Genomic DNA, 115,343 nt, shown 5'->3' with positions numbered 1-115,343 from the left:
GATCGCTATGCTATCCAGCGGCGGATGATGTTGCAAGCGGCAGTATATGAAGGTCATCGGACAAATTTAGACCCAGTGACTGAACATTACCTGGCTTTGAACGAGTTTTGCGTCAAACCCGCTTCTGCTGACAGAATGATCACTTCTATTCTGGAAATGGAAATTGATGGTGAGGTGGTCGATCAATATGTGGGAGATGGGTTAATTATTTCTACCCCCACAGGTTCTACTGGTTACACCGTTTCTGCCAGCGGACCGATTATGCATGATGGCATGGAGGCGATTACTATCACACCCATTTGTCCCATGAGTCTTTCTAGTCGTCCACTGATTTTACCTCCTGGTTCTGTGGTCAGTGTTTGGCCTTTGGGGGATCATGATTTAAGTACTAAATTGTGGATGGATGGGGTGTTATCTACTTCAATTTGGCCCGGCCATCGTGTTGATGTGCGGATGGCTGATTGTCTGGCTAAATTTATTGTTTTACGGGATAACAATTCATATTATCAGACGCTGCGGGAAAAGTTACTTTGGGCAGGTACTAGAGTTCGCTACAACAATAATCACCGCAATTGATTGCAATGTTTTTCCCTAAGAATTTTACCGCCGTTCACTGATAAATTATTCTAGCCCTTGGATGCATTCAGGGGCTTTTTGAGATTATCGTGACTTTCTGAACATAATTACTATTGACAGAAAATTTAAATTGTGAATTAGATAAATATGTATCTTATTGCCAGATTTTATTTATAAAAATGTCCATAATAAAAGAAATCTAACTCTAATCATCTCAGACTTACTCACAGAAAACGGAAAATCAACCAAGTGTCACTAAAGTGTTCACATAGTGTGCCGTAGGCATAAGTTCTGCTAAGGCATAGCATCCCGCAGTAAAAGATATGAAGACAAGAGGGTTTTAGTGATTTTTTAATATCTCAAAATGTTCGCCATATTTTGTTAGTAGTAAAGTCTTCAAACCTTCATCAAATCTGGATTTCAAAATTAAGAAATTATTTTTGTAATTCCCAGTTTGATGGTAGAGGGTTATTTATTATTCTCTAAATTCTAGGGGAATATTCCGCAAATACAAGTAGGAAAACAGATGTAAATGTATTACCATCACATCAATTCTCTATTGCATCCTCCTGAGTTTCCCATTTTGCAAAATGAAAAGTATATCCTACGACTTGCTTCAACTGAGGAAGAATTAGAATCTATTTTCCGCTTACGTTTTGAGGTTTTTAATCTAGAACTAGGTTTAGGATTTTCTGGTTCTAACACTACCCAAATGGATCAAGATAAGTTTGATCAGGTTTGTCATCATTTGATACTTATTGCTAAACATACTGGTAAAACAATTGGTACATATCGAATGCAAACCTATACAATGGCTGGCAAAGGGTTAGGTTTCGATTCTGCTGACATATTTAATCTCAATAAAATTCCTGATTTTATGCTTCAGGAATCTGTAGAAGTTGGACGTGCTTGTATAGCTAAAGAATACCGCAATAGTCATACACTGTTATTACTTTGGGAAGGACTAGCCAATTATCTGCTTGGGAGTGGAAAGCAATATTTTTTTGGCTGTGCATCATTGCTAACACAATGTCCTAGACAAGCGACTTGTGCTTATAAGTATTTTCAGCATAATGATTGGATGCATCAAAGTATCCTGGTTCAACCTAATTCAGAATATTGTATAGAAATGACTCCACACTGTCCAGATATATATAATGTAGAAATTCCTAAAATTTTACAAGCATATTTGAGTATTGGCGCTAAAATATGCAGCCTACCTGCTATTGATAAGCAGTTTAAAACTATTGATTTTTTAATAATATCTAATATTGCAGATTTTGCCAGATGCTGTTACTCAAGCGAAGTCAAACTAGAGTCTAAACATTAATAAATATTAAACTAATTCTCATGTTAAATTAATTTTTTTGATGGTAAGAGGCTTTAAATTATCCTTAAAGACAGATTTTAAGGAGGTTCAAGTATGAAGTTAAAATATTTAGCTATTTTTAGTATTGTGGCAATTGTAACTGTAGGCTGTACCAAGGAAGTAAGCTCGACTCCCATAAATAATCAGCCTGAGTCTGTGGCTAATGTCACTGCTTCAGTGGTAAAGTCTGAAAGCTTTAAGACTTTGGAACATAGAACTCAGGGAAAAGTGAGTATTGTTACTGAGAATGGCAACCGCTACTTAGAATTAGATAATAATTTCAAAACGGATAATGGCCCCGACTTACTTGTAATTTTGTATCGTGGTGATAAACCACCAAAATATAATCTTAAAAAGCAAGATTATATAAGTATTGCTTCTTTACAAAAAACTAGAGGTTCTCAACGTTACGCTCTACCTAAAAATGTGAAATTATCAGACTTTGGTTCTGTTGGTATTTGGTGTCGTAAATTTAATGTTAGCTTTGGTTATGCTGGTGTGCCTAAGTAGGAGTGGTGATGGAAATTATGCTGTTTTCACTCCTGATAATTCTTATTTAGTCAGAGTTTTAAATTTAGCAATTAAAATTTAAAAATATAATTTTTCTGATATCAACTTCAACAGTATTAAAGTGAAACAAATCAGCAAGGTTTGGCAAAAAATTGATATCTTTTCCTTACGGTTACGTCTGATTGTTGGTATTGCTCTAGTTTCAGCTTTGGGATTAGGAGGACTTGCTAGTTGGACAACTTGGAAGATGCAGCAAATTTTAATTAATAGTCATAAATATAATATTGTCCAAATTGCTGATCGTTTGCCGCAGGATGTGCAACTTTATAGTGAAATGTATCCTGTGGAAATTAGTTTGCAAAAAGCAATAAATAATTTAACGACCACTGATACATTTTTATGGATTAAAGGTGCTGATAATAAAATTATAGGTAAATCTAGTAATTGGAATCTGCTTCCAGAGATAACATCTGCTGAGTTGATGTCTTTAACTGAGATGTCGGTTAAACCCGAATTAAGAAAAGTTAGTCAACGCTATTTTATTTTATGTGGTGGTGCGTTACCACTCAAGGGTAAGGCTTTGGGTAATTTATTTTTAGTACAAGATGTAACTCGTGAACAAACAATGTTTATGGGAATGGTGAGAAGTTTAGCTATTGTGAGTATTGTTGTAATTATAGTTATTTCGATGGCGATCGCATTTTACATTCAGCGCTCTCTACAACCATTGCGTCAGTTAAATCAAATGACTGCTGTTATATCTTTAGCAGATTTAGGACAAGCTCAGTTATATCTTGAACACGCACCTAGTGAAGTTAAAGAATTAACACAAACTTTCAATATGATGTTAGCTCGTCTTGCCCAATCTTGGGAACAAGAGAGACAATTTGTTAGTAATGTTTCCCATGAATTACGCACGCCATTAACAATTGTTAATGGCTATTTACAAAGTGTTTTACGACGACAACATAATTTAACACCAGCACAACAGGAAGCTTTAGAAACTGCTGCAACAGAAACTGAACACACTATCCGTCTTTTGCAAGATTTACTCGATTTAGCCAGGGCTGATAGTGGTTATTTGCATTTGCGGCGGGAATTGTGTTTACTCAATGATTTGATAGCAGAAGTTGTGAGTATGGCAGAAAAGTATAGCGATCGCATAATTAAAATTGAGTCTATCAATCAGCTAATTGAGGCGAAAATAGACTATAATCGTCTAAAACAAGTATTACTAAATTTAATTGACAATGCGGTGAAGTATTCGCCAGCAGAAACACCTATAATTATTAAATTAAATCGGCAAGATGAAGAGGCAGTTATTCAAGTTTGTGACCAAGGTTATGGGATTCCTTTACAACACCAATCACGAATTTTTGAACGTTTTTACCGTGTAGATGAAGCTCGTACTTCTTCGACTGGGGGCTGTGGTTTAGGGTTGTCGATTGTGAAAACTCTTGTAGAGAGTATGGGTGGGAATGTGAGTGTACGATCGCGCCTGGGTGAAGGAAGTATATTTACAATCTCTGTTCCAGTCTCATCATCGCGGTAAAAATATGATCTGAGAGGATATTTTTGATGATTTGCTTTAAACTTCTTAATGATTAAGTGAGTGATTATTACTATATTTCTTTAATTTGATTTACAGTTTGATATAAAAATGGTGAAGATGTTGAAGTTGATTGCTAATAGCTGATTAAACATGAAACTGATACAAGAACTGTAAGTAATTACGGATTTACTATTGTTACTTATTCAACTTTATACTAAGCTAAATTATATCTATGAGATGTCTAGCTATTGAGTATTTAACATATTTTCAATAGTTATCATTCTGTGTATAATTACAATCCCTGCTGAAATCCTGAATATGATTATGACGCACATCTTACTGGTTGAAGATGAAGTCAAATTAGCTCGATTTATAGAGTTAGAATTGAGTTATGAAGGCTATCAAGTTAGTGTAGCCTATGATGGACTAACCGCACTAACAGCAGCAAGAGAGTTAAATCTAGATTTAATAATCTTAGACTGGATGCTACCTGGTGTATCGGGGTTAGAAATTTGTCGTCGTTTACGGAGTACGGGTGATAAAGTACCGATAATTTTATTAACCGCTAAAGATGAAGTGAGCGATCGCGTTGCTGGTTTAGATGCTGGTGCTGATGATTACGTAGTCAAACCATTCAGTGTCGAAGAATTACTAGCCAGAGTCCGCGCCCACCTGAGACGAAACCGGGAAACGGATACCGCAGATATCTTAGCATTTGATGACCTGAGTTTAAATCGTCGCACGCGGGAAGTTTATCGAGGAAAGCGATTAGTCGAGTTAACTGCGAAGGAATTTGACTTGCTGGACTATCTTCTCGCCCATCCGCGCCAGGTAATTACGCGCGATCGCATTTTAGAAGAAGTCTGGGGTTATGACTTCATGGGTGATTCCAACATCATTGAAGTTTATATTCGCTACTTGCGCTTGAAACTGGAAGCCAACAATGAAAAGCGTCTCGTTCAAACTGTACGTGGTGTCGGCTATGTATTACGCGAATAAATTAATGAATTCTCAGCAAAAACTCATTAAATTCAAGCTCTAATATATTAATATCCACAATTGATATATAAACAGTTAATTCCATACAGCAACAATGACTTATTTAGAAACCGCAGCACAATTTTACAGCGAAGTTGCTCAAACACCAGAAGTAGGACTGTGTTGCGTCCAAAGCACACCCTTGCAATTACCAGGATTGAAAATTCCTTTACCAATGCAGGAAATGAATTATGGTTGTGGGACAACAGTTCACCCCACCGAACTCGTAAATCAACCCACAGTCCTTTATGTTGGTGTTGGTGGTGGTTTAGAAGCATTACAATTTGCTTACTTTTCTCGTCGTCCTGGTGCTGTCATTGCTGTTGAACCAGTAGCAGCCATGCGCGAAGCCGCCATACGTAACTTAGAAATAGCTGCTCAACAAAATCCTTGGTTTGACACCAGTTTTATCGAAATTCGCCCCGGAGATGCCTTTAATTTACCCGTTGATGATGCTGCTGTGAACGTATTAGCACAGAATTGTCTTTTCAACATTTTTGAACCAGCAGATTTAACCCGTGCTTTAAAAGAAGCTTATCGGGTATTAAAACCCAGTGGAAGATTGCAAATGAGTGACCCCATTGCTACCCGTCCCATTCCCACCCATTTACAACAAGATGAACGATTACGAGCCATTTGTTTATCAGGCGCACTCACATATCAAGAGTATACACAACTAATTATAAATGCTGGTTTTGGGCAAATAGAAATTCGCGCCCGTCGCCCTTATAGATTATTAGATAAACAAACTTATCAACTAGAAGAAAATCTCTTGTTAGAAAGTCTTGATTCCGTCTCCTTTAAAGTTGATATTCCTGAAGATGGTGCTTGTATATTCACCGGCAAAACCGCAATTTATGCAGGAAAAGAAGCGTTTTTTGATGATCAATCAGGTCATCTGTTACAACGTGGAATTCCTGCCGCAGTCTGTGACAAAACTGCCGCTAAACTCGGAGCTTTAAAGCCAGCCGAAATCATGGTAACAGATTCCACATGGCACTATGATGGCGGTGGTTGCTGTTAGATTTTAGGTAAGAATTCAGGAGTCAGGAGAAAGAAGGAAGAAGAATATTTTTCTCTTTTGTTCCCTACTATATCAAACATTCCGTATCCTGAATCCTTACATATTTTCTACCAAATCCTACTGTATTGGGTATTAACTTTGCCTACTGCGGCGATGATTAGTGGTATCACTTATAAATTAAATTAGTGCAATAATAAGCAAGAAAAATTTTGTCATATTTCGGAATTAATAAGCAATGCAAAATACATCAAACACACAATTCAAATATAAGTTAACTTCACCTTTAACAAAAAAAGAAATAAATGTTTTACAGATTAATTTAGGTAAACGCTGTAACCTTAGCTGTAATCATTGTCATGTTGAAGCAAGTCCAAAAAGAACAGAAGAACTAAACCTAGAAATCACTCTAGAGTTAATTGAATTCATTTTTAAATTTCCTGAAATTAAAATTGTAGATTTAACTGGTGGCGCTCCAGAAATAAATTATGGTTTTAAGCCACTAGTAGAAGCCGCAATTTTAGCAGAAAAACAAGTAATTGTTCGGTCAAATTTGACAATTTATTTCGTTGATGGATTTAGAGATTTACCAGAATTCTTCGCTAAATACCAAGTGAGAATTGTTGCTTCCCTACCTTGTTACCTTGCAGATAATGTAGATAAAATGCGGGGTAATGGTGTGTTTGATGACTCTATTCGCGCCTTGCAATGGTTAAATAAACTTGGGTATGGCAAAATCCCAAATTTAATTTTAGATTTAGTCTATAATCCCCCCTTACCAACCAGTGAAAAATTTCCAGTCCCTCCTGAACAAACAAACCTAGAAATAGCTTATAAAAATTTCTTGCAAGAACATTTTGGTATTGTGTTTAACAACCTCTTTACCATCACTAATTTACCTGTAGGTAGAACAAAATTATACTTAGAAAGAAAACAACTTTATTCAGGCTATTTGCAGTTTTTAGAATCGAATTTTAATCCCGATACAGTTGAAAATTTAATGTGTCGTGATCAAATTTCAGTTGATTATTTAGGTAATGTATATGATTGCGACTTCAACCAAATGATGAACTTACCTGCAAAAACTTTCAATGGTAAAACCCTAACAATTAGCAAATTGTTAGAATCTGGTAGTTTAGATATGATTAGGGAAATACAAACTGCTGATTATTGCTATGGTTGTACTGCTGGTTGTGGTTCTAGTTGTGGTGGTGCTTTAGTCTAAAAATACCAGCTAGGAGATTGGGAATTTACTTATTAAGTAATGTATATATGTCATGAAACAAAAATTTTGTAACGAAAGTTGTGGGACTTGAATTATCAATAGTAAGATGGCTTACAATAATATTGAGTTAAGTCTCCTCACACCACAAAAAAGACCGTGGCTTGATTGAAATCACCACGGTTTTTATTTTTTAATCGCAGATCAAAATTGGATATAGGACTCCTATTTGATTTTGGTTGACGTAGCTGCATTCTATAGCAGTTTCCAATTATATAAGGTACATCATAGCCCCCTCATTGCTTGCTACGGTGTACACACATCCTGACTCAGAGAGAGTTTTCAGCCCTAAAAACCGAATTTAACTGTAAATCCAGTCCCCCTCCTCGCTTGCGGGGAGGGGCTAGGGGTGGGGTGTTTATGACACAAAAGAGAATCTCCCGACTTGTGTGTACACCGTAGCTCATTGCTTGCGGGGTTGGGGGTGGGGTTCTTGTACTTCATAACACCGGGAAGTGCTGTATCTGCGTAGCGTCTCCTGATTCCTGAATTCTTACAGTTATTCAAGTCACAGTCAGTGCTGAAGCAGACAGAGAAATTAACAATCTTCATTCTAAAAAATTTCTGTTACCAAAACTGTTACCAGATCCTCATTACTAGACGAGTAATCTATGATGATATTAGTTAAACTCCTCACACCATATCGAAAACCGTAAACCAGATGGTTTCACGGTTTTTTTCTAAAGATGACTTATTTACCTAAAAATTGCTATGGTTAAAATCATTTTTTACTAGCTCAACGCCTTAAATTTACGTATTTATACGTGAATATTCCCTTAAATTAAACTTTGTTTTATCCATTCTCCTCATCTGGCTAAATTTCAATTCTTTTAACCTTTGCATCAACTTACTGTCAGCTTATTGTAGTGATATTCAGACATCAAGCTTCTACTTGAATATTTTTCAAGCAGAATTAGCATTGCTATCGTCTTCATGATCATGCCTGTATCGCATCTATTAGGTATAATTTATTTTCAATAAATATGAGATTACCCTGAAAATAGTCTTAGAATCTCGTGTTATATTCTATGAACTATTACACGAATTTATTATCTACGTATACTTAGATTTAAGAAAAATAATGACTACTATTTCAAAATACAAAGTTACCGAGAAAATTGCAGATAGCTTAGAGACTGTTGTTTATAGAGCAATCCGTCTTCATGATCAAAAGTCAATTATTCTTAAAGTTCTTAAATCAGAATACTCTACCCTTGAAAATATTACAGAGTTTAAACATGAATATGAAATTACTAAATCCCTAGATTTACCGGGAGTTATTAAAGTTTATCAATTAGAAGATTATCAAAATTGCCTAGCTTTAGTTTTGGAAGACATTGGCGGGCAAGGACTTAAACAATTTTTGAATCATAACAAAATAAATGTAATTGATTTTTTAAAGCTAGGCATTCAAATAGTTGAAATTATTACAGTTTTACATGAAAACCATATTATTCACAAGGATATTAAACCACATAATATAATTATTAATCCTAAGACAATGCAGCTAAAAATTACAGATTTTAGTATTGCATCACGGTTATCAAAAGAACCCGCAACTAATAGCAATCCCAATATGTTCAAGGGAACATTCGCCTATGTATCTCCAGAGCAAACGGGTCGAATGAACAGATTAATTGACTATCGTACAGACTTTTACTCTTTAGGCGTAACTTTTTATGAAATGCTAACTGGTCAGTTGCCATTTAATGCTACTGATCCTCTAGAAATTATTCACTCTCATATTGCTAAACAGCCAATAGCTCCTACTCAGATTAATCCACAAATTCCAGATGCAGTATCTAGCATCGTCATGAAATTATTATCTAAAACTGCTGAAGAAAGATATCAAAGTGGCTTAGGACTAAAGTCAGATTTAGAAATTTGTTTAGATCAGCTATCAAATAACAAAAAAATCAAAAACTTCACTCCTGGAAAATTGGATGAATTTTCTCAATTTATCATCCCTCAAAAACTCTATGGACGCGAGATAGAAATAGCATCTCTGATGTCAGCTTTTGAGCGAATAAAATCTGGGAAAAGTGAAATAATATTAGTTTCTGGTTATGCAGGAATTGGCAAATCTTGTTTAGTAAATGAAATTAATAAACCTATTGTCCAGCAACGGGGATATTTTATTTCTGGAAAATTTGATCAATTTAAGCGCAATATTCCTTATGCATCTTTAATTGAATCATTTCAAGAATTGATCCAACAACTATTAACAGAAAGTTATGAAAAACTAGCCATCTGGAAACAGAAATTTTTAGATGTATTTGGAGATACTGGTCAAATTCTTATTGATGTGATACCTGACATTGAAAAAATTGTTGGACAACAACCCAGTGTGGCAACAATGGGAACAACCGAATCCCAAAATCGGTTTAATCGAGTATTCCAAAACTTCATTCGCTTATTTACTCAAGAAGAACACCCCCTTGTTCTTTTTTTCGATGATTTACAGTGGGCTGATTCAGCATCACTAAAATTAATTCAGATGCTGATGGTTGAGCCTAATAGTCAATTTTTATTGATTATTGGAGCATATAGAGATAATGAGGTTAGCCTTACTCATCCATTGATTCAGACCTTGAATGAAATTGAAAGATCAGGAATAAACATAAATAATATTACACTCAAGCATCTGAATATTCACAATGTTAGTGAATTAATAGTTGACACCATCCATACCACACCAGAAGAATCAAATTCTCTAGTTGAGTTGGTTTTTAATAAAACTCAAGGTAATCCTTTTTTCCTGACTCAGTTACTACAAACAATGTACCAGGAAAAATTATTAAATTTTAACTTTAATAGAGGAATATGGCAGTGGGAAATCAGCCAAATTCAGGCTATTGGTATTACAGATTACAATGCTGTAGAGTTAATCGCTAGAAATATTAAAAAGCTACCATCACAGACACAGCATATATTAAAAATAGCTGCTTGTATTGGGAATCGCTTTAACCTAGATATTCTGGCAATTGTTAACGAAAAATCTCAATCGGAAACAGCATTGCAATTATGGGCAGCACTTCAAGCTGGTTTAATTTTGCCACTGAGTGACAACTACAAAATCCCGTTATTTTTTGATGAAAATACTTCTGTTTTATCAACAGATAACAAATTAAAAATTTCCTATAATTTTTTACATGATCGAGTGCAGCAAGCAGCTTATTTACTAATTCCAGAATCACATAAAAAGCAAACTCATTTCAAATTTGGACAGCTATTATTAACACATTCATCAACAGAAGAAATTAAAGAAAATATTTTCGATATTGTCAACCAATTAAATTTTGGTACGGATCTGATCTCAGATCAGAATCAAAAATATAAGTTGGCTGAATTGAATTTGATGGCTGCTCAAAAAGCAAAAGCAGCATCAGCATATCAAGATGCTCTCAGATATTCAAATATAGGACTAGGATTGCTCACAATATTAAGTTGGGAAAGTAACTACAATCTCACCCTGTCACTTCATCTAGAAGCTTTAGAAACAGAATACTTAAACACTAACTTTCAACAAGCAGCTATCCTAGCGGAAACTATTCTGCAACAAGCTACTAATTTACTAGATCAAGTCAAGGCTTATCAACTACAAATTCAGTTTTATATGGCTCAAAATCAGATGTTTAAAGCCATCAATACTGGATTAGAAGTGATTGAAAAATTGGGAGTTGCCTTGTTAGATGCACCTAACAAACAAACTACAGTACTTAATTTACCTCAGATTGAGGATTTAGAAAAATTTCCTATCCTGACAGATCTATATAAACTTGCTGCTTTACAAACTCTTGTAACTATTGCTGGTCCTGCTTTTATTAGCAACCCAAAACTTTTTTCTCAGATAATCTTTACTGTTGTCAATCTCTGTATTGAATATGGTCATTCAGATATGGCTGCTCACGGATATGCTTATTACGGGATGCTGCTGTGTGGAGAGTTAGAAAATATTGATGCTGGATATCACTCTGGTCAAATAGGTTGGTATTTATTAGAGCAATTCCGAGCTAGTGAAATAAAAAGTAAAGTATACGCGCCATTTTATGGTTTTATCCTCCATTGGAAAAAACATATCAGAGAAACTCTTGAACCATTAAAAGAAGGTATTCAAAGTGCATTAGAAATTGGAGATTTAGAATATGTTGGCTACTGCTCGGTTCATTATTGTGGACATATATTTTTTGGTGGAGAGAGACTCGAATCAGTAGCTGAACAGCAACTATCGTATATTGATTTGTTGCAAAAATTTAAACTTGATTTTCCGATCAACTACATTAAAATCTGGCATCAGTTGACATTAAATCTACAAGGGTTAGCGCAGGAAAAATGTTGCTTGATTGGTGATAGCTTTGATGAAGTAACAATGCTGCCATATTTGCAAGCTACTAAAAATGTGACTTCTTTGGTTCCGGCTTATGTTGCCAAAATGATTCTCCTTTACTTATTTAAAGATTATGCTCAAGCAGTAGAAAATGCTCAATTAGCTTCAGAATATATTAATGGTGTGATGGGGATGATGACTGTTGGTATCCATAATTTTTATCATTCTCTATCCCTAATTGGCTTATATCCTCATGCTGAAGCTAGTTTGCAAACAGAATATATGAATGTTATTAATTACAATCAGCAAAAAATGCAGTTATGGGCTGCTTATGCTCCTGTTAATTATCAGCATAAATATGATCTCGTAGAGGCAGAAAAGGCGCGGTTACTGGGGCAAACTTTTGTGGCTATGGATTTTTACGAACGAGCTATTCAAGGAGCAAATGAACAAGGATATATTCAAGAAGAAGCACTAGCTAATGAATTAGCAGCAGACTTTTACTTTTCTCGTGGTAGAGATAAACAGGCTATTGTTTATCTGAAAGAATCCTATCAGACATACCTGCGTTGGGGGGCTAGAGCAAAAATTAGTGATTTAGAAGCAAAATATCCTAATTATTTCTTATTCAGATTAAATCAAGATGTAACAAATTTAAGTACTAATCTGCCAACTACCTCGAATAAACTAGATACTTTAGCATCACTTGATTTGACTACAATTTTCAAAGCATCGCAAGCTATTTCCAGTGAAATTATGCTTGATAGTCTGCTCGAAAAACTCATGAAAATAGTGATGGAAAATGCTGGTGCAGAAACTAGTTGTCTCATTTTAGAAAAAAATGGACAAATGGTGGTAGAAGTTGCTGTTAGAATGTATAAAAATGAGATAATTTTAGAGACACCAACGCTTTTAGAACATAGTTTATATCTACCAGTATCTGTACTCAACTATGTCGTCAGAACCAAGAAAAATGTAGTTCTGAATGATGCTACAAATGAAGGAATATTCACTAGAGATCCTTATATTATCAAAAATAGAACCAAGTCTCTTTTGTGTATTCCGATAATTTACCAAAGTAAAATTATTGGTGTTTTGTATCTGCAAAATAATTTAATAACTAATGCTTTTACTACCGAACGTTTAGAAGTTTTGAAAATTCTTTCCTCTCAAGCAGCTATTTCTATCGAAAATGCCAAGTTGTATGCTAATTTATCTAAATTAACAGATAATTTGCAAAAAGCTAACAATGAATTAGAGAATTATAGCAAAACTTTGAAGTTAAAAGTCGAAGAAAGAACACAGGAATTAAATAAAAATAATGTGTGTCTGCAAGAGCAAGCGCAGGAATTAGAACTTACTTTAAATGAATTACAAGCTACACAGTTACAGATGGTTCAGAAAGAAAAAATGTCTAGTCTGGGTCAGCTAGTTGCTGGTATAGCTCATGAAATTAATAACCCAATTAATTTTATACATGGTAATATTATTCATGTTACTGAATATATTAATAACCTGCTACATTTAATTAATATTTACGAACAGAAATCACCTGAGATGACACCTCAGATACTTGCAAAGCAAGAAAATATAGACTTAGAATTTTTACTGGAAGATCTACCTAAATTGTTATTATCAATGGAGGTTGGATCTGAGCGTATCCGTCAGATAGTTCTGGGCTTACGGAATTTTTCTCGTTTAGATGAAGCAGAAATGAAACCAGTTGATATTCACGAAGGTATTGATAGCACCTTAATGATATTGCAACATCGACTCAAAGCTAAATCAGAATATCCTAAAATTCAAATTATCAAAAATTATGGCAATTTACCACTACTAGATTGTTACCCTGGTCAACTTAATCAAGTATTTATGCATTTACTGACTAATGCTATTGATTCTATAGAAGAGAATAAATATCACAGTTCATTAAAAAAAGATAAGTCCAATTCAGGTCAGATCATAATTACGACGGAGATATGCGAGAAAAATCTAATTATCCACATTGCTGATAACGGTTTCGGTATGAGTGAAGAGCTATTATCTGAAATCTTCAATCCTTTCTTTACTACTAAACCTGTTGGTAAAGGTACTGGTTTAGGATTATCTATTAGCTATAAAATTATTGTGGAGAAACATGGAGGTGAAATAAAATGCCTTTCAACACCAGGACAAGGATCTGAATTTGTTATTAAGCTTCCAATATCTAAAAGAAACTCTAAATAAGTTAGGAATAAAGCTGTATCAGAGATAGCGGTTATCGGTTGAGTGAGGTACAAGAACCCCACCCCAACCCCTGACAGGTATAGGTTTTTTACGAAAGCCTTTGAAATGGGGTTTTTTCGTTGATTGAAAACTCATCTTTCCTCTCTGATTTCCCACTCAAGAACGAAATTTGGTGTTTTCACACAGTTTAAAATTGTGTTTGAGAGTGTCAACTCACACCTAAATTAAAAACCTACACCTGTCAGACCCCAACCCGCAAGCGAGGAGGGGCTATGACATACCTCATGTGATTAGGAAACGCTATATACAAATTGGTTAGTATCAACATATTTTTGGCATTTGAAGTTACCTACTCATATGCTAATCTAAGTAGAAAGGCGCAAAAAGACAGAAGTATTTAATAAGAAAGTTGCTCAAAAGCCTCTTCCTTTCTGTCTCCTGCCTTTTCATAACGACAATTTTTAACGCTGACTTACTTAGCTGCTTAATTCCTGTAAGTAAAGTAAACAATTTTAAATGGAGTCATAGTCATGGTTAATAATTTTCTAGATGCAGATGTTTCTGATATCTCAGTTTCGGAAGTGTTTATGGCTATAATCTCAGGAACAGCACTAGATGAGCCTTATGAATCTGCAAAAATTGGAAAAATTTCACGCTTAACTACCACACAAAGAGATTTATATCTGGATCATATACTTCATCCAGATAGCACGGTTTTTAGTTTAGGGTTATCGGTAAATTTACCACAAAATTTAGATAGATTTATCTGGGAAAAAGCAGTTAAAATAGTATGCCAGAAAGATGATAATATTAAAACTAGATTTGTTTGTTATAAGGGTGAACCTTTTCAGTTTGTAGATAAAAATACTCAGATTGATTTTGAATTCATAGAGTTAAATGAAAATGATTTGATTACTTTAGAGGAACTTGTCCAAAAAAAGATTAAAATAAAAATAGAATTACAGGCAGGAAATTTATTTAAAAATCTTTTAATCAAAAATTATCAAGGTGAATATACTGCTATTTTAGGTGCGCCTCACATTCTTTTTGATGCTTATTCTGGTAAAATTTTCTTTGAAAGAGTGGGAAAACTTTATCTAGAGTTAAAAGCTGGTAAGACTACTCTAGAGTTTGATGCTAATTGTTTTCATGATTTTGTTGAAGGTAATCGTAGTCAATTTGATACTCCAGAAATTCAAGATTATTGGACGAAAGCTTTAAATAAAGTTATTCCTGTTACACCTCATGTAGTAGTCAAAAAACAAAATCAAGCTAAATCAAACAAAATCCACATTGCTGGGGATGAACTAGCGGAGATCAAAAAATATTGTCAGTTAAATAAATTCAGTGTCCCGGCATTTTTTAGGGCTGTTTATGGTATTTATTTAAGCAAATATTTACAAGCTCCAGCAGATTTCGTGTTTTATGATATTATTGGCAAAAGAGATGAGCAATTACTTGATGTTTTAGGTTGTATTTACCAAGTAGTTCCTGTTGTTGTACCTCAAGACATTATTGATAAAGAGTCAAATATATTTAATTATTTATCATATATAAGTAGTTATCGCCGAAATCTAGAAAATAAACAGAATATTTCGGTGCTTTTACAACGAAAATCTTTAAAAAATGAACAGTTGAAATTTTTCTATAACTTCTATAATTTCAGTCTTCTTAATATTAATCTGGCTGATAAAAATACAAAACTAACTGTTCATAATTCTTTTGCTGAAAATGAAATTCATCTTGTTGTTAACGATTTTGATGATACTTTAGATATTGAGATTTTTTATAACGAAAAGTATTTTGAATATATAAATTTTTTAGAAAGATTACTATTTATAGCTAATCAAATTATTAAAGGATGTGAGTATTTTTCGCAGCTAAATATATTAATAGAGTCTGAGCAAAAAGAAATAAAACTTTGGAATGATACCAATAAAAAATATGATGAAAATAAGTGTATTCATCAACTATTTGCAGAACAGTTAGAATTAGTTCCAGATGCAGTAGCAGTAGTTTTTAAAGAAGCAAAGAAACAGGAACAATCTTCACTTACTTACCGAGAGTTAAATCAGCGAGCTAATCAGTTAGCACATTATCTGCAAGAGTTAGGTGTGAAACCAGACGTGCTGGTGGGGATTTGTGTAGAGAGAACATTGGATATGACGATCGCAGTTTTGGCAATTCTCAAAGCTGGTGGGGCTTATGTACCAATGGACCCAGCCTATCCCCAGGAACGTTTAGCCTACATGATCGAGGATACTCATGTCTCCATCTTACTCACTCAACAACATCTCCTCCAGCGACTTCCTGAACATACATCGCAGACAATTTGCCTAGACACTGACTGGGACAAAATAGACGCATACAGTCAGGAAAATCCCGCCAGCGCAGTCACAGCCGAAAATTTGGCTTATGTCATCTACACTTCTGGTTCTACAGGTAAACCCAAAGGCATTTGTTTAGCTCACCGTCCCTTAGTTAATCTCCTGCAATGGCATCTTAACTCACTGTTAACGGGGGTAAACACCTTACAATTTGCCTCCTTAAGCTTTGATGTCAGTTTTCACGAGATGTTTGCAACTTGGTTTTCCGGGGGAACTTTATTCTTAGTTTCTGAAAATTTGCGTTTGGATACTACAGCCTTAGCTGACTTTATTCACACACAAAAGATTGCCAAAGCTACCCTCCCTGTTGTGGTGCTACAGCAAATTGCAGAAATAGCGATATCGCAATGGCAATTATTTACCAGCTTACAAGAAGTTACTACAACTGGTGAGCAACTGCAAATTACTCCAGCGATCGCAAAATTATTCAAATCTCTGCCACAATGTTCATTTCACAATCACTATGGCCCATCGGAAACCCATGTAGTCACGGCGTTGACATTAGGGCAAGACCCTGATTTTTGGCCGACTTATCCATCCATTGGTCGTCCTATTGCTAATACTCAAATTTATCTACTCGATTCTGAATTACAGCCTGTTCCTATCGGTGTGCCAGGAGAACTATATATTGGTGGGGATAGTTTAGCTAGAGGTTATCTGAATCGTCCTGATCTAACTGCGGAAAGGTTTATTACTAAGAAGGCAGAAGGCAGGAGGCAGGAGGCAGGAGGTAAAGAACTGGAAGTTAGTGTAGGAATAGATAATCTTCGTATTTATAAAACTGGTGACTTGGCTTGTTATTTACCAGATGGAAATATTGAATATCTGGGTAGGATAGACCAACAGGTAAAAATTCGTGGTTTCCGGGTGGAATTGGGAGAAATTGAATCCACACTGTTACAGCATTGTGATGTACGCGAAACCGCAGTTATCGCGCGGGAAGATGTCCCTGGAAATAGATATTTAGTTGCTTATGTTGTTTCTAATTTGGGTGTAGAATCACAAAGCCAAATCAGTGCAAATTTGCGGAATTATCTGAAACAGAAACTCCCAGATTATATGATTCCCTCCTATTTCGTGGGATTAGATGCACTGCCACTAACACCAAATGGGAAAATAGATCGTCGGGGATTACCAGCACCTGATTTGAGTAAGAGGAATCTGGAAGCGGATTTTATCTTACCTCGTACAGCAGTTGAGGAAGCGATCGCAAAAATTTGGACAGAAGTTCTGAAATTAGAGCAGATTAGTGTCCATGATAACTTCTTTGAAATTGGCGGACATTCACTATTAGCGACTCAGGTAATTTCTCGTGTTCGGGATAGCTACAAGTTAGATTTACCATTACGAAGGTTATTCGATGCCCCTACTGTGGCAAGTTTAGCTGAAAGTCTTGAGACAGAACTGGGGACAAATCGAGAATCTTTAGATCAAGCCATCACACCAAGATTAAATAATCAAGACTTATCTCTTTCCTTTGCCCAGCAGCGGTTATGGTTTCTCGAACAGATGCTGCCAGATCATCCTTTTTATAACTTTCCCCAAACTTTTCGGTTGTTTGGACAATTAAATTTGACAGCTTTAGAACAAAGCATCAACGAAATTATTCGCCGACATGAAGTTTTACGCACTACTTTTACTTCTGTCAATGGACAGCCTAGACAAATTATTGCTGATTCTCTGACGATTCCTCTACATCTAGTCAATTTGGAATCTCTATCTTCAGCAGAGAAAGAGAAAGAAATCCAACGGTTAAGAATTGCAGAATTCCAACAGCCTTTTAATCTCAACTACGGACCCTTATTACGAACCACCTTGTTACAGTTGGATGAAAAAGAGTCTGAACTGCTATTGAGCATCCATCATATTGTGTTTGATGGTTGGTCTGTCGGTGTGTTGTTCCAAGAACTGACAGATATCTATCAAGCTTTTAGCAACAGTCAACCTTCTCCCCTATCCGAACTCACTATACAGTATGCAGACTTTGCAATTTGGCAACGACAATGGTTGCAAGGAACAGTTTTATCAAAGCAAGTAGAATACTGGAAAAAACAGTTAGCAGATTTGCCCATTTTACAGTTACCAACTGACAGAACTCGACCCGCAATGCAAACTTATCGGGGTTCTCGTCAACCTTTTGCATTGCCAAAATCGCTGAGTCAGGAACTATCTCAATTCAGTCAGCAGTCAGGAGTCACATTATTTATGACTCTGTTGGCAGCCTTCCAAACCCTGCTTTCCCGCTATACAAACAGTGAAGATATTGTAGTTGGTTCACTGATTGCTAACCGTCACCGTCAAGAAATTGAGAGCTTAATTGGCTTTTTTGTCAACACCTTAGTATTACGTGCCAATCTTGCTGATGCTCCTAGTTTCCGTCAGTTGTTACAGCAAGTAAGAGAAGTAACCTTGGAAGCTTATGCCCATCAAGACTTACCCTTCGAGAAGTTGGTGGAAGAACTAGAACCAGAGCGCGATTTGAGCCGTCATCCTTTATTTCAAATCTGCTTTGCTCTGCAAAATGTACCCATGCAAGCTCTGGAATTGGAAGGACTGACTATTAACCACAGTTTGGTACACAATGGCACTTCTAAATTCGATCTCTTTTTAGAACTATTTGAAACGCCAGAGGGTATTAACGGCTGGTTTGAGTACAGTACCGACCTATTTGATGCGACTACTATTGCTCGTATAGGAGAAAATTATCAGACCTTACTTACAGGTATTGTTGCTAATCCCGACGCAAAAATTTCAGATTTGCCGCTATTAACAGATGGTGAACGTCAAAAGTTATTAGTGGAATGGAATCAAACCCAAACCGATTATCCTAAACACACTTGCATTCATCAACTATTTGCCGCACAAGCAGAGAAAACACCTGATGCTGTAGCGGTGATATTTGGAGAACAGCAACTAACGTATGGTGAGTTGAATGCTCAAGCTAATCAATTAGCCCATTATTTACAAAGTTTAGGTGTAGGTGCAGAAGTACTAGTAGGGATTTGTGTAGAGCGATCGCTAGAAATGATTATAGCTCTACTAGCAGTTCTCAAAGCAGGTGGGGCTTATGTACCTCTAGATCCAGCCTATCCCCAACAACGTTTATCCTTAGTTCTATCAGATTCTCAATTATCTGTACTACTAACTCAATCAAAATTATTAGCACAATTGCCAGAAAACCAAGCGCAGATTGTCTGTTTAGATCGAGATTGGGATCATATCGCCACACAAAGCACAGATAACCTAGAAGTTAGTGTTAATCCTGATAATTTAGCCTATGTCATCTACACCTCTGGTTCTACAGGAAAACCAAAAGGTGTACAAATTATGCACCGATCTGTAGTTAATTTCCTCCACTTCATGGGAAATCATCTACAACTGACAGAGGAAGATAGACTCCTTTCTGTAACTACTTTATCTTTTGATATTGCAGTTTTAGAAATTTTCTTACCCCTGACTCTCGGTGCGCGTTTAGTATTAGTTAGTCGAGAAGAAACCTTTGACGGGAAGGAATTAATAGCCAAATTAACTAATCACAATATCACCATCATGCAAGCCACTCCAGCTACTTGGCAATTACTTTTAGATGCAGGTTGGCAAGGTAGTAATAACCTGAAAATATTGTGTGGTGGGGAAGCTTTACCAAAACAATTAGCTAGTCAATTGCAACAGCGATGTTCTACTTTATGGAATGTCTATGGACCCACTGAGACTACTATCTGGTCAGCAACATACAAGGTAGAATCTGACAAAGCTATACTGATTGGTCGGCCAATGGCCAATACTCAATTCTATGTTCTTGATTCTCAATTGCAACCTGTTCCTGTAGGTGTACCAGGAGAACTCTATATTGGTGGTGCTGGTTTAGCACGAGGCTATATTAATCGTCCTGATTTAACGGAAGAGAGATTTATTCCTAGTCCATATTTAACATCTCAACGAATATATAAAACTGGGGACTTAGTTCGCTATCTACCAGATGGAAATATTGAATATCTCAGTCGCATTGACTATCAAGTAAAAATTCGCGGTTTTAGAATTGAATTAGGAGAAATTGAAACCGTACTTACACAACATCCAGCAGTAAAAACAGGGTTAGTTATAGATAGGGAAGATACACCAGGACAAAAACGTTTAGTAGCTTATGTTGTCCAGAATTCCCAAGATAATCACACTCCAGAATTATCCGCAGAATGGCAAACTGAACACCTTTCTCAATGGCAAACTCTCTACGACCAAACTTACAAACAAACCAAAGAAGAACAAGATCGAGTCTTTAATATTATTGGTTGGAATAGTAGCTATACTGGTTTACCAATTCCCACTGAAGAAATGCAAGAGTGGGTAGATTGTACCGTTACTAGTATTCTCTCTTTACAACCTACTCAAGTATTAGAAATTGGTTGTGGCACAGGGTTGTTGTTAAGCAGAATTATCGACCGCTGTAGTAAATATTGGGGTACAGATTTTGCACCGGAAGCACTGCGACAAATTCAACAGTTGCGAATGTCAGGACAAGATTGGCCACAACTGAATTTATTACAAAGAACGGCTGATAATTTTGAGGGTATTGAAGCTGATAGTTTTGATACGGTAATTATCAATTCGGTAATTCAATATTTCCCTAGTATTGACTATCTATTAGCTGTTTTAACAGGATGTGTTAATGCTATCAAACCCGGTGGATCAATTTTTATCGGTGATGTACGAAGTTTATCCTTACTGGAAGCTTATCATGCTTCCATAGCATTGTATCAAGCATCAAATTCTCTCTCTACAGTTCAGCTACAAGAACGAATTCGTCAACGTCTTAACCAAGAAGAAGAATTAGTAATTGATCCAGAATTTTTCCAAGCATTACAACAGCATTTCCCCAAAATTAGCAATGTGCAGATTCAAGTTAAACATGGTCAGTATCAGAATGAACTCACCAAGTTTCGCTATGATGTGATTTTAAATATTGGCACAAGTACAGATAATTTTGTAGATATTCATTGGTTGGACTGGCAAAAACAAGAGTTAACTCTGTCCTCGGTGCGTGATTTGCTGTCAGCAACTCATCCAGAAATTCTAGGAATTAAAAATGTACCCAATGCGAGGGTAATTGAGGAAGTTACGACTTTAGAATTGTTGAATCAGTCAGATAATTTTCCCACCGTCGCGGAGATTCGCTGGCATTTAGAGCAACTCCCCCAAACAGGTATTGATCCTGAAGAAATATGGAATTTAAGCCGTGATTTACCTTATGAGGTGGATATGATCTGGTCTGATCTGCCTGACTGTTATCAAGTTGTGTTTAAACATCGCAACATGAGAGCGATACCTTTCCTGCGGAACGCTACGCGAACGGTTAGCTTCGCGATCGCATACTCTCAGGCTCCCGTTACTATTAAACCTTGGCATTCCTACGCTAATCAACCTCTGCAAAGCAAGTTTAACCGTCAATTAGTATCCGAACTCCGGCATTTTCTCGAACAAAAGCTGCCAGAGTACATGATCCCTACTGCTTTTGTTTGCCTAGAAAAGTTACCACTCACACCTAATGGTAAGTTAGATAGACGGTTATTACCTACTCCTGATCAAGTTAGAAGCAATCAAGCGGCATCATTAATCACACCACGTAATTCTACTGAGGAACAAATGGTTGGTATCTGGGTTCAGGTACTGGGTATTGATAATGTCGGTATTCAAGATAATTTCTTTGAACTTGGTGGTAATTCTCTGTTAGCAGCACAGTTAATGATGTATGTCCGGGAAACTTTCCAAGTAGAACTTCCTGTGAGATGCATTTTTGAACAACAAACTGTAGAAGAATTAAGCCAAGTAATTGACCAATTACAACAAACAGACAGTCCGATTCTCCACACTACTGTTAATTTCCAAGCTGAGGCTCAACTTGATTCTAGTATCTATCCCCAAGGAGAACTTACTAAAGATATCAGCCAACCAAACAATGTTTTTTTAACTGGTGCAACAGGCTTTTTAGGGGCGTTTTTAATCCATGAATTGCTCCAACAAACCCAAGCTACAATATATTGCCATGTGCGAGCTAAGGATGAAAGTGAAGGTTCCCAAAGACTAAAAGAAACCTTAGAAAAATATCAAATTTGGGATGAAAATCAAAGCTCTAGAATTATCCCCGTTGTCGGAGAATTATCTCAACCCCGTTTAGGTATTTCTGTAGAGAAATTTGATGAATTAGCAAAGCGGATTGATGTAATTTATCATAGTGGAGCGCAAGTCAATTTTTCTAAACCTTACTCCTTTATTAAAGCCGCAAATGTTTTGGGTACTCAAGAAATTCTCAAATTAGCCTGTTTGCATCAACTCAAGCCTGTACACTACATTTCCACAGCAGCAGTTTTTAGTACAATTGCCTGTTTGACAGGAACAAAAACCCTGTATGAAGACGACGATATTGATAAGAGTGAACCTTATCTTTATCATGATATTGGCTATACACAAAGTAAATGGGTAGCTGAGAAACTGATCTGGATTGCTAAATCTAGAGGTATCCCGATAACAGTCATTAGATTGGGATTTTTAATGGGTCAAGAACAGACTGGAGTAACTAATACAAATGACTACATTTCCCGACTGATTAAAGGTTGCATTCAAGTTGGCAGTTTTCCAGAATTAGTCAATCAAAAACAAGAGTTGATTACTATTGATTACGCCAGCAAAGCTATTGTTCATTTATCCAGAAAACATAAATCTTTAGGTAAAGCATTTCATATAGTATCTTTACCATCACAGAATGTTGATTTAATTCAATTATTTGAGTTGGTATCTGCCTATGGATATAAACTCGAAAAATTACCATTTTCTGAATGGACACAAAGATTAATTAATCAAGCACGACACTCACAAGAAAATGCTTTGTTTCCGCTTTTACCTCTATTAACTGAAAAGGTATATGAAGGGTTAACTGCATGGGAAATATATCAAAACACACCTGATTTTGATTGTCGAAATACCATTGATGCCATTTCTGATAGTTCTATCACTTCTGTACCAATAGATGCTGAGTTAATCAACACATACCTTACATATTTTATACAAAATGGATTTCTTCACCCTTCTTTTATATCTTCAAGTAAGTAAGTTTACGAAGAATTTACTGAATGTAAATTTAAGTATTTATCACAATGACTTTAAAACTTTAGAAGAGTTAACCTTTAATGGCGCATTTATACAAAACTTGATTATGCATCTCACAACAGAGCAGTTTGCAAATTATCAGGATCAAGGCTTCGTTTTATTGCCAGAATGTTTTCCTCGTCAAGAAGTGGAAATTATGAAAGCAGAATTACCTGGTTTAGCTGTAAAAAGTTCACCCACCACAGTTTTTGAAGGAAATGGTAAAACTGTGCGATCACTGCATGGAACGCATACCACAAATAAAGTTTTTAATCACTTATCACGGCATCCATTTATTGTTGAACCTGCTATGCAAATAGTTGGCAGTAAAGTATATATATATCAATTCAAAATTAATATTAAAGCTCCTTTTGAGGGTGATATTTGGAAATGGCATCAAGATTACATTTTTTGGCATAAAGAAGATGGAATGCAAAAGCCACAAGTCACTAATGCCATGATGTTATTAGATGATATGAATGAATTTAACGGACCACTATTTGTAATTCCTGGTTCTCATAAAGAAGGGTTAATTGATATTACAGTTAAAAATCTGAAAGCAACACAAGAGAATGCTAATAATTCTAGTGATACTCCTGCATGGTTATCAAGTTTTAGTGCTAATCTGAAATATACTCTGAGCCAAGAATTAATTTCTGATTTAGTCGCGAAATATGAAATTTATTCTATAAAAGCTCCAGCAGGTTCTATACTATTTTTTAATAGTAACCTTGTTCATGCTTCAGCAAATAATATTTCACCTTTTGGGAGAAATACTGTAATTATTACTTATAACAGTATAGAAAACATTCCTTTACCAGTTATTAATTCTCGACCAGATTTTCTTGTTAGTAAAGATTATCAGCCAGTTGAGCCATTGACAGAAAAAAGCATGGCCAATGTATCTAAATTCGGACAACAGGGTATAGAATCTAATCAACCTATTTTTAGCAAATAATATCTGCTCATCTGATTTTTTAAATTAATTTAATCCTAACTACCTAATTAAGCTAAAGTTGCAAAAGAGGTGCATTTTTATTTAGGAGAAAAGCCGTGAAAGCAGTCTTAATGACAGCAGCAGGAAACCCCGAAGTTCTACAACTGCAAGATATACCCAAACCTGCACCGGGAAATAGAGAACTTTTAGTCCGCTTAATAGCAGCAGGTGTTAATCCCTTAGATACGAAACTGCGAAAACGAGGCACATTTTACCCTGACAAAATGCCTGCTATCCTGGGGTGTGATGGTGCAGGTATTGTCGAAGCTGTCGGTACTGAAGTCCAGAAATTTGTCCCTGGAGATGAAATATATTTTTGCTATGGTGGCTTAGGTGCAAATCAGGGTAATTATGCAGAATATACCACCGTTGATGAACGATTTGTAGCTCATAAGCCCAAATCTATTTCCTTCGCAGCAGCAGCAGCAGCACCTCTAGTATTAATCACCGCTTGGGAAGCTTTATATGAACGGGGAAGACTACAACCAGGAGACAAAGTTTTAATTCATGGGGGTGCTGGTGGTGTCGGTCATGTAGCAATTCAACTAGCTAAACTCAAAGGTGCAGATGTCGTCACTACGGTTAGTTCTCAAGAAAAGGCGAATTTAGTTACCCAATTTGGTGCTGATAAAGTAATTTTTTACAAACAAACAGACTTTGTGCAAGCTACCTTAGATTGGACAAATGGTGAAGGTGTAGACTTAGCTTTTGACACTATTGGGGGTGAAATTTTTGATCAAACTTTTCCCGCAGTGCGAATTTATGGTGATATCGTCACCATTCTCGAACCTAACTCCAACACAGTTTGGAAAGTGGCCAGAAACAGAAATCTTCGCATTAGCTTAGAATTAATGTTAACACCAATGATGTTAGAAAATGTCGAAGGTCTGCAACATCATGGTGAAATTCTTCAACAATGTGCTAATTGGATAGATGAAAATAAGTTAAAAATTGAAGTTACCCATCAATTCCCTTTACAACAAGCAGCAAAAGCTCATCAATTGCTAGAAAATGGCGCTATAACAGGTAAAATTGTTTTACTAATTAGCGATAACTAGAAAACTTGCATAATCTGTTTTTTAACCGCAGCACCTCACAAATATTAAACGCAGGAATTCATAAATTTTCTCTGTGTTACTCTGCGCTTACCTTGGCGTTACTCTGCGTTTTACTCATTTTTCCTCTCCCAGCTTTTGCAGCGCAATCAGAACGCACTCCTTTAACTCTGGAACTATTACAAGAACGACTAAAGACACCGACACTCCGAGAAGGTAATTTAACAGTAGATTTACGGGAAATGGTAATTGATTTACGACCAGAAAATTCCAGTTTCCGGGATAGTTTTTATAAGTTAGTGCGAAAAGAACTACAAAAGACTGGGACAAAACCGTTAGGTTTAGATTTAAGTTATTCTTTAGTACAAGGGGATTTTATCGGTAGCGACTTGGGTTTAAGAACACCTCTCTACGCACAAGCTATAGCACCAATTTTTACAGCGATAGAACAAGAACAATTAGAACGTCTCCGTTTGGTATGTTTGCAATCATTATCCATAGCTTTCCCTAATTCTAAAGACTGTAAATCACTTTTAGGAACTCTATCAACTACTGCCAGCGAAATTGCTGTTTTTCGTGGTGCTTTGACTTTGGTGGAAACTCGCTTTAATGGTGAAGTACAATTTCCGCATACATTTTTTCTTCAGTCTATAGATGCTGAAAATGCAACTTTTTTCAAGGCTACTAACTGGAATGAAACTAGATTTGGTCGTCCTGTAAGTTTTGATGCTGCTTCTTTTATCCAAGCCAGCAATTTTCAAGGTAGTATTTTTTTTGATAAAGCTAATTTCCGGAAAGCTAAATTTCAAGAATCTGTTGATTTTCAAGGTGATTTCTTTGTTAAAAATGCTAATTTTAATCAAGCAAAGTTTAAACAGTTAGTTAAATTTAATAATAGTTTATGGCAAGAAGATGCTGATTTTTCTGGTGTTAGCTTCGTAAGTTCAGCACAATTTAATAAAGCCAATTTTAATCAGTTTGTTTTTTTTAAAGAGGCAAGTTTTGAAAAAGATATCATTTTTAGAGAAACCCAATTTAACCAAGCTGTAAATTTTCATGGTGCAAGCATTCTTAATCAAGCTGATTTTAGCGATGTGAGATTTGGTAATGGAGCATTTTTAAATATACCTGGATTGAATTTCAATTCTAATCAAGCAAAAATTTTAGGAAATCCTGGTGAAATTGGTAATAAATTTTCTGTGCCGACATTACAAGGTAATCAAAACATTTTACGAAATTTGGGACAAAATTTCCGTCAACAGCAACAAGTTGCTGATGCTAATCAGTTAGAATATCTAAAACAACGACTAAAATTAATAGAATTAAGTCATAATTTAGTAGCTATAAATATTAATAATGCTTCTATCTCTAGTTTAATTAATTTGGGTCTTTCTCCCACTCAAGCGCAAGCAATTAGAGAACGACGTGAGATCAAAGTGTTTCGCAATGGTAGTGAGTTATTAACTTTAGCAGATATTGATTTAGATACCTATGATAAGTTAAGCGATCGCTTGGTTGCAAGTGAACCCTTGTCCCTGAGTATGTGGCTAATTCAAGCTTTTAACTGGTTGTTATTGAGTGTACTGCTGTTGCTGAGTGGCTATGGGACAAACTTCTGGCTAGTATTTGGTGTGGGGGGAGTTGCGATCGCATATTTTGGGTTACTATTTTGGCTAATAGACCGTTACCGTCGGCTGCGTCCTATACCCATTATTCCTTCATATTACGAAACTATTTCCATCCTGACTAGTTTTAGCTGTTTAACGTTCTTAAGCTTATTAGCTATTTTTCGTAATACCCAACAACCTTTACTCACATTAGGATGTCTTTTTATTCTGATTGTTCCAATCTCCTTGACTTTATCATGCCAAATTTATCGACAAGGACGTTATCACGACTTGATGGATGTTTCTTACTTCACAGAAGATGGTACTTTACGACAATTAAGATTGTTAATCGGACGTTTACCAGTAATACCCAGAAATCCGACATTTCGAGAAAGATATATGCCTTTATTATGGAATCGGCGTTGGAATTGGCTTAACTACTATGACTTTAGTCTGAATAATCTAGTGCGGTTAGGATTTAATGACATTCGCTTGAGAGACGAACACCTGCCTGGAATTATTGCCTCACTAGCTTGGTATCAATGGAGTTTAGGTTTACTTTACATCACCTTAGTTTTGTGGACTCTTTCCCGCACAATTCCGGGATTAAATTTGCTAATTTATTTAAAATAATTTCTCGAATAATTTTTGCAACAAGACGCAAAGACATAAAAAACCTTTACGCCTTTGCGTGAGGCTGATTGTAGCATTGACAGCTAAACCTTTGCTTCCAAAGACTTCAGCAATTCAGTATTGACACCGGATTCACGAGGTAGAGAAATTTTACCAGTACGGGCTATTTCTCTGAGACCAAATTTTTGCAACACCTGGACGATCGCTACCATCTTACCAGGATCTCCCACAACTTCCAAAGTCAGAGAATCTTCCGCTACATCCACAACCCTAGATCGGAAAATCTGAGATATTTCAATTACTTCTGCGCGACTGCTGCTAGTGGCATTCACTTTCAAAAGCATCAATTCTCTCTCTACACAAGGAGTTTCAGTAATATCCTGTACTTTGAGGACATTAACTAACTTGTATAATTGTTTGGTGAGTTGCTCAATTACGCGATCGTCTCCAGGTACAACCATTGTAATTCGGGACACACCTCCCTGTTCAGCAGGGCCAACAGCAAGGCTTTCAATATTAAAGCCACGACGAGCAAATAAACTGGAAATACGGGAGAGAACCCCCGCTTCATCTTCTACAAGAACGGAAAGAGTATGTTTCATTTCGCCAACAATTAGGCTAGGGGAGCATGAGATTAACGCAGACCTGAACTCATGGCTGCGCTAGACTTACTACCACACTGAATTTTCGGTCTAATCTCTCATTGTAACGTATTTTTTGCATCCTGAGATAAAAGTTAGGCAAAAATCATACTCTTAACTCAAAATTGTCTTGAGTACATATCCTATCAACGGTAGATGCTATTTTGATATTAAACTTCTATACTCGTCTAATGTAAAACCCTAAACAAAATAGGAGAGAAGTATTTATGAGTTGGCTAAAAAGACTTTTTAGCATGGAAAAGCCGGAAAATGCACAAGTAAATCCCACTCCGCAACCAGTACCACAAGCTGCGGCTACAGCAACTCAAACCATCCCTCCAGAACGACTAGGATTGAACGGAGAATATGACCAAAGTGGTTTAGCTAAACGGGTAGCATTAGCTTTTGATGAAGATCCTCAGCTTGATGATGTTAACACCCTTTGGGTTGCTCAGACGGGAAGTAATGTGGTGCTAAAAGGTAAAGTTCCCAGTCAGGATATTCTGAATAAGATGATGGCTGTGGCTAATTCTGTCAATGGCAGCACATCTGTAGATACTACTCAAGTAGAGATTGGCTAGTTTAAGAATATTTTATCTAGCGCTCAACACTCAACCCAGTTTCGCTCAATCCAATCCAAAATTAATTGGTTCACTTGTTCTGGAGATTCATCTTGGGGACAGTGACCCACATTTTCTAAATGTAGCAGTTCTAATTTCTCGTTATAGCGAGCAAATTCACTAGCCAAGATAGGGGGAACAAAAAGATCTTTTTTTCCCCAAATCAATAACATCGGAATTGTTAAGTTTGGTAAGATTTTCTTGACACTGGGGCTAAAATTTATGCCGATTGAAGCTTTGAAGAGGGCAATAAAAGCACGGGTGGAACCCCTGTCTTGAGGAGGCCCTGCTAAAATGTCTATGAGTTCATCCGTGATAGCTCCTGGATTAGCATAAGCAAGACCAGCCCAGCGCCGTAGCACACTTGGCCGCCGGATCAGGTTAAAAAGAGGTTTGAGGAGTAGAGGAGAAGCAATAATATTTTTAATTCCTCTCACAACTGGGTGTAAAAAAACGGGAAGGAGTTCTAATTCCAAAGTCGGATCTGGCAAACTCATCATCACTATACCCTTGACCATATCAGGATGGGCAGCAGCAGCAACTAAGGCAATTAGCGAACCAATCGAATTGCCTACTAATATTACTGGTTGGCGGATAAATGATTTCCAAAAATCATAAACTTGTTCTACCCAAAGTTTGACGCTGTAATTAACTGGGGCTTTTTCTGAAGCGCCAAAACCCAGCATATCTAAAGCATAAACGGTATGATATTCTCCCAAAAACTCTAAATTGTGTCGCCAATGACCAATGGAAGCTCCAAAGCCGTGCAACAGCATCAAAGGTATGCTTTGATGGTTTTGACTAAGGATAAGATTTGTTTCAGATAAGTCTTTTTTCTCTTTGCCTGCCTGGACTAAGCTGGATTTAGCGCGTATATAAGTATAGCGGATTTGCCAACCTCGCCAAACCCAATCCCTTTGATTACCAACTCGTTGCTGCCAAGATACTGTAGTGGTCACATATGCCTCCAAGTTATTTTTATGTGTTAAATTAGTTATAATTACTTGTATATTTAACTTGCCTGTGACCAATATGTGTTAATCGCATCGAATGTCAAGATGTTGACGAATGATTGTAATAATAGTTAATTTTAGCCAAAATTGTGTAATTTAGATTAACTATTGTAGGGAATTTATATCAAAGTGAGTAGAATAACAAATACAACAGAATATGCAACTATTGTATGGATTAGCTACCATAAATATAGAGACTCATTTTTTCAGTTTTGAGTCATTCCCGAACTTTGCCTACTTGGGCATACTAAATAAAACTAAGTAAATCAAGACCAATCCAAATCCTTAACTAAAGAGCTCCCAAAAATCATAATGCCTGTGATTGAGAAAAAAAGAACTCGCGATCTGCCCCAAATTAACGAACGGATTCGCTTCCCGAAAATTCGGGTCATTGACACTGATGGTGCCCAACTGGGTATTATGCCACCGCAGGAAGCGCTGCAACTAGCAGAAGACAAAGAGCTAGATTTGGTGCTACTCAGTGACAAAGCTGATCCGCCTGTATGTCGAATCATGGACTATGGGAAATATAAATTTGAGCAGGAAAAAAAGGCGCGGGAAGCCCGGAAGAAGCAGCACACGGCTGACGTGAAGGAAGTGAAGATGCGCTACAAGATAGAAGAACACGACTATCTGGTGCGCGTTAAGCAAGCAGAACGCTTTCTCAAAGATGGTGATAAAGTCAAAGCCACTGTGATGTTCCGGGGTCGAGAAATTCAACACAGTGACTTAGCGGAGACTTTACTTAAGCGTATGGCAACCGACCTGGATGCCTTAGGTGAAGTACAGCAAGCGCCAAAAAAAGAAGGGCGAAATATGATGATGCTGATCTCACCCAAGAAGTAAGCTCAAGAATGGATAGAGGGGGTGGGAGTTCTAATAGATACCAAGATGGTGAAAAATTAGGATAAGTTCAACCAGTCCCCAGTTCCCGCCCTGTAAATTTATCTAAAAACGATAGTCCTGACAGCTGAGTGGGAAAGATAATACTCAGATGTTCAGGACTTTTGCTATTCAGTAACTGTTATCCTGATTACTTGGCTGTTGCGCTGTGATTACCCCAGAAATTAAAACTGCATGGAAGTTAAAAATCATTGGTTGACTACCAATAGAGGCGCTCTGGCAAGATTGTTGAAGTGGGTAAATCTCCGACCTGAGGAAGTTGAACGCACTTGGATGATGTTTGCCTTCTACACCATTGTATCTGTAGGATTGCGGTGGGCTGAAGATAGTACGGTGGCCATGTTTTTAGATGAATATGGTGCGGGAAAACTCCCCTGGATTTATATCGCTAGTGCAGTCACAGGGGCTGGGTTGGTGGTTTTATATTCTTGGTTACAAAAGGTTTTCCCGTTGCGGTCGGTGATTGTGGCGATCGCACCGGGCATGGTTATGCCTTTATTATTATTAGTAGCCTTGCGTTGGGGCATACATATGCCCTATTTGGCAGTAATTATCATCTTTCTGCTCAGGTTATGGGTAGATGCCTGTTACGTGGTCAATGACCTTAACACCTCTATCGTCGCTAATCAACTATTCAACATTCGGGAAATTAAGCGGACTTACCCATTAGTTAGTAGTGGCATATTAGTGGCCGATGTAATTAGTGGCTTTAGTTTACCTTGGTTACTCAAATTCGCCGACCTCAATACTGTCATTCTCATCGCTTGTATTGTCATTCTCTTAGGCTCAGGAATTTTATTTTATTTAACTTATAAATATCCCACCTCTTTCCCCCACACCCCACAACGGCATATTACCGAAGAACAAGCTTCTCGACACCGCCGCCTAGAAACTCCACTGAAACGCTATGTTTGGCAGTTATTTGCCTTTTTTGCCCTGCTGCAAGTCATTGGCTTGTTAATAGATTTTCAGTATCTGCGCGAACTCAATTCCAATTTAAGTCAGCAAGAACTTGCCGGCTTCTTGGGTGTGTTTGGTGGCATTGTGGGACTATGTGAATTAGTTACCCAGTGGTTTATTTCTAGCCGATTGATTGAAAAAGTGGGTGTGTTTTTCACGGCTGCACTCTTACCAATTACCGTCGGCTTTTTATTACCAGGGATCATCTCCCTGCTGAACTTATTTCCAGCCATTGAACAGCCTGGATTTTTCTGGGGTTTAATTAGTCTCAAATTCTGTGATGAACTGCTGCGTTATACCTTTGTGATTAGTAGCGGTCCGGCACTTTACCAACCGATTCCTGAGCGGATTCGGAGCCGGATGCAGGCCTTATCAAGTGGCACAGCCGAAGCGATCGCATCTGGTGTCACAGGATTAGTGATTTTTGGAACCATATTTATCTCACAAAAATATATCCCTCAACCACTACAAAAGTGGGTATTAATCGGCGAAACAGTGATTGTCGCTGCCACCTGTTTAAAAGTAGTCTGGGAATTGCGATCGCGCTATGTTGACGTATTAGTCTTAAGTGCAGAACGAGGTGGACTAAGTGCTGCCACCGTGGGCTTGCGAGCCTTCAAACAGGGAATAGTCAAAGCTTTAGTCGAAAAAGGTAGTACAGCCGATAAAAGCTCTTGTTTGGAACTTTTAACCCAAATTGATCTGCCAGGATCAGGAGAAGTTTTAGCACCATTACTAGTTAAGTTACCCCCAGATTTACAAGCCCAAAGTCTAGAAATCATGCTTCTGGCAGGTGCAAATCCTCTCTATGTTCCTGATGTTCGTTTCTTGTTAGATCAACCCCAAGCAACAGTTGATCCTGAAGTGTTCGCTCTAGCGATGCGTTACGTTTGGCTGGCTGGAGTCAATCCTGATTTAAGCCTATTAGAAGACTACCTGCAACCAAAACACCATGCACTTATCCGCGCCACAGCCGCAGCTTTGCTTTTGCGTCAAGGAACCCCTATGCAAAAGCTGGCAGCTACTAAAACTATGCGCCTGATGCTAACTCATAAACAAGAAAGAGAACGGGTAAATGGAGTCCGAGCGCTCAGAGAAGCAATCTATTTACAGGCACTGCGGATTCATATCCCCAACTTATTGCAAGATGACTCATTACGGGTACGCTGTGCAGTATTAGAAATGATTACTGCTACTCGTTTAGAAGAGTACTATCCCACACTCTTAGCAGCACTCTATTACAAATCAACTCGGAATACAGCCATGCAGTGCCTAGTGAGCATGGAAAATGAAGCAATCCCGATGTTGTTAAAACTAGCTACCAATATTTACAAACCGGAAGTAGTGCGAATGTACGCTTGGCGTACTATTGCTCAAATTGGTACCCTCGAAGCCATAGAAACTTTATGGCTACATTTAGAAACATCCTGGGGTACTAATAGAGACTATATCCTCCGCAGCTTACTAAAAATTCACCAACAACCAGGAAAAATCAGTGCTATAGATCAGTTCTATGAAAGTCGCGTCGAATCTTTAGTTGAGCAAGAAATACGATTTCTTGGGGATATTTATGCCGCTTATTTAGACTTCCAAACACTAGACTCTCTGGAAAATTATCAAGGAAATGAACGACTATTGACCATCGGTAAGTTGCTGCAACGCGCACTCTTAGAATTAGAATTAGATGTCAAAGATAGGTTATTACTGTTATTGAAGCTGCTTTACCCTGCGGAAAAGATGCAAGCCGCAGCTTTCAACCTCCAATCTCAGTCATTAGTCAATTTAGCACGGGGTTTAGAAATCCTCGATCACACGGTCAATTTGCCTTGTAAATCCCTATTGTTGAACATTTTAGATCGACGACCAGAAGCAGAAAAGCTTAAGTATCTTGTTGATGCGGGATTTTGGCAATATGAAAATATTTCAGTCTCTGAGCGCCTTTATAAGCTGCTAATCAATGGTCATTTGCTTTCTGACTGGTGTTTAGCCTGCTGTTTTCATTTTTCCCAAGCTGCTTATATCCGACTCACAACTACGGTAATTTTGGCTAATTTGCGCCATCCTACAGGCTTTGTCAGAGAAGCGGTAATTTCATACTTGAGCGTAGTTTCCCGACGTGTTCTCCAAGAAATTCTCCCCCACTTGCAAACAGATCCACACCCACTGGTGGTGACTCAAGTGAAAGAGTTGATAGCAAAATATCAAGATGGAGTTCAGGAATACAAAATAGAATCTGATGACTGAGTTAGGAGTCAGGAGTCTTTTGTGGCATAACTACCCCGACAAAATTACATAGATTGTTTTCCTGTTCCCACTTAAACTGAGTACAAAAATTACTCTATTTTTATTACGATGATTGAATCAGAAATAGGTGAGCAGATTATTGCAGCCAATCTCAAGCAATTTCTTTTGGTACTTTCAGTCTCATTAAGTGTGGCGACTTTACCGCAGATATTTAGTTGGTTTCGCCAAATACCTTATACATTACTATTGGTAATTGTCGGATTGGGTTTAGCGATCGCTGATGTCCGTCTTGTCACCCTTTCTCCCGGCTTGATTTTGTTCATTTTCTTACCACCACTTTTATTTGAAGCCGCTTGGAATTTGCACTGGAAGGAACTAAAGGAAGATTTTTTCCCAATTTGTTTATATGCAGTCTTCGGAGTAGTCATTTCTATTTTTGGTGTAGCTATCGGCCTCAATCAACTCGCTGGACTTTCCCTCACCACAGCTTTGCTCATCGGTGCAAGTTTATCGGCTACTGATCCAGTGTCTGTAACTGCATTATTTCGAGAACTAGGAGTAGGTAAGCGTCTTGTCACCCTGATGGAAGGGGAAAGCCTATTCAACGATGGTATGGCTGTAGTCGCTTTTGGTTTTTTGGTAGCCCTACCCCTAGGAAAAGTCCAATTAGGATTTCAACCAATTTTAATCGAGTTAATTACAGTCGTCGGTATCGGTGTAGCAGTTGGTAGTTTAATCGGCTTTGGTATCTCCTACCTTACCCAACGCTTCGATTTACCAATGGTGGAACAGTCATTAACATTAGTTTCCGCTTATGGAACTTACTTAATTATTGAAGATTTAGGTGGTTCTGGAGTAATTGGAGTTGTCACCACAGGTTTAATTTTAGGTAACTTTGGTTCTCGTATCGGCATGAATCCCCGGACTCGGATTATTGTTTCTGAATTTTGGGAATTTTTGGCTTTCTTTGTCAACTCAATTGTCTTTTTATTGATTGGTGATCAAATTCGCTTTGCTAGTTTAGGCGAAAACATGGAAATCATTTTTGTCACAGTCCTAGCTATGATTATCATGCGGGCATTAGCAATTTATATTCTGAGCTTTGTTAGCGCTAATATTACTAAATCAGAAATTTCCTTACCTGAGCAAACAATCCTTTGGTGGGGAGGTTTACGTGGTTCTGTTTCCATTGCCCTGGCTTTAAGTGTACCGACAATTCTGCCAGAACGAGATAAAATCATCGCTACTGTATTTGGCGTAGTTTTGTTTACTTTATTAGCTCAGGGATTAACCATCAAACCTTTATTACAAAAATTGAATTTATTGGGTGATGCTGGCCTACGTGAGCAATATTTAGAGTTATCTGCTCGGAATGTAGCTTTAGAGCGAGTTCTGCAACATCTCCAAGCAGACCAACGTCCGGGAATTGAACCCGAATTTTACCGTTATCAAGAAGCACTAATCAAAGGTGAAATTGATGATTTACAAGGTGAAATTGATCAATTACAAAATGAGTATCCTAATCTCAGGGAATTTTCTACTGAACAATTTCGGGAAGAATTACTGGCAATTGAGGCAAATACTTATGCCGAATTTGTACGGTCTGGAAGGTTAAATAAAGAACTTGCACCAATGCTACAAAATGTTTTACAGGGAGGAAAAGATTAGGCAGTTTAAACCGACAAACAACTCTTGATAAAATAACAATAGTATAGGACTAGTGGTCTGTCCAATTTCTATTTGTGGATGAACTTTATAGTTAATAGGCTCTCTATTTTCCTTCAAACTCACAATTTTTAGCTTGACAGACCACTAGCTCCTTCAAGGTGTGTTAATTTGGGATAAATCTGTGAAGGTAAAGTTTTAAAAAACAGACCACTCTTGAGGAAGAATGGCAATCATCTTGCCTCTGTAAGTAGGGCTTGCTGAATAAACCCAATAATAGCTAGAAACTTTGGTTTGTCTCTTTTCACTACCATGAACGCTTCTAAGTGCTATCTGAACCGTAGGCAGTATAAATCAGGTAATGAAGTATTTATACGTAGGGCTTGCTGTTCGCGGAGCGTACCGTTAGGCATATAAATCTAAAACTTAGATATATCAAGAGTTTGAAGGTTAGAAAGGTGAATCAGGTGCAAAGAATAAGCGTTGAAAATACCAAAAACCTATCACTTGACCAGATTCAAGACTATTCTTACTTCCTTCTTCCTTCTTCCTTCTTCCTTCTTCCTCCTGACTCCTGACTCCTAGCCCTAACGAAAAGACTTTTATGGCTTACGCCACGCTACGCTATCAGCAAACCCTACTTAAGCAAGATTATGCCAAGTCAAGAAAGTTAAATTCAGTTTAGTTAACTATTCTCTTTATATCCTCTCTCAGTCTGGGGTATAGTAGATTCCACCAATCTCGAAGTAACGATATATTTGAGAGTCTATCCCATACAAATCCACTGTTTGTTTTTGAATCTATGAAGTCTTATTTAGCCGCCGCTATTCAAATGACCAGTGTGCCTGATCTACAGAAAAACTTGACACAGGCAGAGGAATTAATTGATTTGGCCGTGCGTCAGGGTGCAGAATTGGTAGGGTTGCCAGAAAATTTCTCTTTTATGGGAGAAGAAAAAGACAAACTTGCCCAAGCAAATGCTCTTGCTCAAGCAACGGAAACATTTCTAATCAAAATGGCGCAGCGCTTTCAAGTTACTATTCTCGGCGGCGGCTTTCCTGTACCTGTAGAAGATGGCACAGGCAAAGTCCATAACACAGCTTTACTCATTAACCCCAATGGTCAAGAACTGGCCCGTTACCACAAGGCACATTTATTTGATGTCAATGTTCCTGATGGTAACACCTATCAAGAATCTAGTACTGTTATGGCTGGTAAAGCTTTACCCCCAGTCCATTTTTCCGAAAACTTGGGTAATCTAGGACTTTCTATTTGCTATGATGTCCGCTTCCCGGAATTGTATCGACATCTAGCAGACAAGGGAGCGGATGTTGTTTTTGTTCCTGCGGCTTTTACGGCTTTTACAGGTAAAGACCATTGGCAAGTATTACTGCAAGCCAGAGCGATTGAAAACACCTGTTACGTCATTGCTCCCGCCCAAACTGGCACTAACTACGCCCGCCGTCAAACCCACGGTCATGCGATGATTATCGACCCTTGGGGAGTAATTTTAGCAGATGCAGGAGATAAACCAGGAGTTGCGATCGCAGAAATCAAACCTACCAGATTAGAACAAGTGCGTCGGCAAATGCCATCTTTACAACATCGCGTGTTTTAGACACTGGATCTAACAAAGGCTTTGTGGTGCGGGCGGAAAAGCCCGCTAATAAGTAATTGGCAAGATTGGTGATATTGGTTTTAGTTCTGTTTATGGTCTAGCTTTTGATGACAATGGAACTTTATATGGCTACACTTCTGATAGGAAGCAGATAGTTATTAATGCAACAACAGGATTAGGTACATTTAATCAAAATGTGACGGGTACTTCCGGTCAAATATTTGGTTCTGCATCACTACCATCAACAGGGCCACAAACTTCAGTTCCAGAACCTACTTCTGTATTAGGTTTGTTTGCATTGGCTACAATTGGTGTAGGATCAATGATTAAGAAAAACAACAAAACTAAACTTTTCTAACTTCCACGGAAGCCAAAACAAAAAACCGGGAAACTTTAAAGCCACCCGGTTTATTGATATAGGGGTATAGCATCGCCATACCCTATTTATTGCTGATAAAAATTACACTTTAGCAGCCGCTCTCATTACCAATTCGCCCTTAGCATATTTAGCAGCAAAATCTTCTAAAGAAACTTGCTTAATCTTACTGGCGTTACCAGCAGTACCAAATTCTTGATAGCGATCTGAACAAACCTTCTGCATATATTTGATGGAAGGCTTGAGGAAGTGACGAGGATCAAATTCCTTAGGATTAGCTGCCAAAGCTTCACGGACAGCAGCAGTGATAGCTAGACGATTGTCGGTGTCGATATTTACCTTACGTACACCACTCTTGATACCTTTTTGAATTTCTTCTACGGGTACACCGTAGGTTTCAGGAATTGCACCACCATATTGGTTAATAAGTGCAAGTAAATCTTCAGGTACAGAAGAAGAACCATGCATTACCAAGTGGGTGTTAGGCAGACGACGGTGAATTTCTTCGATGCGGCTGATAGCCAAAATTTCCCCAGTTGGTTTACGGGTAAATTTGTAAGCACCGTGGCTGGTTCCGATAGCCACAGCTAAAGCATCTACTTGGGTTGCTTCTACAAAGCTAACAGCTTCATCGGGGTCGGTTAACAGTTGAGAATGGTCTAGTGTACCTTCAAAACCATGACCATCTTCCGCTTCACCTGCACCGGTTTCTAGAGAACCTAAACAACCGAGTTCACCTTCAACACTGACACCCAATGAGTGAGCTACGTTGACAACTTCGCTGGTAACTTTAACGTTGTACTCAAAGCTTGCAGGTGTCTTAGCATCAGCTTCCAACGAACCATCCATCATCACGCTGGTGAAGTTGTTCTTGATTGCTGAGTAGCAGGTAGAAGGAGCATTACCATGATCTTGGTGCATGACAATGGGAATCTCAGGATAGGTTTCTACTGCTGCCAAAATCAGGTGGCGTAGAAAGTTTTCTCCGGCATAATTACGAGCGCCGCGAGAAGCTTGTAGAATTACGGGACTATCTGTCTCAGCCGCCGCTTTCATGATTGCCTGAATCTGCTCTAAGTTGTTAACGTTAAAAGCTGGTATGCCGTAACCGTTTTCAGCAGCGTGATCCAAAAGCAACCGCATTGGTACAAGCGCCATATATAATCCTCCTAATTTGAGTATCAGCCAGTCAGTTTAATAGAAGCGTAATATTTATCTTAATGTAATTTTTACGCTAATCTTAAGAATTTTTTCACATTATAGGAAATTATAACTAATAGCGGGTGTTTATGTTGAAAAAGTTTACCCCTGTACTATATAGACCTTAATCTATGCTTTGCAGGTACTGTTGTACTGTTAACTACTGTCTAGGGAGTTGGTTTGGTAGCTAGGAATACCCACAGAGGCAAGAGACAGGAGGTAGTTATGCTGGAGCGGATTCTATGAGAAATGAGAAAGTTAAGATTGGAATTATCATTATCACGTACTTGCTTAGTATAAAATTAACTTAGTTGTTCAGTTCAAGTGCGATCGCACAACGCCCTGACGATATTATTGCCAATTATGGTAAATTGTTACAAAGGTCATTCCTCAATTTTACCTAATCCCTGATAGCTTTTATAGAAATATGCAAAACAGAAATAGTAGTATTCTCGTTGGTAATACTAGAGGCGATAATGTTCTTCGCTTTGATGCTTATACAGGGAACTATTTAGGTGAGTTTATCACCCCTGGTCTGGGTGGACTCAATAACCCTGATACCTTACTATTCGGACCAGATGGAAATGGTGATGGTAAAAGCGACCTTTATATAGCCAGCGGAACGCAATCAGCAAACTCTTCTATATTGAGATTTGACGGACAGACTGGTAATTTCATTGATGTCTTTGTGGGTGATAATCCAAATACAGACTTAGATGAAAGCGGGGGTTTAATTCGTCCTTACGGTATTGCTTATGGACCTGATGGTAATTTTTACGTTTCCAGTTTCCTTAGTGATCAAATATTGCGCTACAACAGTTCAACTGGTGAATTCATTGATGTTTTTGCTCAAGGGAATGGTGCGTCAGGAGGTTTAAACGGTCCGAACGGACTACTTTTTATCAATGATAGTCTGTATGTTACCACCCAAGGTACTGTAGCCGAAGTTAATCCTGATACTGGAGAAGCTTTTCCTGATTTTAGTGCAGGTTTACCTAGTCAGGTTTTACGTTACGACTCACTAGTAGCCGGGACAACACCAACAGTTTTTGCTACTCCTTCACCTTCACCAGACAGCTTTGGTTTTGTCAGCTTGCTTGGTTTAGTCCTTGGTGAAGATGGTGATTTGTATGTGAGTGATTTTGCTAACGACATCCGCCGCTATGACTTGGAAAATGGGGAGTTAGTCGATACTCTTTCTACAAACTATACAACTAATACACCACCAAGCAATAATTTTATTGGTGGACTTGCTTTTGCTCCTAATGGCGATTTACTTACAGTTGGTTTTGATAGCAACACGATGGAGGGCGCTGTTCTCAGCTATCAAAGTCAGGGTAATTCACCTGTTAACCCAGTTCAGGTTTTAGTTCCTACGAATCCAGTTCTTGAGCGTCCTGTTGGTATAACTTTTTTCCCCACAGAAAGCCAGTTGGTGTTTGGAACTCCGGGAAATGATGATTTAAAAGCAGGTGTGGATTTAGAAGCTGTTGTAGATATTGTATTTACAGGCGCTGGTGATGATGCGGTTGACTTAGCTATTAAAAGTCATGCAAGTAATAACCGCGTCTTCTTAGGTAGTGGTAATGACATCATAGATGTTAGCAAGAGCGATCGCGCCTTTGGTGGTTCAGGAGATGACATTTTTGATGCTACTGATGGTAAAGGTGGTAGTCGGATGTCAGGTGGTTCAGGCCATGATACCTTCTACCTGGGTAGTGGTGATAGGGCTTTGGGCGGTGATGGCAATGATAAATTCATTGTGCAGACAGGTGGTGGTAATCTCATAAGTGGTGGTGCTGGTGCCGATAATTTCCAGATTGTTAACGCTGAACTACCAGCAACTGCTAATACAATTCTCGACTTTGAAATTGGTATTGATGTGATTAGTATTAATGGTGCTGCTGCCCTTGGTATTTCCTCAGCTACTTTGCTTTTGCAGGAAATGAGCGGCAATACTGAGATTAGATTTGGTGACAAAACTCTGGCTATCCTTAATGGGGTTACAAATTTGGATATTAACCTCATCAAATTTGATGTGTTTATATAACCTTATGTAAAATTTTTGCCTCTTTTTTGTCAAGAGTTAATTGTTATGCCATCATAGTAGTTGAGAAGTAATTCGGCGACGGCGTTTGTTCTTAACATTGATGGGCTTTTTCCTTTTGATATTTCCAGACTTTTCTCCGAAATCTAAATCTCTGCACTCTTATGATTTTGGAGACATTCTATGTCAATTTACGTAGGCAACCTCTCTTATGAAGTTACCCAAGACAACCTAACTGCGGTCTTCGCAGAATATGGTTCAGTGAAACGTGTTCAACTACCTACCGACCGTGAAACAGGTAAACTGCGCGGTTTTGGTTTTGTAGAAATGGGTACAGATGAAGAAGAAACCACAGCCATTGATGCTCTTGATGGTGCTGAGTGGATGGGACGTGACCTTAAAGTAAATAAGGCTAAACCCAGAGAAGACAGAGGTGGCTCCTTTGGTGGTGGTAATCGCAGTGGTGGTGGCGGCGCTCGTAACCGTTACTAAGCTATAGACTCTATCTAGTCTTTTAGCTAATTCAACAGGCTTAATAACTTAATTGAATTTAGAATTGGCTCAAGTATTAATACTTGAGCCTTTTTAATGGATAGTTTTCTGAATTATGGTTCGTCAGAAATTTGTATCCCACATTCCGCAGGTATTTTTTGATTTTTTGTAATTATCTACAATCCAATGATAACAAGGCTTTCAGCATTTACTCATGCTGAATGTGGGTTGTATAATCAATTTGTCCCACTAGGGTACCAGTATTTCACCATCTTTTGGGACAGGAATTGCTTCTTCCCGATACTCAAAATCACTTTCTTTGATTTCACCCACAGGACGCGTAGCTAAACGCCATTGACGATTTATTGATTTGTGCATAGATTTTAATTTGCGATTTTTCAAAAGGAAGCGCATCTATCCTTATGAGTATTTTGGCAGATTGGCAAGAATTTATGAGAAAAGTAATCATAATAGTGGGGCAGCAAAGAGCAAATTTAGTCACAAAATGTTAATTTATAAAACTATGACTAAGTTACACTCCCCCTACATCTACCAATGCCTTATCTTACTGCTGCCAGCGAAATTCATTGCCTGATTACTAAATATAGTCAAGCAAAAACCTTGTGGATAGATACAGAAGTTGCTGACTATAAAAGTCGTAATCCTAAATTATCGCTGATTCAGATATTGGATAATCCTCAAGATATGAGTGGTAATAGCATTTACATTTTGGATGTTCTAGAACAGTCGGAAGTGATTGCTGATTTTATTGAGCAAATAATGATGAATGCGGATATTGAAAAGGTATTTCATAATGCTAGTTATGATGTCAAATTTTTAGGAAATAAAAAAGCTAAAAATATTACTTGTACTTTAGAAATTGCCAAACAAATACCCTACTATATTTTGCCTTTACCTAATTATCAACTGAAAACATTAGCTACAGTCCTTTGTAATTTTCATGGTATTGATAAACAAGAACAAAGTAGTGATTGGGGAAAAAGACCTTTAACTGACGAGCAAATAGAATATGCTTACTTCGATTGCATTTATTTAGCTCAAATACATTTACAGTTATTGGCATTGCAAGCCACAATTAACCCAGAACCGGAAACAGAAGACTTAACTCTACTTTCGGAAACATATACAGAAGTTGAACAAAAACGGAAGCTCATTAATTCAGAATTTGAGCATTTGCAAGAGCGATTAAAAAAAGCTATGCAGGTGCAGAGTGTATCAGAAACGGCATATTGCCAAATCAGTAATTATGAACGCAAAACTGTAAAAGTTAAGTTTAAAGAACTAGTGCGATTGATGGAAAATTATGATATTGATTTAGATTTTTCAATTACGCTGACCGAAAAAATACAAAAAGATTTAGGTAAAAACTTGGAACAGTTAGATGTGGATATTGAAAAAAATCCTGTGTGGAGACTAACTGCGAAAGCACCGGAAAGTGAGGTGAATAATTAGTTATAAATATTTGGTATCAGGCAGATTTTCAGAGGTTTAGACAATAGTTAATTGTGCTTTGTGTGGTTAATTTGAGTGATTAGAGAACAAATTAAACACAAAAAAAGAAATTATTTACACATTAAATTTAAAAACTTATGTTTAAACTTTGAAGAGGATTTTATTAAAAAATAAAGAATATGAGGAAAACTGGTTAATTGAGTTAAAATTTCCAGCAATAGTTAAAATTATTATGGAGTGAAAAAATAGATTTTGGTACTAATTTCCTCCAGGAGTGAAAGCGGTTTATAAGAACTTATGGAATGGCAGTTATTGACACCTAAAAAGCAAGTACTAGGCAGAATATTCACTATAGCTTTTTTTACTGCTTTAAGTGGAATTTTATGCGTTGCTTGCAGTAGAAATCAGGATGTTTTGGTGACAGAAGTAGGAGTTAGTCCTCCCAATCGTCTGACAGCGAAAACATCCAAAGCGGGAGAATTCTATATTCAAGGGCAGAATCAACACGCTAAGGGCAATTCCGAAGCTGCTATTGCTGCCTATAGTAAGTCGATTAGCCTTAATTCTCAATATGCTCCCGCTTTTAAAAGTCGGGGTTTGGCGTATTTCGATGCAGGTAATAAAGAGGGTGCGATCGCAGATTATAATCAAGCATTACGCCTCAACCCCAATGATGGCGAAACTTACAACAACCGGGGCAATGCCCGTGCATCTTTGGGAGATCAGCAAGCTGCGATCGCAGATTACAATGAAGCTATTCGCTTGGCTCCCAATTATGCTGAAGCCTTCAATAACCGAGGAAATGCTCGTTCTGCCCAAGGAGATAAAAACGGGGCTGTGAGTGATTATACTGAGGCTATTCGCATAGATCAGAACTATTCTGTTGCCTATAATAACAGAGGAAATACTTACTTTGCTCAAGGAGATCAACAGAAAGCGATCGCAGATTATAATCAAGCCATTCGCCTCAATCCTAATTTTGGTCCCGCTTTCAATAACCGAGGTAACGCCCTTGCAGCCATCGGAGACAAACGTGGAGCATTACAAGATTTGCAAAGGGCAGCAGCTATTTTTGATAAAGAAGGTAACAAAGACTTGTATCAACAAGTGATGAAGAATATTCAAGAATTAGGGCAATAATTACGTAAGAATTCAGGAGTCAGGAGGTAAAAGGATGAAGGATGAAGGAATTTTTTCTTCTGTTCCTTGCTATATCAAACATTATGTATCCTGAATCCTTACATAATTACTAATATTTCCTATGGCTAAAGCCACGCTACGCGAACGTAATTAATTCTCCCTATCTTTTTTATTCTTCAATGATCGGGGTGCGTAAATCTTCTACCAAAGCCTGAATTTTTGCGGGAGGTGGTGGTGTTAGTCGAGAAACTATCAGGGTGACAATAAAGTTAATAATCATCCCTAAAGTCCCGATTCCTTCAGCAGAAACACCAAAAAACCAGGGTGTCATCCCGGCAAATTTTACGCCGACAATGTAGATAATTGTAAATATCAAACCTGTTAACATTCCGGCGATCGCACCTTCAGAATTAGTGCGTTTGTCGAAAATCCCCAGAAATATCACCGGGAAGAAGCTTGCAGCCGCTAAACCAAAGGCAAAAGCTACCACTTCACTGACAAATCCCGGTGGGTTTACCCCAAAATATCCAGCGAGAACAAGGGCTAAACCAACGACAACTCGCCCCACAAATACCCGTTTTTCTTCTGAAGCTGTGGAATCAAAAATGCGGTAATACACATCATGGGCGACGGAACTAGAAATTACTAATAATAAGCCCGATGCTGTGGATAAAGCAGCGGCTAAACCACCAGCAGCAACTAAAGCAATTACCCAAGCTGGAAGTTTAGCTACTTCTGGGGTAGAAAGAACAATAATATCTTTGTCAATTATAATTTCGTTGGTTTCTTTATTAGGAGTTAACTGCAAACGTCCATCTTTATTTTTATCTTCAAAAGTTAGAAGTTTTGTTTTTTCCCACTTATTTACCCAATCTAATTGCTGTACTTCGACAATTTTTTGATTATGCAAAGAAGTAATTAGATTATAACGAGAAAACATCCCGACTGCGGGGGCTGTGGTGTAGAGAATGGCAATAAATAATAACGCCCAACCAGCAGAAAAACGGGCAGCACGAACACTTTTTACTGTGTAAAATCGGACGATGATATGGGGTAAACCAGCAGTTCCTACCATCAAGGCAATGGTGATGAATAGGACATCCAGCATTGATTTGTTAGCAAAGGGCTGGGTGTATTCTTTAAAACCTAAGTCAAGTTGAATGAGGTTGAGTTTATCGGCGATATCACTGGTGGTAAAAGCCAGTTGGGGAATAGGATTACCTGTGAGTTTGTATGCGATCGCAATTGCGGGAATCAAATATGCGAAAATCAATACGCAATACTGGGCTACTTGCGTCCAGGTAATGCCTTTCATGCCTCCCAAAACCGCAAAAAAGCCGACAATGATCATGCCGATAATCACGCCAGTATTCACGTCTACTTGTAAGAAGCGACTGAAGACAATTCCCACCCCCCGCATTTGTCCAGCGACGTATGTGAGAGACACGAAAATGGCTGCAACTACCGCCACCAAACGAGCTATGTTAGAGTAATAGCGATCGCCTACAAAATCCGGTACTGTATATTTACCAAACTTCCGCAGATAAGGCGCTAATAATAATGCTAGTAAAACATAGCCACCAGTCCAACCCATCAAATAAATAGAACCATCATATCCCAAAAACGAAATTAACCCCGCCATTGAGATAAATGAAGCCGCAGACATCCAATCAGCCGCCGTAGCCGCACCATTTGCAATTGCAGGTATTCCCTGACCGGCAATAAAAAAGTCTTTAGTATTTTCTACTCTAGATTGCCAACCAATGTAAATGTAAACAACAAAAGAAAGTCCAACTAAGATAATCGTCCAAAGTTCAACTGACACAGATTCTCCTCACTTTTTGGTATTATATTTGCGGTCTAATTTATCCATTTGGAAAGCGTAAGTAAAAATCAATACCACAAAAACCAAAATTGATCCTTGTTGTGCCATCCAAAAGCCAAAAGGAACACCAAAAAAGCGAATTGCATTTAATGGTTGAACCAACAAAATACTAAAAACTAGGGACACTAAAGCCCAAACAATTAAAAGATTTCTAATTAAGGTGGTGTTAGCACGCCAATAAGCGCGACGCTGATCTTCGTCCATTTTTCTTCTATCATCATTGCATCACAGATAATATCAGCAAGTCGAGATAATGCTGTTTTATTTTGGCGTTTTTTTGTTAAGTTTTCTATATTAAGTAGTTAGTTCTATTTTTTATGGCGATTTTTGGGTAAGTTAAATATATTTTTTTATCTCACGCAAAGACGCGGAGGCGCAAAGGAAGAAATAGAGAAACAAGGTTGAATTTCATTTTCTTTAACCCAACTTTGTATCTTAGGCAAGATCAACATATTGTCTTCATTGTGATGGTCGGGACGCAATTTGAAACCTAGATTTTTCATGAACCGTATGTAAGTCTTACAACATTAATATCACCATGTATCAATCCATTCAGTGCTATAATGACGAATGTAGGAAAGTGCGTTTTTGTGACCTGCTTCATCACCTATTTGCTTATAGATATCTGCGGCTGTTTGAAAGTCATCAATTCCACCCTGCTTATCTCCTAATTTATCACGGGCAACTCCTCGGTTGAAGTAAGCACTGGCAAAGTTAGGATTAATCTGTATAGCGTGAGTGTAATCATCAAGCGCACCTGGCTGATCTCCTAAATCATCACGGGCAACTCCTCGGTTGTGATAAGCATTAGCATAGTTAGGATCAATCTTGATAGCCTGAGTGTAATTATCAATTGCACCCTGCTTATCTCCTAATTTAGAACGGGCAACACCTCGATTGAAGTAAGCACTGGCAAAGTTAGGATCAATCTTGATAGCCTGAGTCAAATCTTCAATTGCACCCTGCTTATCTCCTAAATAATAACGGGCTTTTCCTCTGTAAAAATAAGCATCTTCATTATTTGGTCTCAGTTGCAATACTTGAGTATAATAACCAAAAGCATCTTGATAATCTTCTTTCTCAAGACACTCATTACCCAGGCGAATATATTCGTCAGCTTCAGAAGATGTCAAACTCTCTAAATAGCTGCGTAAACCCCCAAAATAAAGCAATTGATCTATTACCACCAAAGCTTTACTAGCAGCCGAGGTAATCATATTAGTTGGTAAAAATCCCGCCAAAATTAGATTATATTCAGCCTGAGCCTCGCTTACTTCCTCTTGAATTAAAATACAAACTAAAACAGCATTTTTTTCAATTTCTTCCTGGCTAATTGACCATTGAATTTTATCAACGTTGCCATTACGGGCTTTAACCTGAATACCAACTGATGAATCAGAAGTTAAGGTAAAATCAACTTTTCCATCACCACCAACGCGCTTTTCATAGTCAACTTCCGTGACAAAATCAGCTAAACGGGATTTGACAACTTCCTCACCCAGCTTCCCCTTCATGTTGTTGATAAAGTAATTTTTGGGGTCGGTTGGTTTATACTTTCTCACCATTTCCCAGCAAAAATCCCGTAATTGGTCTAACCTTTTACCAGAAATGACAGTTAATTCACTATGCTGGCCTTTTTCGTCACAACGGAGTAAGTTAGCAGATTTAAGTCTTTGAATAAAATCAGTCTGTTGTGCTTTGAGTGGTGTTGTCCAGTCCATATTGATAGAAGTTTGCTCTGATGTGACAAGGTATCTAATTTTAGTATTCCCTATCAAGAGGCAAAAATCTCAAATATCTACTGAATTTCACTATGTTCTTGGCTTGTAGTTGGGATTTAGGCTTATTTTTACGGTGGTTAGTTTATCAATTCTTCCTAGTATTAAGACATCGCTAAATTTGTATTTATCCTGATTGAAATAATCTTGTAACTTTCAATCTTCCTCTTTTTGTCGGGGATCTTCATATGGTGGATGCCAACCACCTTTTACCCAAAAACGACGTGCTTTTATAATAGAACCTTCATTATGCCGTTCATCATTGAGGTCTAAGCGATTGCAAGTAGCCCTTCCTGTAGGAGTAATACCGATAATTTTTAAACTGTCTAATGACCAAATAAAATGGTCTGACCATTTTTGTTTTCGAGGATTAAATATTGGGATTATTTCTTTAGTTTCCGGGTCAATACCAGTTGTAAAATTATAGCGGTATCCGTTACAACGTTGACAAGCTAAAGCTAAATTATCAGGGTCATCAGATGAACCAGAGATAGATTGGGGAATAATATGGTCAATAGCAAATAAAGCTGCACTTGCTTCTTCTAAAGAATGACAGTATTCACAAAGGAATTTAGCTCTTTCCCTGACTAATTTTCTCGTTGCATCATTAACTGTCATGACTCAGCAATTATCTTAGCATTCAGTAAAGTAAAAATCCTATCTAGTTCTAGTATTCCTGCTAATTCAGCTTCTTCTTTTGAAGTTAGCATTCCAGCTTTGTTATTCTCAGAAAGTTCTTCTAATCGAGATTGTAATTCTGAGCTAAATTTGAACAAATTTAAATTTCTAACTTTGCTGATTTCAATTCCAGACTCTACCCAGGATGAGGGTTGAATCATCACTTGAGTAATCATGGGCTTATTATTTGTTACTTTTGGGATGCTCCTATCATAACATATATTTAAATTATACCCTGAATAAATTTATTCCTACTCTGCGAGATTGCTAAAAGCCATTGCGTATTTATCGCGAAAATTTCATATTAAATATCCTCGATTTATACTGTAAATCAGGGATATTATTTTTATGAAAATTGATACTAAAAATATCGAAGTTACTTTAGTCAAAATTAGGATTTTCTATCTCCTTTTGTAAGGATTGTACTTATTCTCAAGATAATTTAGTAACTTCATAAATTTGCTCTAAACTCATACCAATTCGCATAATTTCACTTCTGAAAATCTTCCTAATTACATTTTTTGTAACACAAGACCTGCTAAAACTGCACTAATGACAAATATTGAGATTTTAATATATCAACCGTCAAGAATATTCAGGGTTTAGCAATGCTAAACCCCTACAAAATTAATTAACTAACAGCTAATGACTTTTTACTGTAATACTCAGTTTGAGTATAAATACTAATTACAGTATCACCAACTTCAAAAAATGTCCCTTCTTCTTCATGTTTAGAAAATTGCAAATGGGGATATTTGGCAGCTAGTTGATCCGCAGTCATTGCTGTAGCTGATATTTTATTAGGTAAAAGCCCCGTTGCACCAATATAAAACACTAAAGGTGAAATTTTCTCTTGGTAAATTTTATCAGCATAAGCTTCTAACTTGTTGTAAGCCGTCGTCATAGCCGCAATAAAATCTTCTCTGTCAACAGATTTACCTGCGTGTTTAGCATATAAAAATACAGCCAAACTATTATCACCCACTTGATTAAGAATTTCTGCTACTTTACCATTTACATCTATTCCCAGAAAATCATCGAAAATCGGTTTCATTAAATCATCAACTTTGGTAATTTTCATCCGTGCAGAAATGGCTTTAGGACGAAAAGAAATATTTTCATTTAACCCCATATCAAAACTAGGTTTAGGGAAAATCTCTCCAGTTACCTTGTCTACAGCTTCATATCTCCGCGCTAAAAATTGATTAGCAGAATATAACTTACTTAAATTGAGAATCTCGTGATTACCAAATTCAATTTTATAACTTAGATGAGAATCAATCGTGTTTGGATATTCCTGAGTAGTGGGGAAATTCAGATACAGGTTTTTGGATAAATAATGTTTTCTTAATTCCTCTAATTGATTGACAATAAATACATCTGACTCATGACGTAAATGAGCCGCAAGAATACTAGTCAAAACCTTTATTTCTGCAAGTTGAATAAATAAACCATCAATACTGCTGAAACTCACATTCACAGGAACTAAAGATAGATTATTTAAATCCAGAGTATATTCAGAATTGAAATCAAACTTATCCGCAAAAACTACATCTTTAGCTTTCAATAAATCAAATACTTTCTTATTGCTGATTTTGATATTTAATGCAGTTACGTTGAGTTTACCATCTTTAACAATGGTATAATTATTAAAGTTGTCCAAATCATTAGCCAACAAACCCGCAACCTCAATCATCGGCGTATTATCTTCAGCTTTTATCAGCTTAACTTTACGCTTCACCAACATATTAATAGTAGCCGTATTGCGATTCATGGCAAATACACCCATCTGCACAAAATCACCAGGATAGATATCTTCTGTTTGTAACCAAGGAGTGATTAAATCACCATTGATATCTCTCATACCTTTAACTCGCTTAATACTCGTTCTGTGGTAATCTTCCTTTAGCTTATTAATATTAACGAGGATATATTGACGATAATCAGACAAAATTTGAACAAGTTCCAACAGCGAAATTTTATGATTTAACTCCGACATAAAACCCCCTAAATTTTATCTGGTAAAAACTCTATTTTCCTCTCCGCGCCTCAGCATTTCTGCGTGAGAAAAATCTATCTTTCTACTATTATAGTATTTTTGTACTAAGATGTCAAATCTTTCCTAATGACGACTAAGATAAAAAACATCTCTACATTTCGCCGATGATTGTGCCAAAATGAACATAACTACTCTTTGGGCATCTGTAAGCATATAAATATATTTTTCATATTTGTACTCTTTAAAGAAGAGGCAGAGCCTCTAAGTTAGCATTCCCAGTCAGAGACTGGGAACGAGGGATGATGAATAACAAGCGGTTGCCAAAAATTCATCCAGGTGAAATCCTACAACTAGAATTCTTAGAACCGTTGAATATCACACCTTATAGATTAAGCAAAGATATAGGTGTATCTCAGACACGAATTAGCGAAATTTTATCTGGAAAGCGGAGTATTACAGCAGATATAGTTTTGCGTCTATCCCAATATTTTAGTAACACTGCCCAGTTTTGGTTAAATTTACAAACACAATATGATTTACGTCAAGCATTTGCAGAAAATTCAGAAGTTTAGAATCAAATTCCTAAGTTTCTCTCTGATGATGTAGCCTAAAATTCATACAAATCATGAGATGATTGCTCTATTCAGTTGTTTCACGTTTGCGTTTTTCGATTTCAGCAATGGGTAGTAATAATGTATCCTTAATTTCAATACTTATTTCATCTTTTATAACATTATTATTCAAACAGTGTACCAGAACTTGATTGCATAAAACATATTGTGATAATAAATCTATTTCATCTTCTGAAAATTGCCAATCATGAGCTAAGTTATGATTTTTAATAACATTATCTATTAGCTCTTGTCGCCAAAGACCTCGATCCATTTGTTGCCAAGATTTAAAAGCATAGCAGTCATTTTGAGGATCAGGTAGTTGAGTCCTAAGAATTTGTAATTTTTGGTGTAATTGTTCATTTCCTAGCTCTTGTGTTAAAAGCAGAGCCAGGGTAAGTGATAAAGACAAGTCGCCAAGAAGTTTAATATCATTATCATTATTCTTAGCTAGGGTGATAGAAAGCATAAGAGATAAAGCTAGATCAAGAGCCATTTCGTAAGCAGAAAAGAGAGAGAGATGAAGTGCCTCAAATAAATCATCAATTCTTGCCCAGACAAAAGCATTAGATAAAAATTTAAATAGAGGGGTGTTGTGAGTTTTAGTAAAGAAAATAGCAATCTCACGAAAAAGGGAGAGATCACCATGAAGATTAGGATCTAGCCTACAATAGAGTTCATTACCAGTCAGAGGAATAATGTTGCTAGTTCGTCCGACTAAATATATATAAAATGCTCTAACAGCATAAGGCTTGTATTGGGTTTTCCCAGTGTTAGATTTTTCTTTTAACCAGTGCAAAAATATTTGAAAATTGGTATTTCTTGCCAATAAAAAATCTATTGCTTGTTTCATCCCTAACAACAATTCATCAGCATTGGGTGACATTTCGGTAGCCATTAAAAAAACTTCACGCCAATGCTTTTTAGTGATGTAGTTAATCAGGGCTTGCAGTTCCTTAACTAAAGACTTCTGAACAGTGATAATCTCCCGTGCAACAAAATATTCATGGAAGGTGAGATGTGAAAATGACCAAACCTTCTGCGCTCGTTCAATCAATAAACCATGTTGCGTCTCAATCGCTTTTAAAACTACTCGACTATCTCGCCGTGTAATATCTAAAAACTCAGCAATATACCCCTCAATTTCCTCTTGGTCAAACAACACATATTTGTCTTGTTCAAACTTCTTTACTGCCAAATAACTCAAAAGTTTTTGTTTCTGTTCAGGCAACAAATCTTTATAAATTTCATCCCGCTCAATTTCTCGTGACTTGTCCCACTTTTCTAACAGCCACTCTAATCCTTCTTCATATAATGTTGAACGTTTTGAATAAAACTTATCTCGTTCATTAAATACTGCACAAGTTAAACCTAATAAAATTGGTGTAATCGCTAATTCTCGAATATTTTTATTTTCTTCTAAATAGAAATTTTTTAAAAATTCTTTTGTCTTTTTTTCTCCTTCTTGTTTATGAGAATTAACAGCATTAAAATAGTGTTCGGCAAATATGTTTATTTGTTGTTCATTAAAATCTGCAACTTCTATAAAATCAAAACGAAGTGATTTCCAGTTAAAATCATCCTCTATTCTGTTTGTGCGAGAAGTCACTATTAATTGATTGTGTGGGTAATTACGAGCAAATTGTTTAATTTTTTTAGATATCTCCCGTCCATGTGTTCCTGATACTTCATCTAAACCATCTAATAAAATTAAGGCTTTACCATGATTTAAAATTAATTCTGTCTCAGTTTTATTAAGTTCCCAATATTGAGTCAAATAAGGTTTTAAATTATATTCAAATTCACAACCATCATCCACAAATTCCCGGATTTTAATTAATACTGGAACTCGATGCGGTTGCAAATTACCTTGATTGCATTCAGTGACAATACGCTGTAGATAAGTTGTTTTGCCTGAACCTGGTTTTCCCAACACCATCAAATTGGTATTTTTATCCAGCACTTCTAACCCAGATACTCGCTGTTGCTGATTTCCTATACCAATTCGGTCAAAACTACGATAACTACCAATTCGGTCAACACTACGATAACTGGAATATATCTGAATACCATCTGTAAAATATTGCCACAGATCATCTGCGTCCAATCTGCGATCGCTACTTATTGCTTCTACGATATTAACATCCACAAACAACTCACCCAAATCTACCGAATGGCTAACACCCAAAAGTGGCATTTTCCCGTGTGAAGTTTGGATGTAGTCGTAAAAATGCGATCGCACTTTCTGCACCAAGTCATCAACCGGATTTGTTACCGTTAGTTGGACTTTTTTTTTAAAATTGGCGTATATTCTTCTGGGATTCCTTGCAGGGCGATCGCATCACAGCCACCGTTATAAGCATCTTCATAAGAATAACCAGCCCCTAGTTCATCATAAAAACCAACTGCAAATTTAATAGCTGCATCGTCTCCAATGCTACTATTCATCCCCACTACATAATCAATATGTTTAACTATCTCATCTGCTTGAATTTCCGAGTAGCAAGCGTTGAGAACAACACATTCAAGTCCTCGGCTGGCAAATCGTTTGAATAAATTTGCTAAAGCCTCAGTTGAAACAAGTTGTGCTTCTCCTAAATCATTTTCTAAAACTAATCCATCTTCACCAGAACCATGTCCAGAAAAGTGAACAATCTGGGGATTAAAATCCAACATGGCACGACGTAAATCATCAGGACGAACAGCCCCACGTTGCTGCAAAGTAAATTTTTCTCTATGCTGCGACCTTCGCAAACCCTCCTCAATTTCTCGCACCTCTTTATCTAAGCGCAATCTCGCTTCATTGGTGGGGCTGGAGGCTAACACTAAAATGGTTTTGCGTGAACTACTTTGAGGATTTTCCCTTTGTGCCAAGTTCTGAAACTCCTCTTTAGGAATAGAGTGAATAATTTCTCGAATATCTGCGGCATTAGAACCCTGAATTACAGCACGAGCAACTTCTCGAATCGCTTGTGCATCAAGTCCTTGGTAAGTGCGATCGCCAAAATGAATATCTTGTCCCTGTCCAATATTAACGTTGTACTTACCTACTTGCAGATTTTGAATACCACTTTTATTTAACCACTGACGCAAAGCTTCAACATTGGCATCGCTTTGATTTCCTTTAAGGATACGTTGAATAATATCATTAAGATTACTGGTATCTGTCATTGATTTCAAAATCTTTTAGTTCTATTTTAGACAAAAATTGCGATGAACTCCTAAGTTTTTCTTAATGGTCATTTTGATTATGATTCAAGCAGTAAATTTGTATTTAACTTTGGCTCTTCGGTACTTACTATGCTAAATTAACTCATAAAATTTTAAAATCCTTGCCATATAAGGATTGTAGGTTAATCCATCGGTTGATTAAACATAAATTTGCATCAAAAACAACAAAGCCCTTTATTTATAAAGATTTTGGGGTAAATAAACTCATATTTGGCATAACAAGTAATGAAGAGCCTTAACTTTTATACTGTAACTGCGCGTTCAAAGGCTTCTGGAAGGCGATAGCGTTCGCGGAGCGTCCCGGAGGGAACTAGCGCTGCTGCAAGCAGTTCGCCTAACTGTTTTAGCCTCTAGTACAGGTTGGCGTAAGTAAACCCACCATTAAAGTTGGTGAAAAGTCTGTAATCTGAAACCCTTGAGAAAGGTAGGCGTATTTATGCCGAGAGGTACTAGTAACTCAGAAACTATTATTTGACTTTTTTCTTGACCAAACCAATCATTGTTTGTTAATTTACATCCGACTGTTAGAGTATTTTCTGTTGTACTTAAATTATTATTTGAAATAGCTATATTGTTTGTAGAACGATTACAAACAAGTTGTGTAATAGGTGCAAACATCAAAGTACTAAATAAAAAGTAAACTATAAACTGACTCAAAAGTAGTCCCATACCTAGAAATACTTTTGGTCGAATATGAAAAGTAAGTTTAGTTGATGTTTGGTCGGAAATTTTTAGAGGATTAGCTAGAATAAAATAACCTCCTGTTCCTAAATTAATTAGCAACAGAATAGCTCTTAATAAAAAATTCATTTTCTCTGTAGCTCCAAAACCGCTTTAGCAGATAGAAATATTACTCGTTTACCAATTAGATAATAAACCAAGAAAGAATAACCTCAACTAGTCTTCTGTGGCTAGCGCCATCGAATATACCAGCATTAATCTACTCTCTACCTCTCAACATGATAATGCTTGGTAATTGGTTCTCCAGAGTGCAATTGCTCTACTGTGTCCCAATCTATATTTTCTTGGTCTTCTACTATTCGGCGATACTCATCGGCTAGTTGTTCTAAAGCGATCGCTATTGCGTGTTCTTTTGTTTGACCATAGTATTGAGAAATAGTACTAATTTACTATGTAAACATCAAGTTAAGATTAAGAAGACTTTACACTTCTTAATTCTTAGGGAACATGGCGCGAGATTTACGGGGATTTATCAAAATTCTAGAAGAAAGAGGACAATTGAAGCGAATTTCGGCTTTAGTTGACTCAGATATGGAAATTGCGGAGATTTCCAACCGAATGCTGCAAAAAGGTGGGCCAGGATTAATCTTTGAAAATGTCAAAGGTGCATCTTTCCCCGTTGCGGTGAATTTAATGGGGACTGTGGAAAGGATATGCTGGGCGATGAATATGGAAAAACCAGAGGAGTTGGAAACTCTGGGGAAGAAGCTGAGTATGCTTCAGCAACCCAAACCACCTAAAAAGATTTCCCAAGCGATAGATTTTGGTAAAGTGCTGTTTGACGTGGTGAAAGCCAAACCAGGAAGGGACTTTTTTCCTGCTTGTCAACAGGTGGTAATTCAAGGGAATGAATTAGACTTAAATAAGTTACCTTTAATACGTCCTTATCCGGGAGATGCCGGCAAGATTATTACTTTAGGATTGGTAATTACTAAAGATTGTGAGACGGGAACGCCAAATGTAGGTGTGTATCGTTTACAACTTCAATCTCATAATACCATGACCGTACACTGGCTATCGGTGCGGGGGGGTGCGAGACATTTACGCAAAGCGGCAGAACGTGGTAAAAAATTAGAAGTGGCGATCGCACTCGGTGTCGATCCTTTAATCATTATGGCAGCTGCCACACCCATTCCTGTAGACTTATCAGAATGGTTATTTGCAGGGCTTTATGGCGGTTCTGGAGTACAATTAGCCAAGTGCAAAACCGTAGATTTAGAAGTTCCCGCAGATTCAGAATTTGTCTTAGAAGGGACAATTACACCAGGGGAAGTTTTACCAGATGGACCCTTTGGTGATCATATGGGTTATTACGGTGGTGTGGAAGATTCACCATTGGTGCGGTTTAATTGTATGACTCACCGCAAAGATCCTATTTATCTGACCACATTTAGCGGTCGTCCACCCAAAGAAGAAGCCATGATGGCGATCGCACTTAACCGCATCTATACCCCCATTTTACGGCAACAAGTATCAGAAATAGTCGATTTCTTCCTACCAATGGAAGCATTGAGTTACAAAGCCGCGATTATTTCCATAGATAAAGCTTATCCTGGACAAGCACGACGGGCAGCATTAGCCTTTTGGAGTGCCTTACCGCAATTTACCTACACCAAATTTGTGATTGTTGTTGATAAAGATATCAACATTCGTGATCCGCGTCAAGTAGTCTGGGCAATTAGTTCTAAAGTTGACCCAGTACGAGATGTATTCATATTACCAAATACCCCCTTTGACACCTTAGATTTTGCTAGTGAAAAACTCGGTTTGGGTGGGAGAATGGGTATAGATGCAACTACAAAAATTCCCCCAGAAATAGAACATGAATGGGGTGAACCATTAGAATCAGATGCTGATGTAGCGGCAATGGTAGAAAGACGTTGGCAAGAATATGGTTTAGGAGATTTAAAACTAGGAGAAGTTGATCCTAATTTGTTTGGTTATGATATGCGTTAAAGTGTTAAGCTATAACTGGTAAAAACATCTCAAAACTTCAGCTTGGCTGATAGTATTAGTCAAGCTATTTGTTTTTAACCGTAGCTTAACTCAATCTATAAAATTCGCTTTCTCAACAACTCCGTGAAAATTATAGTTCTATTATCTGCCATAACCTTCGCTGCTATATCTGGATTATTTTTTGGAACAATGGAAACCGCTGCTGCTCTAAGTTGGAATTGGAATTATTCTAGTACTGGTGTAACTGCCAGTGGTATTTTCATTACCAATAATACCCCTGACAATTTTGGTTTTTACTTAATTACTGGAATTACTGGTACAAGAAATGGTGAAAAAATTACTGGTCTGCAACCTGCTGGGACTCCAATACCAAGAAATGAACCTTTTGATGTTGACAATTTAATCAGTCTTAATAATCAGCAGTTAACGGGTAATGGTTTTGGATATTCTACTGCCACTGGCAGCCATTCTAGTTCATTTTTTGCTAGTTTTTTACCGACACCCACTTATTTAGAGGTTTTCTCTGCACCATCAATTGGCAAACATTTAAAAGATGTAGGTTCAGAAGATAGTGAGTTACCCATTAGTTTTTCAGCAACCATAATCAATATTCCTGAATAGACCTCCATCCTGAGCTGATTCATCCCCGACACGGAAACATCAAAAATCATCCAAATAATCAAAGGTAAGGGGAAAGAAAAAAACTTTACCCTTTAACCTTTAGTCTACACTCTTTTTTGTATCATCTTTACATCCCAAGTATAGAAACCAATTTGGTTAGGAACCCGAGAAAATCTTCCTGTACGATGTCCTCTAGACAATTCATTCAGTACCTTATTTTTTACCTCTCTGATTTCCTGATCATCAAGTTCTCCATAAATACCATTGACAATTTCATTCACACTAAAAACTCTTCCTCGATGTTGGTCTAAAAAAGAAGTGAGAGCATCAATTAAAAATTGGCCTTGAAATTCTCTGAGCATCGGGACTTCTTTTGTGTGCTGTGGAACAAAAGGCTTCTTCTTTTTATTCCTCGCACCAGCAGACGAGCCATTGTGATGAACCGGAGCTAATAGACTTAACACCAGAGTATAACAACCAGGTTCATTGGGAATAGCCGACCAGTAACCCCGTTCTCTACCTTGGGTGAGAGAAGACTGGACTCGACCTTTGACAATTTTGAAGATAGTTGACTCTAAATCACCATAAAGCGATCGCACAATAAAATCTATATGGCATACAGTACCAGCATATTCATGCAATAGCTTTTTCAGAGCTTCCATCCGAGTCAGAGCTTGATATTGGGGTAGCATGGGAATTTCTGCCCCCTTCGCCAAATGATCATAGCTCTCGGAAGATGTATTGATCAGATGGGAATCTTCTGTATCTGTATCTGTAGCAGCAGCACTAGACTCATTTGTCTCCCATGTATCTGAGAGAGAAAGTTCTGACTCTAGAGACTCCAACAAGTCTAAATCAGACTTATCATCAGATGATAGAAAAAACAGAGAACCTTGTTCATCAGCGCTTTCTAGTTGCGAGAACGGTTCATCATCAGGGTAAGACCAGTTGGATAATAAAGCTTCCGTGTGATCCAACTGCGATCGCGCTTCTATAAATAGCCGTTGGTACTCTTGGGCAAGACTAGCATAGTAGTCTCGTAATTCCAACAATGGTCTGATAAATACTTCTGAAGGAGGTTGTAATTGTTCTTTTGGATTCATATTACTTCAATTAACCTAAATCAATATCGCTTTTGTAAGTCATTGCATGAGGCTTCACTTTTCTAGCTTCTTGTGATGATTTTTTAGGAGGTTGAGGAGGACGACAGGATTCACAATACAAAGGTCTAGTCCCAAAAGTTTCCCGTTTTGTAGCTTGATTACACTCTTTACAGACAAAATTAAAAACACGAGTGTGAATCTGTCTTTGATGCGCTCTGACAGTATATTCTCTAACATCAATGATTTTGGTAGCCATAATTAAGAGTCGCTAATTCCAGTAATCTTAATATAGCTATTCAAGCAAAAGAAACTACATCAGTGTATGTTTTAGTGTAAGTTTTATTCAAATCCTTAAAATTAAGCCAAGTATAGGATACAAATTTGAATTGTCAAGAATAAACAGCGAAGCAATCTCCTCCCTTGTGATTGTTCCGCTGTACTAAGCTTTTTTGACAATGACCTTTCATATTGAATTTAAGTCTTTCTAGTTGTTCATCTCTACCTACTGATAATCTGGATAACTTTGAAGATTTAGTCATCCTCCTCATGGATGAAATTGAAGAATGAAGTTTTTCATCCTTTGTAATTTATATTTAACTTCCAAAATAGAAACGTCAAATGTCCCACCACCAAGGTCAAACACTAAGATAGTTTCATTCTGTTTCTTATCCAATCCATAGGCCAAGGCTGCTGCTGTGGGTAATTTCTTCATATTTGCGCCCAATGAAGCGTTTAACAGAATAAAATGTGTTTTATGGGTTCATTACCGCTTGTCGTCTAGCAATTTGACCAACCATTTGCCATATCTTCCCCTTGGACTTCAGTAGAAGTTTACTTTTTGAAAGCATTCAGCTATCTCTCGTTCCTAATCTCCGACTGGGAATGTTATCACAGAAGCTCTACCTCTGCTATACGGAAAACGGCTAAAACCTGGACTTTTTTATAATACAAAGAATAACTTCAAAGCCTCTCCTCGTTGCAGCTACGGTGTACTCTTCAAGAAGCCGCTTCGCATCTATGGAGAGGGGTTCTATATTTGGTTAAACTATGAACCGTTTGCGGTATATCACTAAAGGCAAAGCCTTCTCGAATTCATTCCCATACAGAGGAATGAATTCGAGAAAATTAGAAATTAGTTACAAATCAACCGAGATTAACTTTGAAAGCTTTTTGCTTTTCTGGTTCTGCTTTAGGCAAATTTAACCGTAGAATACCATCTTTATATTCAGCCTGTACTTGTTCATGTTGGACAAGGGAAGGCAATGGTATGACCCGTTGGAATTTGCCATAACGGAATTCAGAACGAGTGTAACCTTCTCTTTCTGTTATAGTTTCTGATTTTCTTTCCCCATTAATAGAAACAGCTTCAGGAGTTACTTCCACATTTACATCCTTCGCTTCCAGACCAGGTAATTCTAGTCTCAATTTAAAAGCATCATCAGTTTCTTCAAGTTCAGCGGAAGGAATAAAAGTGATTCCTCCTCTTTCACCCCCATCAGTTGGTATAATTCTTTCAAACAAACGATTCATACGACGTTGTAAAGTATCCATTTCGCGGAGTGGCTCCCAGCGATCAAGTTCACGGAATCGTTCTAAGCGTTCAATTTCTCGGAGTGGGTCCCAATGAATTAGTGCCATATCTATCTCCTAAACAATTCTCTATTTGGTTTGTGGAGGCTTAATTTCAAGCTTTACAGATGGCAAACAACAGTAATATTTCTTAGCGCTTTCTTTGCCTGAAGCTTAATCTTTAGCTTCCTGAATAAACAATAACACTAGGAGCTAAATTCAGTGGGTTCGGTTTTATAGATATTAAGAATCGCAATAGCCGTACCTGCGCGTTTTTTGATAATTCGTTACAATTTCATGCCAGAATAATTATAAATATCTCTACCTTTATCTCAGCGATAGATTATTAAGTACCTTAAAAATCATAGCGAAAATGTCAGAATTCAGAATCTATCTGAGATGTAATCACAGATTGTATATACAATATTTTTACTCTAACTGTTGAGATATACTTTTAAGTAAGACTTTTTGATTCGAGCTAATAAAAAAGTGATTACCATCAATCATTTGTAATAAAAAAGGAGCAGTAGTTTGTTCATGCCACGCTTCTAACTCATAATCAGTAAACTCTGGATCTTGCAAACCACCAAAAACACTAATAGGAAAATCAAAAGGTGGTTGATGTTTGTAAATGTAGGTATCTAAAACAGTAAAATCAGCCCTGAGAATCGGCAGAAAGATTTCGATTATATCTGGATTTGCGACGATATCATCAGGAGTACCATTAAAATTAAGAATTTCTTGCCAAAACTCTGCATCTGGTAAGTTAGAAATTGGTTTTTTTGTCGGAGGAACTTGTGGAGCATTACGAGCAGAGATAAATAAATGCGATGGAGTTAAACCATAATCTGAACGCAGTAACCGAGTTAATTCAAAGCTGACGAGTCCACCCATACTGTGACCAAAAAAAGCAAAGGGTTTATCTAGATAGGGAATGAGATTTTGGGCTATTTCCCTCACCAAAGGTTGCATTTCTGTGTAGGGAGGTAAGTTCATTTGTCGTCCCCTTCCAGGAAGTTCGAGAGGACACACTTCAATAGTTGGAGGTAAATCATCAGCCCAGGTACGAAATACCATTGCGCTACCTCCTGCATAGGGTAAGCAGAATAAACGTAATTTAGCTTGGGGGTTGGGTTGGGGACAAGTTACCCACGAGTTGAAGGTAGTTTTGGTTGTCATAATGGTTTTTTTTAAATCACCAGGTATTTTTCAAAAATTGGGATACTCCCGATCTAATATATGATGAGATGTATCGCAGGTTAAAAAATTAAGTAAAAATCCTTCATGCGTCGGGACTCTATTTTTTACAAACTGTTTCAACAATCTCCCTCTTTACTATTTGAATTCTTGACAAATCCTCCGCAAAATGCAGATGCTTATAGATTTGATTCGGTAGCTGTTAAAGAACCCAAATTTGAAATTGATGGGGTATTTCTCCCACCAGAAAATGAAGGTGCGGGAGTTGTCTATTTCTGTGAAGTGCAATTCCAGAAAGATGAACAGCTTTACGAAAGAGTATTTGCGGAATCTTCACTTTATTTCTACCGCAACCGTGCTAGATTCAGTGACTGGCAAGCTGTGATTATTTACCCATCTCGCAGCATTGAACAAAGCGATATTCATCCTCATCGAACGCTACTGAATGGAAACCAATTTCATCGAGTGTATTTAGATGAATTGGGGGATATCCGTCAATTACCTTTATGGGTAGCATTGATGGTACTCACCACAGTAGAAGAAGAACAAGCACCAGAAACAGCAAGGTATTTGTTAACCAGAACCAATCAAGAAGTATCATCACCAGCAAGTCGCGTCATAATAGAAATGATTACGACGATTATGGTGTACAAGTTTGAACAATTAAGCCGTATGGAGGTAGAGTCTATGTTAGGGATAACACTAAAAGAAACGAGAGTTTACCGAGAAATCAAGGAAGAAGGACGAGAAGAAGGACGAAAAGAAGTACAAGAAGTGATGGCTAATGCAATTTCCCGACAATTGACTAAGCGGTTTGGGAAATTGTCTGAGGAAATGCACTCCTCAATTTCTGGTTTATCTTTACCTGTTTTAGAAAATTTGAGTGAGGCGTTGTTAGATTTTAGCAGTTTAACGGATTTGTCATCTTGGCTAGAAGCGCAAATCAATTAATCATCAAGGTGAATTTTTACAATACCAGTGTTCATCATTTAAATTGGTGTGAGGAGTATTTAATGACTGTTTATATTATTCGTACCAAGACAATATCGGTAGCACGTTCTTTCAAACTAGCATCGAGAAAATTCACCAATGAAAGCCGTACCTCACAAGTTGCAGAAGTTGTAAATTTTTGGCAACAAGACCCTGTATACCAAGAAATTACCAGTTATTTAGAAGATACAGACAAAATTACTAAATATTCAACTGGTGCAAATATTACAGGCTCAAAAGTTGTTGATATACGAAATTGACCAAGTACGTCAAGATTTCCCTACTTCTATGATACATTGGTATTGATAACTTTTATATATAAAGAGATAAACAAGATGAAAGTATCTAAGCTAGAGCTAACTAACATAAGAGGTTATGAAAATGCACAAATTGAGTTTTCTCCAGGAATAAACATAATAGTAGGAGAGAATAATAGTGGTAAAACAACAATATTAAGAACTTTGCTTTTTCTACAAGATAAAAATTCAATCACTTCTGACGATATTAGAAAAGATAAAAAAAAGGGAAAAATAAACTTATTTTTTAACGGTGATACTAACCAATATTTTGATAGTTATATTAATCAACTAATAACAGATAATAATAATCAACTTGAAATCGAATTTGAAGATAATTTTTACAAAAAAATATTAATCAACGGAGAAAAATATGAACATTTAAGTATTTCAAATAATACATCTTTAATAAAAGATACAGAAGAGCAAAACTTCATATATCCATTTCTTTCTAAGAGAAAGGTAACAAAATACAATGAAGAGGTAGGTGAGTATTATGCAAATAAAGTTTTAGGAAATTTTTCTAATTTATATGCCAAAGTAGATAGGATTAGTGGAGATGGATTACTTGAAAAAGATGAGTTTGTGAGGGTTTGCGAAAAAATTCTAGGATTCAGAATAAGTTCTTCAACTGCTAACTATAGCGGGAAAAAAGCGACATACGTTATCAATAGCTCTCAAAATATTTCATTAGAAATAATGGGTGAAGGAGTAGCAAATATAGTAGGGTTAATTCTCGATCTTTGTGTGGCTAAAGACAAGTTATTTATCATGGAAGAGCCAGAAAATGACATTCATCCAAAAGCGTTAAAAAAATTATTAGATTTTATTATTGAAAAATCACATAACAATCAGTTTCTCATTACAACACATTCAAACATTGTTCTAAAATATCTCGGTTCTGCTCGAAAAAGTAAAATTTTTCATGTAAAAATGGAAATTCCTGATCATAAGATTCCTACTTCGTCAATTAGTGAAATTGATGACTCACCAAAAGCTAGAAGAGAAATCTTAGAAGATTTGGGTTATGAACTTTTTGATTTTGATATTTGGGATACATGGTTAATTCTTGAAGAATCCTCAGCAGAAACTGTAATTAAAGATTTTCTAATTCCTAATTTTGTACCAAAACTTAAAGGAAGGATAAAAACTTGCTCTAGTACAGGTGTAGATAAAGTCTCAGCAAGAGTTGAAGCTTTATACAGTTTGTGTCTTTTTCTTCATTTACAAGATGATTCATTTAAAGATAAAATTTGGGTATTAATTGATGAAGGTGAAAAAGAGCAAAAAATAATCGAAAAGTTAAGAAATAAATACAAATCATGGAAGGAAGATCATTTTCATCAATTAAAGGAACATGAATTCGAGAAGTATTATCCTGAAGAATTTCAAGAAGAAGTAGATAAATTAAAAATAATGGATGGACAAGAAAAAAGGAAACAAAAAGAAGTGTTACTTGAAAAGGTAAAACAATGGTGGATAAAAAATCCAGAGCTTGCTAAGGAGGGTTTTCGCAAATCTGCCCATGAGGTAATCGAATTTCTGATAAACATACAAAAATCATTATCTGAATATTAGATATATCATCAATATATTTTGCAAATGTATAATCTGTGTCTAAATTAAAATCACTAGAATTATTTACAGGTGCTAGAGGTTTAGCAATAGGATGTACTCGCGCTGGCTTCCATCATCAAGCACTTGTAGAACGAGATAAACATAGTTGTCATACCATTCAGGAAAATCAGCAGCGAGGAATGCAACTTGTGAGTGACTGGTGTATTCATCAAATGGATGTGGCAGATTTTGACTACTCTAATATCAGAGGAGAAAAGGAACTATTGCAGGCGGTTTAATTGGTCGTTTAAGAGAACATAGAAATTCTATTCGTCAAGTTAACAATCTTGATATTGCTGATTTTCAGTTTACAGTAGTAGCAATGGCTGTAGATTTAGTTGCTTGGGGTGAGTCTGTGCTGATTCGGCATTTTCAGCCTGTTTGGTGCAGTATTATTTCTGGTTTTGGCATTCATGCACCCGGTAAAGGAAGAGGTTTACAAATGCGATCTTTATGGGATGAAATACACTCAGGCAGATCCTTTGCCACAGCCTTACCTCCTAATCCCATCACTATACTAAAAACGGGTTAAAAGTGTCATTCTGAACGAAGTGTTCGCGTAGCGTGCCGTAGGCTCTAGAATCTCCGAGATACTTCCCTGCACTACGTTACGGTCAGTATGACATAAGTCCAAGTTTGACCCGTTTGCAGTATATCTCTAATCTACAGCCACAGGTCAATCAACATTGTCAAAATCTGTGTGTGCATTTAGGATGTTCGTATCTAGGTGAAGGAAGATAAAAAATTGCTATCTTACAAGTCTACAAGGTGATACCATTATATCGAAAGGCATTATCCCAAACATAATCAATCACTGCTTTAGCATCATCCAAAGGTAAAACTTCACACTCTCCCTGGTGATTATAGGTGAGTAAAGGGATTTCTGGTGGATTGTCTGTTGTTTCGCTATTTTGAATTACTTGGCCACGAATATTTTCTAGATTATTCAGCGGTCCTTGAATATCAAAGTTAATCTTTGTGCCTAGTTTATTCTCCATCCAAGTTTCAATGCGAGAATCTAATTCTTGAGGATTTAATGGTGTGGGGCTGGTAAGTAAGTGATAGTATGCTAAAATAATTTCTTTACATTCTTCTTCTTCCGCTAATTCAATAAACATTTGAAAAACACTGGCATTGTTTGCTAAATTCTGGAAAAATAGCGTATCAGTTACAGTTTTTTGGAATTTAATTGTTTTATTTTTATAGCTATTGTATTGCTTAAAGGCAAATCCGCCTAAGGTTATTGCTAATGATAAAGTTGCCACTAAAACAGGCATAAAATCTTTGACTTGATCCAAATTTACATTTAATGATTCCACAAGAAAAGGAACATTTAGGACTAGCAAAATTGCAGCAGCTAGTAATAATAAATTCGGTAATGTTTTTAATATCAAAGGAATTGCTGCCCCAATAGCCGGAATTCCAAATAGTAAGCGATCTTTCCAGGTCATACTCGTTTTCACATTGGGAAAGAGTAAGTCAACATCTAGTTTGGGAATATTTTTGTAGAAGTAAACATACATTTTACCAGGAATGAATTTCAAATCTTGAATTTTGACTTTCTTGGCAAGAAAATAAGCTGGTTCTTTGAATTTAACTAATAAAACGATTCTTTCTAAAATATCAATGTTTTTTTCTTCTTGCCAAAAGAAGAACTTTTTTACAGTTATCTTTTTATAAATATCTCCTCGATAATAAGAGATAAAGCGGTCAAAATCATCAAAATCAACTTCAGTTTTTAAATCAATTAAAGATTTAGTTAGCAGTGCTTTTTTGATGATTGATTCAGGCAAAAGAATATAATTCGCTCTTTCGACAATATGCTCAAAGGCATTAACTACATTCAACTCCATTTCATCATATTGATCGAATGTCGGTGGAGTTATGGGTTGAATATCTGCATTGGGATTAAAAGGTACATAGTTATCTTTGATAATTTCTAAGGTTTTGTGGAAGCGAAAGTGATAGTATGCAGTCAGGATTTGGCAGAAATCTGTAAATTTTTGGGCATCAGCTTGATTTAGCTGACCATCTTGCAAGCAAAGTTTGATAATATCGCTGCGAGTGTAGGGAATGAACGCTTCTTGATTTTCGTATACACTCATGTTCAAAGATGAATTTAAATCTAACTAATGGGTTTGCCAAACCCTAAAAACGGCAATTATTAGATATTATATCTTTAATTGACAACTAAATTTTAGTTTAGACAAAATTACTATGCAAACAATTGAGAAAAAGTCAAACCAAAAAACTTGGTCAAAAGCCATATCTCAACCTGCAAACGAATTTCCTCCCACGCAATTACCTGTTCTCGCGGGTAAAATACCTAATCGTTTACGAGGTACACTTTACCGCAATGGTGCAGGGCGACTAGAACGAGGTAATATACCTGTCGGACATTGGTTTGATGGAGATGGGGCAATTCTGGCTGTCCATTTTACTGATGCTGGTGCGACTGGGGTTTATCGCTATGTGCAGACTGCTGGTTATCAAGAAGAAACTGCTGCGGGTAAATTTCTGTATGGTAATTATGGCATGACTGCACCGGGGGCTATTTGGAATCAATGGCAAAAACCAGTCAAACACTCTGCGAATACTTCTGTTTTGGCGTTACCTGATAAACTGCTGGCATTGTGGGAAGGCGATAATCCTTATGCGTTAGATTTGCAGACTTTAGAAACCCAAGGATTAGATAATTTAGCCGGGTTGGAGAAAAAGCAACCTTATTCAGCACATCCTAAAGTTGATTATGCAACGGGGGAAATTTTTAATTTTGGGATGAGTCCTGGGACTAATGCCATACTGCATATTTACAAAAGTGACTTAACTGGAAAGGTTTTTAAAAAGGCAAAATTTACCTTGGAAGGTTTTCCCGTCATACATGATTTTGTGTTAGCAGGACAATATTTAGTATTTTTTGCGTCTGCGGTGCGGTTAAATATTTGGCCTGTTCTTTTTGGAACTAGTAGTTATAGTGATTCTTTAACCTGGCAACCGGAAAAGGGAAATCAGATTGTAGTTATTGATAGAGAAACTTTGTCTGTGGTGAGTCGGGGAGAAACAGAACCTTGGTTCCAATGGCATTTTGGTAATGGTTATGTTGATGATAGCGGGATGGTAATTGTAGATTTTGCTAAATATGCAGATTTTCAAACTAATGAATTTTTACGGGAAGTAGCCACAGGTAAAACTCAAACAGTTGCTAAAACTACCTTGACGCAGGTACGACTTAATCCCCAAACTGGCAAAGTGAGGGGAATTGAAACTCTCTTGGATAGAAATTGTGAATTTCCTTCTGTTCCTGCTAAAAATGTCAGTAAATTTTCTCCCTGTAGCTATATGTCTATTTTTCGGGAAGGAACAGAAGCAGGAGAAATTTTAAATAATATTGCTCGTTTTGACTATCAAACCGCAACTTTCACAGAAGCATATTTAGGTGAAAATCGTTATCCTTCTGAACCTATTCATGTTCAAGATCCTCAAAACCCTGACCAAGGTTGGATTTTAACAGTGGTTTATGATGGTAATACAAATAATAGTGAAGTTTGGGTATTTGCGAGCCAAGGCTTGAATGATGAACCAGTTTGCAAATTAGGGCTACCTAGTGTGATTCCTCACAGTTTCCACGGTACTTGGAAACCTGGTTAAAATAATTCATAATTCGTAATAATTTGATAAAATGCTTCGATGTTAAAACTAAAACACCCCCAGAAGACAAAATTAGGGTGGTCTTTGGACGAGCGAGATCCAAAGTTCATCGAAAATCTCATGCCTATATTAGGCGTTTTATATAACTACTATTTTCGAGTCCAAACCAGTGGTTGGGAAAATGTCCCAGAGGGAAAAGTCCTTGTTGTTGGTTCCCACAATGGAGGACTGGCTTCCCCTGATACATCCATGATGTTGTATGACTGGGTACGTCGGTTTGGGGCGGAAAAACCACTTTACGGTTTAATGCATCCTAAGGTCTGGGAAGTTGTTCCTCCTATTGCAGAAATGGCTATGAAAGCTGGAGCTATTATGGCTCACCCCAAAATGGCTTATGCGGCTTTGCATTCTGGAGCTAATGTGTTGGTTTATCCCGGTGGTCCAGAAGATGTATTTCGACCTCATCAAATGCGGGACAAAATTTATTTTGCTGAACGTCGGGGGTTTATCAAACTGGCTTTGCGGGAGAATGTGCCAATTGTCCCGGCTATTTCCTGGGGTTCTCATGACACTCTGATTGTGTTGGCTGATGTGTATGAAGTTATGCAGCAATTGCACAAATGGGGGATGCCTTGGCTGTTTGGGGTTGATCCTTTGGTTTTTCCCGTTTACCTGGGATTACCTTGGGGTTTAGCGATTGGTCCGCTGCCAAATATACCTTTGCCAGTGCCTATGTACACAAGAATTTGCCCACCAATTGTATTTGAACGTTATGGCAAGGAAGCTGCGAGCGATCGCTCTTATGTTAATGAATGCTATGAGTTAGTGAAAAGTCAAATGCAACAGGAGTTAGATAATCTAATTCGTAATTCGTAACGATACTGTAGCCAAAAAGAGAGCCTTGATAATTTTTGGCTACAGTACTATATATTAATTTATAATCTTTGACCCGCGCGATCGCTCCCCAGATATGCTTATGGTTTTGAAATTAAGTGGGTAGATGTGAAATAACCAAAATGTGTAAAGAAAAGTAAATAGGGCTGAAACCCTTTTTCCCCCTGCATCCTGCTCCCTGCCTTGCCTCAACGACTATTTTGAACACCAACCTAATTACTGGATTATTGCTGTTGGCTTAACCAGACTTCTAAATCCCTAACTGTGGGAAAATCTAACAATTCTTCCCCTAGTGCTTCTAACTGTTGAGTAGATAATCTTTGAACTTGCTCAACTAGAGATAAATTTATGTTTCCCAATCGTCGATTTAACAGACGCAGAATTAGCTGTTGTTCTCCTTGTTGTAGTCCTTGCTGTAATCCTTCTTGTCTGGCTTGTTCTCTGTCTTGTTGATATAGTGGCGCTAATCTCATCACTAACTCCCTATCCTCTGCTTCCGTATTTTGATTAATTCGCAAGTTTTGTTGCAGGTTATAAAGTAATTCTAGCGTTACTTTTTGAAATGGATGATTGCTTGGTAGTGCTGCTACTTCATCTATCGCTTGTCTCTGTACTCTACCGCGTCCTAGTATTCTTAACCACAATGTGTCTAGAGTAGGTGGTAACTGATGAATTGCTACTATGGCTGTAGCAAAATGCTTGGGTAAAAAGTACACTCCTGTTCCCCAGTCTAATTTCTGCTGTCCACCAAACCCGGAAATTATATTTTTTGATGTGGTGGGTGTCAGTATCCACAGTTGGGGAATATCTGAGTCTAGTATTTTTATTTTGTTGCGTTTTGCCTCTCTCTGCATTGCGCTTTTCACTTCTAATAATTTTAAGATACAATCACTAATTTCTTCTACTGAGGCTGGGTTGCGGAATGGTTCAAATATGGCTGCTGTTTTGGCCATTATTCCTAATATTCCCAATCTGGCTAAATCACCTGTTTGGGTAGGAATGGGTGAAAATAATACATCTATTTCTTTAACTTCGGCTGCTACTCTACTCGGTGCTTTCACCTGTCCAAACGGTTTTAATAGTTCTTCTAAATAGTCTTTAGAAAATTCATCATGGATAAATCTTGTCATTCCTTTGGCTTTGGCAAGGATATTTTCTCTGATTTTACCAAGGCGATCGCACTAACAAGGCAGAAGGCAAGAGTATAGCCTCTGGTAGGGTGCGTCAGACTTGATAATTTGGCACAATAGATTTTCTACATCTGACGCACCTTCATAATATGTTGTTCTCACAGCCGACAATAACCAATTATCCTTGATTCATGTTGATTCATGTTGATTCATATCATATCCAGTTTGTATAGTGCGTAAGTCCTATGATCTTCTGCCTCCTCCTTCCGGCTGACACTCAATTACCTCTGTACCTAGCAAAAATTATCAAAACCTAAATTCAACCTAAATAAATCCTGTGTTTTGGATATTCACAAGGAATAATAGAATGGGTAACTGGCTAAGGTATTGCAGTGCTTGGAATAGTTATTGTTTCTCACAGTAAACAATTAGCTTTGGGAGTGCGGGAACTAGCCGCACAGATGGTTCAAGGACAAGTTCCTCTGGCTGTTGCAGCAGGTATAGATGATCCTGCAAATCCACTAGGTACAGATGTGATGCAGGTTTATGAAGCGATCGCTTCCGTATTCTCTGATGACGGTGTTCTAGTGTTGATGGATTTGGGTAGTGCTTTAATGAGCGCAGAAATGGCTTTGGAATTTTTACCCCCAGAACAGCGAGAACAGGTCTATCTTTGTGCTGCACCATTGGTAGAAGGGGCTATTGCTGCTACTGTGGCTGCTGCTGCGGGTATGAATATCCAGCAAGTCATGGCAGAAGCAAACGGGGCATTAGTAGCGAAGGCCACACAGTTGGGTTTAGATCCTCATCCATTACCAGTGGGAAGTAATCAACCCATCATTAATACCGCAGCTATCACCAAAGAAATACGGCTAAAAGTCAGTAACCGCTTAGGTTTACACGCCCGTCCTTCTGCCCAATTTGTCGCTACTGCATCCCGGTTTCAATCACAAATACAAGTACAAAATTTAACTAGAAATACTGAAGCTGTCCGTGGTGATAGTATTAATCAAGTTGCCATTTTGGGAGTACGTCAAGGGCATGAATTGCTAATTACTGCTGACGGTATTGATGCCCAGGAAGCACTAAAAGCCTTAGAAGCATTAATTATCAACAATTTTGGTGAAGATAATAGCATTATTGAATTAACAGCACCTCCCCAGGAAGTTACTGCACCGACTCAGGGTGAACTAGCGGGAATTGCAGCTTCTCCGGGAGTTGCGATCGCACCATTATTTTATTATCAATCTGCTTCGGTTTATATTACTGAATATCACATAGAAAATGTGGAAATCGAGTGGCAAAGATTACAATCTGCCATCCAAATAGCAAAACAGGAAATTGCAACTTTGCTCTCACACACATCTATTCAAATTGGTGATGCGGAAGCGGCAATTTTTGATGCTCACCTGCTATTTTTAACAGATCCTGTCTTGCTAGATGCCGCACGTCATCATATAGTTGAACAACGTCTCAATGCGGAATTTGCTTGGCAAGCTGTAGTTGATGAAGTGACGAATTCCTACCGCAGACTTGAGGATGCTTACTTACAAGAACGAGTTGATGATGTGGTCGATGTAAGTAGCAGGGTATTAAGAATATTACTGGGTAATGCTCCCACTGACTTGCAACTGACAGAACCGTCAATTATAGTAGCAACAGATTTAAACCCCTCAGATACAGCCAAACTTGACCCCAGTAAGGTGATGGGTATATGCATGACCTCTGGGAGTGCGACTTCTCACAGTGCTATTATTGCCCGGACATTGGGGATTCCTGCGGTCATGGGTGTAGATGCTCAGGTGTTAAACTGGGAAAATGGGACTTTGATAGCACTAGATGGCGAAACCGGTAAAGTGTGGGTAGCACCAGCCGCAGAGAAATTAAATATACTAGCAGCCAAGCGTCAGATATGGCAACAAGCCCAAGCAGAAGCCCGAAAACTGGCACACAAACCAGCAATTACCCGTGATGGTCAGCACATTAAAGTCTTTGCTAATATTGGTAGTATTGCGGATGCTCAAGCGGCTATCAATCATGGTGCTGAGGGTGTGGGATTACTTCGCACCGAGTTTTTGTATCTAGAAAGGAAAAATGCACCAGGTGAAGAGGAACAACTAGAAGTTTATCAAGCCATAATAGAGGTTTTGGAAAATAAACCTTTAATTATTCGCACTTTAGATGTAGGTGGAGATAAATATATTCCATATTTGCATTCAGGAGTGACAGAAGCTAACCCGTTTTTAGGTGTGCGGGGAATTCGTTTTTGTTTAGAAAATCCCCAGTTATTGAAAACTCAGTTGCGGGCAATTTTACGTGCTAGTGTGGGGAATAATATCAAAATTATGTGGCCGATGATTGCCACTTTAACAGAATTACGGGCAGCTAGGGCAATTTTAGTGGAAGTACAGAGGGAACTGCGACAAGCGGGGATTAGTTTTGATGAAACAATGAAAGTGGGGATGATGATAGAGACACCCGCAGCAGTAGCGATCGCAGATCAATTAGCGAAAGAAGTAGACTTTTTCAGTATTGGCACAAATGATTTAAGCCAGTATGTCATGGCGGGCGATCGCACAAATCCTAGAGTAGCAACATTAGCCGATGCCTTGCAACCTGCGGTATTGCGAATGATTCAACAAACTATCCAAGCTGCTAAAACTGCTCATATATGGGTAGGATTATGTGGAGAAGCCGCAGCAGAAATCCCTATTGCACCAATCTTATTAGGTTTAGGATTAGATGAATTGAGTGTCAATCCCCAAGCGATCGCCCCATTAAAACAGGCAATCTCACAGCTAACTATAACAGAAGCTCAAGCTCTAGCCAAAGTAGCACTACAACAAGATTCAGCAACTAGCGTCAGAGAACTGGTTTATCCCATCGGGTAAAATCCAATTTCCTCCGCGTTCTCTGTGTCTCTGTGGTTAGTTCAATCTTTAAATCAAATCCTGCAACTTCTGAATATCACCATTCATAATCACATCAATATTACGAGTAATTTTCTTAATATCCCAATTCCACCAACCAATAGAAAGCAGAATTTCTATTTCTTCATCACTAAAACGCTGCTTAATAGGAACTGCGGGATTACCACCAGTAATGGTATAGGGAGGAACATCTTTCACCACCACAGAACGCGCTGCAATTATAGCACCATCACCAATTTTTACCCCTGGCATAATTAGAGAATCATAACCAATCCAAACATCATTACCAATGATAATGTCACCTTTGCTAGGTAAATTCATCAAATTTGACATTGCTGATTCCCAACCATGACCAAAAATTGGAAATGGGTAAGTAGAGATGCCATCAATTTTATGATTAGCACCATTCATGATAAACTTAACATGACTAGCAATTGCACAAAACTTACCAATAATTAAAGAATCACTTCCATAGTTGTAAAGGACATTCTTCTCAAAATTCTCCGGGTTCACCGGATCATCATAATAAGTGTAATCCCCAACAATGATATTTGGGGATTTAATACAACTGTTAATAAAGCAAACCCGATGATGTTCAGGTATGGGATAAGGATGGTAAGGATTTGGACCGTATTGTTCCATTAAATTTAAACACCTAAATTTAAACACCCCGATTTCATTTTCTATCTTTCTTGTTGGTTCTTGTCACCAATCCCCAATTAGAACTTAACTCCCAACTGTCCATTAAACCCCCGCACAGAATTATAACCAGCACCGACAAAAACGTGTTTAGTTGCATTTGCTTGCACACCACCAGAAAAAGCCACACCCTTATCTTCTGAATAGTAACCAACACCAACATAAGGAGAAATCACAGGTAAATTGAGGAATTTTAAAATATCTACACCTGTTGAACCATCAGCGCCAGTTCCCACTTCTACACCTAAACTAAAAGCCTTCGCACCCACAGCATAAGTAACATCACCATCTTTTCCACCCACAGAAACCCAAGGTTGGGGGACAATTTGTGCTGACGCTTGACTGGGGTTTAATAAAACTAATAAACCCAGTGATGTGATAAATGTTTTAATAATAATTACTGGTTTCATTTCTTTCTTCTCGCTACTTGCTACAATAAATAATCATGACGTATTTCACTTAAACTAAGTGCCTCTATTGGCGATCGCAGCAATTAATTCTCGTTTTTTTCACATTCATTAAAGTGAAACTCAATCCCAACCTAGATTACACACCGTTTATCACCCCTCAACCTCACTGGCTATAAACATAATTTTAAAATAAAATAACAATTTACTTGACAAGCTATATAACTATCCAGTTAAACTAAGGCATAAGTTTATATATCCCAAATTATAGTGTGTCCAAGGGAAACGCATCTAACGCTCTTTCATCACTTAAGAGAACTCTACAAAAAGCAGAAGTGTTGAATCTCGCAACACTTCTGATCCCACATCAAGCAGGGTATCGAGCTAATCAGCTAATTAAAAAAAATCGTGCGATCGCAATAGACATCTCTAGAAACCTTCCATAGGCAGGGATTGTTGGCTCTACTGTATTCACTCCTATGTCTAATTATCGCTCTTTTTGAGCATTTATGAAATCCTGAAAATTCTTCCTATAATTTACGTGTGATCATTATGTTCTGTATCAATTATATCATTTACTAGTCTAATGAAGTACTAAAATATCTGCGTACCCTGCGGGAAGCAAGCTATATCTGCGTCCATCTGCGTTTAATTATTACTGCTTGTCCCTCACTTGAATGGGAATTACTATATAATCACCACAAACTAAGTTGATTCGGCGGCTGATTCAAATTATTCCAAGGTAAAGGTGGAACTGCTACCCCACTTTGTTCTAATAGCTGTTGAAAATACTGAGCATTTTGAGGAGACATATCTTCATTAGGACAATGAACAAAGAAATAAATCCGTACCCCTGCTTTGAGCCAGATTTGAATCTGCGTTACCCATTCTGCCATAAATGGCTGATTAATTGACAACTGTGGATGAGAAATAAAGCGCACCAAAGTAAAAGGCGCTGTTACAATAAAATGTACTGGAAGTTGAGGTTTACGCCGTTCTGATGTTAATTGTGGGTCATCATCTCCAGTATAAATTGGTCGTGTATCTAACAGTACTCTCCCTACCCCTAACTGTTCTAACAGCGCAGTCAAATTACCAGCATGGGGTTCTTGAAACCAATCACGATGTCTAACTTCCAACGCTAAAGGTATATCTGTGCGTGGCCAAGCTGCCAAAAAAGCCGTTAAATCATCCAATAATGCAGGTGAATAACTCGGTGGTAATTGGGCAAATATTGGCCCCAAATGCTTACCTAAAGGGCGCATCTGTTCTAAAAATGTTAAAGCTTCAGGAATATGCGATCGCAATAATCCTTGATGGGTAATTTCTCGCGGTAACTTCAAGCAAAATTCAAAGCCTGGAGGTGTTTCCGTAGCCCAACGGGTGACAGTTTCCGAGTTAGGAACGGCGTAAAAAGTCGTATTACCTTCTACCGTGGTAAAGCGACGACTGTAGAGATGTAGAAACTCAGTGCTGCGAGTTCCTGGGGGATAAAGTTCGCCCACCCAACCTTTGTATGCCCAAACTGCACAACCGATAAAAAAGTTCACAAAATAAAATACTTGAGGATTTCTTCTGCAATTTTACCTCGAACAGCAAAAAGCTCTTTCCAGGTGGTAACGAACACGAGTAGATTTAAAAAGGATTGATGATTGCTAGGATCAGATCAAGATTATATCTACCAAATAAATTGGTAAATTTATGCCAAGAAAAGAACAAGGTTGGGTGACATTTCAAACATCAGAAGAGGAACGGAAGATTTTAGAAGAGTTCTGTCAACACTCTCAGCGCACTAAAACTGAGATTTTGCGGGAATTAGTACGTGGACTGAATAAATACTCCTCACCACCACTACCTCTACCAACTCAACCGGAGAAAGTGGAAACTCATACTCCTGAAATGGAAATTATTAATCCCAAAAAATCATTAAAAGTTAGTTCGCGCAATGTTCTCAAGGGAGTTGTGAAAAGAGTCACTACAGGAAGTGTAAATACGGAAGTTACTTTAGAGATTGTGCATAAAGTTGAGTTAACTTCAATGATTACTAGAGTTTCGGCTGAAGATTTGGAATTGGTTGAAGGAGTTGAAGCTTATGCAGTGATTAAATCTAATGATATTGTGATTGCTAAAGAATAGAAGATATTTTCGTAAGAATCCAGGAGTCAGGAGTCAGGAAGAATGAAGAATGAAGAATATTTTTCTCTTCTTTTTCCTATTACCTATTCATTGCTATATCAAACATTCTGTATCCTGAATCCTTACATATTTTCTAATATATATTAGAGTCACCTCCCCGCAAGCGAGGAGGAGGTTGACAGTTGGGTTATTTCCTTAAGCTTCGACTTTCACACCTTTCCAGAAGGCAACATAACCTTCTATATTTTTAGCTTTCTCTTTCGTTGTGGGATAATACCAAGCAGCATCTTTGTTAACTTGTCCATTTACGTCAATACTGTAGTAACTGGCAACACCTTTCCAAGGACAAGTGCTGTGGGTGTTGCTTTCTGTAAAATATTCCTTGTTAATAGCATCAGCAGGGAAGTAATGATTTCCTTCGATAACTACAGTGTTATCGCTTTCGGCTAAAACTGTGCCGTTCCAAATTGCTTTCATAATGTGAGGATTGAAAAGAAAGTTAACAATCTCTATTGTGACATTTTTAGGTGACTACTGGGTGGTAATTATCAATAAGATATTTTGGAACTAGCGGAGTTAAAGCCGATACTTTTAAGATTCTTCTAATTCCAAAACCTGTTGTAACAATTGACGTTCTTCAATGGGTAGTTCTAGTAACACTCGTCTATCACCTTTAGTCAAGCGATAACGCACCGCAGCATCTAGCAGTCTTAAAGGAGTTTGGAATTCAGGACGACTACCTACTAATTCTCGCCAAACTTCTAGCCAAGTCTGCATGGTTTTATCACTGACGATTGTTGATATAAAATCGGGTATGTTATCAATAAATGCTTTTACTAAAGCAGAAGTTAATTGATATTTATTGTAAAGTTTTATCAAGGTTTGAATACGATTTTTCCATACAGATATGTCATTATTTTTGTTGAATAGATTGTAGATAATTAACTCTGTATCCTCTAAATTTTGATTTTCTTCATTGCCAACTTCATTCAATATATTATCTAATACTTTAATTCCTTCTTCCCAACGATTTAGTGCTAGTAAACAATCAGCTACATTAAAAATAATGTTTGGAGATTGATAACCTAAAGACATCATTTTATGAGAAGATGCTAATGATTCTTCATAACGTTTGAGATCATATAATACCAAAGTTTTTTCTAACCAAGCATCTAAATATTTTGGATCAAGTTCAATAGCTTTATTGACAGATTCTAAAGCTTCTTCATAATGATTGAGGATTGTCAGCGTCTTTCCTCTGTTATACCAAATTTCAGGATCATTCGGATTAAGCTCAATTGCTTTGTTCCAAGATATCAATGCTTCATTATATTGTCCAATATTCGATAATATAGCACTTTTATTAAACCAATTTATAGATTCATTTGGATTAAGCTCAATCAGTTGATCACAAACTTTTAAAGTTTCTTGATCTCTCTCAAGTTTGAATAAAACAAGGCATATATACTCTAAAGTAACTTCATCATTTGGTTGAAGTTCATTCGCTTTACTAAAGGCAAATAAAGATTCTTCATAACGTTCAATATCATATAAAGTAGAACCATACAACAACCAATGTGCGACATCATTTACTTCTAGTTTAATTACTTTTTGAAAAGACTCTAAAGCTTTGTCATAAAGTTCATTTTTATAAAATGTTACTACTCGAAAAAACAAAGCATCTATATAATTTGAATCTATTTCAATAGCCATATTATATGAATTTATTGCTTCGTCATATTGTTCAATTTTATCCATGACGTATCCACGGAAAAACCAAATTTCTTTATAATTGGGGTCAAGCTCAATAGATTTATCTAAATTTAGTAAAGCTTGTTCATAATGTTCAATCTGTAAAAATGTAGCAGCTAGAAAAAGATAGTCTGCAAATCCACCTCTAATTTCTACTAATTTTTCTGCCATTTCTAGGGCATTAATATAATCTTTATGATTTAAAAAATTCAACAAATCTTTCACATATTTTGATACACCAAAGTCCTCATCTTTTTGTTCAAGCGTCCGTAGAGCGTAAATTATATAATCTCGCTCTTGTCGTGCCTCAGGAGGCAGTAAATTTAATCGCTGTTTTAACTCTTCTTTTGTATACCATATCCGTAAAAAATCCACGAATAATCGTATTGGTTCACCTCTTTGCTTTTTCATCTCTAAACAAAACCGCATCAAAGGTTCTCTCAATTCATAAAATGATTCACGTCCAATATTTTCCGATTTCACATAACCTTTTTCACGCAAATCTTTAAGTTGACTTGATGCAGTTTGATGAGTGATAAAACAACGTTGAGCAATTTCTTTCACACTTACCGCATGACGGCGTTCTGTCAACAACTCTACAATCTTTCTCTGCTGCTGGGAAAGCCAGGATATTCGGGATTGATAATATGGTGTCAAATCATCTAGCATTCGCATAAATGGTTCTACTAGTTGATCTAGAGATTCACGGGTGATTAACTGGGAAAAAATGACATAAACACGGGGGTTTCCTGCGGCTAAATGATGCACTGCATGAATGCGATCTCGTCCCGTTGAAGTTAAGATAAAATTCTCTAAATCGCTTTTTCCTTCTTGTCTAGCAATATTCCTTAATAAATCTATGGCTTCTTCTAAAGTTAACTCTTCTAAATGGTGAATTTGGAAAAATTCATAAAAGGGTGAATTCTTCTCTAATACCCCAGTAAACAAACTTTGGGCTGTAGCTAAAATAGTAAAAAATGAATTTTTCTGAATATATTCTCTAAATTTCTTTTGTCCAATTTCACCTAAACCATCAAATAAATCATCTAAATTTTCTGTCAAAAGTAGCAGGGTACGTTTACCCACAAATTCCCGTAGTAACTCTGCTGCTACGGTTTCCGCTTCTTGCGCCGATAATTGATACAGTTCCTCTACTTGCTGATTTAACTGTGCGTCATACTCTACTGGATATTCATTTTGTAGCGCCCTAAATATTCGCAATAACAAATCTAAAAATGTTGTAACTCCCCATTCTTCTTCACGTAGCCATGCTATCCGCACCTTATCCCGTAAATCTTCCATCTTGACGATGCGGTGATAAGTCAGGGATACCATGTGGGTTTTACCAATTCCCCGCGTTCCCACCAACAAATAAAAGTGCTTTTTCTCTGTTAGTACACTTTCCCTAATTCCTGCTTCTAATTCATCGGCTAATTGGTGACGCTGCACCAGTATAGCTTCTAGGGCTTCTGGAGACATCAAGCTAGGGGTAAAGTGGGAAACAAAGGTGGTTTGCATACGCTGTCATCAATTTGACTTAAAGGGAATTTCAGTCATATTTTAAATATACGTCATTTTTAACATACGTCAATATTGACGTATATCCTTAGAGGTGTGTTATATTTACAAAAAAAGCAAACAGCGCCCCTAGCTGGAACTAGAGACGCTCAAACTTTCATTTTTACTAACTTTATTACTGGCTGGAACCAGTAGCAGGATATCTTATGACCAATAATAGCACTAAGACGGGAATTTTGATGGCATCTGCCGCTAACCAATCTCCACAACCGTTGGAAATTGGGGGTTTTGTACCATTGCTGATGTATGGAGGGGTAGCAGTAGCTGTGATTTTGGCTATGTCCTATTTTTCCCAAATTCAGCTACAAGCGATCGCTAATCTCTTCAAAACCGTCAATAAAAAGCAAAAGTAAATGCTGATGTACTTTTAGTATTGTTATTTCGAGTAAATTACGGCTGATGACAATAATTTTCTCTTGTGGAGTGAGTCCTGTGTGCGCTACAAGAGATTATTTTCATCTCTATATAGTAATGTCAGAGTGATCGCGTTTCCATCCACATTCACACTAGCAGTGATTAGCAGAATCTACAGACCTAATTAAATAAGTAATTTACGTCTTGACCTCCAAAAACGGATTCACAATTTGTAGGGTATTTTCGACAATTAAGCCATTTTGCATATCTTCTGAGTAAAGAATACTTACTTTTTCTAGAATTGCACTAGCAACAATGAGACTATCCCAAAATGACAGTGAGTAGTGACTTCGCAATTTTGCTGAATACTGAAGAGTTTCTAGCGAGACAGGTAATATTTCACAGCCTGATGCAAATTCTTTAATTAGAGTTTGAATCTGTGAGTTATCAAAACCTGCTTTGCGAATTAAATTTGCACAAACCTCATTGATAACCTGGGTACTAACCAGTAAATTTTCTTGACTTGTAACGTTTGTAGCTATTTGTTGCTTTTGTATCGCACTTGTATCACTGGGATTTAATATAAACCGATAGAGCCAAATATTAGAATCAACAAAACATCGCATCGTATCATCAGCGTTCATTCGCTTCCTCTCTAGTGAGTGGATTGAAGCCTGATATTTCGATGGGATTTGCCGTTAGCTGGGCGATAATACCAGTTTGTGGAAAGCGTTTCTTTTTTGGAGCAGGTTGCAAAATCATAATTTGCACTATTTCGGCGCTGCATATTTGTTCTTGATACTCAACGGGAATTTCAATTTTGCCGTTGTTTACCTTAGCTTGAAACTGTGTATTTATAGTCATACTCAAAGCTGTAGTAAGTGCATTTATTAGATGAGAACAAAATAGCTCTGCCTATAATTGTAGCTACTATTAGCCTTGTTTATTCCGCAACGTGAGTTAAAATCCTAATATCTTTAATCACAACCCACGCAGACAACAGAGAAACAGCCATCTACCATGCTTCAGTATCCTGAACTCGAAAAAAAGCTTAAATATCACTTTGGTTATGATCAATTCCGCCCTGGACAAAGGCAAATTATCGAGGATGCGCTGCAAAATCGTGATTTAATGGTGGTGATGCCGACTGGTGGGGGTAAGTCTTTGTGCTTTCAATTACCTGCACTGCTAAAACCAGGTTTAACGGTGGTGGTGTCGCCGTTGATTGCATTGATGCAAGACCAAGTGGAAGCACTGCGAAATAATAACATTTCTGCAACTTTTCTGAATAGTAGCCTCAACCAATATAAGGTGCGATCGCGTGAAGAGGCAATCATGAATGGTAAAGTGAGATTACTATACGTCGCCCCAGAACGGCTGGTTAGTGATAGATTTTTACCGCTTTTGGATGTAGTTAAAGAGAAAATCGGGCTTTCTACCTTTGCTATTGATGAAGCGCACTGTGTTTCTGAATGGGGACATGATTTTCGTCCAGAATATCGTCAGTTAAAGTTACTGCGGAAACGCTATCCTGATGTTCCTACTATCGCCTTGACTGCTACCGCTACAGATCGCGTCCGGGCTGATATTATTGAACAATTAGGGTTAAAGCAACCAAGCATTCACATTGCTAGTTTTAACCGCCAAAATCTTTATTATGAAGTTCGTCCTAAAAGTAAACGCGCTTACGCTGAAATATTAGAAATTGTTAGAGAAAATGAAGGTTCAGGAATTATTTATTGTTTAACTCGTAAAAAAGTTGATGAATTAACTTTTAAATTACAAAAAGATAAGGTTGCAGCTTTACCATATCATGCAGGTTTAAGTGATGATGAAAGAAGTAAAAATCAAACTCGATTTATTCGGGATGATGTGCGGGTAATGGTGGCCACAGTTGCTTTTGGGATGGGAATTAATAAGCCTGATGTGCGGTTTGTAATTCATTCTGATTTACCACGTAATATTGAGGGTTATTATCAAGAATCAGGTAGGGCGGGGAGAGATGATGAACCTTCTCGGTGTACACTATTTTTTAGTTTTGGTGATGTGAAAACTATTGAGTGGAGTATTAATCAAAAAACAGATCCTCAAGAACAATTAATTGCTAAACAGCAACTACGCCAGGTAATTGATTATGCAGAAGGAACAGATTGTAGACGCACTATTCAATTAGGTTATTTTGGCGAAAGATTTGCAGGGAATTGTGGAAATTGTGATAATTGTCGTTATCCCAAACCTGTGCAAGATTGGACTATTGAAGCGATGAAGTTTTTATCTTGTGTGGCTAGGTGTAAAGAAAGATATGGAATGCTTTATATAATTGATGTGTTGCGCGGTGCAAAAAATCAGAAAATTGCCCTGAATGGACATGATCAATTATCTACCTATGGAATTGGTAAAGATAAAACTGTCGATGAGTGGAGAATGTTGGGGCGATCGCTCTTACATCAAGGCATATTAGAGCAAACCCCTGATGGTTACTCGGTTTTGAAGCTTAACCCCCTCAGTTGGGAAGTAATGAAAAAACAGCGTACTGTCTCCATTGCGGTTCCCATAGCCCAGAAAATCAGCTTTGAGGAGGGAAGTGTTAAAGCGGCTGAAGTGGAAGTTCTCATGCACAGATTGCGATCGCTCCGCAAACAAATCGCTGATGAGCAAGCAGTCCCACCTTACGTCATTTTTCATGATTCTACCCTGAAATTAATGGCGCAAGTACAACCACAAACCTTACATGAATTCGGTGAACTTTCAGGTGTAGGTAGTCACAAATTAGCCCAATATGGTGCAAAGTTCCTAACCGAAATTCAAGCCTATCGTCAAGAACAAGGTTTACAACCATTACCAATAAGTCAAGTTGATTACGCACCACTACCTAACTTCCCCTCTGATACCGAATTAACGACATTAGAGTTATATCAACAGGGTTTGAGCATAGAAGAGATTGCCCAAAAACGCAACATTCGCCCCACCACAATTATCCGTCACATCTCCGATTTAATAGAAAAAAATCAACCCGTAGATTTAAACAAATTAGTACCTCTAGAACATCAACAAAAGATTTGGCAAGTTTTAGAAGTACTAGGCGATATTTCCCTCACACCCATTCGAGATCATTTAGGTGAAAGTTACAGTTTTGACGAAATTCGCCTAGTGAGGGGCATTTGGCGACAGAAAAAACGTAATTCTAAGTCTTGACTGCTGACCAAATAATTAGGTAAACAGCTTTTTCCCCCACACCCTTTACCTCTTGTTGACCAATTAGGATTATGTAGGACTTTCGCTTTGGTCTTGCGTCCCAAAAATTACAGACAGCAGCTTAGGTAATACCAGACAAGCAGCAGTATTTAAAATAGTTAAAAGTACACCATCCATGAAGCTCATAGATAATCTCCCTTTTTCAAAATCGGTTCTTATTACTTATTATTATTTTGAATCAAAATAGGTGTGAGTGATGACATTTCAATTTTTGAATTTCTTTTGGTATGTATAAGTGAATTAAATGGTTTAATAAAAGTATGTAATTTTTTATATAAAAATACATATCTTCAAAAAACTTAAACTTAATGAATTATCTCCCAACGATTTCTGGAAAACCCTTTTAGTGTAGAGACAGTTTAAGGGACTTCCAAATAAAAAAAGACTCAACCATCCAACGCAAAAATCCCTGCAATCCTTATTCCTCTGTGGTATGGCTTACGCCACGCTTCGCTTTAGCGATACGTTAATCAGGATAATTTATTTCTTGGAAGTCCCTAAGTGAAAATATGACATCAATTGCATACATCAATAATTCATAAAAATAACCTCTTATCCCCCCATTGAGGTGAATGTGGGAGAGAGGTTAGGGGAGGGGATTTATTTTCAAGTCAATGTAGGGTGAAAAATGCCCAACACCAAATACTTATCCTGTCAGAATTGATCAACTCTCCCCCCTACTTGAACACCAAAATTTTTCCACAATTGTCTTGATTTACGACTAATTTCCCTATTAAAAAACTCAAATTAGCATTTCATAAATGCTACCATTCTCCTCCGTTAGGAGAACACTGGGAACAAAATCGAGGACTGAATTTACAGAACTGACTACCAGTCAACGCATACACTGTACAATAGGGGAAACTAGTAGTTTCTATTCTAGGAGTATGTAGCCTAGATTCTATCAATGATGGCTGAGGAGGTTTGACTTGAGGAGCCAGAAGCATAGATAGAAACTTGGGTAAGGCTAGACAAGCAGCAGCATTGATGACTGTGATTAATAATGCATCCATTAAACCTATAACTGATCACCTCCTTGATAATTGTAGTGATAACAGTAATTCGTAATTTAAAGATTTCCGCGTTTGCATCTTAGATAATTACGAATTAGCAATTATTTGCACATTGTTGTAGGACTGAGAGCAAAACTCATGGAACCGCACAACAATTGAACCATTGAATTTTACTTATATAAATGTAGTTTAGCATAAAGTTTTGTAAATATGAATGTGACGATTACACTATTGTTATACACAGTAAGGAAAGTGCAGATTAAATACTGTTATTAACAAGAACAACCCATTTACTACTCAATTATTGTTTTATGACAAAAATACAATCGACATCTTCTCTCTTATCTAACGTCACCGAGCGAGAATATCGAGAATTACAGCGTTTGATAGATTATACAAATGTGGAGTCACTACCAGAAATTTGGCCTTTGGCGGCCAAGGAATTTGGTAATACGATCGCTCTCCACAACCCCCATGCTAAACCAGAAATCCAGATCACTTATAGTCAGTTAGCAGAACAGATCCAACGATTTGCATCTGGGTTACAGGCATTAATCATGGATGTAGGTAATGGTGAAACGCCTACATTTGGCGATCGCATTTCCCTAATTGCTGACAATAGCCCGCGTTGGTTTATTGCTGACCAAGGTATTATGACTGCGGGGGCAGTGAATGCAGTCCGTAGCGCCCAAGCAGAAAGAGAAGAACTACTATTTATCATCGCCAATAGTGGTAGTACCGTCGTAGTAGTCGAAGATATCAAAACATTCAATAAAATCAAAGCAGGTCTGAACGACTTACCCATTAAACTGGTTATCTTACTTGCCGATGAAACCCCACCAACAACAGAAAATTTGCGCGTGGTGAACTTTCTCCAGGTGCTAGAAATTGGTAGTAATCACACCTTAGCCACCGTTAAACAAAGCAGCGAAACTTTAGCAACATTAATTTATACCTCCGGTACTACAGGCAAACCCAAAGGTGTAATGCTATCTCATCAGAACTTACTACACCAAGTAAAAACATTAGGAGCAGTCGTACAGCCACAAAAAGGAGATATAGTCCTCAGCATTCTCCCCACATGGCATAGTTACGAACGGAGTGGGGAGTATTTCTTGCTTTCTCAAGGCTGCACACAAATTTACACAAATTTACGTGCTGTTAAACAAGATTTAAAAAAATTTAAACCCAATTACATGATTGCTGTACCCCGGCTGTGGGAATCGATCTATGAAGGAGTACAGAAGCAGTTCCGCGAACAACCAGCCAAAAAACAACAGTTGATTCAATTTTTGCTGGATATGAGTCAGAAATATATCACAGCACGGCGAATTGTCCAGGGATTGAGTTTAGATCATATTTATGCCTCAGCTGGTGAGCGATTAGGTGCGAAGATCCGAGAATTAGCTTTGTGGCCGTTCCAGGCATTGGGAGAAAAATTAGTTTATGCCAAAGTGCGGGAAGCTACAGGTGGCAAAATTAAGCAAGTGATTAGCGGTGGAGGGGCGCTACCCCGGCACATAGATAACTTTTTTGAAATTGTTGGTGTAGAGATTTTACAAGGCTATGGTTTGACAGAAACCTCACCAGTCACTAATGCGCGTCGTCCTTGGCGGAATTTGCGAGGTTCATCTGGACAACCAATTCCTGGAACAGAAGTGAAAATTGTCAATCCCGAAACTCGTCAACCGCTACCAGTAGGAGAACGTGGTTTAGTACTGCTGAAGGGGCCGCAAATTATGCAAGGCTATTACCAAAATCCTGAAGCGACAAAGAAAGTCATAGACTCGGAAGGTTGGTTTGATAGCGGTGATTTGGGTTGGGTAACTCCTGAAAATGACTTGGTGTTGACAGGTAGAGCCAAAGATACAATTGTGTTAACCAATGGCGAAAACATTGAACCGCAACCAATAGAAGATGCTTGTTTGCGATCGCCCTATGTTGATCAAATTATGCTAGTAGGACAAGATCAACGTAGTATTGGTGCTTTGATTGTTCCCAATCTCGAAGCCTTGGAAAAATGGGCAGAAACTCAGAATGATAAAATTACTGCCTCAACCAGTCAAAAAATTGACTTAGAGAGTAAAATGATCCAGGATTTATTTCGTCAAGAATTGAATCGGGAAGTCAAAAACCGTCCAGGCTATCGAGCCGATGACCGCATTGGCCCCTTCAAACTAATTCTCGAACCATTTTCCATTGAAAATGGCCTGATGACACAAACTCTAAAAGTCCGTCGTCACATTGTCATGGATCGGTATCGAGATATTATTGACGGAATGTTTGCCAAATAATTCTCCGGTTCGCGGATTTTCTTCGCGACGAGAATAGGTACTAGTACAGGTTGGCGTAAATAAGCCACCCGTTTTAAAAGTCTAAAACCCTGACGCAATCCTAATTAAGCGATCGCGTAGAGAATAGGTACTAGTCTTTTTAATTCTGCAAACGATAAGAGTGAACGTGAAATATTTATGGATGTCTCCAACCCTCAATTGCTTCTCAAACGTGGCGTTAATGTCAAAGTGATCGTCACTCCCCTGTGGAAAGAGGAAGTGCAACAACAACTACAAGCTCAGATCAATCAACTTGATCAGCAACTGCAACAATTAGATGTAGAAGGACAAAGAGCAGTTGCCGCAATTCAAAAACAAAGTTTACAACCACCAGGACCCCAAACCCTCCAGCAAATTGACAATATCCAACTCCAGGTAAATCAAAAGAAAAGTGAACTGCTAGAACAAAAAAACCAATTACTACAAAATCTTCAGCAAGTGCAGTTTCTGGAGTTAGATCAAGAAGTCAACCAATTCCAAATGGAAGGCTTTTTCCGGGCAGAAATCGGGGATAACTTGATTAGCAAAATGCAGGTGGAAATTGTGTTAAGAGATGGCGTTGTCGAAGAAATTCGCGGCGATATCTAAAGTTAAAAGGGAACAGGGCATAGGGAATAGGGAATAGGAGAGAAACGCTTCTCTATCACCTGTCACCTCTTAATCACAGTTTTGGCTAATTTTATTCTGGGCTGGATTTTTAGAGAAACATTGCACTTGAGAGCCAGCCCAGATAATTTCCCAGACTGGAGGTGAACTCATTAACAGCGATCGCCCAAAGCGGTTCATTTCTACCCGATATTTAATCGCACCCACCGTATTATTTTTAGTCCGATTGATTTGGGTAATCGTCACTAATGCCTGATTCGGTTGAGGATAAGCCACCTCTATCTGGCTCTTTCCCTTCACTGATGTCACCTCATTCAGCATATTTAGAGCTAGATTCGCAGGATCACTGCCTTGCATGGCAGAATTAATATTTTCTAAAGGTATGCTTTTATAATGGTCACGCTCAGGGTAAGCCAGCAGTTGCGAAGACTTTTGTCCTACAGATGTTAACTGTTGCTGGTGTCCGTTGTCAGTTCCAGCCATCAATGTAGATGGTTGATACTGAATCATATAAACCCCAACAGCAGTGGCAAAGACGCTGAGTGTCAAAATTAAAAACAATTTAAACTTTGCCGACATAGTAATAGTATTAAAGGGGAATTTCAAACAGGTGAATGACCAATTTTGAATTTTAGATTCAACCCTCACCCCTAGCTATAGCTAATGTTCAGCTTTTGTGTGAGAAATCTGGGTGAGGAGCATGGATATCTAGGGGAATCCTAGTTTCTATCGACAAACTATCAGCAAACTGACAAAAGCCCTTCTCCTAAAGGAGACGCTACGCGAACGGGCATCCAAGAAACACCGCTGGCGCGAAACTATCGCTTTATCTATAGACATCACCCTCAGCTTTAGGTTCCAATTGAGAAAGAGGTGATTGGTCATTGGGATAGTATGTATTTTTCTTCTGCTCCCTCTTCTCCCATCATTTTTTATCAAAAATTTTCGTGCCAAGATACAATTCAATCTGGCAGCAGCTGTTAAAGTCCATAAAATTATTGATTCTGAAACCACCATTATGAGCATTCATGAAGTATTTATGCCGGCGCTGAGTTCCACCATGACCGAAGGCAAAATTGTCTCTTGGGAGAAATCACCAGGAGATAAAGTGGAAAAAGGCGAAACAGTGGTGGTTGTCGAGTCGGATAAGGCCGATATGGATGTCGAATCCTTCTATGAGGGATTTCTCGCCCATATTATAGTTCCAGCTGGTGAAACCGCACCCGTCGGTGCTGCGATCGCCTACGTAGCCGAAACAGAAGCAGAAATCGCAACCGCTAAGGCTATGGGTGGTGGTGGTGCTGTAGTTGAAACACCTGCACCTGCACCCGAACCCCAACTAGTTGCCGTATCTGCCTCATTGACAACACCCGCTACAGTTTCTCAAAATGGTTCTAACCATCGAGAAGGACGGTTAGTAGTTTCACCCCGCGCTCGCAAGTTAGCCAAAGAACTCCAGGTTGATTTAAATAATCTCACAGGTAGTGGCCCCTACGGTCGCATCGTTGCCGAAGATGTAGAAGCTGCCGTTGGTAAAGCGCCACAACCTACTACTCCTGTTATTACTCCAACTCAACCGACACCACCTGTTACCCCCACCGCAACACCTGCAAAACCAACACCGGCACCAGCGGTCAACAATGCCGTTCCTGGTCAAACAGTACCATTAACGACTTTGCAAAATGCAGTAGTACGGAATATGGTAGCCAGTCTATCTGTACCTACATTCCATGTTGGTTACACAATTACCACAGATGGACTAGACAAACTTTACAAGCAAATCAAATCTAAAGGTGTGACAATGACGGCGCTATTAGCAAAAGCTGTAGCCGTGACATTACAAAAACACCCTTTATTAAATGCCAGCTATTCTGACCAACGAATTGTGTATCATCCTCATATCAATATTGCCGTTGCAGTAGCAATGGATGATGGTGGATTAATTACACCAGTCTTGCAAAAAGCAGATCAGGTAGATATCTATTCTTTATCTCGCAATTGGAAATCTTTGGTAGAAAAAGCTAGAGCTAAACAACTACAACCAGAGGAATACAACAGTGGGACATTTACCCTCTCTAACCTGGGGATGTTTGGTGTAGATACATTTGACGCAATTTTGCCACCTGGACAAGGTTCAATTTTAGCGATCGCCGCATCCCGTCCAGAAGTTGTAGCCACTGCTGATGGTTTATTCGGTGTGCGTCAACAAATGAAGGTTAATATCACCTGTGATCACCGGATTATTTACGGTGCTAATGCAGCAGCATTCTTGAAAGATTTGGCTAATTTGATTGAAACCAATCCTCAATCTTTGACACTTTAACAAAAAAGTTTAGCAATCAATCAATATTAATTTTAAGCTTGGAGTTTTTGCAAATTCCAAGTTTTTTTATCCCTAGTTTCTCTGAAGCTATTACTTGTTTCTGTTGCCTTTTTTAAATTTAGCTATCGCAGTGTAGATGTTAAGTACTATCCAGTCAAGTTACCCTGAAAAGTAAGTGACGAAATCAAGCAAAATATAACATGGTGACAGAACATAGTTTAATCCTGGATCTAACAATTGTTCTAGTAGGTACAGCACTAGGAGGATTTTTAGCACATCGGTTGCATCAATCCGTAATACTTGGTTATTTAGTTAGCGGCTTTGTTATTGGCCCTTTTGGCTTCAAGTTATTAAGCAATGTTGCGGAAATTAAATCTTTAGCAGAAATTGGTGTCGCCTTTCTACTGTTTGCATTGGGTGTAGAATTCTCCTTAGCAGAACTAAAACGAGTTAAAGGAATTGCCATCAAAGGTAGTTTACTGCAAATAGGTTTGACAATCGCCTTGGTAGCAATAGTAACTGTATTTACAGGTTTAGCTACGGGAATCACGCAAGGTATTTTCCTAGGAGCAGTGTTATCTCTTTCTTCCACAGCAATTGTCTTAAAAACACTTACAGAAAGAGGTGAAACTAATACAGTACATGGGCAAATTATGCTGGCAATTTTAATTGCCCAAGATTTAGCCTTAGGCGTGATGTTAGCAATATTACCTGCTTTGAAACAACCAGAAAATATTGCTGTCGCACTAGGTTTTGCTCTCCTCAAAATCACACTATTTGCGATCGTAGCAATTGTATTAAGTCGGTGGATAGTACCGCGTGTTTTAAGTAATATTGCTGCTACCGAAAGTAATGAGTTATTCCTGTTAGTCGTCATTGCCCTCTGTTTAGGAGTTGCTCTAATAACTGCACATTTAGGTCTTTCAATTGCAATGGGGGCATTTGTCGCTGGTTTAATGATTTCTGAAGTTGATTATGCTGACCAGGCATTAGCCAAAATTTTACCCTTGCGAGATACATTTGCCAGTTTGTTTTTTGCATCAATTGGAATGCTCATTGATCCAGCTATTCTCATTAATAATTTTGGCTTAATCTTAGTATTTGTAACTTTAGTAATGCTAGGTAAAGCAGCAATTATCTTAGGCATTGTTTTGAAATTTGGCTACTCTCTAAAAAATGCCGTCATAGTCAGTTTTGGTATCAATCAAATTGGAGAATTTTCTTTTGTATTAGCCTTAGTAGGTTTAGAATTAGAACTGATATCTCAACAAACCTATTCTTTATTATTAGGAACAACAGCAATTACACTTTTACTTACTCCTGTGTCGCTCAAAGTTGCACCTTTAATTGCAGATTTTTTGAATCAAAACCCCTTACTAGCAAAGTTATTACAACGCTTTTCCGCACCAAAAACAATATCTATGCCAGAAATAATTACTGGTCACGTAGTTGTCGCAGGTTACGGTAGAGTTGGGCAAGTAATTGTCAATATATTACAAAGTCAAGGATATCCAGTCTTAGTAATTGAAAATAGTGAAGCATCTGTACAAAGATTGCGAATGCGCCAAATTCCTTACATTTTTGGAGATGCCGATTCTGAGTTAGTTTTAGAAAAAGCACATTTAGAAACTGCCAAAGCTTTAGCAATTGCCCTTCCAGATCCTGCCAGCACTCGCTTACTTTTGAAAAATGCTCTAACTATTGCACCTAATTTAGATGTAATTGCTCGCTCACACAGTAACAAAGAAATTGATCTTTTGACACAAATGGGTGCTAAAGAAGTTGTACAACCTGAATTTGAAGCAGCATTAGAGTTAGGAAATCATTTACTAAAAACCTTAGGTGCAGCAGAAAGTTATATCCAAACTGTCATCAACACCATTCGTAAAGATAGATATTTAAGTGTTAGATCTGATCAAGATTAAGTGAATTCCAAATCCAAAAATTAATCACGAATTATGTTCATATTTCCCCTAGCTTATTCCACAATTCCAAAGGAGAAATTTGACTAAGACCGTAAGAATTCAGGAGTCAGGAAGAAGAAATGGAATCCTGACTCACTCTTAAATTTCAGACTTTTGAAAAAACTCAAGTTGTGACCTTGTAAAGTATAGTTAGAAAGACTTTATCCTTCTCTAAAAAGTTAGATAATCATATTGGTGCTATCTGGTATTTTATTCATCATTATAATTCTTGTTGTAGCGCCTAATGTTATTATCACTACATATTTACCACTACCCAGTAAGGATTTATAAAATGACATTAATTTGTCACGATGACAAATACAGATAATTAGTCGTAGTACAACTCTGTATAAAAAGATTTATGAATATGTTCTGATTTATTAGTTTCGCTTAAACTAATCGCGACTAAACACGAATACAAATCTTATTATACTCTAAACGGCTAAAACTTGAACTTTTTTATAATACAACAAACAAGTTCAAAGTATCTCCCCGCAACGGGGAGATGTACTCTTCGAGAAGCCTCTTCGCGTCTATAGAGAGGGGTTACATATTTGGTTAAACCATGAACATTTTGCAGTATAGCTAGAACAGAGAACTGAATCAACGGTTTTCCCATCTATAAATTTGGGATGAAAATAAGCATTTAAGTAAATTAATGAAAACTTAAAAATTATTGAAGATTTGATCATCTTGAATTAACACTGTTATTGTTGAGTTTTACTACAAACCAGAATATCAGACCTTGTATTGAGGACTACAAACTATTTGATGTTTTATACTTGATTTTAATTGTGATGTATGATGCGAATTAAAATCACAAGTATTGAATTTAGCTGAAGTAAAAGCAAAATGATGACAGCACCTCTAGGTAGTTACAGGTTGTTTCATAAACTACATCCATTATCTCTGTTGGCACAATTAAGTACTAGAAAAGTAACTGGCTGTTTAAGTGTATTTACAGATATAGTATCTTGGTCAATATACTTAGAAGGAGGTAAACTAACTTATGCTACTTATTCGGATCAAGTATTTGAGCGTCTTGAGATTCATTTACAACGCTTAAATCAGCAAATTCCTACTTTCAATAGTGTAACTTATGAACAGATGGGATTGATATCAACAGCCAGGAGCAAAAAGAAATTGATAGCAAACGCAGATTATCATGCTATTTGCTGGCTAGTAAAACAAGACTATATCACCTCTGCACAAGCGGGAATCTTGATAGAAGAATTGGCTAAAGAAGTACTGGAATCATTTCTTGGCTTAAAAGAAGGTAACTATCAACTTAATGCCGATAATTACTTAAATGAATTACCAAAGTTCTGTCACTTGGATTTGCAATTAATAGTTGAACACTGTCAAAAACCATTAAAATATCGGCAAAATATTCAAAACCCAATTTCATCTGTTAGCAGTTCTGGAACTCAGATTAAACCTAAAAAACAACTAGGAGGAAAATTAACAAAATCACCTCTTCCTGAAGAAAACTTAAACAAAGATTTGCAATCAAATTCTCAGGCGAAGTTATATACAATTGCTTGTATTGATGATAGTCAAACAGTTTTAAATTCTATTCAACATTTTTTAGATGAACAGAGATTTTCTGTGGTAATGATTAATGATCCGATTAAAGCTTTAATGCAAATCATTAGAAGTAAGCCAGACTTGATTTTATTAGATGTAGAAATGCCAAATTTAGATGGTTATGAACTATGTTCATTATTACGGAGACATTCAAGTTTCAAAAATACCCCCATTATTATGGTGACTGGGAGAACAGGATTTGTTGATAAAGCAAAGGCTAAAATTGTCAGAGCATCAGGCTATTTAACCAAGCCTTTTACTAGAGAAGATTTGCTGAAAATGGTATCTAAACATATCAGTTAATTTAAGTAATTACCGCCTAAGAAAAACAAATGTAAGTTTTGTTGAATTAAATCAATGACAAATTCCAAATTAACCCTTTATTATCAACCTGATAAAAATTCCTTATCAGATAGCTACCTTAAATTTCAACTCAATCAACAAACTACTGCTGTTTTATCAATTGATTATACTCAAGAAGCGATTATTATCCCTGTAGAGTCTGTGACTTCTATGCCTAATATGCCTGCATTTATTTTAGGATTAATGAATTGGCGTAGTCGGATTATTTGGGTAATTGATCTGCCAAAAATGTTTAATTTAGAAGGAATAGATCATCCTCTTCGACAGTACAATATTATTGTCGTTAAGGTAGAATCAATGCTTTTGGGTTTGGTAGTCCAAGAAATAAAAGGTACAGCTAAATTTAAGGCTGATGATATTCATTCTCCTGTGGGACAAGTTGCAACTAGTTTAGTGCCTTATTTGTGTGGCTGCGTCGAGCAAAAAGAAGAAATATTGCTGGTCTTAGATGCACAGAATATTGTAAATTATGCTAATGCTCGCGGTGATTAATTGAACAAGGTAATAAAAATCAGTTTTTACTGATATTATTACATAAATTTAGGGAAATTAATTTTATGTTTAATAAAACTGATACTGCTCAGAGTGGTGATACTCAAAAAAAAGCATCTTTGAGAGCATCATCGAAAGTTACTGATCATAGAATAGAAATGGTGAGCCAGTCTCATGTCAACACGACTGGAAATTATCTTGGAAATCATGCAGTGAGGTATTTACAGCGACTGACATTAAGAACGAAAGCGGTAATTTTAGCGATCGCACTCGGCACCTTACCAGTATTTGGACTGGGCATAATGGCTTATAATTTTGGTAGTAAATCCATTAGTAAGCAAATTGTCAGTAATCAGGAAGCTCAAGCCTTGAGCTTAAGTGACACTATTAACCGTTTTATGTTGGCGAAATATGGAGATATTCAAGTTCTCTCAACTCTACCATTTTTAACCAACGCTCAAGTTAGTAAAAGTACGAGTATTCCTGAACAGCAAGCAGTGCTAAACCGCTTTATTACAGCTTATAAAGCCTATGACCATGTGGCGGTTTTTGACCTGAATGGAAAAGTGATTATTCAATCTAAAGGTGGAACTAGTACTCAGGAAAAAAATCTGCAATATTTTCAAGAGGTTCTACAAAATAATTCTCCTGTTATTAGCCAACCAGAAACATTAAAAAATAACGAAGTGGTTATTTATGTTGCTGCACCGATTCAAGATATAGCAACACAAAAAACTATTGCTGTAGTCCGCACACGTGTACCCATAAAACTATTAGTAGAAACGATCAAAAATTACGTAGCTGATAGTGATGAATATTATTTAGTCGATGCTAGGGGAAAGTTTTTTCTCAGTCTCAAGCCGGATTTATTAGGTCAAGCAGCTACAGTAATATATCCTGGTTTAGCTAACCCGCAGGATATCCAAAATGTTGATAGTTTTACAGGAATTCAGACAATTAAACAACAGCCAGAACTAGTCAGTTATGTGCCATTAAAAAAACTAGCAGGTTTACCAGATCTGAATTGGCAGTTAATTTTGGCTAAAAATGCTGCGATCGCTTTTGAGCCGCAAAGGCAATTTTTGATACTTGTTGTTCAGAGAACAGCACTAGTCGCATTATTATTCACATTGCTTGCAGCTTGGTTAGCTCAGGGTATAACAAAGCCAAATTCCCAAGCATCAGCAGGAGTAGAAACTATAGTTGAAAATGACATCAAAATTGGGTTGGCAAATCAACATAATAATGAATTAGCCGCTGCAACTAAAGAACAAGATATCAAAGTGAGTAGAGAATCTACAAATGAGCAGGAATGGCAACAACAAGACACAATACATTGGCAACTGCTCAAGTTACTCAGCCAGGTAGAAAGTGCTACTAAAGGAGATTTGACAGTACAAGCTGATGTGATGACTGGGGAAGTTGGGACTATAGCCAATGCTTTCAATTTGATTTTAGAAAACCTCCGCGATACTGTTACCCAAGTAAAACAGGTTGCTAGTCAAATAAATACCTCCCTTGGCTCAAATGAAAGTGCTATTCGTGACTTAACACAAGCAGCAATTACACAAGCTAATGATATCAACCGCACCTTAGATGTAGTTGACCAAATGACCAATTCTATGCAAGCTTTAGTTGATGGCGCTCAAGAAGTTACTACTATTGCTAATCATGCTCACCACACCGCTACCAAAAGTGGAAAAGCAATGGATTTGACAGTACAAAATATTCTGTCTTTGCAAGAAACCGTAGGTGAAACTGCTAATAAAGTCCGGCGTTTAGGAGAATCTTCTCAACAAATTTCCCGCGTAGTTTCTTTAATTAATCAAATTGCTATGCAAACTAACTTATTAGCAATCAATGCAGGAATTGAAGCAGCACGTGCCGGAGAAGAAGGTCAAGGTTTTGCTGTTGTAGCCGAAGAAGTAGGAGAATTAGCAGCTCGCAGTGCAGCTGCAACCCAAGAAATTGAGCAAATTGTCGATAAAATTAAACGAGACACAAATGAAGTTATGCAAGCAATGGAGGTAGGAAATAGTCAAGTAATTGAGAGTACACAAATTGTCGCTGATGCCAAGCAAAGTTTGAGTGAGATTTTAGATGTTTCTCAACAAGTTGATACTTTGGTAAAATCAATTGCTATGGCTTCAGATTGTCAATTAGAAACATCACAAATTGTGAGACAATTGATGCAAGATATGGCTAAAATTTCACAACTTCATGGTGATTCTACCCAGCAAATTGGGGAATCATTACAAAGAAATATGGAAATTTTTGAGAATTTACAAAAGAATATTGAGAATTTTAAACTCAATTGATTAAGTAATTTGTTCTTGGCTAATAATTAATAACCGACGACTAAGGACTAATGATTTATGACTAATGAGAAAGAGCTTGAAATTCAGATGCAATTTTTAGAGGAAGCAACTGATTATTTAAATACATTAGAAAGTATTTTGCTGGAAATTGATACTAGTAAACATATTGATTTAGATAAAATTAATGCTGCTATGCGGGCTGCCCATTCTATTAAAGGTGGTGCAGCGATGATGGGTTTTAAGTTGTTGAGTAATTTAGCTCACCGATTAGAAGATTCTTTTAAGGTTCTCAAAACTCGCAAAAAATCTTTAGAAATTGATACTCATTTGCAGAGTTTGTTATTATCTGGAGTTGACTGGCTACGCCAAATTGTAGAGTTGTTGTCAGAAAAAAAATCTCCAGAGGATAAATGGTTAAGAACTTTTTGTTATCCAATTTTTGATGAACTGCATGACCGTTTAGGTGATCCTTCTCCAGAAGATATCACTACCATGTTATCACCAGAAGATGGACAAGAAATTATTCCGCTACTGTTTGAAACGGAAGTCGAAGAGTGTTTGCAGAATTTAGAATCTTTACTGGCAAATAGTTCAACAACTAATTTACAGTCAGAAGTAGGAGTGATGGCTGCTGAATTGGGTGGGTTGGGAGAAATGCTTCAGTTACCTGCTTTTACTCAGCTTTGTGAGTCAGTTACCAATTATTTAGAAACTCAGCCTCAGCGTTTTGTAGAAATTGCTCAGTTAGCATTGCAAGCTTGGAGAAGATCGCAAGCTTTAGTATTAACAAATCAACGCCATAGCTTACCAACAGAAATTAAGTTAAATGAAGTAGTTGTTAGTGATATTCAAGAGCAGATTATTGAGCCTGTACAAGTAAAAATACAAGAAAATGCTCTAATTGCAGAGGCGTTAATTCCTGATTTAACATCTTTAAAAGTAGAATTACCACCAGAAATTAATGCTGTTGAGTTTCCTGAACCTAATATAGCATTTACTCAAGAGATTCCCTCTATAGATTATAAGCATATTGAACGCAAAAGCGAAATAGTTGGTATTTCTAAAGATAAGGAAATTCATGAAAATACAGTCCGAGTTCCGAGTAAACAATTAGAAGAAATTAATGATTTATTTGGAGAAATCATTATTCAGCGGAATGGATTAAATTCCCAATTAGAAAGATTACGCAAACTGGTATTAGGACTGAGCCAACGAGTGCAAATTCTCGATCAAGAACATCAAGAAGTGCGTTCGGCATATGAGAAAATTATGACCCAAAGTGTCTCTGCTGGAGTATTAACTTCAGAGGAAGAGATGAGAGATTCTGGGGTAAAAGGTTTAGAAATAGATCGCCATCAAAAATTAAACCTGCTATCTCAGGATGTGATGGAAACAATTGTTCAGGTAGCAGAAGTCACGAGTGATATTCAACTCAGTGTTGATGATACAGATCAAATTGCCCGGAAGTTGAATAAAACATCGAAGCAAGCGCAGAGAAAATTAACGCAAGTGCGAATGCGTCCTTTATCTGACTTAGTAGAGCGTTTTCCGAGAGCAATCCGTGATTTAAATGTTGAGTATGGTAAAAATGTGCAGTTAAAAATTGAAGGTGGTAAAACCTTAATTGAACGCACTATTTTAGAGGCTTTGAATGAGCCACTAATGCACTTGTTACGGAACGCTTTCGATCATGGGATTGAAGATCCAGCTACCCGTCACGCTCAGGGGAAGCCAGAACAAGGATTGATTGAAATTAAAGGATATCATCGGAGCGATCGCACAATCATTAGCATGAGGGATGATGGTAGAGGCATTTCTCTAGAAAAAATCCGCCACCGCGCTCTAGCTATGGGTTTAGATACAGCATTAATAGCTACTGCCAGTGAAGAAGAACTACTAACACTGATTTTTGAGCCAGGTTTTACCACTTCAGATCAAGTCACAGCTTTATCTGGCCGTGGTGTAGGTATGGATATAGTTCAAAATAACCTCAAACTTGTGCGGGGTGATATTACAGTTGATACACAGCCAGGAATTGGTACAACTTTTACATTATCAGTACCATTTACACTGTCTGTAGCGCGAGTTTTATTAGTAGAGAGTGAGACTGGTAGCGGTATCAACCACCGGATGGTTTTGGCATTTCCTACAGATGTAGTTGCAGAAATATTTTTATTAGAAAATGATCAAGTTTTTTCAATGGATGGAGGAGAATTTCTCAAATGGCAAGATACCATGTTACCCTTAATGCGTCTGGGTAATTACTTTGAGTTTAATTGTTCCCATTACAATAATTTAGAAATAGAAAGTCCCACAGGAATTAATGCCAGTAGCGTGTTAATCATTAAAAATGATCATCAACCAGTCGCCGTACAAATAGATCGTTGCTGGGGTGAACAAGAAGTCGCAATTCGCCAAGTTGAAGGCAACATACCTTTACCTGATGGTTTTAGTAACTGTACAATTCTCGGTGATGGTCGAGTAGTGCCGCTAGTAAATACAAGTGAATTAGTATCTTGGATTACTAGCAATCAACGTCCTCATCGAAGTAATAAATTACCTACAACTAAATTAAAGACAGCTTTTCTCAAACCACAAAAAAATCAACCTATAGTTAGACCTAGTCACCAAAAGGGTATGATTTTAATTGTTGATGATTCGATTAATGTCCGTCGTTATTTAGCTCTAACTTTAGAAAAAGGAGGTTATCAAGTCGAACAAGCTAAAGATGGTCAAGATGCTTGGGAAAAACTAGAAAGTGGTTTAAAAGTGCAAGCTGTAATTTGTGATATTGAAATGCCACGTCTGGATGGTTATAGCTTTCTAGAACGTGTCAAATCTCATGATGACTTAAAAAGTCTTCCTGTTGCCATGTTAACTTCTCGTAGTAGTAACAAACATCGCCAATTAGCAATGCAATTAGGAGCGCGAGCTTATTTTTCTAAACCTTATAATGAACAAGATTTGTTGCGGACATTGGAAGAAATAATTTTTAGAATAGCAGAAACTGAATCTGCCAATAATTGAATCGTAAGAATTCAGGAATCAGAAAGAAGAAAGGGTTTTTGCATAAATCCTAATTTTATCTATGTAAGGATTCAGAATAAAGAATGTTTGATATATACTAAAAACGGGTTAAAAGTGTCATTCTGAACGAAGTGTTCGCGTAGCGTGCCGTAGGCTCTAGAATCTCCGAGATACTTCCCTGCACTACGTTACGGTCAGTATGACATAAGTCCAAGTTTGACCCGTTTGCAGTATAGCATTGAATCATTTATATAGTAATTCTATTTGATTTTTAGTAAGCATAAGCCTAACGGCAATATGCTTACAATTATGATATTACCCAAATCAGATTCGATTTTAAGCAGGCTGTTCGTTTCTAGTTGGTTCAGAACTTTCAGTTGTAGGTGCCTCTTTCTTTTTATCCTGTTGTTCAGTTTGTTGTACTTGTTGTAGGTGAATGTTATTTACTTGGGTAATAAATTGTTCTACAGATTGACTAATCCGTTGTTGTTGTTCCACCTCATCAGTGACATCATAACAACGATAAGCAGGGGTAATTCCCAAGATAAATTTCTCTTGTTCTGCTTCTAATAACTCAACAATTGTGTTAGCAGCAACTGCATTTTTTTGAAAAGGAAAAGAGGTGACAATACTGGCAACAATAGATGCAAGTGCTGGACAAATTACTGGCAGCCACTTCAACCAAGATTGTCCAGCTTCTAATTTATCTACTAAAACTAGAATTGGTGTGACACCAGACAAAATAACAGTAGATATTTGCAAGACATAGTAAAGATTTCTTGCCCAATTTCTAGTGCCTCTGTAATCATCAATTAAGTCTTGACAATACTCCAAAGCTTTAGCTCTAGCGGGAATAATTGTATTGTTTTCCAAGGAATTACTATTAGTTAATAAAGAGGTGTAAATTTCAGCTTTTTTTTCCAGTTCAGTCTTTTGCGCTTCTTTATGAGCATTGTTTACTGAGTTTCTGTTGAGTAGAAACAAAAAAAACGCAACAGCTAAAGCTCCGGCTCCAACTATTACATATTGTTGATTGCTAGAATCGAAATAAAGAATAATTGCAGCACTAATAAAAACAGCTGCTAATAGATAATCAATCAGCTTTAAGAACAACAACATTTTTTCACCTGACTAAGACAACAAATTTAGACCTACAGGCAATTTACAAATTAGTCTTTGCCTGATAAGTGGTTATTTTTACAAACAAACTTGTATATTATATGAAAGTTGTATTAAATACAAGTTAAATTTACTGAAAGCTTTACAAAAGTATATTCCTGGAATGCCAGCACCTAGAGTTAATCTGAACAAGATGAGAAAGTTACAATTTATTAAAATTCAAGTTGAAACTACCAAAAACCTATAATTTGAACAGATTCAAGACTATTCTTCTAATTCTTCCTCCTGACTCCTAACCCTAACCAAAAGACTTTTATGGCTGACGCTACGCTATCAGCAAGTCCTGGTTATTTTCTTTATGCTGTACTAAAATTTTAAAAACTGAGGAAGAAAACAATTAAAATGATGCTCAGAGTTAAGGCAAAGATTAAAGCATATTCAACTCTACGACTCAAAAATCCGACTAGGGCAATTAAGCATATAAAAAGAATTGTAATACCTATATATTGTTCTTTTTGCCAACCTTTAGCTATTAATAAATCTTTGCCTGGTGTTTGTCTAGAGGGTATTTCTTGAATATTTTTATTAGTGCTTTTTTGCATAATCAATTACCTTTTGATGGAGATATTTTATGAATTTGAGAATTTATCAAATAGAAGATACACCAGAAATTATAAATTTGTTTGCTGACACTATTCATAATATAAATATTCGTGATTATAGTAAAAAACAAGTAGAGGCTTGGGCTTCAGTTAAGTTAGATATCGAAATGTGGGTTAATCGTTTGAGTAATAGTTTTACTTATGTTGCAGAAGAGAATAACCAAATTATTGGGTTTAGTAATTTAGAAAAAAATGGTCATATTGATTGTTTTTATTGTCATCATGCTTTTCAAAGGCGAGGAGTTGGGACAAAAATCTTAGATGCTATAGAGTTACAGGCTAAATTTTTAGGAATAACCAAGTTATTTACAGAAGCTAGTATCACAGCCAAGCCTTTTTTTATTAGTAAAAATTTTATTGTAGTAAAAAAACAAGAAGTAGAATGTCGAGGGCAGTTATTTATTAATTTTGTGATGGAAAAAACTATTGAATAATTTAATTCAGAAAAAATATAGGACTTAAACAAGTGTGATACTTAATTTTTCTTGTAGGATACGTTCAGGGGAAACGCATCTAAATTTTATTGCCAAAATACCGGTTTAATATATCAACCAAATTAATACCTTGTCCAAATTGGAAAAAGCCTTGATTTTTCATGAGGACTTCGCTTGTGTAGTAGTGTACAGCACTTCCCGGTGTTATGGTCATGATTTGTAATCTGGAAAATCACCTCAAGAAGCTGAAATATTGAGTATGCAAAAATTGTTAGAGATTTAGTATATTTTCATGCCAAAACTAGTTCTCTCATTTTTCCGTGATCATCGCACTCTCGCTTTCTTAATGGGCATACTTTTGTTTTCCTACCCTGGGTTAGCAGTTGCTAGATATCAGCCCATAGCACAAACAACATCCCTAGAGGCAAAACGTGCTGCGGCTAAAAAAGCTGATCAAGAGGGGTTGCAACTTGAACAACAAGGTACAGCAGAATCACGGCGACAGGCAATTGAGAAATGGCAAACAGTCTTAAAATTATGGCGACAAATAGGCGACACAGAGAATGAAGCTCAAACCCTCTACTATATCGGTTTAGTCTATTCTGATTTGGGAAACAAGAACAAAGCACTAGAACTGTTAAATCAGGCACTAATTCTAATGCAAAAGGTAGGTAACAAAGAAGGTGAAGCTAGAACCATGATTGAAATTGGCAGGGTTTACAGTTTATTAGGAGAAAAATCTGAGGCACTGACATTTTTAAATCAAGCACTACTGTTAATACAGAAGGTAAAGAATAAAAAGGATGAAGCCACTGCCCTCAACAACATTGGTAAAATCTACTCTGATTTAGGAGATAAACAGAAAGCACTAGAATACTACCACCAGGCATTACCTCTGAGACGGGCTGTGGGTGATCAAAAGGGTGAAGCCATAACTATTAATAATATTGGTTTAGTTTATTCCTATCTGGGAGAGAAAAATAAGGCGCTGGAATACTACAACCAGGCATTATCCCTCATGCAGCAGACAAATGATAAAGATGGTGAAGCTGCTACTCTCAATTACATTGGTAGGGTTTACAGTTCTTTCAGAGAAAAGCAAAAGGCATTGGCTTTTTTTGAGCAGGCTCTACCTCTCACCCAAAAAACAGGTAACAAAGGCAGCGAAGCCGCTACTCTGAATAATATTGCCTTAACTTATTCAGATTTAGGAAATAAGCACAAGGCGTTGGCATATTACCAACAAGTACTACTTTTAAGGCGGGCAGTACAAGATACTAGTGGGGAAGCTATCACTCTAACTGGCATTGGTAAAGTTTACGCCAATTTAGGAGATGATAACAAGGCAATGGCGTACTATCAACAGGCGCTACCTTTGAGACAAGCAGTAGGGGATAAAGAGGGTGAGGCTAATACTCTTTTTAATATCGCCGATTTAGAATACGATCGCGGTAACTTGCCAGCAGCACTAATCCAAATTGAAGCCGCAATCCAAATTATTGAAGATTTACGTACCAACATCGCCAGTCAAGCTTTACGTGCTTTCTACTTTGCCTCACAGCACAAGGTTTATGCCTTCTATATTGACTTACTAATGCAATTGCACAAACAGCAACCAGCAAAAGGTTATGATGCGATCGCACTCCAAGCTAGTGAAAGCACCCGCGCCCGCAGTCTATTAGAATTGTTGGCAGAAGCTAACGTCGATATCCGTCAAGGCGTAGATCCCAAACTACTCACAGCAGAAAGCAACTTACGAAAAAAATTTGATGCTGTCGAACAACAGCGGATAGATTTACTCAATAGGAAATACACCCAACAACAAATCCAATTCATAGAAACAGAAATTGCTGCACTTATCGATCAATATAGAGAACTGAAAGCACAAATCCGCACTAGCAGTCCACATTATGCCGCCTTAACTCAGCCCAAACCCCTGACACTAACAGAAATTCAGCAGCAAGTATTAGACAAAGATACTTTGCTATTGCAATACTTCCTAGGAGAAAAACGCAGCTATCTTTGGGTAATTAGCAAAACCAATATCTCCAGTTATGAACTACCCAAACGTATCGAAATCGAAGCCGCAGCCCAGAAATTTTCTGTAGCTTTAACCGCACCCAGCCAGAGAGACAGCTTTGTCCAAATTGCAAAAGCAGCAGCACCATTAACGCAAATAATCCTACCCCCAGATGCGACAATATCACAACACAAACGCCTAGTCATCGTTAGCGATGGTGCATTACAGTATCTACCATTTGGGGCGCTGACCACAAGCAACAACTATGAACCATTACTACTCAAATACGAAATTATCTCTCTCCCTTCAGCTTCCTCACTAGCCATCATGCGACGTGAACACCAAGGACGTAAATTACCTCCTAAAAAACTAGCTGTAATTGCAGATCCCGTATTTAGTCAATATGACGAACGCCTCACAGTTAAAAAAAATAATATAAATACCCTGGCTTTAAACAGAACCGCCAATAATTATAGTGTTAAATTTGATCGTCTACGCTTTACCCGCAAGGAAGCAGACAATATTTTAGAATTAGTACCTGAAGATCAGCGGTTGCAAGTTTTAGGCTTTGCTGCTAACCGTGATTTAGTTACTAGTCGCCAACTCAGTCAATATCAAATTGTTCATTTTGCAACTCACGGAATCATCAATAATCAAAGGCCAGAATTATCTGGGGTAGTCTTATCACTGTTTAACGAAAAAGGTAAACCCCAAAATGGCTTTTTGCGACTGCTTGATTTTTATAACCTCTACCTACCCGTGGAATTAGTTGTACTTAGTGCTTGTCAAACAGGTTTAGGTGAAAATATTCGCGGAGAAGGATTAGTGGGATTAACAACAGCATTTATGTATGCAGGTAGTCCCCGTGTAGTCATGAGTTTGTGGAGTGTCGATGATGAAGGAACTTCCATATTAATGCAGAAATTTTACCAAAAAATGTTACAAGAAAATTTAAAACCTGCTTCAGCATTACGCCAAGCACAAATTGAAATGTGGCAAGAAAAAAAGTGGAATTCCCCATTTTATTGGGCTGCATTTATGTTACAGGGTGAGTGGCGATGATTGAAGAAGGAGTCAGGAGTCAGGAGTCAGGAGTCAGGAGTCAGGAGTCAGGAGGAAGAAGAATATTTTTCTCTTCTGTTCCCTGTTCCCTGTTCCCTGTTCCCTGTTCCCTGTTCCCTGTTCCCTGTTCCCTGTTTTCTGCCATATCAAATATTCTATATTCTGAATACTTACATATATTTACATTTTTTCTGTTATTTATTTCTTCTAATTCTGACTCCTGACTCCTGACTCCTGACTCCTAGCCCTAACCAAAAGACTTTTTCCACAAGCCCTATTTAGGATTGCTATATCTTTTTCGGTTATATATTGCAAAAGCTAAAACTAAAAATGTTAGCCCTCCTGCTAAATATAACGGATAGCCATAGGTAATAGGGTTAGATTGTTTGACAATCAGTCCAGCAATTACAGGCCCAATACCATTAGAAATACTTAAATAAGATGCATTCAAACCCAATACAGTTCCCTGATCTTCAGGTTTAGCATTGAGAGAAATTAACGTGCTAATCATTGGTTGCACTAGGGAATTAAACAGGGAAAACAAGATACTGATAGCGACAAAATAAGTAATATTCGGCCAAACTGGCATTAAGGCAAATGACAGACTACGAAAGAATAGACCTAAAAACAAAATTTTAACTGCATCAAATTTCTTGATCATCACAGACACGCCCCAGGTTTGCATAATTACACCTAGCGTGCCAAAGACTAAAAACAAGAGTGTTAAAGACTGGCTAGTTTGATCCAAAACCTTAATAAAGTAAGGTTGGAAAGCATAGGTAAACATAGTAAAAGTCGTGCCAGTTAAGAAATTAATGAATAGCAAAATGCCAACTCCTGGCATTACTAAACCTTTGATTAAATTCTCTAAACCCAAATCGAATATATTACTAGATTTTGTAATCTTATTTTTGAGAGTTTCGGGTAAGAAAAAAATAGTCATCAACAAAGCCACAAACGCAACTCCACCAGAAACTAAAAATGCAGTTCCCAAAGAAATTTGCTGTGCTACTAAACTGATAGCTGGTCCTAAAACGAAGCCTAAACCCATTGCAGCCCCATAAATACCAAATGCCTGGGCGCGATTTTTAGGACTGCTAATATCAGAAATCACTGCTTGAGCAACAGAAGCATTACCACCCGTGATTCCATCTAAAAATCTTGCAAGAAATAACAGGCTTGCCGTTGTTGCAGTTCCAGCTATACAGTTAGCAACTACAGTTCCAGCTAAACTAATGATTAATAAAGGCTTCCTGCCAAAACGGTCAGAGAGTTTGCCAATGACAGGAGTTGCAAAAAACTGAGCTATAGAGTAAATAGAAAATAATAAACTGGTTTGGAAATCACTCAGACCAAATTGTTTGCCATAAAGATAGATAATAGGTATTAAAATCGTAAAACTCAGGGAGTTAACAAAGGCAATTAAAGCAGTAATCCAAAAATTGCGATTCATCAGTAATTAATAACCACCGGGTTTTTGCTTTATGGTTGTATTCAACTTCAGTCATAGTACCATTCACCATGCTTTCGACTACTCTTCATGAAATTTAGACACAAAAAACCTTCCCAAAAGCGCCAACAGCCTATCATTCCACGAGTTCATATCAAAATCCGCAATGGGCAATTTGAAATTATAGGTATGGGGGTATGGCATTCATACTGGCGTGATCCTTATCATTTGCTGCTAACTATTCCCTGGTCAGGCTTCTTGAGCCTGATTTGTGTTTTTTATGTAGCTATTAATACTCTATTTGCCTTAGCTTATAGATTAGGAGGAAATTGTATCGCTAATGCTCAACCAGGCTCTTTTCTAGATGCCTTTTTTTTTAGTGTGCAAACCTTGGCATCTATCGGCTATGGTGCAATGTATCCCACAACAACTTATGCCAATATCATAGTGACTATTGAGGCGATGATTGGTGTGGTGGGAATTGCCGTGATGACAGGATTAGCCTTTGCTCGTTTTTCCCGACCGACTGCCCGTGTGATGTTTAGCTGTGTAGCGGTAATTATGCTACAGGAAGGATTACCAACTCTGTTATTTCGTACTGCAAATCAGCGCCGCAATATGATTTTAGAGGCACAGATACGACTGTATTTAATGCGTGATGAGGTAAATCAAGATGGAGCGTCTTTACGTAAAATTCATGACCTCAAGTTAGTCAGAAACCAGACACCTAATTTCTCTTTATCTTGGACAATTATGCATATAATTGATGAATCTAGTCCTTTGTTTGGGATGACATCAGAGTCACTGGTGAAGACACAATCCTTACTAATGGTTTCTGTTAGTGGTATTGATGAAACTGTGGCACAGGTTGTCCATGCTCGTCATAGTTATGCTGCTAACGATATTTTATGGAATAGCAGATTTGTTGATATTATGCATCGAACACCGGATGGACATCGCTATGTTGACTATAACCATTTCCACGATGTCTTACCTGTAGATGAGGTTAGATAGCAGTAAAACCATTTTTTTGAATTAATCTTTTGGTCATCTCTACTCTTTGTTCATAAGGGAAAGTTTGAAGTGCAAACACTGATTATTGATAATTATGATTCTTATACATTTAATTTATTCCAAATCATTGCCGAAGTAAATAGCGAATTGCCTATTGTTATTCATAATGATCAACTTAATTGGGAAGAAATAACACAACTAAAATTTGATAATGTTGTCATTTCTCCTGGGCCAGGTCGTCCAGAAAAAACTAAAGATTTTGGGATTTGTCAACAAATAATCCAAAATATAAATATTCCTTTACTTGGTGTTTGTCTTGGTCATCAAGGACTTGGTTATTTATATGGTGGTAAGGTTATTCATGCACCAGAAGTTAGACACGGAAGATTAAGCCAAATTTATCATAATGACTCGGATTTATTTACAGGAATCCCTAATCCTTTTTCAGTTGTCCGTTACCATTCATTGATTCTTGCTGAAGATTTACCAAACTGTTTAGAAAAAGTAGCTTGGACTGAAGAAGGATTAGTAATGGCTTTGCGCCATCGTCATTTACCATTTTGGGGTGTACAATTTCATCCTGAATCAATCTGTACTGAGTATGGTAAAAAATTGCTGAATAATTTTAGAGAAATCACATTAAAATTTCATGAACAAGAATCAAAGCCAAAACTATTTTCATCTTGTTCTACTACTCATTCTCGACAAAAATTAAACCAAGAATTTACAGTTTACAGTAAAAAATTAGATATTTATCCTGATTCAGAACAGGTATTTGTTAATCTTTTTAGTAAAGAAATAAACGCTTTTTGGCTCGATAGTAATGATGTCAATTCTGGTCTTTCGCGCTTCTCTTTTATGGGAGGTAGTAATGGAGAGAATAGCTTGTTAATTGAGTATCGTACCCAAACTAAAGAAATTACTATTACACAATCAGGTAAAAGCACATACCGGACAGAAAGTATATTCGATTATCTGAAGCGAGAACTTGAGCCAAGATACTGCAATTCTGATGATTTACCTTTTGATTTTAACTGTGGTTTCGTTGGTTACTTTGGTTATGAACTGAAGATGGAATGTGGTTCTAAATTAGTGCATTCTTCAGATTTGCCTGATGCGGTGTTTATCCTGGCTGACCAGATAATTGTATTTGATCATCAAGAAAAAAATGTCTATCTTTTATATTTAGGAAAAAATGAGAAATCGCATTTAGCAGAAATTTGGTTTAATGAGATTGAAAAACAACTTAATCAACTTTTACCTTTATTACCTATTTTGTCGCAATTTAAAGAACCTGTGATTTTTAAATTAAGTCGTTCTCATCAAAGTTATATTAATGATATTAAAAATTGTTTACAGGAAATTCATGAGGGTGAAAGTTATCAAGTTTGTTTAACAAATAAATTATCTACAAATACAATTCCTGAACCTTTGGCATTTTATCGCACTTTACGCAAAATAAATCCGGCTCCTTATTCAGCATTTTTTCGTTTTGGTGATGTGGCTATTGCTTGTTCTTCTCCAGAACGATTTTTAAGAATTGATTCTCAAGGTTGGGTGGAAACTAAACCTATTAAGGGAACTTCAAGAAGGGGGAGAACTCTGGAAGAAGATTTGATTTTACGGGAAAATTTGCGGAATAGTGAAAAAGACCGTTCTGAAAATTTGATGATTGTGGATTTGTTACGCAATGATTTAGGTCGTGTTTGCGAAGTTGGTAGTATTCATGTTCCGAAATTAATGGATGTGGAAACTTATGCAACTGTGCATCAAATGGTTTCAACTATTCGCGGTTGTTTACGTCCAGATATGGGCGCAACTGACTGTATTCGCATGGCGTTTCCTGGTGGTTCAATGACGGGTGCGCCAAAAATTAGAACAATGCAGATTATTGATAAATTGGAAAAGGAGGCACGAGGGGTTTATTCTGGTGCAATTGGGTTTTTAGCTGTGAATGGTGCAGCAGATTTGAATGTGGTAATTCGGACTGCTATATTGACTCCTGATGAAATTTCTATTGGGGTGGGAGGTGGAATTGTGGCTTTATCAAAACCGGAAGCGGAATTTGCGGAAACTATTCTTAAAGCACAGGCTTTAATTGAGGCTTTACTGATTACTGTTCATGGTGAGTTTAACCCGGATTTATACTACGTTGATTTTTAAACGCAGAGGTGCGCGGAGGTTAACGCGGAGGTACGCAGAGGTTTTTTGGTGTTTGAGATGACGTTGAATCAAGTTTGGTTATCACAGTTACAGGAACATCGAGCGATCGCAGTTATTCGCGCTCCTAAAATGGATTTGGGTGCAAAAATGGCTGCTGCTGTGGCTGCTGGGGGAATGCAGCTGATTGAAATTACCTGGAATAGCGATCGCGCTGCTGATTTAATTTCTTTACTCCGCACCGAATTACCGGGCTGTATTATTGGTACAGGGACGCTGTTTAATGTCCAGCAGTTGCAAGATGCGATCGCTTGTGGGGCGCAATTTCTCTTCAGTCCCCATATTGACCCAGAAATGATTAAAGCCGCAGTCGCTCAAGATGTACCGATTATCCCCGGCGCACTTACACCTACAGAAATTGTTACTGCTTGGAATCAGGGCGCAAGTTGTGTCAAAGTATTCCCTGTGCAAGCAGTGGGAGGAACCAGCTATATTCAAAGTTTACAAGCACCACTTGGTCATATTCCCTTAATCCCTACTGGTGGGGTGACGTTACAAAATGCTAAAGATTTCTTACAAGTTGGAGCGGTAGCAGTGGGCTTAAGTGGCGAATTATTCCCTAAAGAATGGGTGTTAGATGGAAATTGGCGTGCGATCGCTCTTCAAGCAAAAAAGCTTATACTGACATTAAATTAGTAGTTAAGTGACAGGGAACAGAAGAAAACTTACCAATTACCCGTCACCAATTACGAATTAGCGAAGAGGAGTGTATTTACCATGAAGAACCTTATTTATCCTAACTGCGTGCGTCCCTTAAAAATATTACTTGCGGGCGCTTTCGTCTCCGCTAGTATTTTGACTCCCGTATCGGGTCAAGTTTGGGCAAATTCCCATAATAATAAAATTGCTACAGCTATTGAAACACTAAAACAATCTGATCAACGCTGGATTCAAATTGACCTCACCAAGCAAAATTTAATTGCTTGGGAAGGTAACAAACCTGTTTATGCAATCACCATTTCTTCCGGGAAACGATCTACACCCACTCGCGTTGGGACTTTTAAAATTCAAACCAAGTTGAAAAAAACTCGGATGCAAGGTAGAGGGTATAACGTTCCCAATGTTCCTCATACTATGTATTATCAAGGCGGTTATGCCATTCACGGAGCATATTGGCACAACAGATTTGGTACACCCGTTAGTCATGGCTGTGTAAATCTTGCACCCAATCATGCTAAATGGGTATTTGAGTGGGCTGATGTAGGGACACCAGTGGTTATTAAGAAATAGGGGAATTGGAGATTGGGGATTAGTGATTCTCCTCCCACATTCCCAGTCTCTAAATCACAGGAAATCAGAACAATTAAACAGTTCTTGGCGACCCAGGATAGGTAAAATAGAAGAAGGGGAGTAAACATGATTGAAAATCTCTGTTTCCTTGAATTTGGCGTAAATCCTGATAAATCCTGCACGGACTGATAACAGTAAATCTTAAAAGGTAATTGGATTATGCCAAGCTGGATTCGCAGTGCTTTAATACGTTCCTCTGGAACTTTTTGTACAGGTTTAGTGTTGATGTTGGTGACTTTATTCTCTTGGTCTTCACCAACCAGTAACCCCAAAATGACAGCGGCTAATGCAACTACAGTAAATCAAAGCACTACTGTATCTAAAACTAAGCAAATATCCCTATCTCGCCGAATTGAAATTGATTTATCTGAGCAACGATTACGGGCATGGGATGGTAAAACTCTAGTTTATTCATTCCGAATTTCTACGGGTAAACGCCGCACCCCTACACCAGTGGGTAGGTTTCAGATTAATTCCAAATATCGTGTTAATCGAATGCGTGGTAGAGGTTACGATATTCCTGATGTTCCTTACGCTATGTATTTTCATCAAGGCTATGCTATTCATGGTGCTTACTGGCATAACAATTTTGGCACTCCTATGAGTCATGGTTGCGTTAATTTGCCAGTTAGCCAAGCACGAAAATTATACAATTGGGCTTCCACTGGGACTGTGGTGGTTGTGCGTCGATAGATGAAACAGAATTAGACATAGGAGTACAAAAAATTGTAGAGACGTTCCCTGGAACATCTCTACAAAGGTTCTAGAAAATGCATATTCAAATTCCATTCAAACAAGACACATAATACGATCGCACAGCCAAGCAATTAGCAACTGTCAATCAGGTGGTATAACCAAGACTGCTTGGTGCTTTAAAAAAATTACTAGAAAAAAATCATGATTAAAAGCCTAACTTTCAAAACTACAATAATTTTGACTCTCACTTTAATGATGGGCGGATTATCTAATGTTCAAACTAATGCTCAAACCAATGTTCAAGAAATATATATTGATAAAAACTGTCAACAAAATCAACAATTAGAAGAGTTTGACAGATTCACTGTTGTTTATAAATCCGAATTGAAAATTAAAGGACAAACTTATTGGTTTTACTCAGGTCAGTATATAGATGCTTCCCCAATTGTCTGTATTTCCCGACCAGGATTTAAACAAGCAAAACTCTTAAATATTCAACAAATACAGTCTGGTTACATAGATAAAATTAGTAAAGATCCACGCTATAAAACAGCTTTTCTTGTAACTGTCCATGAAGGGAATGGCTCTTATGTACCAATAATACAATATCGACTCAATTTTTCCACACCTGACAAACCTGTCATCACCAAACTCAGGTCTTGGAATTCAGGACGGTAATCGTGTCTAGTATTTTGCTTTTAACTCAACTGCGCGACAAGTTGATTTTGTACTAAGGTGTCATTTGTTAACAAGTCCTCGACGGTGACGCGTAAAAACCGCTGTTCATCAACTTGAAACAGGATTTTTATGCGATCGCTCCCCGGAAATCCTGGGGGGCTAAGTTGGGCAATATTTCTGGCACCTTCTTGATCATTCAGCGGTTTAACGGTGGTGGACATACTGTTAATTTTACGAGTAATTAAGCGATCGCCATCAAAATAAACTTCTGTGCCGCCGGTTTCTGCACCCAATTCCCCTAAAACTAATTCTATGCTGGGTTGATTTTCTCTAGAAGCTCCCACAACTAATTCTACTGGTTGGATCATGGGATAAGCCTGTCCAGCCCTGATAATTGGTTGCCAGCTGTGACGTTGGTGACGACGATCCCAGTAACGCACACCATAACTATGATAGAGATAGTCTTTAATTTCTAAACCCTGGGTGATTTGCAATGCCCCTTGTGCGATCGCTTCAAATGGACTTTCACACCGAATTTTTTCTGGCTCAAAATATTGGCTTACCCATGTCTGCATTGCGGCTAATTGTACAGATCCACCAACTAACAAAACTGCATTAATATCATCTAGTTCAATGCCCTGACGACGTGCTTGCTGTAACAGCGTCATCATCGCCTCATGCAAGCGGTCAAAAAATCCGTTTTCTTTGAGAATTTCTTCTAGTTCCTGGCGGTTAAGTTCCATGTCATAGCTTTCAAAAGTATCATTATTAAAATAAAATTCACTAGCTTGATTTTGGGTAGATAACTGAATTTTTAACTTTTCTGCCAATCGAGTTGTCAGAGAATTAACTGGAAATCCTTGATTTTTCGCAAAGTAATCAACTATCCAATTATCTATATCAATACCGCCTAGATTTTGCCCTGCTTTCGCCAACACACGGGCTGTTTTGACTTTTTGCTTCGAGTCTTCAGCCAGAGATTTTTTACCCCATTTGAGCAGAAATCCCACATTGGTTGGTGTCTTTTGCTCTAAACTCACTAGAGATAAATCTAAAGTCCCACCGCCAAAATCAATTACCAAGAGATTTTCCTGTTCTGCCAAACCATAACCCAAAGCAGCAGCCGTTGGTTCATCTAATATCCGCACTTGTTCAACTGGCAGTGCTTGACAAACCTTACCCAGCCAGTGACGATAAGCTTCAAAGCTATCTACGGGTACAGTTAAAACTAAAGAATTTATTCCCCCTTCTATGGATGCTAATTCAGAAATTACCTTACTTAAAAACCATTCACCTACTTGTTCAAAAGAAATGATTTTTCCATCTATTTCCGGTGAAAAACCTGGGATATTTGCACCAATTCCCCGTTTAAAGCTGTGGAAAAATCTAGAGTCACCTTTGATATCTAAACCGCGATCGCGCACTTGTTGCCCGACTAATATCTGACTTTGTTTTGCATCTTCCACATACACCAAGCTGGGTATCAGTGGGGGATTGAAATGTTGCTGAATTGATAAATCTGGGATGTTGATAGTTTCCGGCTTCTGGGTGACGGGATTCCAGCGGGTAATGACTGTGTTACTAGTACCAAAATCAATAGCGATCGCCATATTTTCAAGAAATAATAAATATATTAATACAGTAGAATTCAGGAGTCAGGAGTCAGGAGTAAAACTGGCTTTGTCTATAGGTTTGAATTGAGATGTTGTACCTCCTAACGGGAGCAAACTGCTATATAGCACTAAGACGTAAACACATAAGTTATTGTTCAGCAACTTTTGTTATATTACATCGGTCTAATTATTCAAATTACCCAAATAACTGCCCATGTCTCCTTCTGCTCAAGGCATTCCCGGTTTGCCAGACTTAACACATCCCCATGAGTTAGTACAATTTGGCACTCAACTGCTTCAAGGATCATTATTATTGGTATTTTTAATTGTAGCTTTGGGAGTAGCGATCGCACTAATAAGTTTTTCCCTCAGACGCAACACCACCGAACAAGCAGTTTTTTTTGGTGAATGGTCGATTCGTTATTCTCAATTATTACGCGGAATCCAGCATTTAGCCCTAATTTTAATTTTATCAATCACCGGATTTTTCCTATTTTCCACCCTCAGCAATCGTTACCACCACTGGGAACAAGCCAAAATAGCCCAAGTCGCCGAAAGTGTTGCTGGTGATAAATTAGAACAAAGTGCGCCTCAAATTCGCTACACGACAGAAGAACCATACAGCTACACTACCCAAGTTGAAGGCAAAATAGTAAAAGTCAACGATAAACAAAAAGTTACCCGTTACCTAACACTAGCCGGTTCACAAATTCAAGTCACAATAGACCAAAGTGTCAACGTTCAAAATAGCAGCGTTATTTACAACACTGACTACACCGCCGATTATAAAGTTATTAACCCACTCAGCGATATTGATAACTTTTTCTTTGAAGCACCACCACCTAACGGATACTCACTACTAACAAATTACAAAATAGAACGTGACGGTACAAAATTAAAACAAACAAATCCCGGTGATTATGGTTTTCCCTTTCGTTTAAAACCAGGGGAAGAAACAACATTTAAAGTTACCTATCAAGCACAAGGTGGTTCACGCTGGGTTTATAGTGCCGCCAATCAACTACTTTCTCAATTCCGTCTGATCGCAATTGCCAATTTTAGAAATGCAGACTTCGCTAGTGGCATTGTTCCCAAGAATATCAAAGTTGATGGCAACAGCACCCAATTCATTTGGACATTTGATGAAAACGTTTCTGTCAAAAATCCCTTTGGCGTATTTACCAGCACTCAACCCATCAAAAATACTGGCATTATCCCCCGATTATTACTATTAGCTCCAGCATTATTTTTATGGTGGATATTACTTTTATATTTGTCTCTACCAATGAATTTAAAAAATGTCGCTATAGCTGGATCTGTTTTCTTAGCTTGTTTGCTAACTTTAACCTACATGGCGCGGATAATAAATGCTGAACTAGCTTGGACAATGATTGCATTTATCTTCCTCATTTTAACCTATGGTTTAGGTTCAAATCGTCATACTTCTTTAGCTGCAATTATTTGTACTATTGCTGGAGCTATTTTACCTGTTTTTGCGTTATTAATACCCTTTAGTGGTTTAACCCTCAGTCTAGCCGGTTTGCTATCAGTCGCGTGGTTAGCAATACTTCATTGGTATGGTTGGGATAGATTTCCAAATCCTTAATCAATTGTCTGAATCAGGATATCCAGGATTTAAGGATTGACAGGATACTAACTGAGTCTAATTTTTTTTAAATGTGAGAATTTTTCTGATGTTGATATTTTTTGAATATTCTATAAATTATGATTATCAAGTAATTCCATCTTAAATCTCACAATTAATCATCAAATCAATATTCAAAAAAAACATAAGACTTTAAAATAACATCCTGTACATCCTTAAATCCTGGATATCCTGATTCAGACAAAAAAATGCTATATCTCCAGTTAGAAAATATAAACAAGGATTT

85 protein-coding genes and 2 pseudogenes (1 of these 87 cut by a window edge) are annotated in these 115,343 nt (G+C 37.5%); 54 read left to right on the top strand and 33 right to left on the bottom strand.

Annotated elements, in window-relative coordinates; genetic code table 11:
* The 12 genes from VB713_RS00725 to VB713_RS00670 all read left to right on the top strand — a co-directional run.
* Nucleotides 1-576: the 3' portion of an NAD(+) kinase gene (locus tag VB713_RS00725; protein WP_323309664.1), read on the top strand. The gene continues 345 nt to the left of window position 1, outside the view; only the last 576 of its 921 coding nucleotides appear in the window; its start codon lies off the left edge, out of view; it ends in the stop codon at nucleotides 574-576.
* 532 nt (nucleotides 577-1,108) lie between these two features.
* Nucleotides 1,109-1,906 (top strand): GNAT family N-acetyltransferase, encoded by a 798-nt coding sequence (locus tag VB713_RS00720; protein WP_323309663.1) that lies wholly within the window; start codon nucleotides 1,109-1,111, stop codon nucleotides 1,904-1,906.
* Nucleotides 1,907-1,999: 93 nt separating this feature from the next.
* Nucleotides 2,000-2,455 carry a DM13 domain-containing protein gene (locus VB713_RS00715; RefSeq protein WP_323309662.1) on the top strand — a complete coding sequence of 152 codons (456 nt, stop codon included), beginning with the start codon at nucleotides 2,000-2,002 and terminating at the stop codon, nucleotides 2,453-2,455.
* A gap of 121 nt (nucleotides 2,456-2,576) precedes the next feature.
* Nucleotides 2,577-4,007 (top strand): HAMP domain-containing sensor histidine kinase, encoded by a 1,431-nt coding sequence (locus VB713_RS00710; RefSeq protein WP_323309661.1) that lies wholly within the window; start codon nucleotides 2,577-2,579, stop codon nucleotides 4,005-4,007.
* Between the two features lie 324 nt (nucleotides 4,008-4,331).
* Nucleotides 4,332-5,006 carry a response regulator transcription factor gene (locus VB713_RS00705; RefSeq protein WP_042464489.1) on the top strand — a complete coding sequence of 225 codons (675 nt, stop codon included), beginning with the start codon at nucleotides 4,332-4,334 and terminating at the stop codon, nucleotides 5,004-5,006.
* A 94-nt stretch (nucleotides 5,007-5,100) separates the two neighbouring features.
* Nucleotides 5,101-6,069, top strand: a complete 969-nt coding sequence (arsM, locus tag VB713_RS00700; RefSeq protein ID WP_323309660.1) for an arsenosugar biosynthesis arsenite methyltransferase ArsM — start codon at nucleotides 5,101-5,103, stop codon at nucleotides 6,067-6,069.
* Nucleotides 6,070-6,304: 235 nt separating this feature from the next.
* The gene (gene arsS, locus VB713_RS00695) at nucleotides 6,305-7,291 is read left to right on the top strand and encodes an arsenosugar biosynthesis radical SAM (seleno)protein ArsS (protein ID WP_323309659.1); all 987 of its coding nucleotides are present in this window, start codon (nucleotides 6,305-6,307) and stop codon (nucleotides 7,289-7,291) included.
* Between the two features lie 1,138 nt (nucleotides 7,292-8,429).
* Entirely contained in the window at nucleotides 8,430-13,901 is a 5,472-nt protein-coding gene (locus tag VB713_RS00690; protein ID WP_323309658.1) for an AAA family ATPase, read from the top strand.
* Between the two features lie 530 nt (nucleotides 13,902-14,431).
* Nucleotides 14,432-23,392: a non-ribosomal peptide synthetase gene (locus VB713_RS00685; protein ID WP_323309657.1), complete on the top strand. Its 8,961-nt coding sequence runs from the start codon at nucleotides 14,432-14,434 to the stop codon at nucleotides 23,390-23,392.
* Nucleotides 23,352-24,386 carry a phytanoyl-CoA dioxygenase family protein gene (locus VB713_RS00680; RefSeq protein ID WP_323309656.1) on the top strand — a complete coding sequence of 345 codons (1,035 nt, stop codon included), beginning with the start codon at nucleotides 23,352-23,354 and terminating at the stop codon, nucleotides 24,384-24,386. Before VB713_RS00685 ends, VB713_RS00680 begins: the two co-directional genes overlap by 41 nt.
* A gap of 95 nt (nucleotides 24,387-24,481) precedes the next feature.
* Nucleotides 24,482-25,483 carry a zinc-dependent alcohol dehydrogenase family protein gene (locus VB713_RS00675; RefSeq protein ID WP_323309655.1) on the top strand — a complete coding sequence of 334 codons (1,002 nt, stop codon included), beginning with the start codon at nucleotides 24,482-24,484 and terminating at the stop codon, nucleotides 25,481-25,483.
* Between the two features lie 92 nt (nucleotides 25,484-25,575).
* Nucleotides 25,576-27,720 (top strand): pentapeptide repeat-containing protein, encoded by a 2,145-nt coding sequence (locus VB713_RS00670; RefSeq protein ID WP_323309654.1) that lies wholly within the window; start codon nucleotides 25,576-25,578, stop codon nucleotides 27,718-27,720.
* Nucleotides 27,721-27,803: 83 nt separating this feature from the next.
* Here VB713_RS00670 and ilvN read toward each other — a convergent pair whose 3' ends face one another.
* Nucleotides 27,804-28,322: an acetolactate synthase small subunit gene (gene ilvN / locus VB713_RS00665; RefSeq protein ID WP_323309653.1), complete on the bottom strand. Its 519-nt coding sequence runs from the start codon at nucleotides 28,320-28,322 to the stop codon at nucleotides 27,804-27,806.
* A 266-nt stretch (nucleotides 28,323-28,588) separates the two neighbouring features.
* On the opposite strand from ilvN, the gene VB713_RS00660 reads away from it, so the two are divergent.
* Nucleotides 28,589-28,942 carry a phospholipid-binding protein gene (locus VB713_RS00660; RefSeq protein WP_323309652.1) on the top strand — a complete coding sequence of 118 codons (354 nt, stop codon included), beginning with the start codon at nucleotides 28,589-28,591 and terminating at the stop codon, nucleotides 28,940-28,942.
* Nucleotides 28,943-28,965: 23 nt separating this feature from the next.
* On the opposite strand, the gene VB713_RS00655 is transcribed toward VB713_RS00660, so the two are convergent.
* A complete protein-coding gene (locus VB713_RS00655) occupies nucleotides 28,966-29,940 on the bottom strand; it encodes an alpha/beta fold hydrolase (protein ID WP_323309651.1) in 975 nt (324 codons plus the stop codon).
* Between the two features lie 366 nt (nucleotides 29,941-30,306).
* Between VB713_RS00655 and infC the strand changes: the two genes are divergently transcribed.
* The 5 genes from infC (at nucleotide 30,307) to VB713_RS28190 (ending at nucleotide 37,742) form a co-directional block, all read left to right on the top strand.
* The gene (gene infC, locus VB713_RS00650) at nucleotides 30,307-30,840 is read left to right on the top strand and encodes a translation initiation factor IF-3 (RefSeq protein WP_015213272.1); all 534 of its coding nucleotides are present in this window, start codon (nucleotides 30,307-30,309) and stop codon (nucleotides 30,838-30,840) included.
* Nucleotides 30,841-31,071: 231 nt separating this feature from the next.
* Nucleotides 31,072-34,101, top strand: a complete 3,030-nt coding sequence (locus VB713_RS00645) for an MFS transporter (protein ID WP_323309650.1) — start codon at nucleotides 31,072-31,074, stop codon at nucleotides 34,099-34,101.
* A 108-nt stretch (nucleotides 34,102-34,209) separates the two neighbouring features.
* Nucleotides 34,210-35,769, top strand: a complete 1,560-nt coding sequence (locus tag VB713_RS00640) for a sodium:proton antiporter (protein WP_323309649.1) — start codon at nucleotides 34,210-34,212, stop codon at nucleotides 35,767-35,769.
* Between the two features lie 799 nt (nucleotides 35,770-36,568).
* Nucleotides 36,569-37,384 (top strand): carbon-nitrogen hydrolase family protein, encoded by an 816-nt coding sequence (locus VB713_RS00635; RefSeq protein ID WP_323309648.1) that lies wholly within the window; start codon nucleotides 36,569-36,571, stop codon nucleotides 37,382-37,384.
* Nucleotides 37,385-37,580: 196 nt separating this feature from the next.
* Nucleotides 37,581-37,742 (top strand): PEP-CTERM sorting domain-containing protein, encoded by a 162-nt coding sequence (locus tag VB713_RS28190; protein WP_416242396.1) that lies wholly within the window; start codon nucleotides 37,581-37,583, stop codon nucleotides 37,740-37,742.
* Nucleotides 37,743-37,844: 102 nt separating this feature from the next.
* Here VB713_RS28190 and fba read toward each other — a convergent pair whose 3' ends face one another.
* Nucleotides 37,845-38,918 (bottom strand): class II fructose-bisphosphate aldolase, encoded by a 1,074-nt coding sequence (fba, locus tag VB713_RS00625; protein ID WP_015217327.1) that lies wholly within the window; start codon nucleotides 38,916-38,918, stop codon nucleotides 37,845-37,847.
* 469 nt (nucleotides 38,919-39,387) lie between these two features.
* Between fba and VB713_RS00620 the strand changes: the two genes are divergently transcribed.
* The gene (locus VB713_RS00620) at nucleotides 39,388-41,010 is read left to right on the top strand and encodes a hypothetical protein (protein WP_323309646.1); all 1,623 of its coding nucleotides are present in this window, start codon (nucleotides 39,388-39,390) and stop codon (nucleotides 41,008-41,010) included.
* 180 nt (nucleotides 41,011-41,190) lie between these two features.
* Entirely contained in the window at nucleotides 41,191-41,499 is a 309-nt protein-coding gene (locus tag VB713_RS00615) for an RNA recognition motif domain-containing protein (RefSeq protein WP_015217325.1), read from the top strand.
* Nucleotides 41,500-41,748: 249 nt separating this feature from the next.
* On the opposite strand, the gene VB713_RS00610 is transcribed toward VB713_RS00615, so the two are convergent.
* On the bottom strand, nucleotides 41,749-41,877 hold the full coding sequence (locus tag VB713_RS00610; RefSeq protein ID WP_323309645.1) for a hypothetical protein: 129 nt from the start codon (nucleotides 41,875-41,877) through the stop codon (nucleotides 41,749-41,751).
* A 177-nt stretch (nucleotides 41,878-42,054) separates the two neighbouring features.
* Here VB713_RS00610 and VB713_RS00605 point away from each other — a divergent pair, with 177 nt between their 5' ends.
* Both VB713_RS00605 and VB713_RS00600 read left to right on the top strand, forming a co-directional pair.
* The gene (locus tag VB713_RS00605; protein WP_323309644.1) at nucleotides 42,055-42,972 is read left to right on the top strand and encodes a ribonuclease D; all 918 of its coding nucleotides are present in this window, start codon (nucleotides 42,055-42,057) and stop codon (nucleotides 42,970-42,972) included.
* 297 nt (nucleotides 42,973-43,269) lie between these two features.
* On the top strand, nucleotides 43,270-44,112 hold the full coding sequence (locus VB713_RS00600) for a tetratricopeptide repeat protein (protein WP_323309643.1): 843 nt from the start codon (nucleotides 43,270-43,272) through the stop codon (nucleotides 44,110-44,112).
* Nucleotides 44,113-44,281: 169 nt separating this feature from the next.
* Here VB713_RS00600 and VB713_RS00595 read toward each other — a convergent pair whose 3' ends face one another.
* The 6 genes from VB713_RS00595 to VB713_RS00570 all read right to left on the bottom strand — a co-directional run bounded on the left by VB713_RS00595 (nucleotide 44,282) and on the right by VB713_RS00570 (nucleotide 50,452).
* On the bottom strand, nucleotides 44,282-45,937 hold the full coding sequence (locus tag VB713_RS00595; RefSeq protein ID WP_323309642.1) for a sodium:solute symporter family protein: 1,656 nt from the start codon (nucleotides 45,935-45,937) through the stop codon (nucleotides 44,282-44,284).
* Between the two features lie 9 nt (nucleotides 45,938-45,946).
* A complete protein-coding gene (locus VB713_RS00590; RefSeq protein WP_016949821.1) occupies nucleotides 45,947-46,201 on the bottom strand; it encodes a DUF4212 domain-containing protein in 255 nt (84 codons plus the stop codon).
* Nucleotides 46,202-46,530: 329 nt separating this feature from the next.
* Entirely contained in the window at nucleotides 46,531-47,718 is a 1,188-nt protein-coding gene (locus VB713_RS00585) for a tetratricopeptide repeat protein (RefSeq protein WP_323309641.1), read from the bottom strand.
* Between the two features lie 213 nt (nucleotides 47,719-47,931).
* Complete coding sequence (locus VB713_RS00580) at nucleotides 47,932-48,393, bottom strand: HNH endonuclease (protein ID WP_323309640.1); 462 nt, start codon at nucleotides 48,391-48,393, stop codon at nucleotides 47,932-47,934.
* Nucleotides 48,390-48,629, bottom strand: a complete 240-nt coding sequence (locus VB713_RS00575; protein ID WP_323309639.1) for a hypothetical protein — start codon at nucleotides 48,627-48,629, stop codon at nucleotides 48,390-48,392. Before VB713_RS00575 ends, VB713_RS00580 begins: the two co-directional genes overlap by 4 nt.
* Before the next feature lie 455 nt (nucleotides 48,630-49,084).
* The gene (locus VB713_RS00570; RefSeq protein WP_323309638.1) at nucleotides 49,085-50,452 is read right to left on the bottom strand and encodes a hypothetical protein; all 1,368 of its coding nucleotides are present in this window, start codon (nucleotides 50,450-50,452) and stop codon (nucleotides 49,085-49,087) included.
* A 299-nt stretch (nucleotides 50,453-50,751) separates the two neighbouring features.
* Between VB713_RS00570 and VB713_RS00565 the strand changes: the two genes are divergently transcribed.
* Nucleotides 50,752-51,024, top strand: coding sequence for a HigA family addiction module antitoxin (locus VB713_RS00565; protein ID WP_416242395.1), 273 nt, complete (start codon nucleotides 50,752-50,754; stop codon nucleotides 51,022-51,024).
* 67 nt (nucleotides 51,025-51,091) lie between these two features.
* Here VB713_RS00565 and VB713_RS00560 read toward each other — a convergent pair whose 3' ends face one another.
* The 3 genes from VB713_RS00560 to VB713_RS00550 form a co-directional block, all read right to left on the bottom strand.
* Nucleotides 51,092-53,314, bottom strand: coding sequence for an NACHT domain-containing protein (locus tag VB713_RS00560; RefSeq protein WP_323309682.1), 2,223 nt, complete (start codon nucleotides 53,312-53,314; stop codon nucleotides 51,092-51,094).
* Between the two features lie 26 nt (nucleotides 53,315-53,340).
* A complete protein-coding gene (locus VB713_RS00555) occupies nucleotides 53,341-54,234 on the bottom strand; it encodes a CHAT domain-containing protein (protein ID WP_323309637.1) in 894 nt (297 codons plus the stop codon).
* A 441-nt stretch (nucleotides 54,235-54,675) separates the two neighbouring features.
* Nucleotides 54,676-55,104: a hypothetical protein gene (locus tag VB713_RS00550; protein ID WP_323309636.1), complete on the bottom strand. Its 429-nt coding sequence runs from the start codon at nucleotides 55,102-55,104 to the stop codon at nucleotides 54,676-54,678.
* Between the two features lie 378 nt (nucleotides 55,105-55,482).
* On the opposite strand from VB713_RS00550, the gene VB713_RS00545 reads away from it, so the two are divergent.
* Entirely contained in the window at nucleotides 55,483-56,991 is a 1,509-nt protein-coding gene (locus VB713_RS00545) for a UbiD family decarboxylase (RefSeq protein ID WP_323309635.1), read from the top strand.
* Nucleotides 56,992-57,114: 123 nt separating this feature from the next.
* The gene (locus VB713_RS00540; RefSeq protein WP_323309634.1) at nucleotides 57,115-57,612 is read left to right on the top strand and encodes a PEP-CTERM sorting domain-containing protein; all 498 of its coding nucleotides are present in this window, start codon (nucleotides 57,115-57,117) and stop codon (nucleotides 57,610-57,612) included.
* 104 nt (nucleotides 57,613-57,716) lie between these two features.
* Here the strand turns inward: VB713_RS00540 and VB713_RS00535 are convergent, their stop codons facing one another.
* The 5 genes and pseudogenes from VB713_RS00535 to VB713_RS00515 form a co-directional block, all read right to left on the bottom strand.
* Entirely contained in the window at nucleotides 57,717-58,715 is a 999-nt protein-coding gene (locus VB713_RS00535) for a hypothetical protein (RefSeq protein ID WP_323309633.1), read from the bottom strand.
* Nucleotides 58,716-58,725: 10 nt separating this feature from the next.
* On the bottom strand, nucleotides 58,726-58,971 hold the full coding sequence (locus VB713_RS00530) for a hypothetical protein (protein ID WP_323309632.1): 246 nt from the start codon (nucleotides 58,969-58,971) through the stop codon (nucleotides 58,726-58,728).
* A 339-nt stretch (nucleotides 58,972-59,310) separates the two neighbouring features.
* Nucleotides 59,311-59,515, bottom strand: a pseudogene (locus VB713_RS00525) (Hsp70 family protein); the annotation flags it as partial.
* Between the two features lie 343 nt (nucleotides 59,516-59,858).
* A complete protein-coding gene (locus tag VB713_RS00520) occupies nucleotides 59,859-60,353 on the bottom strand; it encodes an Hsp20/alpha crystallin family protein (RefSeq protein WP_323309631.1) in 495 nt (164 codons plus the stop codon).
* Nucleotides 60,354-60,713: 360 nt separating this feature from the next.
* Complete coding sequence (locus VB713_RS00515) at nucleotides 60,714-61,463, bottom strand: thioesterase II family protein (protein ID WP_323309630.1); 750 nt, start codon at nucleotides 61,461-61,463, stop codon at nucleotides 60,714-60,716.
* Nucleotides 61,464-61,568: 105 nt separating this feature from the next.
* Here VB713_RS00515 and VB713_RS00510 point away from each other — a divergent pair, with 105 nt between their 5' ends.
* The 5 genes from VB713_RS00510 to VB713_RS00490 all read left to right on the top strand — a co-directional run bounded on the left by VB713_RS00510 (nucleotide 61,569) and on the right by VB713_RS00490 (nucleotide 64,916).
* Nucleotides 61,569-62,432, top strand: coding sequence for an Rpn family recombination-promoting nuclease/putative transposase (locus tag VB713_RS00510; protein ID WP_323309629.1), 864 nt, complete (start codon nucleotides 61,569-61,571; stop codon nucleotides 62,430-62,432).
* Nucleotides 62,433-62,494: 62 nt separating this feature from the next.
* Complete coding sequence (locus VB713_RS00505; RefSeq protein ID WP_323309628.1) at nucleotides 62,495-62,731, top strand: hypothetical protein; 237 nt, start codon at nucleotides 62,495-62,497, stop codon at nucleotides 62,729-62,731.
* 75 nt (nucleotides 62,732-62,806) lie between these two features.
* Nucleotides 62,807-64,345 carry an ATP-dependent nuclease gene (locus tag VB713_RS00500; protein ID WP_323309627.1) on the top strand — a complete coding sequence of 513 codons (1,539 nt, stop codon included), beginning with the start codon at nucleotides 62,807-62,809 and terminating at the stop codon, nucleotides 64,343-64,345.
* A gap of 35 nt (nucleotides 64,346-64,380) precedes the next feature.
* Entirely contained in the window at nucleotides 64,381-64,623 is a 243-nt protein-coding gene (locus VB713_RS00495; RefSeq protein WP_323309626.1) for a hypothetical protein, read from the top strand.
* On the top strand, nucleotides 64,608-64,916 hold the full coding sequence (locus VB713_RS00490) for an Eco29kI family restriction endonuclease (RefSeq protein ID WP_323309681.1): 309 nt from the start codon (nucleotides 64,608-64,610) through the stop codon (nucleotides 64,914-64,916). Before VB713_RS00495 ends, VB713_RS00490 begins: the two co-directional genes overlap by 16 nt.
* A 229-nt stretch (nucleotides 64,917-65,145) precedes the next feature.
* On the opposite strand, the gene VB713_RS00485 is transcribed toward VB713_RS00490, so the two are convergent.
* On the bottom strand, nucleotides 65,146-66,489 hold the full coding sequence (locus VB713_RS00485) for a TMEM143 family protein (protein WP_323309625.1): 1,344 nt from the start codon (nucleotides 66,487-66,489) through the stop codon (nucleotides 65,146-65,148).
* Between the two features lie 112 nt (nucleotides 66,490-66,601).
* On the opposite strand from VB713_RS00485, the gene VB713_RS00480 reads away from it, so the two are divergent.
* Together VB713_RS00480 and VB713_RS00475 are read left to right on the top strand one after the other, a co-directional pair.
* Complete coding sequence (locus VB713_RS00480) at nucleotides 66,602-68,032, top strand: carotenoid oxygenase family protein (RefSeq protein ID WP_323309624.1); 1,431 nt, start codon at nucleotides 66,602-66,604, stop codon at nucleotides 68,030-68,032.
* Nucleotides 68,033-68,071: 39 nt separating this feature from the next.
* Nucleotides 68,072-68,908, top strand: a complete 837-nt coding sequence (locus VB713_RS00475) for a lysophospholipid acyltransferase family protein (protein WP_323309623.1) — start codon at nucleotides 68,072-68,074, stop codon at nucleotides 68,906-68,908.
* 242 nt (nucleotides 68,909-69,150) lie between these two features.
* On the opposite strand, the gene VB713_RS00470 is transcribed toward VB713_RS00475, so the two are convergent.
* Nucleotides 69,151-70,056: a DUF4351 domain-containing protein gene (locus VB713_RS00470; protein WP_323309622.1), complete on the bottom strand. Its 906-nt coding sequence runs from the start codon at nucleotides 70,054-70,056 to the stop codon at nucleotides 69,151-69,153.
* Between the two features lie 392 nt (nucleotides 70,057-70,448).
* Between VB713_RS00470 and ptsP the strand changes: the two genes are divergently transcribed.
* On the top strand, nucleotides 70,449-72,947 hold the full coding sequence (gene ptsP, locus VB713_RS00465) for a phosphoenolpyruvate--protein phosphotransferase (RefSeq protein WP_323309621.1): 2,499 nt from the start codon (nucleotides 70,449-70,451) through the stop codon (nucleotides 72,945-72,947).
* 48 nt (nucleotides 72,948-72,995) lie between these two features.
* On the opposite strand, the gene VB713_RS00460 is transcribed toward ptsP, so the two are convergent.
* The 3 genes from VB713_RS00460 to VB713_RS00450 form a co-directional block, all read right to left on the bottom strand.
* Nucleotides 72,996-73,628 carry a CatB-related O-acetyltransferase gene (locus VB713_RS00460; protein WP_323309620.1) on the bottom strand — a complete coding sequence of 211 codons (633 nt, stop codon included), beginning with the start codon at nucleotides 73,626-73,628 and terminating at the stop codon, nucleotides 72,996-72,998.
* Nucleotides 73,629-73,705: 77 nt separating this feature from the next.
* Nucleotides 73,706-74,095: a hypothetical protein gene (locus tag VB713_RS00455; protein WP_323309619.1), complete on the bottom strand. Its 390-nt coding sequence runs from the start codon at nucleotides 74,093-74,095 to the stop codon at nucleotides 73,706-73,708.
* A gap of 692 nt (nucleotides 74,096-74,787) precedes the next feature.
* Nucleotides 74,788-75,642, bottom strand: a complete 855-nt coding sequence (locus tag VB713_RS00450) for a DUF72 domain-containing protein (protein ID WP_323309618.1) — start codon at nucleotides 75,640-75,642, stop codon at nucleotides 74,788-74,790.
* Nucleotides 75,643-75,793: 151 nt separating this feature from the next.
* Here VB713_RS00450 and VB713_RS00445 point away from each other — a divergent pair, with 151 nt between their 5' ends.
* Nucleotides 75,794-76,228 (top strand): molybdopterin-binding protein, encoded by a 435-nt coding sequence (locus VB713_RS00445; RefSeq protein WP_323309617.1) that lies wholly within the window; start codon nucleotides 75,794-75,796, stop codon nucleotides 76,226-76,228.
* Nucleotides 76,229-76,423: 195 nt separating this feature from the next.
* Here the strand turns inward: VB713_RS00445 and VB713_RS00440 are convergent, their stop codons facing one another.
* Both VB713_RS00440 and VB713_RS00435 read right to left on the bottom strand, forming a co-directional pair.
* Entirely contained in the window at nucleotides 76,424-76,708 is a 285-nt protein-coding gene (locus VB713_RS00440) for a DUF427 domain-containing protein (protein ID WP_323309680.1), read from the bottom strand.
* 111 nt (nucleotides 76,709-76,819) lie between these two features.
* A complete protein-coding gene (locus VB713_RS00435) occupies nucleotides 76,820-79,498 on the bottom strand; it encodes a tetratricopeptide repeat protein (protein WP_323309616.1) in 2,679 nt (892 codons plus the stop codon).
* A gap of 206 nt (nucleotides 79,499-79,704) precedes the next feature.
* Here VB713_RS00435 and VB713_RS00430 point away from each other — a divergent pair, with 206 nt between their 5' ends.
* Nucleotides 79,705-79,911 carry a hypothetical protein gene (locus VB713_RS00430; RefSeq protein WP_323309615.1) on the top strand — a complete coding sequence of 69 codons (207 nt, stop codon included), beginning with the start codon at nucleotides 79,705-79,707 and terminating at the stop codon, nucleotides 79,909-79,911.
* 198 nt (nucleotides 79,912-80,109) lie between these two features.
* Here the strand turns inward: VB713_RS00430 and VB713_RS00425 are convergent, their stop codons facing one another.
* Both VB713_RS00425 and VB713_RS00420 read right to left on the bottom strand, forming a co-directional pair.
* Nucleotides 80,110-80,556 carry a PIN domain-containing protein gene (locus VB713_RS00425; protein WP_323309614.1) on the bottom strand — a complete coding sequence of 149 codons (447 nt, stop codon included), beginning with the start codon at nucleotides 80,554-80,556 and terminating at the stop codon, nucleotides 80,110-80,112.
* Entirely contained in the window at nucleotides 80,546-80,776 is a 231-nt protein-coding gene (locus VB713_RS00420; protein WP_323309613.1) for a hypothetical protein, read from the bottom strand. The genes VB713_RS00425 and VB713_RS00420 overlap by 11 nt, the downstream gene beginning before the upstream one ends.
* 156 nt (nucleotides 80,777-80,932) lie before the next feature.
* Between VB713_RS00420 and recQ the strand changes: the two genes are divergently transcribed.
* On the top strand, nucleotides 80,933-83,107 hold the full coding sequence (gene recQ, locus VB713_RS00415; RefSeq protein ID WP_323309612.1) for a DNA helicase RecQ: 2,175 nt from the start codon (nucleotides 80,933-80,935) through the stop codon (nucleotides 83,105-83,107).
* An 824-nt stretch (nucleotides 83,108-83,931) separates the two neighbouring features.
* On the opposite strand, the gene VB713_RS00410 is transcribed toward recQ, so the two are convergent.
* Entirely contained in the window at nucleotides 83,932-84,180 is a 249-nt protein-coding gene (locus VB713_RS00410) for a hypothetical protein (protein ID WP_323309611.1), read from the bottom strand.
* A 311-nt stretch (nucleotides 84,181-84,491) separates the two neighbouring features.
* Here VB713_RS00410 and VB713_RS00405 point away from each other — a divergent pair, with 311 nt between their 5' ends.
* Nucleotides 84,492-86,474, top strand: coding sequence for a long-chain fatty acid--CoA ligase (locus VB713_RS00405; protein ID WP_323309610.1), 1,983 nt, complete (start codon nucleotides 84,492-84,494; stop codon nucleotides 86,472-86,474).
* A gap of 177 nt (nucleotides 86,475-86,651) precedes the next feature.
* Nucleotides 86,652-87,101: a YlqD family protein gene (locus VB713_RS00400; RefSeq protein ID WP_015212904.1), complete on the top strand. Its 450-nt coding sequence runs from the start codon at nucleotides 86,652-86,654 to the stop codon at nucleotides 87,099-87,101.
* Nucleotides 87,102-87,170: 69 nt separating this feature from the next.
* Here VB713_RS00400 and VB713_RS00395 read toward each other — a convergent pair whose 3' ends face one another.
* Complete coding sequence (locus tag VB713_RS00395; RefSeq protein WP_323309609.1) at nucleotides 87,171-87,698, bottom strand: hypothetical protein; 528 nt, start codon at nucleotides 87,696-87,698, stop codon at nucleotides 87,171-87,173.
* Between the two features lie 439 nt (nucleotides 87,699-88,137).
* On the opposite strand from VB713_RS00395, the gene VB713_RS00390 reads away from it, so the two are divergent.
* The 7 genes and pseudogenes from VB713_RS00390 (at nucleotide 88,138) to VB713_RS00360 (ending at nucleotide 99,193) form a co-directional block, all read left to right on the top strand.
* Nucleotides 88,138-89,442 (top strand): dihydrolipoamide acetyltransferase family protein, encoded by a 1,305-nt coding sequence (locus VB713_RS00390; RefSeq protein WP_323309608.1) that lies wholly within the window; start codon nucleotides 88,138-88,140, stop codon nucleotides 89,440-89,442.
* A 200-nt stretch (nucleotides 89,443-89,642) separates the two neighbouring features.
* On the top strand, nucleotides 89,643-91,367 hold the full coding sequence (locus VB713_RS00385) for a cation:proton antiporter (RefSeq protein ID WP_323309607.1): 1,725 nt from the start codon (nucleotides 89,643-89,645) through the stop codon (nucleotides 91,365-91,367).
* A 185-nt stretch (nucleotides 91,368-91,552) separates the two neighbouring features.
* Nucleotides 91,553-91,651 (top strand): annotated as a pseudogene (locus tag VB713_RS00380) (IS1 family transposase); the annotation flags it as partial.
* A 607-nt stretch (nucleotides 91,652-92,258) separates the two neighbouring features.
* Nucleotides 92,259-93,296, top strand: a complete 1,038-nt coding sequence (locus VB713_RS00375; RefSeq protein ID WP_323309606.1) for a response regulator — start codon at nucleotides 92,259-92,261, stop codon at nucleotides 93,294-93,296.
* Between the two features lie 54 nt (nucleotides 93,297-93,350).
* Nucleotides 93,351-93,848, top strand: coding sequence for a chemotaxis protein CheW (locus VB713_RS00370; protein WP_323309605.1), 498 nt, complete (start codon nucleotides 93,351-93,353; stop codon nucleotides 93,846-93,848).
* 65 nt (nucleotides 93,849-93,913) lie between these two features.
* Nucleotides 93,914-96,166, top strand: coding sequence for a methyl-accepting chemotaxis protein (locus VB713_RS00365; protein WP_323309604.1), 2,253 nt, complete (start codon nucleotides 93,914-93,916; stop codon nucleotides 96,164-96,166).
* Between the two features lie 57 nt (nucleotides 96,167-96,223).
* Nucleotides 96,224-99,193, top strand: a complete 2,970-nt coding sequence (locus VB713_RS00360) for a hybrid sensor histidine kinase/response regulator (protein ID WP_323309603.1) — start codon at nucleotides 96,224-96,226, stop codon at nucleotides 99,191-99,193.
* 336 nt (nucleotides 99,194-99,529) lie between these two features.
* On the opposite strand, the gene VB713_RS00355 is transcribed toward VB713_RS00360, so the two are convergent.
* Both VB713_RS00355 and VB713_RS00350 read right to left on the bottom strand, forming a co-directional pair.
* Nucleotides 99,530-100,312 (bottom strand): DUF4231 domain-containing protein, encoded by a 783-nt coding sequence (locus tag VB713_RS00355; protein WP_323309602.1) that lies wholly within the window; start codon nucleotides 100,310-100,312, stop codon nucleotides 99,530-99,532.
* A gap of 374 nt (nucleotides 100,313-100,686) precedes the next feature.
* The gene (locus VB713_RS00350) at nucleotides 100,687-100,914 is read right to left on the bottom strand and encodes a hypothetical protein (RefSeq protein WP_323309601.1); all 228 of its coding nucleotides are present in this window, start codon (nucleotides 100,912-100,914) and stop codon (nucleotides 100,687-100,689) included.
* A gap of 29 nt (nucleotides 100,915-100,943) precedes the next feature.
* On the opposite strand from VB713_RS00350, the gene VB713_RS00345 reads away from it, so the two are divergent.
* Both VB713_RS00345 and VB713_RS00340 read left to right on the top strand, forming a co-directional pair.
* Nucleotides 100,944-101,408, top strand: a complete 465-nt coding sequence (locus VB713_RS00345; protein ID WP_323309600.1) for a GNAT family N-acetyltransferase — start codon at nucleotides 100,944-100,946, stop codon at nucleotides 101,406-101,408.
* Between the two features lie 292 nt (nucleotides 101,409-101,700).
* Nucleotides 101,701-104,490 carry a CHAT domain-containing tetratricopeptide repeat protein gene (locus VB713_RS00340; RefSeq protein WP_323309599.1) on the top strand — a complete coding sequence of 930 codons (2,790 nt, stop codon included), beginning with the start codon at nucleotides 101,701-101,703 and terminating at the stop codon, nucleotides 104,488-104,490.
* Nucleotides 104,491-104,764: 274 nt separating this feature from the next.
* On the opposite strand, the gene VB713_RS00335 is transcribed toward VB713_RS00340, so the two are convergent.
* Complete coding sequence (locus VB713_RS00335; RefSeq protein WP_323309598.1) at nucleotides 104,765-105,943, bottom strand: MFS transporter; 1,179 nt, start codon at nucleotides 105,941-105,943, stop codon at nucleotides 104,765-104,767.
* 87 nt (nucleotides 105,944-106,030) lie between these two features.
* Between VB713_RS00335 and VB713_RS00330 the strand changes: the two genes are divergently transcribed.
* The 6 genes from VB713_RS00330 to VB713_RS00305 all read left to right on the top strand — a co-directional run bounded on the left by VB713_RS00330 (nucleotide 106,031) and on the right by VB713_RS00305 (nucleotide 111,838).
* Entirely contained in the window at nucleotides 106,031-106,954 is a 924-nt protein-coding gene (locus VB713_RS00330) for an ion channel (protein ID WP_323309597.1), read from the top strand.
* A gap of 69 nt (nucleotides 106,955-107,023) precedes the next feature.
* Entirely contained in the window at nucleotides 107,024-109,117 is a 2,094-nt protein-coding gene (pabB, locus tag VB713_RS00325; protein WP_323309596.1) for an aminodeoxychorismate synthase component I, read from the top strand.
* 57 nt (nucleotides 109,118-109,174) lie between these two features.
* Nucleotides 109,175-109,810 (top strand): bifunctional 4-hydroxy-2-oxoglutarate aldolase/2-dehydro-3-deoxy-phosphogluconate aldolase, encoded by a 636-nt coding sequence (locus VB713_RS00320; protein WP_323309595.1) that lies wholly within the window; start codon nucleotides 109,175-109,177, stop codon nucleotides 109,808-109,810.
* An 81-nt stretch (nucleotides 109,811-109,891) separates the two neighbouring features.
* Entirely contained in the window at nucleotides 109,892-110,404 is a 513-nt protein-coding gene (locus VB713_RS00315; protein WP_323309594.1) for a L,D-transpeptidase, read from the top strand.
* 219 nt (nucleotides 110,405-110,623) lie between these two features.
* Complete coding sequence (locus VB713_RS00310) at nucleotides 110,624-111,157, top strand: L,D-transpeptidase (RefSeq protein WP_323309593.1); 534 nt, start codon at nucleotides 110,624-110,626, stop codon at nucleotides 111,155-111,157.
* A 204-nt stretch (nucleotides 111,158-111,361) separates the two neighbouring features.
* On the top strand, nucleotides 111,362-111,838 hold the full coding sequence (locus VB713_RS00305; protein ID WP_323309592.1) for a hypothetical protein: 477 nt from the start codon (nucleotides 111,362-111,364) through the stop codon (nucleotides 111,836-111,838).
* A gap of 20 nt (nucleotides 111,839-111,858) precedes the next feature.
* On the opposite strand, the gene VB713_RS00300 is transcribed toward VB713_RS00305, so the two are convergent.
* Nucleotides 111,859-113,448, bottom strand: coding sequence for an Hsp70 family protein (locus tag VB713_RS00300; protein ID WP_323309591.1), 1,590 nt, complete (start codon nucleotides 113,446-113,448; stop codon nucleotides 111,859-111,861).
* Between the two features lie 217 nt (nucleotides 113,449-113,665).
* Here VB713_RS00300 and VB713_RS00295 point away from each other — a divergent pair, with 217 nt between their 5' ends.
* Nucleotides 113,666-115,057 (top strand): hypothetical protein, encoded by a 1,392-nt coding sequence (locus tag VB713_RS00295; protein ID WP_323309590.1) that lies wholly within the window; start codon nucleotides 113,666-113,668, stop codon nucleotides 115,055-115,057.
* The last annotated feature ends 286 nt before the right edge of the window (nucleotides 115,058-115,343 follow it).

The sequence above is a fragment of the Anabaena cylindrica UHCC 0172 genome, assembly GCF_034931625.1.
GTDB lineage: Bacteria > Cyanobacteriota > Cyanobacteriia > Cyanobacteriales > Nostocaceae > Anabaena > Anabaena cylindrica_A.
The sequence above is the reverse complement of the archived record's forward strand: the minus strand, read 5'-3'. Positions and strand labels throughout refer to the sequence as shown.

Excerpts from the sequence above, each read along its gene's own strand:
- VB713_RS00705 (WP_042464489.1), top strand. The coding sequence starts at position 4,332 with ATGACGCACATCTTACTGGTTGAAGATGAAGTCAAATTAGCTCGATTT.
- VB713_RS00425 (WP_323309614.1), bottom strand. The coding sequence starts at position 80,556 with ATGAACGCTGATGATACGATGCGATGTTTTGTTGATTCTAATATTTGG.
- VB713_RS00375 (WP_323309606.1), top strand. The coding sequence starts at position 92,259 with ATGATGACAGCACCTCTAGGTAGTTACAGGTTGTTTCATAAACTACAT.
- VB713_RS00435 (WP_323309616.1), bottom strand. The coding sequence starts at position 79,498 with ATGCAAACCACCTTTGTTTCCCACTTTACCCCTAGCTTGATGTCTCCA.
- VB713_RS00645 (WP_323309650.1), top strand. The coding sequence starts at position 31,072 with ATGGAAGTTAAAAATCATTGGTTGACTACCAATAGAGGCGCTCTGGCA.
- VB713_RS00460 (WP_323309620.1), bottom strand. The coding sequence starts at position 73,628 with ATGGAACAATACGGTCCAAATCCTTACCATCCTTATCCCATACCTGAA.
- VB713_RS00685 (WP_323309657.1), top strand. The coding sequence starts at position 14,432 with ATGGTTAATAATTTTCTAGATGCAGATGTTTCTGATATCTCAGTTTCG.
- recQ (WP_323309612.1), top strand. The coding sequence starts at position 80,933 with ATGCTTCAGTATCCTGAACTCGAAAAAAAGCTTAAATATCACTTTGGT.
- VB713_RS00640 (WP_323309649.1), top strand. The coding sequence starts at position 34,210 with ATGATTGAATCAGAAATAGGTGAGCAGATTATTGCAGCCAATCTCAAG.
- VB713_RS00680 (WP_323309656.1), top strand. The coding sequence starts at position 23,352 with ATGGATTTCTTCACCCTTCTTTTATATCTTCAAGTAAGTAAGTTTACG.
- VB713_RS00310 (WP_323309593.1), top strand. The coding sequence starts at position 110,624 with ATGCCAAGCTGGATTCGCAGTGCTTTAATACGTTCCTCTGGAACTTTT.
- VB713_RS00395 (WP_323309609.1), bottom strand. The coding sequence starts at position 87,698 with ATGTCGGCAAAGTTTAAATTGTTTTTAATTTTGACACTCAGCGTCTTT.
- VB713_RS00385 (WP_323309607.1), top strand. The coding sequence starts at position 89,643 with ATGGTGACAGAACATAGTTTAATCCTGGATCTAACAATTGTTCTAGTA.
- VB713_RS00480 (WP_323309624.1), top strand. The coding sequence starts at position 66,602 with ATGCAAACAATTGAGAAAAAGTCAAACCAAAAAACTTGGTCAAAAGCC.
- VB713_RS00550 (WP_323309636.1), bottom strand. The coding sequence starts at position 55,104 with ATGAATTTTTTATTAAGAGCTATTCTGTTGCTAATTAATTTAGGAACA.
- infC (WP_015213272.1), top strand. The coding sequence starts at position 30,307 with ATGCCTGTGATTGAGAAAAAAAGAACTCGCGATCTGCCCCAAATTAAC.
- VB713_RS00515 (WP_323309630.1), bottom strand. The coding sequence starts at position 61,463 with ATGACAACCAAAACTACCTTCAACTCGTGGGTAACTTGTCCCCAACCC.
- VB713_RS00620 (WP_323309646.1), top strand. The coding sequence starts at position 39,388 with ATGCAAAACAGAAATAGTAGTATTCTCGTTGGTAATACTAGAGGCGAT.
- VB713_RS00320 (WP_323309595.1), top strand. The coding sequence starts at position 109,175 with ATGACGTTGAATCAAGTTTGGTTATCACAGTTACAGGAACATCGAGCG.
- VB713_RS00420 (WP_323309613.1), bottom strand. The coding sequence starts at position 80,776 with ATGACTATAAATACACAGTTTCAAGCTAAGGTAAACAACGGCAAAATT.
- VB713_RS00470 (WP_323309622.1), bottom strand. The coding sequence starts at position 70,056 with ATGACAAGATTTATCCATGATGAATTTTCTAAAGACTATTTAGAAGAA.
- VB713_RS00565 (WP_416242395.1), top strand. The coding sequence starts at position 50,752 with ATGATGAATAACAAGCGGTTGCCAAAAATTCATCCAGGTGAAATCCTA.
- VB713_RS00355 (WP_323309602.1), bottom strand. The coding sequence starts at position 100,312 with ATGTTGTTGTTCTTAAAGCTGATTGATTATCTATTAGCAGCTGTTTTT.
- VB713_RS00400 (WP_015212904.1), top strand. The coding sequence starts at position 86,652 with ATGGATGTCTCCAACCCTCAATTGCTTCTCAAACGTGGCGTTAATGTC.
- VB713_RS00350 (WP_323309601.1), bottom strand. The coding sequence starts at position 100,914 with ATGCAAAAAAGCACTAATAAAAATATTCAAGAAATACCCTCTAGACAA.
- ilvN (WP_323309653.1), bottom strand. The coding sequence starts at position 28,322 with ATGAAACATACTCTTTCCGTTCTTGTAGAAGATGAAGCGGGGGTTCTC.
- VB713_RS00535 (WP_323309633.1), bottom strand. The coding sequence starts at position 58,715 with ATGAATCCAAAAGAACAATTACAACCTCCTTCAGAAGTATTTATCAGA.
- VB713_RS00475 (WP_323309623.1), top strand. The coding sequence starts at position 68,072 with ATGTTAAAACTAAAACACCCCCAGAAGACAAAATTAGGGTGGTCTTTG.
- VB713_RS00445 (WP_323309617.1), top strand. The coding sequence starts at position 75,794 with ATGCCAAGAAAAGAACAAGGTTGGGTGACATTTCAAACATCAGAAGAG.
- VB713_RS00510 (WP_323309629.1), top strand. The coding sequence starts at position 61,569 with ATGCGTCGGGACTCTATTTTTTACAAACTGTTTCAACAATCTCCCTCT.
- VB713_RS00570 (WP_323309638.1), bottom strand. The coding sequence starts at position 50,452 with ATGTCGGAGTTAAATCATAAAATTTCGCTGTTGGAACTTGTTCAAATT.
- VB713_RS00715 (WP_323309662.1), top strand. The coding sequence starts at position 2,000 with ATGAAGTTAAAATATTTAGCTATTTTTAGTATTGTGGCAATTGTAACT.
- VB713_RS00600 (WP_323309643.1), top strand. The coding sequence starts at position 43,270 with ATGGAATGGCAGTTATTGACACCTAAAAAGCAAGTACTAGGCAGAATA.
- VB713_RS00575 (WP_323309639.1), bottom strand. The coding sequence starts at position 48,629 with ATGATTACTCAAGTGATGATTCAACCCTCATCCTGGGTAGAGTCTGGA.
- VB713_RS00360 (WP_323309603.1), top strand. The coding sequence starts at position 96,224 with ATGACTAATGAGAAAGAGCTTGAAATTCAGATGCAATTTTTAGAGGAA.
- VB713_RS00555 (WP_323309637.1), bottom strand. The coding sequence starts at position 54,234 with ATGACAGATACCAGTAATCTTAATGATATTATTCAACGTATCCTTAAA.
- arsM (WP_323309660.1), top strand. The coding sequence starts at position 5,101 with ATGACTTATTTAGAAACCGCAGCACAATTTTACAGCGAAGTTGCTCAA.
- VB713_RS00660 (WP_323309652.1), top strand. The coding sequence starts at position 28,589 with ATGAGTTGGCTAAAAAGACTTTTTAGCATGGAAAAGCCGGAAAATGCA.
- VB713_RS00635 (WP_323309648.1), top strand. The coding sequence starts at position 36,569 with ATGAAGTCTTATTTAGCCGCCGCTATTCAAATGACCAGTGTGCCTGAT.
- VB713_RS00605 (WP_323309644.1), top strand. The coding sequence starts at position 42,055 with ATGCCTTATCTTACTGCTGCCAGCGAAATTCATTGCCTGATTACTAAA.
- VB713_RS00690 (WP_323309658.1), top strand. The coding sequence starts at position 8,430 with ATGACTACTATTTCAAAATACAAAGTTACCGAGAAAATTGCAGATAGC.
- VB713_RS00305 (WP_323309592.1), top strand. The coding sequence starts at position 111,362 with ATGATTAAAAGCCTAACTTTCAAAACTACAATAATTTTGACTCTCACT.
- VB713_RS00430 (WP_323309615.1), top strand. The coding sequence starts at position 79,705 with ATGACCAATAATAGCACTAAGACGGGAATTTTGATGGCATCTGCCGCT.
- VB713_RS00330 (WP_323309597.1), top strand. The coding sequence starts at position 106,031 with ATGAAATTTAGACACAAAAAACCTTCCCAAAAGCGCCAACAGCCTATC.
- VB713_RS00615 (WP_015217325.1), top strand. The coding sequence starts at position 41,191 with ATGTCAATTTACGTAGGCAACCTCTCTTATGAAGTTACCCAAGACAAC.
- VB713_RS00405 (WP_323309610.1), top strand. The coding sequence starts at position 84,492 with ATGACAAAAATACAATCGACATCTTCTCTCTTATCTAACGTCACCGAG.
- VB713_RS00295 (WP_323309590.1), top strand. The coding sequence starts at position 113,666 with ATGTCTCCTTCTGCTCAAGGCATTCCCGGTTTGCCAGACTTAACACAT.
- VB713_RS00545 (WP_323309635.1), top strand. The coding sequence starts at position 55,483 with ATGGCGCGAGATTTACGGGGATTTATCAAAATTCTAGAAGAAAGAGGA.
- VB713_RS00500 (WP_323309627.1), top strand. The coding sequence starts at position 62,807 with ATGAAAGTATCTAAGCTAGAGCTAACTAACATAAGAGGTTATGAAAAT.
- VB713_RS00485 (WP_323309625.1), bottom strand. The coding sequence starts at position 66,489 with ATGAGTGTATACGAAAATCAAGAAGCGTTCATTCCCTACACTCGCAGC.
- VB713_RS00365 (WP_323309604.1), top strand. The coding sequence starts at position 93,914 with ATGTTTAATAAAACTGATACTGCTCAGAGTGGTGATACTCAAAAAAAA.
- VB713_RS00315 (WP_323309594.1), top strand. The coding sequence starts at position 109,892 with ATGAAGAACCTTATTTATCCTAACTGCGTGCGTCCCTTAAAAATATTA.
- VB713_RS00585 (WP_323309641.1), bottom strand. The coding sequence starts at position 47,718 with ATGGACTGGACAACACCACTCAAAGCACAACAGACTGATTTTATTCAA.
- VB713_RS00335 (WP_323309598.1), bottom strand. The coding sequence starts at position 105,943 with ATGAATCGCAATTTTTGGATTACTGCTTTAATTGCCTTTGTTAACTCC.
- VB713_RS00455 (WP_323309619.1), bottom strand. The coding sequence starts at position 74,095 with ATGAAACCAGTAATTATTATTAAAACATTTATCACATCACTGGGTTTA.
- VB713_RS00505 (WP_323309628.1), top strand. The coding sequence starts at position 62,495 with ATGACTGTTTATATTATTCGTACCAAGACAATATCGGTAGCACGTTCT.
- VB713_RS00720 (WP_323309663.1), top strand. The coding sequence starts at position 1,109 with ATGTATTACCATCACATCAATTCTCTATTGCATCCTCCTGAGTTTCCC.
- VB713_RS00340 (WP_323309599.1), top strand. The coding sequence starts at position 101,701 with ATGCCAAAACTAGTTCTCTCATTTTTCCGTGATCATCGCACTCTCGCT.
- VB713_RS00410 (WP_323309611.1), bottom strand. The coding sequence starts at position 84,180 with ATGGATGCATTATTAATCACAGTCATCAATGCTGCTGCTTGTCTAGCC.
- VB713_RS00345 (WP_323309600.1), top strand. The coding sequence starts at position 100,944 with ATGAATTTGAGAATTTATCAAATAGAAGATACACCAGAAATTATAAAT.
- VB713_RS00590 (WP_016949821.1), bottom strand. The coding sequence starts at position 46,201 with ATGGACGAAGATCAGCGTCGCGCTTATTGGCGTGCTAACACCACCTTA.
- VB713_RS00520 (WP_323309631.1), bottom strand. The coding sequence starts at position 60,353 with ATGGCACTAATTCATTGGGACCCACTCCGAGAAATTGAACGCTTAGAA.
- VB713_RS00530 (WP_323309632.1), bottom strand. The coding sequence starts at position 58,971 with ATGGCTACCAAAATCATTGATGTTAGAGAATATACTGTCAGAGCGCAT.
- VB713_RS00610 (WP_323309645.1), bottom strand. The coding sequence starts at position 41,877 with ATGCACAAATCAATAAATCGTCAATGGCGTTTAGCTACGCGTCCTGTG.
- fba (WP_015217327.1), bottom strand. The coding sequence starts at position 38,918 with ATGGCGCTTGTACCAATGCGGTTGCTTTTGGATCACGCTGCTGAAAAC.
- VB713_RS00370 (WP_323309605.1), top strand. The coding sequence starts at position 93,351 with ATGACAAATTCCAAATTAACCCTTTATTATCAACCTGATAAAAATTCC.
- VB713_RS00580 (WP_323309640.1), bottom strand. The coding sequence starts at position 48,393 with ATGACAGTTAATGATGCAACGAGAAAATTAGTCAGGGAAAGAGCTAAA.
- arsS (WP_323309659.1), top strand. The coding sequence starts at position 6,305 with ATGCAAAATACATCAAACACACAATTCAAATATAAGTTAACTTCACCT.
- VB713_RS00390 (WP_323309608.1), top strand. The coding sequence starts at position 88,138 with ATGAGCATTCATGAAGTATTTATGCCGGCGCTGAGTTCCACCATGACC.
- VB713_RS00300 (WP_323309591.1), bottom strand. The coding sequence starts at position 113,448 with ATGGCGATCGCTATTGATTTTGGTACTAGTAACACAGTCATTACCCGC.